The sequence below is a fragment of the Nitrospirillum goiasense genome (genome assembly GCF_034427435.1).
Lineage (GTDB): Bacteria > Pseudomonadota > Alphaproteobacteria > Azospirillales > Azospirillaceae > Nitrospirillum.
The window spans coordinates 277,501-392,843 of the sequence record NZ_JAXQNP010000004.1 but is presented as its reverse complement, the minus strand read 5'-3'; the positions used below and the strand labels follow the sequence as shown (position 1 = coordinate 392,843).

Here is a 115,343-nt window from a genome sequence, read left to right as displayed (position 1 = left end):
CACCAGGCCGGAACTGCTGTAGCCGGTCAGGCTGGCGCTGGTGCCATAAGTCTTGGTGGCACCGCTGGCCGTGATCGTCAGCGCCGCCTGGTTCACCGTCAGCGTCCCGTCGGCATAGGTCACCGAGTAGTTGCTGAGCCCCGTGCCCGTCACCCCGCTGGCGACGACGCTGTAGCTGCCCACCGACGCCGCCGTGCCGCTGCCCGTGCTGGCCAGGGTCACGCCGCTGATGCTGTCGCCATTCACCAGGCCGCTGCTGCTGTACCCCGTCAGGCTGGCGCTGGTCCCATAGGTCTTGGTCGCCCCGCTGGCCGTGATCGTCAGCGGTGCGGGGGTGATGGAATAGTTGCCCGTGTAGGCAAGCTGATAAACGCCGGAACCAGTGTAAGTAGCGCCACCGGTGGTGATGAGACCGTAGGAGCCCACCGTCGTGCCGGTGACGAGCGACGTCCAGGACATGCCAGAACTGGACAAGCCACTGACTATGCTTCTGCCCTGCTGGTCATAGACACTGACCACGGAGCCGGTTCCCGTGGTGCCGCCATAGACACTGCTGCCCGAGCCCGTGACGATGAGGTAGGGCAGAGCCCGCAGGACGGGATAGGGGGCGCCGTCCAGCCAATCCGTCGTGCTGAACACGGACTGCGCCAGGGGGCCGTCGGCCCGCCAGGCGGTGGTGGCCAGGCCAGTGGCACCGGTGACGGCGCCGTCACCGATACCCACGGTCATGCCCGATGTGGTCGTGTCCCAATAGCTGGTGCTGACCGTGGCCTGATTGGAGCCGATGAACGCGCCCACGGACACCGAGGCGCTGTCGGCCGTCACGCTGCCGGTGGAATAACTGCCGGCGACGATGCCCTGGTTGGTTCCCACCAGACCGCCGATGTCGGAGCCGCTGCTGACCAACACCGCGGCCATGGAATAGCTGTTGGTGATGGTCCCGCTGTTCTGGCCGACCAGCCCGCCGATATTCACCGCCGCGGTGCCCACCGTGATCGCGCCGTTGGCGAAGGTGGCGGATATCAGGCCGACGTTGATGCCGACCAGGCCGCCGACCTGCTGGGCCGCATCGGCAGCCTGGATGGTGATGGCGGCGCCGCTGCCCGCCATCGTGCCCCCGTGGTAGCCGACGAAGCCGCCGACATAGGTGCCACCCGCCGTGACGATGATGGTGCCGTTGGCATAGACGCTGGTGATGGTCCCAACGCTTTGGCCGGCCACGATGCCGATGTCACTGTTGGCCGCGACGGTGACATGGGCGTTCAACAGGCTGAGACCGCGCATGGTCCCGCTGTTGTTGCTGATCAGGCCGAGGTTGTTGGCCACCGTGTTGTTGATGGTCAAGCCGCTGATGCTGCGCCCCAGCCCGTCCAGCACGCCCGTGAACAAGGTGGGGCTGTTGTTGACGCCGGCGGTGTTGAAGCCAAGGGGCACGAAACCGGTCGTCGCCCACAAGCCACCGGCCTGCGTCAGCTCGCTCATGGTGACGTTGGCGCCCAGGACATAGCTGGTCGACATGGCCAGGCTGATCAACTGCAGCTCATGGGCGTTGCTGACGACCGTGCTGTATTCCATGCGCAGCATCGGCCGCGTGTAGCCGCTGACCATGTACCAGGTGCCGGTCAGGTCGAGGTTGGAATAGCTGGCCGAGGCATAGCTGGACGCGCCACTGACCGTGGCGGCGGAGAAGGTGCCCGTGCCGCCACCATATCCGACGGTCTGGCCGCTGCTGCCGCTATCCCAATAGGCGCCGGCCACCCGGCCGTCGTTGCCGCCCAGCAGCGCGCCGACGGTTCCGGCCCCAGCACCCGCCGTCACCAGGCCGCTGGCGTAAACGGTGGAGATGACGCCGCTGTTGTAGCCGGCGAGCCCACCGACGCTGCCGGCATTGGCACCGGCGGTGACGTCCGCCGTGGCATAGGCCACGCTGATGGTGCCGGTGTTGCCGCCGACCAGGCCGCCCACATACTGGGCGCCGCTGCCGGCCGTCACGCTGCCGGTGGCATAGGCGCTGAGGATGGTGCCGGCGTTGCTGCCGGCCAGAAGCGCCACGGTGCCGCCGCCGCCGACCACCGTGCCGTTGTAGACGCCCACGCTGCGCACCACGCCGGTGGAGCCGATGGCGCTGAACAGGGCCATGTTGCTGGCCGAGGCGTTGGTCATGACCAGGTTGTTGACGGCATGTCCCTGGCCATTCAGCATGCCCGTGAAGGTGTCGGGGCTGGCGTTGTTGCCGCTGGTGCTGAAACCGATGGGCAGGAAGCCGGTGGCCGTCGCCCACAGGCCGGAGGCGCTGGCCGCCTCGCTGACATCGATGTCCCGACCCAGGGTGTAGGACGCCGTCAGGTTCAGGTTCACCAGCTGCAGCTGGTGGGCGTTGACGATGGTGGTGCTGTACTCCGCCCGCAGGAAGGGGCGGGTGTAGCCGTCGACCATGTACCAGACGCTGGCGAAATCGAAGGCCGCATAGGTGGCGCTGAGATAGGCGGAGGAACCGCTGATGCCGGTGACAGCGGCGCTGCCGCTGTTGGAACCATAGCCCGCGGTCAGGCCGGTGGTGGCCGTATCCCAGTAGCCGGCCAGCGTGCCATCGTTCTGGCCGACCAGGCCACCAACCGCGGTTGTGCCCGAACTGACGGTGACGCCGCCCGTGGCATAGACCCCGGTGACGGTGCCGGTGTTGGCACCCGCCAGGCCGCCAACGGCCGTGCCGGAGCTGCCCACCAGGACACCGCCAATGGCATAGGCGGCGGTAACCAAGCCGGCATTGGCGCCGACGAGGCCGCCGACATCCAGCGCGCCCGCCCCGGCCACGACCGTCGCGGCGCCATAGCTGGCGCTGACCACACCGGTCGCGGCGACGCTGCCCGCCAGGCCGCCGACATACTGCGCGGCACTGCCGACGGTGACGGCCCCCCCGCCATAGCTGGCGGTGACCAATCCCGCCTCATAGCCTACCAGGCCGCCGATGGATTGGGCGCCGCTGCCCACCTGGATGAGGCCCACGGCGTCGCTGGCGCTGATGGTGCCGGCGTCGTAGCCGACGGCGCCGCCGACCGACTGGGCCCCATCGCCGAGGGTCACCACGTTCAGGGCATGGCTGTTGGCGATGGTGGCCGTATTGTAGCCGGCGATGCCGCCCACGCTTTGCGCGGCCACGGCGGAGATGCTGCCCGAGGAATAACTGGCGGTGATGAGCCCGGCGTTCACGCCGGCGATGCCGCCCAGCCGCTGCGCGCCGGAGGCGGCGAGCACGGTGCCGCCGGCCTGCACGCCGCTGATGGTGCCGCTGTTGCTGCCGGCCACCAGGCCGACGCCGCTGACGGCGCCGACGCTGACCCGGGCGCTGGTCAAGGTCAGATTGGCCACCGTGCCGCCGGTCCCGATGCTGCTGAACAGCCCGATGCTGCCGCTGCTGGCGTTGACGATGGTCAGGCCGTTGATGCTGTACCCCTGGCCGTTCAGGGTGCCGGTGAAGGCGGTGGGGTTGGCGTTGTTGCTGGCGGAGGTGATGCCGATGGGGGCGAAGCCGGTGGCGGTGTTCCACAGGCCGGCCGTGACCGCCAGCTCCGTCATCGTGATGTTGGCGCCCAGGGTGTAACTGGCCGTCGGGTTGGCCCCGATCAGTTCCAGTTGGTGGGCGTTGATGATGGTGGCCCGGCTTTCCGCCCGCAGGAAGGGACGGGTGTAGCCGTCGACCATGTACCAGGTCGAGGCGAAGTCGAAGGCGCTGTAGGTGGCAGTGGAATAGGCGGCGGCGCCGCTGAAACCGGTGGCGGAGAAGGTACCGGCGGCGCTGGTCCCATAGCCATTGGCCTGGTTGGTGCCGGCGGTGTCCCAATAGCTGGCGATCACCGTGCCGCTGGTCATCTTGCCGACCAGACCGCCCACGCTGATGCCAGCGGGGGCGGACACCGTGCCGCTGGCCCAGGCTTGGGTGACGGTGGAGATGACCGAGCCGCTGATCACATTCTCACCGACCAGACCGCCGATGCCGCTGGCCGCGACGGTCGCGCGCACGCCGCCGGTGGCATAGGCGCCACTGATCAGGCCACCGTTGTTGCGGCCCACCAGCCCGCCGATGTCGGTGGCCGACGATCCCGTCAGGACCGTTCCGCTGGCGTAGCTGCCCAGCACCGATGACGCGGTAACGTTAAACGCGTCCGCCGACCCGACCAGCCCCCCGACGTAGGAGGCCAGCCGGCCCACGGAAACGTTGCCGGTGGCATAGCTGGCGGTGACGACGCCGTTTTGCATCAGGCCGACCAGGCCGCCGACATACAACGCGGAAGTAATGCTGGCCGTCGCCGTGCCCACGGACACGTTGCCGGTGGCGTAGCTGGCGGCGACCAGGGCGGAGGCGGCACCGGCGGTGGGCTGGGCGAGCAGCCCGACCAGGCCGCCGATATACTGGTTGCCAGTGCCGGTGGCGCTGATCGTGCCGGTGGCGTAACTGCCGCTGATGGTGCCGGAGTTGGAGCCGACCAGCCCGCCGATCCTTTGCGTGGCACTGCCCAGCAGCAGGTTGCCCTGGGCGTAGCTGTTGAGGACGGTGCCGGCGGTGAGAAGGCCGACCAGGCCGCCGACATACTGCACGCCGCTGTTGCCGGTGCTGATGCCGCCGGTGGCGTAGGAATTCAGTACGGTCAACGCCGTGGAATCGCCGACCAACCCGCCAATGCGCTGGTTGGTGGCGTTGAGACTGATGCCGCCGGTGGTGTAACTGGCGCTGATATAGGCGGCCGTGTTGGCGATGCCCGCCAGGCCGCCGACCGCCGTCACCGCCGTGCCGTTCAGGATGCTGACGCCGGTGTAGCTGTTCAGGACGCTGCCGCCCGCCATATAGCCGATCAGCCCGCCCACGTTCGACACCTTGGTGGCCGCGATGGACCCGGTGGCGTAGCTGTTGGAAATGGTGCCGGAGCTTCTCCCGGCCAGGATGCCCCAGCCGCTGATCGTCGTGGTGGTGACGCCGGTGCTCATGACGGCGCCCACCAGCCCCAGGTTGGAAACCGAGCCGGCGGGCCCGATGCTGGAGATCAAGCCGACGAAGTTGTAGCCGCTGGGCCGCAGGTTCAGGTTGCTGATGGTGTAGCCCCGGCCATCCAGGGAGCCGGTGAACACCGTGGGGGACGCGTTGAAGCTGACTGTCGTCAAGCCGATGGGCGTGAAGCCGGTGGTGGACCACAGGCCACCCTGCGTCGCCGCGCCACTCATGTCGATGTTGGCGCCCAGGACGTAGTTGGCCGTCGGGTCCAGGCTGATCATCTGCAGCTGGTGGCCATTGACGATGGTGGTGGTGTGTTCGCTGCGCAGGAAAGGCCGGGTGCGGCCGTCGATCGCATACCAGTCGTTGGAGAAGTCGAAGCCGGCGTAGGTGCCGATGGTCAGCGTGTTGGCGCCGATGGCCGTGGCGGTCGCCGTGCCGGTATCACTGCCGAAGGCCACGGACAGGCCGCTGGTGGCCGTGTCCCAGAAGGACGCCAGCACCGTGCCGGTGTTGGAACCGACGAAGCCGCCGATGTTGGTGGTGGCGGCACCCGCGGTGATGGACCCGGTGGCATAGGCGGCGCTGATCGTGCCGGCATTGTAGCCGGCCAAGCCGCCGATGCTGTCCGACGCCGTGCCGACCGAGATGGGGGCGGTGGCGTACACGGCGCTGACCGTGTTGGCCGTGTCGCCATAGCCCACCAGGCCGCCGACATACTGCACGCCGTTGCCGGCGGAGATGGTTTCGTTGGCATAGCTTTGGGTGATCAGGGCGTCGCCATAGCCCACCAGGCCACCGACCTGGCTGCCGCCATTGCCGACGGTCAGGCTGCTGTCGGCATAGCTGGCGGTCACGATGCCGCCGCCCACCCAGCCCGCCAAACCGCCGACCGCCGTCGCCGCGGACCCGGCCGTGACCGCGCCGGTGACGTAGCTGGCGTCGATGAGGCCCGCCGTCTGGCGCCCGACCAGCCCGCCCACCCTGGACACGCCGCTGCCGACGGAGACGGCCACGGCGGATGAGGAGGCGGTGATGGTGCCGCTGTTGGTGCCGATGAGGCCGCCCACCGCGCTGCCGCCGTCACCGGCGGTCACGGTGCCGGTGGCGGCGACATTGCGCACCGTGCCCTGGTTCTGGCCGGCCAGCAGGCCCAAGTCGGTGCCCGTGCCGCCGAACAGCTTGCCGCCGGACAGGGTCAGGTTCTGCACCAGGCCGCCACCGCCGATGGCGCTAAGCAGGCCCAGGTTGCCCGCAGCGCCGCCGGCGGCGTTGACGGTCAGCCCGGTGATGGTGTGGCCCAGGCCCTCCAGCGTGCCGGTGAAGGCGGTGGGCGAGGCATTGTTACCGGCCGCGCTGTAGCCGATGGGCGTCCAGGTGCCGGTCAGCGCCAGGTCGCTGCTCAGCGCGTAATTGCCGCTGCCGGTGATGGCGGCCAGGGCCGCCGCCGAGGTCACCAGGGTGTAAGCTGTGCTGTTGATCGTCAGAGCGGTCGTCAGCGACACCGGGGCGGTCACCCGGAACAGGCCGCCGCTGCCGCCATCGTTGGTTTTGACCACCAGGCTGGTGCCGGACAGCGCGGCGTTGATGGACACGCCGTGATAGGCGTCCAGGGTCAGGCTGTTGGCGGAGGACCAGGTAATGCCGGCATTGACGACGATGTCGCCCAGGCCAGCCGCGTTGGTGGCGCCGCCGGCGGTGACGCCGGTATAGCCGACGCTGGTGTTCGTGGTCTGCAGCGTGACGCTGCCGCTGGCCAGCGCCGTCTGGATCGCGGTGGCGTAGGTTGAATTCACCGTCAGATCGACGGGGTCCAGCAGCCAGGTGCCGCCCTTGCCCTTGGGCGCCCCGACATCCACCGTCACCCCGTCGAAGGCCAGCTTGTGGCCGGAAGTTTCGATGGCGCCGCCGTCGCCCCACAAACTGCCGCCCCGGGCCAGCAGCACGCCGTGCGCCGCCGTGTCCTGGCTGTTGACGGTGACCGATCCGCCCTTGCCGCCCTCCGTCGCCGAGGCGTCGATGCGGCTGGCGGCGTCCATGGTGACGGACGCCGTGTCCGCTGTGCCCACCGCGACCGTGCCGCCGCCGGTGGCACCCTTGGCGCTCAGCGTGGCGCCTTGCAGGGTGATGGGGCCGCTGGCGTCCAGCACCACCTTGCCGCCCTCGCGGCTCAGGGAGTCCGCCTCGATGACCCCGGTGGCCTTGATGACCCCGCCGGCCAGGACGTTCAGGGCCTGGGCGGTCAAATAGACGGCGCCGCCGGGCGCGCGGATGATGCCGCCCGCCTCGATCTGCGCCTCGACGGTGGCGGGGTCCACCTTCATGGGGGCGCCACCGTCCGGCGTCAGGGTGACGGTCTCACCCGCCGCCAGCACCACCGACCCCAACTGCGCCTGGATCAGGCCCATATTGCGGATTTGGGACGCCAGCAGGACCACCGAGCCATGGCGGGCGGTGATGGTGCCACCGTTGACCACCGCACCGATGGCCGATCCACGGTTGAAAACCAGACGGCCCTTCTGGAAGTCCTCGTCCGCGATGTCCAGGGTGGACGCGACCAGGCCGCCCACGTCCACCGTGGCGCCACCGCCGAACACCACGCCGCCGGGATTGACCAGGATGACCGTGCCGGGCGCCTTGATGGCGCCCTCGATCAAAGAGGGGTCGCCGCCGCGCACCCGGTTCAGCGTCATGGCCGAACTGTTGGGCTGCTGGAAATTGACGGTGGCCCCGGCGCCGACGTTGAACTGCTGCCAGCTGATGATGGCCTTGTCGGTCGTCTGCGTGACCGTCATGACCGGGCCGCTGGTGCCAATGCTGGCGGCGCCCGACTGGACCTGTCCCCCCGTGGGCAGGGCGCCCTGCGTCACCGCCCCCTGGGCAGGCGTGGCGGCCACGGCCGGCAAGGTGAGCGCCTGCATCACCGACAAGACGGCGGTGCAGCCCAACAGGCGGGCCCGGAGGAAGGAGCGATGGGGGAAAGGTGCGCGGCTGGCCATGATACCCCCTAGACCGACAGGACCATCTGCATCCAAGCCCGCAATTCACGCCGCCGGCCGTCCAAATCCAAACCGTCAGCGTTCCGGCCCGCATCGGAGCCGATGCGCCGGGCGACGGTGGCCTTTATCTGCACGTTGCTGGCCGGCATCCACTGCACGCTGGCACCGACCCCCTGGAGCACATAATGGTTGTGGGGGGAGCCCACCCCCTCCCAGCCGCCCCAGGTGGTCTTGTGCTGTTCCACCCAGCCGCCATCCCAAAAGGCGGAAACGCGGACGCTGTCGGACACCATCTGCCCGATCTCGATGTTCAGCATGGCACCCTGGTCGCCGCCGCCCTGGTTCAGGGGGTAGGCCCGCACGCCGCTGGGCCCGCCGAGGGAAAACTGTTCCGAACTGTTCAGGTTCTTCGACGCGATCTGCCCCGCCAGGGTCACCAGCGCGTCGGCACCGTGCCACAACACCTGGGCGCGGCTGATCGAGGCGGTGGCCTTGACGTAGTGCCCCGCCGTGCGGGCGGTGGCCTGGTCGATGGCCTCGTTGGCCGCGTTATGCGACAGGTCCACGTTGCCCGCCTTGACCTGGGCATCCAGGGTGAAGGCGCCGCCCCCCTGCCAGTCGTCCCGCATCAGGCGATGCGCCGCCAGGATCAAGGAGCCCACCCGGTTGGACGCGGTCACCACGTCCACCAGCTTGTCGCTGGTCCATTTATGCTCCAGGCCAAAGGCCAGGTTCACGGGTGCCGCGGAACTGCGCAGCGCCAGCCAGCGCAGCGTCAGGGCCGCCGTCTGCGCGTCGCCCGAGGGCGTGCTGGCATTGATGTCGGCGGGCACATCGTATTGCAGGACGCCGCCGCTGGCCTCCAGCCACAGGCCCTCATGCCAGACGGGGGCGCCCACCATCACCTGGCCGTATTTGGACGACTGGGTGGCCTGGCCGGTGAAGGCGACCTGGTCACCGATCCCCACGGCATCCGTCAGGGTGGCGACGATCAGACCGCGCGCGCCGCCGATTTCCCGGGGGGCGTTGTTGTCGACCACGGCCGTGCCGGTCACCAGCGCCGGTTCACGCATCTTGAGGTGGACGTCGGTGGTCCCCTCTTCCGCACCGGCGTCGAGCACGCCGACCGCCTGCATGCCCGGAATCAATCCCAGGTTGGAAACGCCGGTGGCCACGGCACTGGGGCGCAGCGGATCGCCCGGCGCGTTCTGGGCGTAGATGAAGTCCTGGGCCTGGTTGGCGTCCAGGCGAACGTTGCTGGAGGGGTCGATCATCACCCGCCCCATGCGGGCTTCCAGGACCTGGATGGTGACCACGCCACCTTCCAAATCCTGGCGCGGCAGGACGGCCCGGGCCAACAGGTCATGCTGGGCGTAATAGCGGCTGATGCGGGCCGCCGCCTCGCGCAAATCGCCCAGGGTGCAGTCGCGCCCCACGTAGGATGTGAGCTGCGCCCGGAGTTCCGACTCCGGTATCAGGGTCGCGATGAAGCGGAAGCCAGTGACGTGCACCGTCTCCCCCGCCTTCATGAACTCGCCTTCCGGCGCCGGCGGCGCCAAGTCAGGCAAGGTCGGGGCCTGGGGGGCCTGACGGGGGATGGTCCGCTCCACATCGCGCAGAATCTGGCCCGTATCCTGGGCTTCCGCCCGCTTGGCCATCACCGGCGGGACCACGGCCAAAGCGGCGATGAAGGCCTTTAACGTCCGCAAGTTGACACCAAGCTATAATGATGACGGTCAGTCAAAAGCATAGTCAGGAGGTTCTTAACCAAAGGTTTAAGGGCATATGATGTGGAACCACTGTTATATTCTTACCACTATATGGCGCAGGCGGGTGACGCAAGCGGGTGAGGACGACCTATCCACATGGTTAGGTCAGTCTCCATGGCTAGAACGATTCGATATGGAAAATCATGGGCGCCGATTGGATAATCCTGGTGAAACCGGAATATTCTTCAGAACCATATATAATGGATGAATACGCGCGATTTACCGATTCCCCGTCCGTAGGTCACCTAATCCGGCTCGGAATCGATCGATGATAGTTGGTTCGGTCGCCCAATCGTCCGATCGCTGGTCGCGCATAATATAGCATTTGCGATACATCAAATCGGCCGCCAGTTTGCGCCAACGCAATCTTTGCGCGCTCGTTCTCTGCTCCCTTGAAGGTCATCCCCTCACGGCAGGAGAAGCGCCCATGGGTTCCTTCAGTATCTGGCATTGGCTGATCGTGGTCGCGATCGCCCTGTTGCTCTTTGGCAGCCGCCTGCCCCGGCTGCTGGGCGACCTGGGCGTCGGTATCCGGAACTTCAAATCCGGCTTGGCTGATCCCGACACGCCACCGGCCCGGCCCCTGCCCCGCGACTGAGCGCCATCACGGCCCACCGCGCCCCCAAGCCCCTTCCATAAGAGCCTTGCAAGCCTGGACATCCCATGACCGACTACACGCTGATCATCGCCACCGATGGCACGATTTCCCTGGCATCCCCCACCGCTGGCACCGTTGCCCCACCACCCGGCGCCACGGTGATGACCATCACCGACTGTCCATCCACCTGGGGCGCGGAGGATGTGCTGGCCTTGGCGCGGGACTGCCGCCTGCCCGACCACAGGTCCAGCCTGCCGTTCGACAGACTGCTGGCCCGGCACCGCGGCTCATGCTGCGGCGGCCATTGCGGCTGACGGCCCCCTTCGCGCATCGCCTCCCCTTCGCGCATCGTCCCCCCTTCGCGCATCGCCCAAGGAACAAGCGTCATGCCCCTGCTGTCCCAGGAACCAGCCGCGCCCGTCGCCTCCATGGAAGAGTTGTTGGCCATCGCGCTGGCCATGGAGGAGGAAGCGGTGCGCCGCTACACGATGTTGGCGGAGCGCCCGGGGAACACGCCCGACCTGGCCGCCCTGTTCCGCGACTTGGCGGTGGAGGAAAGCCGCCATGTCGTGGCGGTGGGCGGCTGCGCCGGCGCCATCCTGGGACACATGCCGTCGTCCGCCCCGGTGCGGTGGCATCTGCCGCCGGACATCGCGCGGTCCTGGGAAGAGGTGGAGGCCAGCACGACCCTCAGCCCCTACAAGGCGCTGTCCATCGCCGTGCTGAACGAGGAACGCGCCTTCGCCTTCTACAGCTATGTCGCCGCCCATGCCGCGGCACCGGCCGTGGCGCGGCAGGCGGAGACGCTGGCGCAGGAGGAACTGGCCCACGCCGCGCACCTGCGCCGGGCCCGCCGGCAGGCCTATCACCAGGAACGCGGCACCCTGGGCCCCTTGCCCAGTGCCGACGACGCGGCGGGCCTGCGCCTTCTGGCCATCACGGTGGAGGATGAGGTGAACGCCGCCATCGACGCGGACGACGCCCGCGCGTCGGCCCTGGCGGAGCGGGCCGTCGACATCTATTCCCTGGCCCTGGACCGCATGGCCGACACCGAGGGCGTGACACTGGCGCAGGCGTTGTTGAAAGCCGCCATCGACCGCCTGGTTCGCCTGCACGGCCATTCGGCGCCGCACGCGAAATAACATTCATATTTTTTGCCTCTTTTTGACCCAGCGCAAAGCTGGGGCCTCACTACCCAGGTAAGCCTGTCCCGCAATCGGAACCGACACCGGTTCCAGAACCAGCCAAAGCCGCATTCGACAATGCCGTCACCCGCCTTACCCCATCGGCCTCGGCCGATCGCGCCCCCGCTTGCCCGCGTGGCGCCTGGCAAGACGCCCGCCACACCCCGGCGAATGGCGATTCTGGCGCGCTTGCTGGCCCTGGCGCTGGCCTGCGTCCTTCTGGCGTGGCAGGGGCCCGCCCGGGCCGCGCCGGCCGCCAACCACGTGGCGGACTACTTGGGCCAGGCGGCCCCCGGCACCCTGGTACCCGGCGCCGACCATTACGGGCCGGCCCAAGGCTCACCCGCGGTCGTGCCGGCGCTGGCTGGCGACAAGGTCATCGGCTACGTCTACCTGAATAGCGATGTGGTCAACGCCGCCGGCTATTCCGGCCGCCCCATCTCCATCCTCATCGGCATCGACACCAACGCCCGCATCACCGGCGCCAAGCTGGTGGACCATCACGAACCCATCGTGCTGGTCGGCATTCCCGTGGCCAAGATCGACCATTTCATCCAGGGCTATGTCGGCCGCAGCGTGCAGGAGATGATGGCGGACACGGGCGGCAAGCCGCCGGTCGACATCGTGTCCGGCGCCACCGTGACCGTCATGGTGATCGGCGACACCATCGTCCGCTCCGCCATCAAGGTGGCGCACACGCTGGGCCTGGGCGGCCTGAGCCGCGACGCGGCGACCACCGACGCGGCGCGCCCGGTGGTCAACATGGGCCTGGCCGGGACCGCCGACTGGACCACGCTGCTGGGCGATGGGTCCATCCGTCACCTGCTGCTGCCGGTGGGGCAGGTCAACACGGCCTTTCGCGAGGCGGGCGGACCCGCCGCCGCCGCCCGGCCGGAAACCGGCCCCGACGACGACACCTTCATCGACCTCTACGCCACCGTGGCCACCCTGCCGGTGGTGGGCCGCAGCCTGCTGGGCGACGACGGGTACCAGCGCCTGGCCTCCGGCCTGAAGCCGGGGCAGCAGGCCATCATCGTCGCCGGGGTGGGCCGCTATTCCTTCAAGGGCTCCGGCTATGTGCGCGGCGGCATCTTCGACCGGATCGAACTGATCCAGGGCGAGAACACCATCCGCTTCCACGACCGCAACCATACCCGCCTGGGCTCCCTGGGGGGCGATGCCCCCGACTTCCCCGACATCGCCCTGTTCACCATCCCCGATGGCAGCACCTTCGACGCGGCCCAGCCCTGGCGCCTGCGCCTGCTGGTGCAGCGCCAGGTGGCCACCCTGGACAAGGCCTTCATCACCTTCGACCTGGATTATGCCCCGCCACAGAAATACCTGAGCCTGCCGTCGCCCAAGGCCACGGCCGCCCCTTCGACGGCCGCGGCCGCCCCGGCGGACACCCCCGCCGGCGGCCAATTGTGGCGCCGCATGTGGGCCGGGGACCGGCTGGGGCTGGCGTTGCTGGCCGTGCTGCTGGCCGCCGTCACGGGCATCTTCTTCTTCCAGCATGAACTGGTCCGCCGGCCGGTCCTGTACGACCGGGTGCGTCTGGGCGTGCTGGCGACCACGCTGCTGTGGCTGGGCTGGTGGAAGCATGCGCAGCTGTCCGTGGTCAACGTCCTGACCTTCTTCAACGCCCTGCGCACCGACTTCAGCTGGGATTACTTCCTGATGGAGCCGCTGCTGTTCGTGCTGTGGTTCGCGGTGGCCGCGTCCCTGCTGTTCTGGGGCCGGGGCGCCTTCTGCGGCTGGCTGTGCCCCTTCGGCGCGCTGCAGGAACTGACCAACCGCCTGGCCAAGCGCTTCAAGGTCCGCCAAATCAAGGTGCCGTTCAGCGTCCATCAGCGCCTGTGGCCCATCAAGTACGTCATCTTCCTGATCCTGTTCGGCCTGTCGCTGAACGAGCTGGCCATGGCGGAAAAGGCGGCGGAGGTGGAGCCGTTCAAGACGGCCATCGTGCTGATCTTCTGGCGGTCCTGGCCCTTCGTGGTCTTCGCCGTGGCCCTGCTGCTGGCCAACCTGTTCATCGAGCGCTTCTTCTGCCGCTACCTGTGTCCGCTGGGGGCGGCGCTGGCCATCCCCGCCCGGCTGCGCATGTTCGACTGGCTGCGCCGCTACCGCGAATGCGGCAACCCCTGCCAGCGCTGCAGCAACGAATGCCCGGTACAGGCCATCCATCCCGAGGGGCACATCAATCCCAACGAATGCATCCAGTGCCTGCACTGCCAGCTGCTGTACCACCACGACCAGAAATGCCCGGTGATGATCCAGCGCCGCCTGAAGCGCGAGCGCCAGGCCGGCATGGCCACCCCCGGCCCCCTTCCCCCCGCCCCGCCCAAAGCCGCGCCGCAAGCGACACTCAAGAGCGGCACGCCGGCGGAGTGACCTTTCCACCCCCCGATTTCCAGACCACCCAACAGAGAAGACGCGAGATGTCGAACGAAGACCCGAACACAGTCCCGGCCGTCGCCAACAGCAACGTCGAAGCATCGCCGGGCCTCAGCCGCCGTGGGCTGATCGGTGGATCGGCCAAGGCGGCGCTGGCCGCCGCCGCGGTGGGTGCCGTGGGCACCGGCGGCGCCCTGGTGGGCGTCGGCACCAGCCAGGCCGCCCCGGCGGCGGCCAAGAACAAGGTCGAGGTGAAGCCCGGCGACCTGGATGAGTATTACGTCTTCGCGTCCGGCGGCCAGTCGGGTGAAATCCGGATCCTGGGCATGCCCTCGATGCGCGAGCTGATGCGCATCCCGGTGTTCAACCGCTGCTCCGCCACCGGCTGGGGCCTGACCAACGAGTCCAAGAAGATCCTGACCGAAGGCCTGACGCCCGAGACCAAGAAGTTCCTGGCCAACCGGGGCGGCCTGTACCAGAACGGCGACGCGCACCACCCGCACATGTCGTTCACCAACGGCACCTACGACGGCCGCTACATCTTCATCAACGACAAGGCCAACACCCGCGTCGCCCGCATCCGTTGCGACATCATGAAGTGCGACAAGATCATCGAGATCCCGAACGCGCACGACATCCACGGCCTGCGCCCGCAGAAGTACCCGCGCACCGGCTATGTCTTTGCCAACAGCGAACACCGCGCCCCGCTGGTGAACGACGGCAGCGTGCTGGATGAGCCGAAGAAGTACGGCTGCGTCTTCACCGCCATCGACGGCGACGCCATGAAGGTGGCCTGGCAGGTCATGGTCGACGGCAACCTGGACAATTGCGACGCCGACTACCAGGGCAAGTACGCCTTCTCCACCTGCTACAACTCCGAGGAAGGCACGACGCTGGCCGACATGACCGCCAGCACGGAGGACTGGGCTGTCGTCTTCGACATCAAGCGCATCGAAGAGGCGGTGAAGAAGGGCGACTGCAAGGTCATCAACGGCGTGCCGGTGGTCGACGGCCGCCACGGCTCCCGCTACACCCGCTACATCCCCGTACCCAACAACCCCCACGGCTGCAACGTGGCGCCGGACGGCATCCACGTCGTCTTCAACGGCAAGCTGTCGCCCACCGTCACCGTCATCGACGTGCGCAAGCTGGACGATCTGTTCGCCGACAAGATCAAGCCGCGCGACGTGGTGGTGGCGGAGCCGCAGGTGGGCCTGGGGCCCCTGCATACCGCCTTCGACGGCCGGGGCAACGCCTACACCACCGTCTTCCTGGACAGCCAGCTGGTGAAGTGGGACCTGGAAAAGGCCAAGCGCGCCTTCAAGGGCGAGAAGGTCGACCCCATCATCCAGAAGCTGGATGTGCAGTACCAGCCGGGCCACAACCACTCCTCCATGGGCGAGACCAAGGAGGCGGACGGCAAGTGGCTGATGTCGCTGAACAAATTCTCCAAGGACCGTTTCCTGAACGTCGGCCCGCTGAAACCCGAGAACGACCAGTTGATCGACATCTCCGGTGACAAGATGGCGGTGGTCCATGACGGCCCCAGCTTCGCCGAACCGCACGACGCCATGATCGTCCACCGGTCCAAGGTGAACCCCATCAGCGTCTACAAGCGCGACGACCCGATGTGGGAAGAGGCGCGGCAGTGGGCCAAGAAGGACGGGGTGGAACTGGAGTCCGCCGCCAACGTCGTCCGCGACGGCAAGAAGGTCCGCGTCTACATGTATTCCGTGGCGCCGGCCTACAGCCTGGACAAGTTCGAAGTGAACCAGGGGGACGAGGTCACCGTCTTCATCACCAACATGGACGATGTCGACGACCTGACCCATGGCTTCACCCTGTCCGGCCACGGCATCGCCATGGAGATCGGGCCGCAGGCGACGGCGTCCGTCACCTTCACCGCCGACCGGCCGGGCGTGCACTGGTATTACTGCCAGTGGTTCTGCCATGCCCTGCACATGGAAATGGTGGGCCGCATGCTGGTCCACCCGGCCAAGGCCTGACGCCATGCGCAGGACCGCCACCGCCTTGCTGTCCCTGTCCCTGACCTGTCTGGGGGCTTGCCCCTGGGCCCCACCCGCGCGCGCCGCCGTGCGGGAGGTGCCCGCCGGCGGGGACGGGCTGGCCCGCGCGGTGGCGGCCGCCGCCCCGGGGGATGTCCTGCGCCTGGCGCCGGGCCTCCATCAGGGTGGTGTCACCATCGACAAGCCCCTGACCGTGGAGGGGCCGCCGGGCCACGCCGCCGTCATCGACGCCGGCGGCGCCGGCAGCGCCCTGACCGTGACGGCGCCCAATGTCACGGTCACGGGGCTGACGCTGAAAGGCTCCGGCGCCGAGCAGCACGCCATGGATTCAGGGCTGCTGCTGATGCCAACGGCCGCCGGCGCGCGGGTGGTGGGCAACCGTGTGACGGGCAACCTTTACGGCGTTTACGTCCAGGGCCCGCGCGACGCCACGGTCGAGGACAATGACATCGCCGGCCGCACCGACCTGCCCATGAGCCAGCGCGGCAACGGCGTCACGGTATGGAACGCCCCGGGCGCCCGCATCATCGCCAACCGCATCACCGGCGGGCGCGACGGCATCTTCGCCAACGCCAGCCGGCAGGACCTGTTCCAGGGCAACCGCATGGAGGGCGTCCGCTTCGCCATCCACTACATGTACACCAACGACAGCCGCGTTCTGGGCAACGTGTCGGTGGGCAACGACATCGGTTTCGCCCTCATGTTCTCCGACCGCCTGGAGGTGCGCGACAACCAGTCGGCGGGCGACCGCGACTATGGCCTGCTGCTGAACTACGCCAACGCCTCCACCATCACGGGCAACCGGGTGGAGGGCCGATTCCGCCGGACGCGGCCGGGCCAGGCCATGGGGGATGACGGTGGTGACGGCGCCATGATGCCCCGCGTCGCCGGGACGGAAGGCGGCTTCCGCACCGGCACGGCCAAGTGCGTCTTCGTCTACAACGCCAACAAGAACCGCATCGCCGGCAACCGGTTCGAGGGGTGTGACATCGGCATCCACTTCACCGCCGGGGCGGAGCGCAACACCCTGACCGGCAACGCCTTCATCGGCAACCGGACCCAGGTCATGTATGTCGGCACCCGCTCGCTGGACTGGTCCGACCATGGGCGCGGAAATTACTGGAGCGACAACCCCGCCTTCGACCTGAACGGCGACGGCATCGCGGACGAAGCCTACCGCCCCAACGACCTGGTGGACCGCGTGGTCTGGCGCTTCCCGGCCGCCAAGCTGCTGCTGAACAGCCCGGCCATCCAGGTGATCCGCTGGGCCCAGGCCCAGTTCCCCGCCCTGCACCCGGGCGGGGTCATCGACAGCGCGCCCCTGATGAAGCCACCCCCGATGACGTCACCGCCAATGACGTCACCGCCGATGACCGGCGACGCGCCGGTGGACGCCAACGCCCCCCTAGCCACGGCGAGTTCGCAGCCATGAGCACCCCCGTCACCCCCCCCGTCACCCCCTCCGTGACCATCAACCAGGTCAGCAAGATTTACGGCGCCCGCGCCGCCTTGACCGAGGTCAGCCTGCATCTGGACCCGGGCCAGTGCGTGGCCCTGGTGGGCCATAACGGTGCCGGCAAGAGCACGCTGATCAAGCTGATGCTGGGCTTGATCCGGCCCAGCCGGGGCGGCGTCCGCCTGCTGGGGGAGGATCCGGCCGGGGCGCATGCCGCCCGCTTGCGCCGGGCCGTGGGCTATCTGCCGGAGAACCTGGCCTTCCATCCCTCCCTCACCGGGCGGGAGACGCTGGACTTCTACGCCCGCCTGAAGGGCGTGGGCCGCGCCGGCAACGCCGGGCTGCTGGCCCGCGTGGGGCTGGAGGCGGAGGCGGCGCGGCGGCGCGTCGGCACCTATTCCAAAGGCATGCGCCAACGTTTGGGCCTGGCCCAGGCGCTGCTGGGGCAGCCCAAGGTGCTGTTCCTGGATGAGCCGACCACCGGCCTGGACCCGGCCCTGCGCCAGGTGTTCTACGAGATCGTCCAGGAACTGCGTCGGGCGGGCGTGACCGTCCTGTTGTCCTCGCACGCGCTGACGGAGCTGGAGGGTCAGACCGACCGCATCATCGTCATGAACCGGGGGGTGAAGATCGCCGACGGCACCCTGGCCGGCCTACGCCACCTGGCCGATCTGCCGGTGCGCATCCGGGCCAGCGGGGCGCCGGTGGGGGCCGTGGCGGACGCGTTGGGTGGGCTGGGCCAAGTCTCAGCCGATGGCCAAGCGGTGGAATGCCTGTGCGCCGGCGGCGACAAGGTGGCGGTGCTGCGCCGCTTGACCAGCCTGCCGCTGGCCGACCTCTCGGTGGTGGAGCCCAGCCTGGACGAGCTTTACGCCCATTTCCTGCGACAGGAGCAGGCCGCATGAACATCCCCCTTATTCTCGCCGGCAAGGAAATCCGCGACGGCTTACGCAACCGCTGGGTCGTGGCCGCCACCCTGCTGATGGCCACCCTGGCGCTCAGCCTCACCTTCCTGGGCAGCGTGCCCACCGGCACCGTCGGGGCGGGCGCCCTGGACGTGGTGGTGGTCAGCCTGTCCAGCCTGACCATCTTCCTGGTGCCGCTGATCGCCCTGCTGCTGTCCTTCGACGCCATCGTGGGCGAGGTCGACCGCGGCACCATGAGCCTGCTGCTGTCCTACCCCGTCTCCCGCGGGCAGGTGGTGGTGGGCAAGTTCCTGGGGCATCTGGCCCTGCTGGCCTTCGCCACCCTGGTGGGCTATGGCGCGGCGGGCGTGGCGCTTGCCCTGACCGGCGCCGACACCGGGCCGGAGGGGTGGCGCGCCTTCGCCGGGTTGCTGGGGTCCAGCATCCTGCTGGGCGCGGTGTTCATCGCCCTGGGCTATCTGGTCAGCGCCCTGGTGCGCGACCGGGGGGCGGCCGGCGGCATCGCCATCGGCCTGTGGCTGGTGTTCGTGCTGGTGTTCGACATGGCCCTGCTGGGCGTCCTGGTGGCGGACCAGGGCAAAACCGTCACCGTGGGCCTGCTGAACTGGCTCATGCTGGCCAACCCGGCCGACGCCTTCCGCCTGTTCAACCTGACCGGCACCGCCCAGGTCAGCCAATTCGCCGGCATGGCCGGCATCGCGGGCCAGATCCACCTGGGCCCCGTCACCCTTCTCGCCGTTCTGGCCGGCTGGACCGCCCTGCCCCTGGCGGCGGCGGCCCTTATCTTTTCCCGGAGGCAAATCTGATGCGCGCCCCTTACCTGTTCGCCGTGCTGGCCATCCTGGCCGTCGGCGGCTGCAAACCCAAGGCGGAGGTCGCGGCCATCCCGGCACCGCACACCCTGACCGACACCGACCTCGCCCATTTCTGCAACATGGCGGTGACGGAGCACGGCGGCCCCAAGGGGCAGGTGCTGCTGAAGGGCGACCCCATGCCGGTGTGGTTCGCCTCCGTCCGCGACACGGTGGCCTATACCCTGCTGCCGGAGGAGCCCAAGGACATCGCCGCCATCTATGTCACGGACATGGACAAGCTGAACGACCAGCACCACCCGCCGGCGGGCAGTTGGATCGACGCCCGCGCCGCCTTCTACGTGGTGGGCAGTGGGGAGCATGGGGCCATGGGCGGCGTCGAACTGTTCCCCTTCGGCACCGAGGCCGGCGCGCGGGCCTTCGCCCAGGCGCACGACGGCACCGTGGTGCGGTATGCCGATATCCGCAAGGACCAGGTGTTCGAAGAGGACGATCGGGGCCCGGCCGGGCAGGAAACGGCCGGGCGCACGGCCGGCGGCGCGTCATGAACACCCCCACGCGCCGCCGCGCCCTGACCCTGCTGGCCGCAGCCGCCGGCCTGCCCCTGCTGGACCTGCCTCTGTTGGGCTTGCGCCCGGCCGCCGCCGTCGAGGTGCCCACGCTGCGCCACTGGTCGGGCGTGGCGCTGGGGGCGGACGCCCATCTGGTCGTCAACCACCCGGACCCGGCCGAGGCCGACGCCCTGATCCAGGCCAGCCTGGCGGAGGTGGCGCGGCTGGAAGCCATCTTCAGCCTGTACCGCCCGGACAGCGCCCTGAGCCGCCTGAACCGTGACGGCGTGCTGGCCGACCCGCCAGCGGAACTGGTGGCCCTGCTGGCCGAGGCCCTGTCCATCGCCCGCCGGACGGACGGCGCCTTCGACCCCACGGTGCAGCCGCTGTGGACCCTGTACGCGGGCCATTTCAGCGGGCCCGGAGCCGATCCCGCCGGCCCACCGGACGCCGCCGTGCGCCAGGCGCTGGCCCGCGTCGGGTATCACAAGGTGACGGTGGAGCCTGACCGGGTGGCGCTCCATCATCCCGGCATGGCCCTGACCTTGAACGGCATCGCCCAGGGCTATGTCACCGATCAGGTGGTGGCCCTGCTGAAGGCGCGGGGCGTGGCCCATACGCTGGTGGACATGGGGGAGATACGGGCGGTGGGCACGCACCCCAGTGGACGCCCCTGGACGGCCGGCATCAAGGCACCGGGGAACGATGACCGCACGCTGATGACCCTACCGCTGCGGGACCGGGCGCTGTCCACCTCCGGCGCCTACGGTACGCCGTTTGAGCCGACGGGCCGCTTCAACCACCTGTTCGCCCCCGCCACCGGGCGGTGCAGCGATCCCCGGTTCAGCGTCAGTGTCAGCGCGCCCACGGCCACCGTGGCCGACGCGCTGTCCACCGCGCTCAGCGTCACGTCAGCGGGGGCCCGCGTCCTGGCCCGGTTCCCCGAGTGCCGGGCCTGGCGCGCGGGCGCCGATGGGTCGGTCACCGCGCTCCCCCCTCCGCGCAGTGCCTGAGCGCCACCCGTCATGGGAGCCCCCTCATGGGAGCCATGGGCGAGAAAGCCCTCGCCGGGCTCCCGGCGGCGCGATATCAAGGCGCCATGGACGATACGACTGAATTCGACATCTATGTGGTGACCACCCCCGGCCTGGAATCCGCGCTGTGCGCGGAGATGCAGGCGGCCGGTTTCACCGGTTTGCAGGCGGGCAAGGGCGGCGTCAGCACCCGGGGCGGGTGGCGGGAGGTGTGGCGCGCCAACCTGGAGCTGCGGGGCGCCACGCGCGTGCTGGTGCGCATTGGCGCCTTCCGCGCCCTGCACCTGGCGCAACTAGACAAGCGCGCCCGCCGCTTCCCCTGGGCGGACTTCCTGCGCGCCGACGTGCCGGTGCGGGTGGAGGCGAGTTGCACCAAGTCGCGCATCTATCACGCCGGGGCCGCGGCGGAACGCATCACCCGCGCCATCGCCGAGGAATTGGGCGCCACCATCGCGGACGATGCCGACATCGTCATCAAGGCCCGCATCGATGACGACCTCTGCACCCTGAGCATCGACACCTCCGGCGAGGCCTTGCACAAGCGCGGTTATAAGGAGGCGGTCAACAAGGCGCCGATGCGGGAAACCATGGCGGCCCTGTTCCTGCGCCAATGCGGCTATGACGGCCAGGAACCCGTGGTGGACCCCATGTGCGGGTCCGGCACCTTCGTGATCGAGGCGGCGGAGATCGCCGCCGGGCTGAAGCCGGGGCGCGGCCGCGCCTTCGCGTTCGAGAAGCTGGCCAGCTTCGACGCGGCCGCCTGGTCCGCGCTCAAGGCGACACCGCCGGCGGAGGCGGTGCCGGCGACCGCCATCCGCTTCCACGGCAGCGACCGCGATGCCGGCGCCGTGAAAATGAGCCAGGAAAACGCGACACGGGCCGGGGTGGCAGACCGCGTCCAGTTCCGCCACCATGCCATCAGCGACCTGATGGCGCCGGACGGGCCACCGGGCCTGGTGATCGTCAATCCCCCCTACGGCGGGCGCATCGGCGACACCAAGCAGCTCTATGCCCTGTATGGCGCCCTGGGCAAGGTGCTGCGGGAGCGGTTCGCGGGCTGGCGCGCCGGCATCATCACCAATGAGCCGGCACTGGCCAAGGTGACCGACCTGCCCTTCCTGCCGACCGCCGCCCCCGTGCTGCACGGCGGCATCAAGGTGACGCTGTACCGGACGGCCCCCCTGTCGCCGGCCTCTTTGCCGGCGGCATGACAAGATGCGCCGGCGGAAGGGCAATTCCGCAGGACTCGACAAAACTACATAAATGGAATCATGGCCCCGGGGATATACTGGGATCGAAGCAAAAACGCGACCGAACCGATCCCTGTTTTCCGGAGCATTTATCATGAGCATTTCTTCCATCGGCGGTTACGCCAGTTCCGTTTCCTCGCTGTACCGTCCCGCCGCCCCCGCCGCGGCGAGCGACAGCGCGGCCACCCAGTCGACCCAGACCGCCCCGCAGCAGCCGGCCACGCTGGACCGCGATGGCGACGGCGATGTCGACACGGGCTCGGTCGACAACGACCGGGGCAAGCTGCTCAACATCAAGGCCTGACCTGGTTCAGGCGAGGGCTGGCGCCGCCCGCGCCCCAAGCGCGGCGGCCCGCCATCGACTTCGGCCCGCCGTGTGCCGATAACCCTGGTCGCCGATAAGTGGGCATGGATCGCATACTGATTGTTGACGACGATGTCGCGCTGGCGGAGATGCTGCGCGAATATCTTGAGCAAGACGGCTTCGCCGTCGACCTGGCCCATGACGGTGCCGCCTGTTTCGACCATGCGCCCGAGGGCCAGGATCTCATCGTGCTGGACGTCATGCTGCCCCGCCTGTCCGGCTTCGATGTGCTGAAGCGCCTGCGCCAGCGGTCCGACGTGCCCGTGATCATGCTGACGGCCCGGGATGACGATGTGGACCGCATCGTCGGCTTTGAAATCGGCGCGGACGATTATGTGCCGAAGCCGGTGAACCCGCGGGAGCTGGTGGGCCGCATCCGCGCCGTGCTGCGCCGCGTGAACGGCGGCACCGCCAAGGTGGCCGCCGACCTGCAGGTGGGGGATGTGCGCCTGAACCCGACCGCCCGCACCGCCTGGCGCGGAGAAATCCGCCTGGACCTGACCTCCGCTGAATTCAGCCTGCTGGAGCATATGCTGCGCAACGCGGGTCGCATCATTCCCCGCGATGAGCTTTCCACGGCCGCCTTCGGCCGGCACCAGGCGGCCGGCGCCGACCGCAACGTCGACACGCTGGTCAGCAAGGTCCGGCGCAAGCTGGACGCCGTCACCGACGATGCGGACCAGCCCATCAAGACGATCCGCAACGTCGGCTATCTCTACGCCCTGCCGCTGTCGTGACCGGGCGTGGACCGATACGCCATGCCTGACCACCCCTCACCGCCCCGCTCCGCCGCCGCCCTGGTCGCGGCGGTTCTGGTCGCGGCGGTTCTGGCCGTTGTCGGGATGACGGGCGCGGCCCAGGCGCAAGACACGCAACCGGCGGACAGCTACGTGCTGGGCCAAGGGTTCAACGTCGGCCCCGTCAATCTGGCCGGATATTCCAGCCTGGTGCTGGCCGTCCCCGACCAGGGCCGCAAGACCTTCAGCCTGGAGGACCTCAGCCTTTACGCCAGCGCCCATGTCGGCACCCTGTTCAACCCCTTCATGGAGGCGGAACTGACGGGGCTGAACCTCGTGCCCTGGGGCAAGGACGGCGGCGACGGCGATGGTGGCAAGGGCTATCTGGTGCTGGAGCGGCTGTATAACGACATCCAGCTGCCGGACGGCTTCACCGTGCGGTTCGGCAAGATGCTGGCGCCGGTGGGGGACTGGAACCAGATCCACGCCGCCCCCCTGGTGATGTCCACCATCCGCCCCGCCGCCACCTACCGGGGCTCCAGCCAATACGCCACCGGCCTGTCGGTGCTGTACAGCGACCCACAGGCGCGATGGCCGGATGTGCAGGTCTACTGGCAGCCGATGGACGAGTTCTCGGCCCGGCCCGACAGCATCGTCGACGACCATTACCGCCTGGTCGAGGGGCTGCATGTCAGCTTTCCCTTGGCCTTGCTGGACAAGGTGGGATTCTCGATCCAGCGCACCATCGACCGACAGGGGGTGGAACAACATCTGTTCGGCACCGACTTCCGGTATAAAGTGGACCAATGGAGCCTGCAGGGCGAATGGGTGGTTTCCACCCTGTCCCAGCCCGCCGGGCTGCACACGACCCGGAGTTTGGAGTGGAGCGGCTACGTGGCACCCTCCTACGCCCTCAGCGATCAATGGTCCGTCTACGGCTGGTACGAGGTCTATGACGGGCGCGGCGCCATGCCCACCGCGAATCCGGTTTACAGCGGGCAAGGGGCGGTGACGGGAAACGACCGGGTGGCCCAGGACGTTCTGGCGGGCTTCGCCTTCCGCCCGCAGCCCGCCATGGTCTTCCGCCTGGAATATCTTCTGAACGTGGGGGGCAAGCCGATCAACCCGACCGGCCTGTTCGCCTCCTGGTCCGTGCTGTTCTGATGCGGCGGCGGCGTTCCCTGCTGGCGGTCCTGATGGGGCTGTTGCTGTCGGACGTGGCGCGGGCGGAGGATATCCTGGTGGTGGCCAACCCCTCGGTCGCCCTGGGCCGATCGCTGAGCCCCGCCGATGTCGCCGCCATCTACCTGCTGCGCCTGACCCTGTGGCCCGATGGCAGCGCCATCATCCCCGTGAACCGCGAGATCGCCAGCGATGTCCGCGCCCGCTTTACCGCCGGCGTGCTGCACCAGGACAACGCCAGTCTGATCGTTTATTGGAACGAGATGCACTTCAAGGGCAAGCTGCCGCCCGTGGTGCAGGAATCGGAGCAGGCGCTGCTGGCCTTCATCCGCCGGGTTCCCGGCTCCGTCGGCTATGTCAGCGGCGGGGGCGTGCCGGACGGCGTGGTGGTGCTGGCCCGCCTGCCCGTCGCGGCCACCGCCGGGGGCGGTCCATGAGGGCACGCCCATGAAGGCCATCATCGGCAGTTCCATCGGCCGCAAGATCGTCAGCGCCCTTCTGGCCATCTACCTGCTGACCTATGGCCTGACGGCGGCGGTGGTCTATACCGGCGTGCGGCGGTCGCTGCTGGACACGGCGGCGGACAACCTGGCCCAGGTGGCCGACCTGAAATACCAGCGCCTGTGCAACCGCATGGACGAACTGGCGACCGACCTGACGGCCTGGGCGCAGTTGGAGGTCATGAACGACCTGGTGTCCGGCGACGTCGACCGCCGCATCGGCACGACGCTGGAGGCGTTGCAGCGCCTCTACGGGCTGAGCGGGGGCATCTATGCCTTCGACGCGGCGGGGGCGCTGATCGCCGACGCCGATGGCGTGGAGGGCACTCCCCCGCCGGGCACGCGGTTGCCGGCGGGCTGGAGCGTGACGGCGCGCGGCGCCACCTTCCTGGACAAGCACAGGAACCCGCTGGGGGCCGGCAACATCGTCGCCCTGGCCATTCCGGTCTTCGGCACCTTCGCCCCCGACTATCGCGTGGGAACGCTGGTCATCGCCCTGCCGTGGAACGCCATCGAAACCCTGCTGAACGGGGTGGAGTCACGCACCACCCTGGTGCGCCTGGCGCCCCGTCCCGCCGTGCTCTCCACCGCCGCCGAGCCCACCGGCGACGCCGGGAACCGCATCGTCGGCCGGTCCCTGCCCCGGGACGGACTGCTGCGGTCCTGGCAGGTGGTCGTATCCCAACCGGCATCGACGGTGACGCGTTCACTGCGCCAGGTGGCGCTGGAACTGGCCCTGCTGGGCCTGCTGCTGGCCGCCCCCATCGTCGCCTTCGTCCGCTGGACCGGCCGCCGGCTGACGGCACCCATCATGGACCTGACCCAGGCGGTGCGCGCCATCGCCGAGACCGACCGCCTGGACATCCAGGTGCCCGTGACCAGCCGGGACGAGCTGGGCTTCCTCGCCCGCTCCTTCAACCAGATGACCGCCGGCCTGCGCAACGCGCGGGAGGAGCGCGACCGCAGCATGCGCGACCTGGAACACCTGAACCTGACGCTGGAAGGCAAGGTGGCGGACCGGACGGCGGAGCTGGAGGCGGCGATCACCGCCCAGCGCCGGCTGATCAGCGACATTTCCCATGAGATCAAATCGCCCCTGGCGCGGCTGAGCATGGCCCTGGGCCTGGCCCGCCGCCAGGTCGAGCCCCAGGCCCCCCGCCATTTCGACCGGATGGAGCAGGAGATCACGGCCATCGCCGCCCTGGCCTCGGAACTTCTGACCCTGGCGCGGCTGGAGGGCGCGGCCGGCGCCCTGCAACGGGCGCCGGTGGACCTGCCGGGCCTGTTGCGCACCATCATCGCCGACGCCGCCTATGAACGGCCGGACCGGCAGGGGGACATGACGCTGACCGTGGCGCCGGGCCTGCCCCAGGACGGGGTCTTCCCCGGCAACGCCGACCTGTTGCGCCGCGCCATCGAAAACGTCATCCGCAACGCCCTATTCTACACCACGGCGGGCGTGCCGGTGGCGGTGACCCTGGACGCCATGCCGGCCGGCCTGCGCCTGGCGGTCGCGGACAAGGGGCCCGGCGTGCCGGCGGACGCCATCGCGCAATTGTTCGATCCCTTCTACCGCGCGGACCCGGCGCGGGCCCGCGACACCGGCGGCACGGGCATCGGCCTCACCATCTGCAAGCGGGTGGTTGAGGTGCACGGCGGCACGGTCACGGCGGCCCACAACGTCCCCCATGGCCTGGTGGTGGAAATGACGCTGCCGATCCTGCCGGAAACGCCGCAGGACCGGCACGCGGCAACGCCGCAGGACTGAAGGAAACTGGGGGGCAAGTCCACACAACTCCATGAGGGCCCGCCCTAGGATGGTTCCCGCGTCACCGCCCTGGCGGCGGTTGAGGCGCGGTTCCCCCAGCGAAGGCGCGTGCTCCATGACAGCGGCAACCCTGCCCGCCCCCTATCATGAGTCCCAATACGGCCGCCATCACGACCAGTGGCCGTCCCCAACGGCGGCGACCGCCTTTCCCGAGGTGGTGAGCCTGCCCACCGGCCATTCCCTGCGGCCGGCGGTGGAACAGTTGGTGCGGGACATCTACGCCCGGACCTATGGCGCCCGCATCACCCGTTTCCCCCGCCTGATGATGGCCGCCCTGGACAGCGCCGGGGAGCCGGCCTGCGCCGCCGGTGTGCGCACCACCGCCGACGGCTTTTTCTCCGAAGCCTACCTGGACCAACCGGTGGAGCGCGTGCTGGGCCACCACACCGGGCGCCATGTGCACCGGGCACGGGTGTTCGAGATCACCACCCTGGTCAGCCGGCGCCCCAGCCTGTCGGCGGGCTTCTTCCACAGCATGGCGCTGCGTGGTGCTGTGGAGGGCTATGACTGGTGCTTCTTCACCGCCACGGCCCGCCTGCGGCTGCTGTTGCAGCGGTTGCACCCGCCCCTGCTGCTCCTGGCCCAGGCCGACCCCGCGCGCCAGGCCGATGCCGCCGCCTGGGGCCGGTACTACGACAGCGCGCCCACCGTGTGCGCCGCCGACGATTGGCCCATCCTGGCCCCGGAGTGGCGCGATGCTTGATCTTCTGCGCGCCTTGCGGCGGCACGCCGCCGTCACGCCCCACCGGCCGGCGATCACGGACGGGATCACCACGCTGGATTACGCCGGCCTGGCCGCCCGGGTGACTGGCGCGGCGCAGGCCCTGAGGACGCTGGAGGGCCAGGGCGGCCCCTGTGTGATCGGCATCCTGGGCGGCAACGGCGTGGACTGGGTGGTGGCCCAGTTGGCGATCTGGCAGGCGGGCCACACCGCCGTGCCCCTGCCCCCGTTCTTCTCGTCCGCGCAATGGCGGCACATCGCCGCCGACGCCGGCATGACCCACATCGTCCATACGCCGGACGCTGACGCCGCATCCGCCGCAGCGCTGGGCCTGCCGCTGCACCCCGTCCCCAGGACAACAGCGTCCGCCGCCGCCCTGGACCACGCCGCCAGCGCACGCCAGATCATCTACACCTCCGGCAGCACCGGCACGCCCAAGGGCGTCCTGCTGGAAGCAAGGCAACTGGGGTGGAGCACCACGGCCCTGGCCCAGGCCATCGGCGCCCGCACGGACGACCATTACGTCAGCCTGTTGCCGCTGGCCCTGTTGCTGGAGACGCTTTGCGCCGTGACCATCCCGCTCTCCGCCGGGGCGCGGGTCACCCTGGTGCCCGATCTGGCCGCCCGCATCGGCGGCCCGCTGGCGCCGGGACTGGCGGCCACCATCGCCGATCTGGCGCCCACCTGCCTGATGCTGGTGCCGCAACTGCTGGCGGCCTGGGTCATGGACCTGGAGCGTCGGGGCGACGCCGTGCCCGCGCAATTGCGGTACGTGGCGGTTGGCGGCGCCGCCGTGCCACCGGCGCTGGCGCAGCGGGCCTGGGCGCTGGGCATACCCGTGCATGAAGGCTATGGCCTGTCGGAATGCTGCTCCGTCGTGGCCTTGAACCGTCCGGGGGAGCGCCGCGCGGGCACCGTGGGCCGGCCGTTACCGGGCCTGCGGGTGACCATCGACCAGGGCGAGATCGTGGTGGCCGGCCCCCCGGTGATGTCGGGATATGTGGGCCAGCCCCGCCTGCCGTCCGGGACAGCGGAAGCGTCCGAATGGCGGACCGGCGACCTGGGCGGTTTCGATGACGACGGCAACCTGATCATCCACGGGCGCCGCGATGCGCTGATCGTGACGCCCTGGGGCCGCAACATCAGCCCGGAATGGGTGGAGGCGCACTTCCTGGGCGATCCCCGCCTGTCCCACTGCCTGCTGAGCGACGCCGGGCCACAGGGCGGACCAGAGTGCGGACCAGAGGGGCTGGCGCTGCTGCTGGTTCCCGCCCCGGCGGCGGAGGCCTGGTTCAGGGCCGCCAGTGAGACGGCGATCGCCAGCCTGGTGACGAGCGCCGCCGCCGGCCTGCCCGGCTATGCCCGGCCGCGCCGGCACCATGTGGCCTTCGCCCGCGACATGGCGGCGCTGGGCCTGTTCACCGCCAACGGCCGGCTGCGTCGCCGCGAAACGGCGGCGGCCTACCGCCCCCATCTTCACCCGCCCACCGCCGCCCCGGCGCCCACCATCGACGTCCCATCCCCCCTGCTGACGGAGGCCCCGTGACCGACGCCCCCCAAACCGCGCATCCCCAGACCGCCTACCAGCAACTGCTGGCCGAGACCGCCCAGGCGCGCGGCGCCTTTCTGTCCATTCCCGTCCTGAGCATGGCGATGGACGGGGCCGTGCCCCTGCCCCTGTACCGCGATTTCCTGGGCCAGGCCTATCACCATGTCCGCCACACCTGCCGCCTGCTGGCGCTGGCGGCCGCCCGCACCGATGACGACACCTACCGGGATGCCCTGTTCGCGTACATCAACGAGGAACAGGGGCATGAACGCTGGATCCTGGACGACATCGCCGCCCTGGGTGGCGATGCCGGACGGGTGGCCGCCTCGCCACCCGGCCACGCCTGCCGCGCCCTGCTGGCCTTCGCCTATGACGCGATCGACCGCGTCAGCCCCTATGCCCTGCTGGGCATGGTCCATGTGCTGGAGGGCATGTCCACGCTGCTGGCCTCCCGGGCGGCGGATGCCCTGCGGCGGGCCTACCAGTCCGACGCCGAGGGGACGGGGTTCCGCTACCTCACCTCCCACGGCGCCCTGGATGAGGAGCATGTCGTCTTTTTCCAGCGGCTGGTGGACAGCCTGCACGCGCCCGACGCGCTGCCGGTCATCATCGACGCGGCCAACATGGTCTATCGCCTGTACGGCGACATCTTCCGGGACCTGAGCCGGGGGCTGAATAACGATCAGGGGAGCGTCAGCCATGCCGCGTGACGCCGGGCATCGCGGCCAAACCGCGCTGATCACCGGCGCCGGCGGCGGCATCGGGCGGGCCCTGGCGGTCGCGGCGTCGGAACGGGGGCTGGGGGTGGTCCTGGTCGGCCGCCGGCGCCCGCACCTGGAGGCCACCCGGGCGCTGCTGCGGCCGGGCAGCCCCTGCCTGGTCGTGCCGGCCGACGTGACCGTGGCCCAGGATCGCCTGGCCCTGAAACAGGCCATCGAGGCGCAGGTGGGCCGGCTGGACTTCCTGGTGAACAACGCCGGCACGCTGTGGGCGGGGCCCCTGTCCACCATGGACGACCAGGCCCTGTCGTCCCTGGTGGCGACCAACCTGACGGCGCCCATGGCGCTGATCCGGGACCTGCTGCCGCTGCTGTCCGCCGCCGGTGGGCGGGTGGTGAACATCGGATCCCTGCTGGGGGACATCCCCTATCCCCTGTTCGCCGCCTATTGCGCCACCAAGCATGGCCTGCGCGGCCTGTCCGACGCCCTGCGCCGGGAGTTGCGGGGACAGGGCGTCGGCGTCACCTATGCCGCCCCCGGGGCGCCAACACCCCGGGAACGGAAGCGCTGAAACCGCTGCTGGCATTGCTGGACATGCCCGCCGATCCGCCGGCGGATATCGCCCGCTGGGTGTGGGACGCGGCCCTCGCCGGGGCCGACACCGCCTATCCACGAGGTGCTGAGCGGCTTTTCGTCCTGCTGCAGCGTCTTTTCCCGAAACTGGTCGACGCCGCCGTCCGCCATCAACTGCGGCGCCTTCGGCTGGACGCGCCATCGGTTGGCCAAGCCTTCGACCGCCAACCTGTCGACCAGCACCCCCAATTTTGAGGTTCCGCCCCATGACACGGTCCGTTCCCGCCCCGCCGCGCCGGCTCGCCCTTCTCCTGGCCCTGTCGCTGACTGGCACCCCGGCCGCCTGGGCGGCCAGCCCCCTTTGGCCGACACCCTGCCCGTCGCCCAAAGCGGCGCCGCCGACGCCACCGCCCCAGCCATGATGACGGCGCTGGCCGCCGTCGAGCGCGACTGGTCCCACATCACGTTCGAGATGACGGACCGCGACGCCCGCACCCAGGCCATGACCGCCCTGGTGGCGCGGACGGCCCAACTGACCGCCGACTATCCCGGACATGCCGAGCCGCTGATCTGGCAGGCCCTGGCCATCAGCAGCCAGGCCGGCCTGCAGGGCGGGCTGGGGGCGCTGCCCCTGGCCCGGCAGGCGCGTACCCTGCTGGAAACGGCGGGCCGCCTGGATTACCGCGCCGTCAGCGGGGCCGTGCCCACCAGCCTGGGCTCCCTCTATTACAAGGTTCCGGGATTCCCCTTGGGCTTCGGTGACGATGACAAGGCGCGGCGGTATCTGGAGGAAGGGCTGGCCATCAATCCCGACGGCCTGGACGCCAACTATTTCTACGGCGACTTCCTGGTCGAACAGGGGGAGTACCGCAAGGCGGCGGAGGTGCTGACCCACGCCCTGGCGGCTCCGCCAACGCCGGAGCGTCCGGTGTGGGATACCGGCCGCCGGGCGGAAATCCGCGCCCTGCTGGCCCGGGTGCAGCAGAAGCTGGCGGCCGGGTGATGGACGCGCCCGCACCGCCCGGCGCGATCCATCGGTTCCACCCCTGGTGGCACGGCCTGGGCCGCCAACTACGCCACCCCACCGGCCTGTGGGGGCACCTGTTGGGCCGGCTGATGAACCGCGTGAACGCGGCACCCAACCGGGCGGCCATCAGCGCCCTGGCACCCCGGCCGGGCGACACCCTCCTGGAATTGGGCTTCGGCCCCGGTCACGGGTTGGCCCTGGCGGTGTCCGCCGTCGGCACCGCCGGCATGGTGCATGGCGTCGACCAATCGGCCGTCATGCTGCGGCAGGCTGGCCGACTCAACCGCCAGGCACTGGCGGCTGGACGCCTTCACCTGCATCTGGGCCGCTTCGACGCCCTGCCACTGGCCGCCGCGTCGGTCGATGGCATCCTGGCGGTGAACGTGGCCTATTTCTGGCGGGAGCCCGCGCGGGTCCTGGGCGAAGTGCGGCGCGTGCTGCGCCCCGGCGGACGCCTGGTCGTCTATGTCACCGACGCGGCCACCATGCGGCGCTGGCCCTTCGCGCTGACCGGCACCCACCGCCTGTTCACGGCCATCGACCTGATGGACATGCTGGTGGAGGGCGGCTTTCCCGCCAACGGGGTCAGCGTCGCCCCCCTTTCCCTGGGCCATGGCATGACCGGCCTGATCGCCATCGCCGCCACCCTTGGCCCCTTTTCCCCAGCCGTCATGGAGCCCCATCGGTGACCTTGAACAAGCATGCCATCGCCACCTTCCTCGGCACCCTTTCCCTTGGAACGCTTTTCGGCTACGCGGCGGCGGCCGCCGGCGACCTGACCGTCACCGTCGACGGTATCCAGCCCGGCCCCGGCGCCGTGCGCGTCGTGCTTTATGACAAGGCTGACGGCTTCCGTCATGAGGACAAGGCGGCGGCGGTGCAGAGCATCCCCGCCACCCAAGCCAGCGTGACCGCCGCGTTCCTGGACCTGCCGCCTGGCCAATACGCGGTGATCGCCTATCATGACGCCAACGGGAACGGGAAATTGGACCTGACGCTGGGCATGTTTCCCAGCGAAGGATGGGGCCTGTCGCTGGATCCCACCGTGCTGGGTCCGCCCCGCTTCGGCGCCAGCGCCTTCGATGTTGGCGCCGAGCCGGTCTTTCAAACCGTCAAGCTGCACTACTGATCCCACGGCAATGAAGCCCCTTCCCACACAAGGAAGGGGCTTCATCAAGGCGGCGGGCTTCAGGCCCGCTTGCGGCCGGTGACCATGGCTTTCACCAGGTTTTCCCGGTGCAGCAGGCTGGACAGGATCACACCGCCGACGTGCAGGATCACCAGGATGAGGGTCACCGTCGCCGCGGCGCCGTGGACCTCCTCCATCGCGTCCTCTCCCAGAATGCCACCGCCCGTATCCAGGACGATACCGGTGGCCACGGTCAGGAGCAGGCTGGCCAGGAGCGCCACGATCATGGCGCCCCCCGCCGGGTTATGGCCCACATACCGGGCCGCCCGCCCCTTCACCAGGGCGCCCATGTAGGACAGGAAGCCCCCGGGACTGGGCACGAAGTCGGCGAACCGGGCATGCGGGGTGCCGATAAGGCCCCACAGGGATCGCAACCCGACCGCCACCAGGATCACGAAACCCGCGGCCTCATGCAGCGGCATGATCTCTTCGGCCGACAACCAGGCGATGGCGAAGGAGGCGGCGATGGTCCAATGAAGAAGGCGGATGGCCGGATCCCATACCCTTATCGTGCCGGTGGGTGCTGGGGCGTCGGGAGAAACGGCGCCCATAGGGGCGCCGTTGGAGGGGATGGACGTGGGCATCAGTCCTCATCCTTTTCCGTCTTCAGGATATCGCCGGTGCGGGCATCGACGGCCAGTTCGACGCGCTTGCCCTGGGGGTCGCGGGCCTCGACCTTGTAGTTCTTGTTACGGTGCCGCTTGATTTCGCTGATATCGGAATAGCCCTGGGCGGCCAGGCGCTCCATCACCTGCGGGATGGTCAGGGCGTTCGCGTCCGTCACCTGCCCCGGCTGAGCCTGGCCGGCGGGCGCGGTCTCGACGGCCAGCGCGTAGGTGCCGATGCCGAGGGAACCCGCCAGCAGGACCGCGGCGGCGATTTTGCCATACATCATGGTGTTCTCCGTATTGGGATTGGATGGTGGCATCATCTTGGCGGGCTGCCATTGAACGCAGCCTGAACGGCGTGTTCAGCCTGCGTTCAGGAAAGGGACGGTCAACTGTGCCGATGAGATGGATCGCCGCCCTTTTTCTGCCCATGCTGGCCACGCTGGCCGTGCCCGCCGCACTGGCGGACACGGACCAGGATCAGGACCGCGCGCGCGCCGCCGTGGAACAGGGGCGCGCGCTACCCCTGCGCACCATCCTGGACCGCGCGGCGGAGCGCTTCCCCGGACAGCTTCTGGAGGCGGAATTGGAGGAGGAGCACGGCCGACTGGTCTATGAGATCAAGCTGCTGATGGACGGCGGGCGTGTTGTGAAGCTGCATTACGACGCCCGCACCGGCGATCTGCTCGCAGTCAAGGAACGCGGGGCGGAGAAGGATCGCAGGCCATGAGGATACTGCTTGCCGAGGATGACGCGGCCCTGCGCCGCCAACTGGCCGAGGCGCTGGCGGATGCCGGTTACGCCATCGACCTGGCCCCTGACGGCGATGAGGCCGCCTTCCTGGGGGAGAGCGAACCTTATGACGTCGTGGTGCTGGATCTGGGATTGCCGGTGCGCGACGGCCTGTCCGTCCTGCGCGCCTGGCGGGCGGCGGGCATCACGGTGCCGGTGCTGATCCTCACCGCGCGGGGCACCTGGCAGGAGAAGGTGGAGGGCATTGACGCCGGCGCCGACGACTACCTGGCCAAGCCGTTCCGGATGGAGGAGTTGCTGGCCCGCGTGCGCGCCCTGATCCGCCGGGCCGGCGGACTGGCGGCGGCGGAGCTGCGCTGCGGCCCCGTGGCGCTGGACACCCGCACCGGCCGGGTAACGGTGGATGGCCGCCCCATCGCGCTGACGGCGCATGAGTTCAAGGTGCTGTCCTACCTGATGCATCACCCGGGCAAGGTCGTTTCCCGCACCGAGCTGACGGAGCATGTCTACGCGCAGGATTTCGACCGCGACAGCAACACCATCGAGGTGTTCGTCGGCCGGCTGCGCCGCAAGCTGGGCAGCGACCTCATCCGGACGGAACGGGGCCTGGGGTACCGCCTGGAGGCGGCCCAGTGACACGCTCATCGCTGACGCCCTCTTCCCTGGCCTCCTCCTCCCTGACCCGCCGCCTTTTCCTGCTGGCGATCCTCTGGATCGCCCCGGCGCTCATCATCACCGGCATCATCCTGACCGACCTGTTCCGCACCCATGCCGAGGCGGAGCTGAGCCGGCGCATGGCCCAGCACCTGGATGAGCTGGCGGCGGTGCTGGAGGTGACACCGGACGGCGCCGTGGTCCTGGCCCGGGACCTGAGCGATCCCCGGTTCCGCCGCCCGCTGTCGGGGCTGTATTGGCGGGTGGACGGCCCGGGGGACCGGACCTTACGCTCGCGGTCGCTCTGGGACCAGGCGCTGGACCTGCCGGCCGATACCCCCAAGGATGGCGAGGTTCATCGCCACACGCTGACAGGGCCGAACCACGCCCCGCTGGTGGCGTGGGAGCGCAGCCTGCACCTGCCGGGCGCGGTGGCGCCGGTGCGCGCCGCCGTGATCGCCGACGCCAGCGACGTCCAGGCCGCGACGGCGGGCTTTTCCCGGGCCTTGGGCCTGTCTCTCGCGGTCCTGGCCGCCGGTCTGCTGGCGGCGGTGGCCGTGCAGGTGCGACTGGGCCTGGGCCCCCTGCGCCGGATGCGGGGAGCCTTGGCCGACCTGCGCGCTGGGCGCTCCAACCGCCTGGAAGGCGCCTTCCCTGGCGAGGTCCAGCCCGTGGTGGACGACCTCAACCTCCTGATGGAGGAGAACCGCGCCATGGTGGAGCGGGCACGGGCGCAGGCGGCCGACTTGGCGCATGCGCTGAAAACCCCGCTGGCCGTCATCGCCAACGCCGCAGCCGCGCCGGGCGGCATGGACCCGGCGGTGGTGGCGGCCGAGGCGGACCGCATGCGCCACCAGATCGAACGCCATCTGGCCCGGGCAAGGGCCGCGCCGACCCTGCTTCATTCCCAGGGCGGAACGGTTGTCCTACCGGTGCTGCGACAGATCGCCCGCACCGTGGCGCGCCTGCATACCGAGCGCGGGGTCGATATCCAGGTCGATGGCGATGCGCGGGCACGGGTGCGCGCCGACCCGGTGGACCTGCAGGAAATGGCCGGCAACCTGATCGACAACGCCGCCCAATGGTGTACGGCATTGGTCCGGGTGACGGCCGTCGTGGCCGATGGCGGGGTCGTCATCACCGTCCAGGATGATGGCCCCGGCATTCCGGCCGACAGGCGGTCGGACGTCCTGGCCCGGGGGGGCGGCTGGACGAGGCCGTGCCGGGGTCCGGCCTGGGCCTGACGATAACCGAGGAGCTGGCCCGCCTTCACGGCGGCAGTCTCAGCCTGGATACCTCCCCGACCGGCGGGCTCAGCGTCTCGCTCCACCTGCCGCCGGCGTCGGCCCGCTAATTCCACCGACGAATGATTTCGTTTGGCCGCGACGCGGTCGCTTGCCGTTAATGGGCTTTATCGTTAAAGTTAACGTTAACTATGACCGCGACGGCCCTTGCAGGCTGCCGCGTGAAACAACGAACGCGCACGCGCTGGGGAAACATGGCCGCCCGGATGAAGGACATCGCGCTGGATTTGGGGCTGTCGGTGGTCACCGTTTCCAAGGCCCTGCGCAACCACCCCGACATCGGCGAGGCCACGCGCCGCCGGGTTTTGCAGCGGGTGGCGGAACTGGGCTACCAGCCCAACCTGACGGCCCGGTCGCTGGTCACGGGGCAGACATGGACCATCGGCCTGATCGTCCCCGACCTGCTCCACCCCTTCTTCGCGGGCATCGCCAAGGCCATCTCCAGCGACATCCGGCCCCATGGATATGGTCTGCTGATCTCCTCCTCCGATGAGGATGGGGAGGTGGAGCGGCAGCAGATCCGGCATCTGATGGCGCGCCAGGTGGATGTGATCGTGCTGGCCTCCACCCAGGCGACGGCGGACGGCCTGCGCGACATGGCGGGGCGGACGCCCCACATCTTGCTGGACCGGCGGTTCGCGGACACCGACGCGCACTTTGTCGGCAACGATAACCAGGCGGTGGGCGCGCTGGCCACCCGGCACCTGATCGCGCAAGGATGCCGCCGCATCGCGCATTTGCGCGGGCCCGCGGTCAGCACGGCGGCCGGGCGCTTGGCCGGCTATCATCAGGCGCTGGCCGAGCATGGACTGCCCCCCGCACCGGACCATGTGGTCGACCTGGGCCCATCGGGCGACCATCGGGGGGAGGAGGCCGGCTACGCCGCCGCGCGGCGCTTGCTGGCGATGTCCCCCCGGCCCGATGGCCTGTTCTGCTACAACGACCCCTCCGCCCTGGGCGCCATGCGCGCGGTGCTGGAGATGGGGCTGAGCGTCCCCGGCGACATCGCCATCATCGGCTGCGGCAACCTTTCCTATGCCGACTTCCTGCGCATCCCCCTGTCATCCATCGACCAGGGCGCCGAGGCCATAGGCCGGCGCGTGGCCGACTTGGCCGTCAGCCTGGCCAGCGGTCGGAATCCACCGGGCCGGAACCTGACAGGACCCCACCACGTCGACTTCATTCCGCCGCGCCTGGTGGCGCGCGCCTCAACCCTTCGCTTCAAAGAGGAATAGCAGCCCATGGTCAGCCTGACGCGCCGCGATCTCGTCCGTTACGGCGGGGCGGTTTCCGCCCTCTCGCTATCCGCCGGTTCGTGGCCCGCCGGGGCGGCCCCCACGCCGGGGAATGCGGCCGCCGGGCCGTTCCAGCCGACCTGGGAATCCCTGGCCGCCGGGTACAAGGCGCCCACCTGGTTCCGGGACGCCAAGTTCGGGATCTGGGCCCATTGGGGACCGCAGTGCGCCCCGGAATATGGCGACTGGTACGCCCGCCGGATGTACATCCAGGGGGAGTCGGTCTATCAGCACCATGTCGAGACCTATGGCCATCCCACGCAATTCGGTTTCATGGAATTGATCAACCGCTGGAAGGCGGAGCGGTGGGACCCCGAGGAATTGACCAAGCTCTACAAGGCGGCGGGCGCCAAGTACCTGGTGTCCATGGCCTGCCATCACGACAACTTCGATAATTTCGACTCCCGCCACCACGCCTGGAACGCCACGCGGGTGGGCCCGGGCAAGGACATCGTGGGGGGCTGGGCCGCCGCCGCGCGCAAGCACGGCCTGCGCTTCGGTGTCAGCAACCACGCGAGCCATGCCTGGCACTGGTATCAGACGGCCTATGGCTATGACGCCACCGGCACGCTGGCGGGGCAGCGCTACGACGCCTTCCGCCTGACCAAGGCCGATGGTGCCGGAAAGTGGTGGCAGGGGCTGGATCCCCAGGACCTGTACACCGGGCGCAACATGGTGATCCCCGACGGCATCACCGACCTGGCGGCCATGAACGCCTGGCATGAGGCGCACGACCGCATTTGGAACGAGTCCGTGCCGCCCAACAACCGCGCCTTCGCCGAAACCTGGCTGAAGCGGTGCCAGGACCTGATGGACCGCTATCAGCCGGACCTGGTCTATTTCGACGACACCGGCCTGCCCCTGGGCGAGTACGGCCTGCGCGCCACCGCCCATTACTACAATCAGAGCGTGGCCCGGAAGGGCGCCGTCGATGTGGTCGTGAACTGCAAGGAACTGACCGACCTGCAGCGCCGCGCCGTGGTGGCGGACATCGAGCGGGGGTTCGCCGACCACATCGTCGCCGAGCCCTGGCAGACCGACACCTGCCTGGGCGATTGGCACTACAGCCGCCCCCTCTATGAACGCAAGGGCTACCTCAACGCCCTGCAGGTGGTGCAGCGGCTGGTGGACGTGGTCAGCAAGAACGGCTGCCTGCTGCTGAACGTCCCGGTGCGCAGCGACGGCACCATCGATGAGCTGGAGCGCGGCATCCTGCAAGAGCTGGTCGGCTGGATGGCGGCGAACAGCGAAGGCATTTTCGACTCCCGCCCCTGGAACACCTATGGCGAGGGGCCGACGGAGGTGGCGGCCGGCCAGTTCAACGAGGCGAAGCTGCGTCCCTTCACGGCGGAAGACATCCGCTTCACCGTGAAGGGCGACACCCTTTACGCCTACGCCCAGGAATGGCCGGCCGGGAAAAGCCTGACCATCCGGACCTTGACGCCGGCCACCCGCCCCGTCCAGCGGGTCGACCTGCTGGGCGGCGGCCCCCTGGAGTTCAAGCAGGCCGATGACGGCGTCACCGTCACCCTGCCGGACCGGCGGCCGACCTTCACCCCCGCGTTCCGCATCCGATAAGCGCCGACCGGGCGCAAGGGCGTCACAACAGATCGTGTGAGACGGATATGACATCGCGTTTTCTAGGGCGCCCGGTGCTGCGCGCCCTACTGGCCACCGTGCTGTGCACCGTGTCCATGGGCATGGCCGACGCGCGGGAGGCCAAAACCCCGGCGGGGACTCCGGCCGGCTGGCCGGGACCCGGCCAATTGTTCGTCGGCACTTGCTATCAGCCGATCGACCGCACCCCGGCGCAGATCGACCAGGACATCGCCATCATGAAGCGCGCGGGCTTCACCGTGGTGCGCATGGGCGACCTGTCGTGGGATTCGTTCGAGCCCGCGCAGGGGAAATTCACCTTCGACTGGTTCGATGCCGTCCTGGACAAGATGCAGGCGGCGGGCATCCGGGTGATCCTGGACATTCCAGGCACGCCCGCCCCCATCTGGCTGCACCGCGCCCACCCCGGCGTCGACATCGTCAACCAGGCGGGGGCGCGGTTGCCGCCGGCGGAACGCTACATGGACAACATCAGCGATCCGGATTATGGGCGCGAGGCCGGCCTTCTGGCGGAGGCGCTGAGCAAACGCTACGCCCACCATCCAGCCATCATCGCCATCGGATACGACAATGAGATCGGCAACGGCTTCATGTCCTATTCCGAAGCCGACCGCCAGCGCTTCATCACCTGGCTGCGCGCCAAGTACGGCACCATCGACGCCCTGAACAAGGCTTGGGCGACACAGCGCTGGTCACGCCGCCTCAATGATTTCGACGATGTCGACCTGCCCCTGGCCGATGGTCCCGGCCCGGCGGAACGATACCTCGACCTGCACCGCTATTGGTCCGACGTCACGGTCGACCGGCTGCGCGAGTTGGACACCATCCGCCGGCGCGCCATGCCGGATCTACCCAGCATCTCCAACCTCTGGGACTATGCCCCCCGGCGCGGTTTCGATTATCTCTCCACCTACAAATCCTATGTCTCCTATGGCGCGGAGGGGTTCTATCCGGCCGACCCCGTCAGCGGGGCGTTCAACGCCCTGATGACCAAGGGCGACCTGCCCACCCCGATCTGGTTCAATGAGTTCACCGCCGGCGGCGGCGGCGATTACGGCACGCCCGGCCGCAGCCGGATGTACGCCTATCTCGGGCTGCTGCTGGGGGCGCAGGGCATTCTGGCCTGGACGTTCAACAGCCACCTGGGCGGGGAGGAGCAGGCCCTGTTCGGCCTGGTCGACCATGACGGCACGCCTTCGTGGAAGGTGGACGAATTCGGCCGCATCGCCACGGAATTCAAGGAACTCGCCCGCTACGGCTTCCCCCGCCACACGCATCCCGAGGTGGCCATCGCCTATTCCTTCGAATCCGCCATCGCTTCCCATCCCAACGGGCCGTCCAGCACCACGCGGCAGTATTTCCAGGGGAGCTATGGCGACATGGTGCAGGGGGCGTTCGAGCCGCTGTTCCGCGCCAACATCGACACCGCCATCATCAACATCGGGCACGACACGCTGGCCCCCTACAAGCTGGTGGTCATCCCCGCCGATTACCTGATGGACGCCGCCAGCGCCAAGGCCATCCGGGAGTATGTCCAGAACGGCGGCACGGCACTGATGACCGGCTATTCGGCCAAGGTGGACGAACACGCGCAATGGTTCGACACGCCCTTGCCCGGCCGGCTGTCCGACGTGTTCGGGCTGAAGACCAGCGCCTTCTATGGGTCGGAAGCGCCGTTGGCGTACAGCCTGGGCGCGTCATCGACAACGACCACCACCCATTATTACGAGGTGCTGGCGCCGACGACGGCGACAGTGCTGGCGACCTTCGACAACACGCCGGACCATACTCCCGCGGTCACCATCAACAAGTTCGGCAAGGGCACGGCCCTGTACCTGGCGACGGAGCCGGCCCCCTCCGCCATCGCGCCGATCTTGCGCCGCGCCTATGATCTGGCGGGTGTGCAGCCGGGGCCGCAGACGCCGGAGGGCGTCTACGCCCGCGTGGTGGACGGGCGGACCTTGTACGTCAACACCACCCGGGAAACGCAGCGCATCCCCATCCAGGGGACCACAACCGGCCTGCTCAGCCATCGGCGCCATGAAGGCACGCTGGTCCTCGGGCCCCAGGAGGCCGAACTCTTGCCCTGAACGGCGTGGGAACCCGGGGGTCGCCTCATCGCCCGCCGGGGTCGGAGGGCGCTTGGCCGCCATGTTCGCCGATATATTGTTCCAGCGCCGTGGCGGCGTTCAGCATATGGGCGCGCATGCGGCGGGCGGCGGTCTCCCCGTCCCCTTCCGCGATGGCGACCATGACGCTGTCATGCTCCTCGCGGGAATGCGCCAAACGGTCCCCTTGGCGCAGCTGGGTGCGGCGGAACGCGTTCAGGCGCGTGCGCACCGCCATGGCCTGTTCGGCCATGAAGCTGTTGTGGGTCGCGCGGTAGAGCGTTTCATGGAAATCCCGGTTGAAGGCGTCATAGGCGTCGACGTCGCCGCGCTCCACCATCTCACGCGATTCCCGGTGCAGTCGCATGAGGCGGCTGCGTTCCAGCGGCGTCATGCGGTGCGTGGCCAGGCGTACGCACATGGCCTCGATCTCCGCCATGGCCTCGAACATGTCCATGATGCGCTCGGGCGTCAGCCGGGTGACGACCACACCCCGCCGGGGCCGCACCTCGACAAGGCCGCTGACGGCAAGCTGGCGCAGCGCCTCACGCACCGGCGTGCGGGAGGCGCCGAACCGATCTGCCAGGTCCTGTTCGTCCAGCTGCATGCCGGCCGGCAGATCCCCACGGGCGATCTCATCGGTCAGCGCGTCGCGGATCCGGTCGGAGAGCAGCGTCCGCTCCTCGGGGATGTCTTCCGCCAGATCCACGATAGCGCTCATGATGATCAGCCCCCCACTATCGCCCGTACGATAAGATAAAGAATGGACGGGGCGACAAGGCAACCCAGACCGGTGTGAAAGGTGGCCGTCAGGGCGCCATAGGGCACGAGACGGCGGTCGGTGGCGGCCAGTCCGCCGGAAACGCCGCTGACCGTGCCCATGAGGCCGCCAAAGACCATCGCGCTGCGGGGATTGTCCAGGCCGATCAGCTTGGCGACCACGGGCGTCCCGATCATGACCAGCACCGCCTTGAAAACCCCGGTGGCGATGGACAGGGCCATGACGGCCGAACTGGCCCCCAGGGCGGCCCCGGTCACCGGGCCGACGATATAGGTGACGGCGCCGGCACCGATGGTGGTGATGGAAACGGCGTCCGTGTAGCCGAAGGCCACCGCCGCCAGCGAACCGACGATGAAGGGCAGGATCGTTCCCAGGGCCAAGGCCAGCGCGCCGATGGCCCCGGCCTTGCGCGCCTGGACGACATCCACCTCGAACGCGGTGGCCACGATGGCGAAGTCACGCAGCATGGCCCCGCCCAGCAGGCCGACGCCAGCGAAGATCGGGATATCCACCACCCCCTTGGTCCCACCGGTCCACAAACCGGCGGCGAAGGCGGCGGCCAGCCCGATGACGATGGCGATGGCCGAGCCATGAACCCGGCCGAACAGCAGATGCTTCGAAATCGCGTTCGACAGCCACATCACCAAACCGACGATGGCGAACGCGGTCAACAAGGCGTTGGCGGACAGGGCGTGTGTCAGCATTTCCATGGCGGCCCCCCCTCAAACGGCGCGCTTGCCGGGGGACGTCGCGTCCCCCTGGGCCTGGGCTTGGGCCTTGGCCTCGATCTCATCCATCGTCTCGCCCTTCTTGCCCAGGCGGCTGATGATGGCGACGGTGGCGAAGCACAGCAGCACGGCGGCGATGCCGGCGATCAACACCAGCGGTCCGCTGCGGGCGGCGACCAGGACGTTCTGTTGGGCGGCCATGGCCACCACGATGGGGATGTAAAGGGCGCCCCAGAACTCCACGCCGAATTTCACACCGGGGGTCAGCAGGCCGCGACGGGCCATCCAGAGCCGGGCCGCGATCAGCAGCAACATGGCGATGCCCACACCGCCGACATTGGCCTTCACGCCCAGCAGCGACCCCAGCAGATCGCCCAGGAAGGTTCCCAGCAAGGTGCAAATGGCCAGCAAGGCCACACCGGAAATGGTCATGGGCACCCTCCCCGCCCCGCCGTCCCACCAAAACGCGAAGTCGCCATCATATCCCTCCCTTGCATGCAGACTCTCCCGGTCCGCAGCATTCAAAATACACTGTATTGATTTTTCCGCAATTGTGGATACGCTGAACGCGAAAAATCCCACTTGCGCATACGAAGGTCGATCATGCGGGACTGGAACACCAAGGGCCGGGACAGGCAGGCGCGGCTGGACGCGGGCCGGCACTTCGCCACCGGCAAGATCGTCACCGCGCAGGACCTTGTCGCCTTTCTGGAGGCGGTCCTGCGCCCCGGCGACCGGGTCTGCCTGGAAGGTGACAACCAGAAGCAGGCCGACCTGCTGGCCAAGGCGCTGGCCAAGGCGGACCCCGCCAAAATCCATGACCTGCACATGGTGCAGTCAGGCGTCGTCCTGCCGGAACACCTGGACATCTTCGAAACCGGCATCGCCCGGCGGCTGGACTTCTCCTACTCGGGCCCGCAATCGGCGCGCATCGCCCGCATGATGTTCGGCGGCCAGATCGAGCTGGGGGCGGTGCATACCTATCTGGAACTGTTCGCCCGCTATTTCATCGACCTGACGCCGCAGGTGGCGCTGATCGCCGCCGTCAGCGCCGACAAGGACGGCAACCTCTATACCGGCCCCAACACGGAGGACACGCCCACCGTCGTGGAGGCGACCAGCTTCGGCAAGGGCCTGGTCATCGCCCAGGTGGGCGAGATCGTCGACAAGGTGCCGCGGGTGGACATCCCCGCCGACCAAGTGCATTTCGTCGTGAACGCCCAGCGCCCATTTTATGTGGAGCCGCTGTTCACCCGCGACCCGGCCGCCATCACCGAAACCCAGATCCTGACGGCGATGCTGGCCATCAAGGGCTTGTACGCCCCCTATGGCGTGCGCCGCCTGAACCACGGCATCGGCTTCAACACCGCCGCCATCGAACTGCTGTTGCCGACCTTCGGCGAACGGCTGGGCCTCAAGGGCAAAGTCTGCACCCATTGGGCGCTGAACCCCCACCCCACCCTGATCCCCGCGATCGAAAGCGGATGGGTCGAGCAAATCCACTGCTTCGGTTCCGAAGTGGGCATGGAAGACTACATGCGGGCCCGGCCGGACATCTTCTTCACCGGCCCCGACGGCTCGCTGCGTTCCAACCGCGCCTTCTGCCAGACCGCCGGCCTGTACGCCTGCGACATGTTCATCGGCTCCACCCTGCAAATCGACTTGGCCGGCAACAGCTCCACAGTCACCGGCGGCCGCGTCGCCGGCTTCGGCGGGGCGCCTAACATGGGGTCGGACGCGCGGGGCCGCCGCCATCCCAGCGCCCCCTGGCTGCGCGCCGGTGAGGAGGCGGACCCCGACGGCACGCCCGTCCTGCGGCGCGGCCGCAAGTTGGTCGTGCAGATCGGGGAAACCTTCGGCGACGGCAACACGCCCATGTTCGTGGAGCGCCTGGGCGCCCTGGACCTGGCCGACAAGCTGCACCTGGATCTGGCGCCGGTCATGGTCTACGGCGACGACGTCACCCACATCGTGACCGAGGAAGGCATCGCCAACCTGCTGCTGTGCCGTGACAAGGACGAGCGGGAGCAGGCCATCCGGGGCGTCGCCGGCTATACCGAGGTGGGGCGCGCCCGCGACCGCACGATGGTGGAACGGCTGCGCGAGCGCAAAGTCATCCAGCGGCCCGAAGATCTGGGCATCGATCCCCTGGATGCCGACCGCGGCCTGCTGGTCGCCCACTCCATCAAGGACCTGATGATCGCCTCGGGCGGGCTGTACCGGCCGCCCAGCCGTTTCCGCAATTGGTAAGGCCGCGCCCCCATGGAAAACCTGCGCTATGAATTGAGCACGACCAAGCCCGCCGGCGGAACGCGCGCCACGGCCCTGGTCGGCGTCGTCGCCTCCGGCAACCTCGAAGTGCTGCTGGAACGGGGGGAGGCGGCCGACCGCTGCGTCATCGACATCGCCACCCCGGCCCATGGCTTCGCCGACCTCTGGCAGGCGGTGACGGCTGACTTCGCCGCCCGATCCGCCGCTGGCGGCCTGCGCATCACCATCAACGACGGGGGCGCCCGGCCGGACACGGTGGCGCTGCGGCTGGCCCAGGGTGTGCGCCTGATGGAGAAACCGGAATGACGAGCCCCTCCCCCGCCAATCCCCACCGCAGTTGGTACGAGGAGTCCGCCCGGGGCCGCCTGTCCCACCTGCTGGACGCCGGCAGCTTCAGCGAATTCCTCGGGCCCCAGCGCCGGGAACTGAGCCCGCATCTGGCCCTGTTCAACCTGCCCCGCCAATTCGATGACGGCATCGTCGTCGGCGCCGGCGCGCTGGCGGGCAGGCCCGTCCTGGTGGCGGCCCAGGAGGGGCGCTTCATGGGCGGTGCTATTGGCGAGGTGCATGGCGCCAAGCTGACCGGCCTGTTGCATGCCGCCCGCCAGATGAAGCGGGACGTGGTCATCCTGTTCGACACCGGCGGGGTGCGCCTGCAGGAGGCCAACGCCGGTGAGCTGGCCATTTCCGAGATCATCCGCGCCACCGTGCAGGCGCGGGCGGCGGGTGTGCGCGTGATCGGGCTGCTGGGCGGACGCGCCGGGTGCTACGGCGGCGGCAGCCTGATCGCCGGCTGCTGCTCCGCGCTGGTCATTTCCGAACAGGGGCGACTGTCCGTCTCGGGACCCGAGGTCATCGAGACCAACAAGGGCGTGGAGGAGTTCGACTCCAAGGACCGGGCGCTGGTCTGGCGCACGATGGGGGGCAAGCACCGCTACCTCATCGGCGGTGTCGACCTGTTCGTGGCCGACGATGTCGCCGCCTTCCGTGCCGGCGCCCTGGCGGCGCTGGACCGTCCCGCCACGCTGGACCAGGCCGTGCTGGCGGCGGAACAGGCGCGGCTGGAGCGCCGCCTGGCCCGCTTTGGCGACGCCGCCGACGGGACGGAGGTGTGGGCGCGGCTGGGCATCAACCAACCCACCGATGTGCCCGACATGGACCTGGACGCCTTTCTGACCATCGCCAACCGCCAACGGGAGGGTGCCGATGCAGCCCGCTGAAATCCTCACCTCGCTGTTCCCCGCCGGCCACCAGGTGACCGAGGAGGCCGGCCTTCTGGCCGGTAGCGGCCAGGTTGACGGGCAGACGACGGTGGATGTCGTCGGCATCACCGGCAAAACCTATCCCGGCGTGGACGAGGCCCTGACCCTAGCCGGCCGCATCCTGGCCATCGCCGCGCGGCCTGACCCGGCGCCGCTGCTGTTCCTGGTTGATTCCGGCAGCCAGAGGATGAGCCGCCGCGATGAATTGATGGGGCTCAGCGAGACGCTGGCCCATCTCGCGAAGGCGTTGTGGCAGGCGGAGCGGGCAGGCCACCGGACCATCGGCCTGCTGTACGGCGGCAGTGCCGCCGGCGCTTTCATCGCCACCGCCCTGGCCTGTGGGGAACTGGTGGCCCTGCCCGGCGCCTGGCCCGAGGTCATGGACCTGCCCTCCATGGCGCGGGTGACCAAGCTGTCGGTCGACGTGCTGAAGGAAAAGGCGGCCACCACGCCGGTCTTTGCGCCCGGCCTGGACAACTTGTTCGCCACCGGCGCCATCGCGGAAATCTGGGATCCGGCCCAGCCGCTGAGCGAGCAGTTGAAGGCCGTGCTCGCCCGACCCGCGGCGGGGGATGACCGGGCGCGGTGGGGATTGGACCGGGGCGGCCGGCAGAAGGCCGCCACCATCGCGCAGGAAGTGGAACGACTGGCGCTGGCCCATGGCTGACCCCGCCACCGCCCGACGCCACGACCTGGCCTACCTCACCCCCGCCGCCTGGCGCGGTCATGTGGCGGGGCTTGAGGACGCGGTGCTGGACTGGGCGGACTTTGGCCGGCCGGCCATCTTCCGGCGGCGGCTGTGCGGCGACCCGGCCGGGGCCATCCCCCTGGGCCTGCCGCTGCCGCCGGGCATGGGCCGAAAGCGCCTGGCCCTGTCCTGCCCGCCGGACGCGATCCGCTGGGTGGCGCCACCGCCCCTTCTGCGCGACGCCCGCGCGGCGGCACCGGATACTTGGCAGGCGGTCATCGACGCCTTGCTGTCCCGGGAAGCGGCCTGGCGCTGCTTCGGCAGCCTGGCGTGGCAGCATTTGACCGGGCTGCCCTATCTGACAGCCACGTCAGACCTGGATCTTGTGATCTCCTGCCCGACACAGGCGGATGCCGCCCGGCTGACGACCGCGCTGGCCGAGATCGCGGCCGAGGCGCCGATGCGCCTGGATGCCGAGCTGCTGTCCCCCACCGGCGCCGGCGTGCAGTGGCGCGAGTGGCTGTCGGACGCGCCGGACCTGCTGGTCAAGACGGCGGACGCGACAGCGCTGCTCCCACGGGAAAGCGTGTTTCCATGACCTCCCTTCCCCAGACACGGACGCCATACATTCGGGGAACGGATCCCCGCTGGATCGGGCGGCAGGCGGCCCAAGCCTTGATCCTGGAGGTGGAAACCTGGCCCAAGCCCGGCCTGGTCAGCCACATCGACACCGGCGCGCACCGCGACATGGACGCCGACCTGCTGCGCCTCAGCGCCTGGACGCTGGAGCCCTACTTCACCGCCTTGGCGGAGGCCGGCGCCGCCGATGCCGGCATGGACCGGCTGCGCCAAATCGGGATGGAGGCGGAACGGGCGATGCGCAAGGCCACGGGCGGGGTGAACACCCACCGCGGCGCCATCTTCGGGCTGGGCTTGTTGTCGGCGGCGGCGGGCCTGGCCATGTCCCGCCCCTGGCAGGGGTCCCTGGGTGCCATGATCGCCCAGCGCTGGGGCGCCGAGATCACCGCCACGCCGCAGGAAACCGACAGCCATGGCGGCGTGGTGGCGCGCCGGTATCGCGTGGGCGGCGCCCGGGAAGAGGCCGCCGCCGGTATGCCCGCCGTTTATGACGTCGCCCGCCCCGCCTTGGCCGAAGGGCGCCGCTTGGCGCCGGACAATGAGGAAGCGGCCCGCGTGCACGCCTGCATGGCGCTGATCGGGGCCGTGGACGACAGCAACCTGCTGTATCGGGGCGGGACCGAGGGCTTGGCGTTCGCCCGTGACGCCGCGCGCGGCTTCCTGCGCGACGGCGGCGTGGGGCACCCACGCTGGCGCTGGCAGGCCAAGGCGGTGCATCAGGATTTCGTCGCCCGCAACCTCAGCCCGGGGGGATGCGCCGACCTGCTGGCCATGGCGCTGTTCACGGAAATGGTGGAAGCATGACCCTGGCGCTGCTCTGCTCCGGCCAGGGCCGGCAGGATCGCGCCACCTTCGATGCGCTGGCGGAGGTGCCGGCCGCCCAGGCGGTCTTCACGGCCGCCGCCGCTGTCCTGGGCGCGCATCCCGTTGAGTTCTGCCGAACGGCGCCCGACGACGCCCTGCATGCCAACCGGCAGGGGCAGATCCTGTGCGTGACCCGCGCCCTGGCCACCGCCACGGCACTGTTCCCCGAGGGCGCGCCGGCAGACACCCTGGTGGCGGGCTACAGCGTCGGCGAAATGGCGGCCTGGGGCGTCGCCGAAGTATGGAGCGCCGCCGACACCCTGGCCCTGGTCGACCAGCGGGCGCGCGCCATGGACGCCGCCGGCGGGCCGGATGATCAACTGGCCTATGTGCGCGGCCTGCCCCGCGCCATTGTCGAAGACCTCGCCCGGCGCTTCGATTGCGCCATCGCCATCGTGAACCCCGACCAATTGTTCGTCGTCGGCGGATCACGGCCGGCGACGGAGGCGTTCTGCGCCGCGGCCTTGGACCAAGGGGCGGCGCGGGCCGCCCCCATGGCGGTGCGCGTGGCCTCCCACACCCCTCGCCTGGCCGGGGCGGTGGCGCCGTTCGCCGCCGCTTTGACCGCGATGCCGGCGGCGCGCCCCGCCCTCGGCCTTATGACAGCCAGCGGCGCCCGGCGGGTCGTCAACCCCAGCCAAGCCCTGGCAGGTCTGGCCGCCCAGGTGGCGGAAACCATCGCCTGGGCGGATGTGCTGGATGCCCTGGGCGAACGGGGCGTGACCACGGTGCTGGAACTGGGACCCGGCCGCGCCCTGGCCGACATGGCCGGGGCCGTCCTGCCCAACGCCGATGTGCGGGCGGTGGATGACTTCCGCACCATCAGCGGCGTACAGGCTTGGCTGGCCACCCGCTAGGGGCGGCCAGCGCATTCGTGCTCAGAACGGACCCACTCAGAACTGATAGGCGGCGGTCAGCGTGATGAAGCGACCGGTTTCCACGTAGGAACCGTTGCCGCCGCCATCCTGCGTGCCCAGGTACTGCGTGGTCTTACCCAGGGTTTTGTAGAACTGGACATTGTCCGTCAGGTTCTTGGCGGCCAAGGTCACCATCACGCCGGCGAAGGGATAGCTGACGCTGAAGTCCAGGCTCTTCACCGGCTGAAGGTAGGTGTCGAGGTTGTTGCTGGTCAGGCCCACCAGCTGCAGTCCCGTGTACTGGAAGGACAGGTCGGCCTTCAGGCCGTCCTTCTCATAGAACAGGTCGACGTTGTACATCAGCTCCGGCGCGCGCGGCAGCCAGGTGTCGCGGCCGAAGTGGTCGGGCCGCCGGCTGTCGGCGGAGCTGTGCTGCACCGTGACCGAGCCGCCGAGGCCGAAGCCGCCCCAAACGCCCGGCAGCTCCGTCAGCTTGCGGCGGGCATCCAAGGTCAGGCCCATCAGGTCGGCGTTGCCGCCGTTCTCATACTCGCTGACGACGATGCCGCCATTGTTGGCGGTGGCGACATTGGCGCTGGGCGCGGCGCCAGAGGAACTGGCGGCGTAAATGAAGTCGCGGATGGATTTATAATAGGCGTTGACCTCCACCACCATTTGGTCGGGCCCGTAATATTCGGCCGACAGGTCGTAGTTGGTCGCCTCCGACGGCTTCAGGTTGGGGTTGCCCTGGCTGATCCCGTTGATCTGGCCGGTGACGTCGTTGCGGGAAATGGTCACCGGGCTGGCGATCAGGCCGAACGCCGGGCGGGAGAAGGACTGGCGCACCGCAGCCCGGTAAACGAAGGCGTCGTCCGGTCGGTAGGTCAGGATCAGGCTGGGCAGGACCTCGCCATAATGGTTGGAACTGGTTTTCCAGGCGCCGCCGTCACCGTCCACCTGCCACTGCCGGCTGGCGAAATCGGTGTCCTCATAGCGCATTCCGACTGTCGCGCGCAGGTCGCGGTACTGGAAATTCGCTTCGACATAGGCGGCGTAGATATCCTCCGTCCCATACACCGTGTTGCGGATGTAGTCGTTGTAGGTGTAGGCGCCCGGATTGCCGGTCACCTTGCCGGTGCTGGGGTCCAGGCCATACTGGCTGGTGTATTTGTACGGCAGGGCGCCGTTCTCATAGGTGGAGCGATCCAGGACGCGGAACTGGCCAGCGTAGGTGCCATCCAGGAAGGACGACAGGTTGCGCCCCGCCAGCGCCTGCACCGTCGGGCCCGCCGGGTTGTAGTAGGGACGCACGGCGCCGCTGGAGTCCAGGATGACGAAGTTGTCGCCATTGTTGCCGAAGAACTGGTGCTGATACTGGTAGCGGTCGGACCGGCTGAGACTGAGCCCACCCCGGATATTGTCCAGAATGCCCTGCTGGACGCTGTAGTTCAGGTTCAGCTTGCCGCTGTACATGGTGTTTTCCTGGGCGCTGTCCGATCCCTGGAATTTCCACAGCCGGTCCGAGGTCTGGCTCAGGGCGTAGGCCTTGTCCGCCGGCGTGCCGTAGGTGACCTTGGTGGCGGCCGGATCGCTGAGGTCGAAGGAGGTGGTCCCGGTCGTGTCGACGGCGCCATAGGCGCTGCCTTCGACATAGTTAGGCCGTTCGATGCGGCTGTAGCCGTAGGAGAAATCATAGTCGGCCGTCAGCCGGTCCCAGACGTTCCGCCCACCGATCTTGGTGGTCAACAGTTCCTCATTCTGGTCGCGCAGTTGGAAATACGTGCCGGGCAGGATGCCCTGTTCGCTGAAGGTCGTGCCGTTACAGTAATAGCAGGTCTGGCCGCCGTTGATGCTGTGCTGGGTGTCGGTCCCCTTGACCTGGTATTTGGAATAAGAGCCCAGAATGTAGTAGCGCTGGTCCTGGTCCTGCTTATCCAGGGTGAAATTGCCGCCGTAGCGGGTGATTTGGTCCTCATAATAGTCGTAGCGCACGCCCGCCGCCGACAGGCCGTGGACCTTGGTGAAATCGGTCTGCGTCGCCTCTGACGCCAGGGTCGGCCCGTAGCCGGTGGCCTCCACGGTTTCGCCCGCCGTGCTCTTGCGGGTGAAATAGCCGGTGGCGTACAGGCCGATGTTGTTGGCGAAGCGTTGGGCCGTTTCGATCTGGCCGCCACCGCCCAGGGCATCGGCCCCGGTCTGGTGGGCCAGGTCGGCATAGTCGCCTTGCATCGTCACCTTGGTCATGGGACCGGCGAAGTCGAAGGCCGACGGGGTGCGGATGTCGATGGTGCCGCCGATGCTGTCCCCGTCCATGTCAACGGTGGGGGTCTTGTTGACCGTCACCGCCTGGATGCCATAGGGCGCGACCATTTTCAGCGACAGGGCACGGCTGTTGGGATCGGCCGCCGGCACCCGCACGCCGTTCAGCGTGTAGGCGTTGTAGGAGGAGTCGATGCCCCGGATGGAGACGTATTCCTGCTCCCCCGTCGCCGCCTGGCCCAGCCCCATGTCGCTGAACGCCGACAGGCCGGGCAGATGGGTGATGATGTCGACGATATTGCCGCCCGGGTGCTGCGCGATCTCCTCGGCCGACATGACGCTGGTGACGGCGGTGCTTTCCCGCTTTTCGTCCAGCGCCCGCTGGGTGCCGCTCACGCGCTCGCCCGTGACCAGCACATCGCTCATCGGCTGATCCGCCGGGGCGGCCCCGTCCGCCGCCTGCGCCATCGGCGCCACCAGCGCCAGCAGCACCGCACCGCTTACCGTCCAATGAAGCGCCTGGCGGCGCCCCGCGCCCACCCCACCAAAGCCGATCATCCCCTCGCTCCTTCATCATCGGCGCTGGCTGCGTTCGATGTGCGCCAGCTGTTGTTCGAAGGGGCTTGTCCGTTGTCTCCGTTTCAGTTTCGATGCGGGCCTGTGAACATTGCATAATGTATAACTTCCGATAGTTCGGCCGCCGCCCCTTATGCCCTTCGCTCATTTCCCTGCGGTTGAAGCCGGGGTAACGGCCGGAAATCTATGGCGGCAGATGTCAAGCAAGCGCCCTGCGCGCCCTCGACGGCCGCGGTGGCGGCCAGACGAATTGAGCATCGCCCGGATGAGCCGCCCGCCCCGGGCGATGCCCAGGACGGCGACGGGTTATCAAGAGGGGGTGCAGGCCGGCAACCACAGGCGGAACACCGCACCGCCGCCGGGCCTGTTATCGGCGGAAATGCCGCCGCCCATGGCCTGGGCGAACCCCCGGCATATGGCCAGCCCCAGGCCGGTGCCGGTCCGCTTGGCGTCACCAGCCCGCAGGCGGCTGAATTTGTCGAAAATCGCCTCCAGGGCATCCGGTGGGATGCCCGGCCCCTCATCCCCGATGCTGATTTCCACCAGCCCGCCTTGGGCCATCGCCGAAACGGCCAGGGCGGTGCCCGGCGGCGTGTGCTTCAGGGCATTGTCGAGGAGGTTGAACAGGATCTGTTCCATCAGCAGGTAGTCGGCCATGACCATGGGCAGGTCCGGGGCCACGGCGATGGCAAGCGGCCGCCCTGCCAGCGCGGCGCCCACCCGTTCCAGGGCGGCGTCCATCACATCCGACACATCCACCGCCTCACGCTTGCACCGCAGCCCGCCGGCCTCCAGCCGCGTCATGTCCAACAGGTTGCCAATGAAGCGGTCGAGGCGGTCCGCCTCTTCCTGAGCGCCGGCCAGCAGCTCCTGCCGTTCCGCAGGGCTGTTGGCCGCCTCCGGATCCAGCAACACGGAATGGACCCCCATGATGGTGGACAGGGGCGTGCGCAGATCGTGGGAAATGGAGGTGAGCAGCGCGTTGCGCAAACGCTCCGTCTCCGCCTGGGCTTGCACCTGCCGCACCTGCGCTGTCAGGCGCACCCGCTCCGCCGCGTGGGCGGCCTGATCGCCCAGGGAGCGCAACAGGTCGAACTCAGCGGGCAGAAAGGGCGATTTGGCCGGCCGGAAGACGGCCAACACCCCCAGCAGCACCCCCGACGCCCACAGCGGAACCAGGCACGCCCCCAGCTTGCACAGTGGCCGTGGCCGCAGGCCGGCCGCCTGCTCAGCCTGCCACTGCACCATCAGGTCCCGCAATTCAGCGTCCGACACCGCGCCGGACACCGGTTCGCCCCCGGTGATGATGTCGTCGGACCCCGACCACAGCAAGGCGGCATGACCGGCCAGCAGGCCGGCCACCTGCCGGGCGATGGTGCGGCTCAACGCCTCCGCCGTGTCGACGCTGGTGATCTCGCGGTAAAAGGCGAACAGCGCGGCCGTGGTGTCCGCCTGCGACTTGATGGTGGCCGTCTTGTTTCTGATCTGGGACACCAGATCGCTGACCACCACGGCCACGACGCAGAACAGCACCATGGCCACCAGGTCTTCCGGGCTGCCGACCTCAAAATGATAAACCGGCGGGATGAACAGGAAATCCCAGGCGGTGATGCTGAGGATGCTGGTCGCCAGGGACGGCCCCCAGCCATAGCGCAAGGCGCTGAAAACCACGGCGCTCAAGTAGATGGTGGCGAGGCTGGCGGGTGCCACCAACCGGTGCGCCAGGGACGCGACACCGGTGGCCACCAGCACCATGGCGAAACTGATGATGTAGGGCCCAAGCAAGCTCGGCAACCGCGCCAGCAATCTCCGAGGGGCTGCCGCAAATATCCGGGGGGCACCGGATGCCGCCACTGTTTCCACTTTTACTTGGGTATCGTCCATGTCATTCCCACATACGGGCCTTCCGTCTTCAACCGGCCCCAGACAATTTGCCGCGCCCAAAACAATCGCCCATCATTGCAATGGTGCGCGCGCTCCGCCATCACCATGAACGCGATCGCGCCCCCCCACTTGTCAACGAGTTCCTGAGCCACCCCCGGCGCTTTAGGCCCCGGCGAAGCCCCTGCCCCCCCCCCGGCCCCAGGAAAATTCGGCCCCAGGAAAATCCCAGCCTGACGATGTCCCTGAACCCCAGCATCCTCGCCATTGACGATGAGCCCCAGATCCAGCGCCTGCTGCGGCTGGGCCTCAGTGGCCACAACTTCAAGGTCACGGAGGCGCGCCTGGGCAGGGCAGCACTGGACAGGTTGGAAAAGGGCGGCTTCGACGCCGTCATCCTCGACCTCGGCTTGCCCGACATGAGCGGCTTCGAAGTCCTGGCGGAAATCCGCCGCACGTCGCCGGTGCCGGTGCTGGTGCTGTCCGTCCGCGACCATGAGGACGACAAGATCAAGGCCCTGGACCTGGGCGCCGACGACTATGTGACCAAGCCGTTCAGTGTCGGGGAACTGGCCGCGCGCCTGCGCGTCGCGCTGAAACACAGCTATCAGATGAAGGGAACCGAGGCCCGCCTGCGGGTGGGACCGCTGGAGATCGACCTGGTGGCGCACCGCGTCTATCGCGACGGGGTGGAGGTCCGCCTGTCACCGACGGAATTCAAAATTCTGCGGGTGCTGACGGAACATCGGGGCAAGATCCTGACCCACGACTTCATCCTGCGCAAAATCCGTGACGAGGCGGAGGCGCCCGTGGATCCGCAGTATCTGCGCGTCTATGTGCGGCAGTTGCGCCTGAAGCTGGGGGATGAGCCGGGCCGGGGCCGGCTCATCCGCACCGAGATGGGCATTGGCTATCGATTGACGGCCGACGTCTGACGGGCGCCATCTGACGGGCGATCACGCGTCCCCTGGCCCAGGTCCCCGCCTGGACAAGGGGGCGCGTCATCGGGTGACGTGTCACCGTTCAGAGCCCACCGGCACCAGACCCAACCGGGCCAGACGGTCCCGCATCACCGCGATCCGGCGCAAGGCTTCGCCGGTGGCGCCCCCGTCGCATGCGCGCGACGCCAATGCCAGCTGGTTCTTGAGAAAGGCGTAATCGATTTCCGAAACCTGGTGGTCCGCCTTCCCCACGACATAGATTTGGGCCGGCTTGGCGGGCGCCTGGAGCCCGGCCTCGTCCCACTGCCGGGTGACGGCGGCCAGGGGGGCGGCGCATGCCGCCTCTGGCTGGCCGGCCGACACCGAACTTCCCCAGGCGCATAGGCTCGCTATGGCGAAGCCGGCAAGGGGCAGCAACTTGTGCATGTCAGTCTCCGTTTTGTCGTCGGCGCGCGGCACTGGGCTCGTCCGCGCCGGGTGTCATGGTCAACGACCGCGAGGATGTGGTGGGGGCCGATGAGTGGCAGCGTCTTGCGCGCCGCCCTCTCGATCGCCCCACCCGTCGCTTTTTCTAGAAGTGCAGGATTACGTCCATGGCGCCCATGACCGTATATTTGCGGTCGGGGGCGATGCCGGCATTGGCGTTGCCATTGAAGGCGTTCACGCCCAGCGACCGGTCCCAGTCGATCTCGGGCCGGATCTCCACCTGGGGCGACCACCAATGCTGCCAACCCAGGCCCAGGTTGAAGTATTTCGCCTTCGTGCCCGTCCGCTGCCCCTGCTGGTCATCGAAGAATTCCGGCCGGAAGGAAATGTTGTCCCGGGGGGTGATCTGATAGTTCAGGTAGGCCACCGTGCCGATGGCGGTAGCGCGGCAGGTCAGCGCGTTGGGGTTGGAGCAATTGGCCAGCCCCGGCGCGTTATAGGGCATGTATTGCGGCGAGAAGGGCGTACCGCCGGCGGCATAGGCGGCCATGGCCGTGGGATTGTTCAGATTGGGCACGCCGTTCTGGTGCAGGTCATAGATTTCCCAGGACAGGTGCCACTTATCATCGAATTTATGGTAGTAGGTCACACCATACCACTGAAGGTTGTTGTATCCCCAGACGCCATTGTTGATGCCATTGGCGCAGGCATAGACATCGTCGTTGCCGCTGTCGGTGGTATAGCGGATACAGCCCGTCAGCGACGGCTTGGCCCCCGGATCCTTCAGGAAGGTGTTGCCGGGGTAGAGCGGGTTGGGGTCCGGATTCTTGACCTTCTCCCCCCAATGCCAGAATGGCGCCTCGGTGCCGATGCTGACACCTAGTTGCAGGAACAAGTTCTTCGTCGCGGCCAATGTGGCCTGCACGCCCTCGTTCGTGTAATTGTCGAAGGTATACGTCATCGAATGCGTATACATGTAATTGTTCGGCGCCAGCTGGGCCTCGATATCCGGCAGTGAGATATAACGCCCCGCGCGCAGCATCAGTCCCTGCGCCACTTGCGGGATGTACAGCTCCCCATACAGCATGGGGAAGTCGTAGCCGTTGACGTTGTTTTTCTTCAGAAGCTGATAGCTGGCGATGCCGTATGACGTCGTGTAGCGGTAATTCTCGCCATAGATGGCCGACAGCCGCATGCCCCAATCGATATGATCGGTCTGCACCGTGTCCGGGAAGCGGTCGAGATACAGGACGACCTGGTCCAACTGCACGGTGTTCGGCGTGTAGGCATAGGCGATGGGTGCGTTGCCACCGGGACGGACGGTGTTGCTGCTGACGTTGAAGCCGGCATTGACCCAGCCATAGAGCTGGAAATTGTGATCCTGCAGCCATTCGCCGGGCGCGGTGTTGCCCAAGGCGACCATAAGGGGGGAGTCAACCGAGTTCGGCCGGGTGACGCCCAGCGCGGTCGCGCCACCGTAAGGCCATTCGGTGAAGGGCATGGGCGGGGTCGACTGCGGCGTGGCCGGCCAGTCATCACGGCGGCTGGCCGGCGCATTGGGATCGGAGGGGGCGGCCGCCTGCCCCCATTCCAGCGCGTAGTAATTGCCCAGCCGCTCGAAGAAGCCGGTGCCCAAATATGCGTCCAGGCATGAATAGGTCGTGTAGGGATCGCACGAGGCCCCTGCCGATGCGGCACCGCCGGGCGTGGACGGGTCCGTGGCTTCACCCGCCAGGGCCGCTGACGACATCAGCAGCAGCGACGCAGGCACGGCCGTGGCAAGAAGCAGAGTCCGCGCTGACGCGCCCCGGGCGCGGCGGACAGGACCACCTTTGAACATTTCACACCAATCCATAGCTGAGTTACCCCCTTCGTCAATTGCCGCCTGCCCAGTCAGGGGCGAGCCTGACCGTTAGATATTTGACGCCCCTTTGCCGAACACTGGTTCACAGCACTCGCCACCAAGGCGAACAGACAGCAACTGCCGCGCAAATGCGACGGCGAGGGAAGATAACCGCAACGGGCGATAAAATTTCTATGGCATAGCCCCACTATATTTATAAGAACATGTTAGTGATTTTGCCTATTTTTAATTATTTCTCATTTATTAAAGAGCACGCAATTCCATCCCTGTTTTTTATTTTAAAAGAGCATTTAAACGCCCTATCCTTATAGGGCTTTTATAAATCAAGCCTAATCGCCAGAGCGATCCCATTGTTTATAAAAGATATTTCAGTAGATCTGCCTTTTATGGCCGGCAGCGGGGGCGCCCCATAATCATAAGCATTCGGCGAATGAAATGACGTGGTCCGGTGGCGCCCCAGGGCTAATCCTTCACCAGCGCGCGCGGCGGGTCTTGGACCGCATCGCGCCATCGCGGATGCGCTTGGCTCTAGTGATACTCCTCCCCGCCGCTGACGTTCATGGCCTCGCCCGTGATATAGGCGGCCTGGGCGGAGCAGAGGAAGGCGCAGGCGTTGGCCGTATCCGCCACCGCACCAGGGCGGCCCAGCGGGACGCGATCGCGCAGGCGCTGCCAATAAGTCTCCATGTCGACGCCGCGCCGGCGGGATAGCGTCTCACGCTGCCAGTCGCCCAGGTCGGTGGGGACGTGGTTGGGACAGATGGCGTTGACAGTGATGCCATGGCGGCCGAATTCGATGGCGGCCGAGCGCGTGAGACCGACCAGCCCATGCTTCGACGCGCTGTAGGCGGACATCAGGCCTATGCCGGACTTCGCCGCCTGCGAGGCGATGGAGACGATACGACCGCCCTGGCCGCGCTCGATCATCGCCGCTCCTGCATACTTCATGGCCAGGAAGGCGCCCCGGAGATTCACCCCCATCACCGCGTCCCAGTCCGCGACCGGCATCTCCGTGACCGCGCCGACCAGGAAGCCGATGCCGGCGTTATTGACCAGGACGTCCAACTGGCCGAAGGCCCCGACCGCCTGGTCCACCATGCCGCGCACCTCATCCTCGACACGAAGATCGGCGGCGACGCTAACGCATTCCACGCCCAGGCTGGTGACCGCGGCCCGCACCGCCGCCATCTCGTCGCCCATGGGCACACCCGTAGGCACGCCCGTGGGAGCGTCTGGCCGAGCGGTCGCGTCGGCCGCGACGTCGTGCAGGACGATGCGGCAGCCCTCCTCGGCAAGTCGTAACGCGATTGCCGCGCCCAAACCGCGCAGGCGTCCAGCACCGGTGACCAACGCCACCTTTCCGTTCAGGTCCGGGTAGCTGGGCATGTCAGGGCTCGATCCTGTCGCAGGCGACGAACAAGGGATTGTCGGCGAAGGCACGGAATTCCGCCGCCACCTTGCGCATGGTATCGGTCGCCACGTCGCCCCGGAAGCCGTCGGCGTCATCGACGCGGATAACCTCTATGTACTGATAGGGTGGCGCCTGATCGGAGCCGCGCACCTGGTTCAGCCGGAACAGGTCGAAGCCGCCGATGGATGGCAAGGCGCGCACGGTGGGCAGATCCGTTGCCTTGGCCCAGGTCTCATAGGCTGCGGGATCGGCGTCAGCCCTCAGGTTGAACAAGGCGATCAGGTAAGACATTGGATGGAGACCTCTTTCTAGACGACAGGGTTTCAGATGCGCATTCCGATGCTGTGGCCTTCCGACGTGGCGTTCAGAAGAAGGCGCGGCGCATAGGCGTCACCCACGAGATGCACGGCCAAGCCGGCGGCTTGCAGTGGCTCCAGCAGGGCTATGTTGGGGACGCGGGGCGTGGCGAAGGTGTGCAGCGCCACGTCGCCGATCCGGTGGAGCCCGCCGGTGAGCACATGGCGCAAGATGATCTCCCCCTCCTCGAAGGGGGAGGACGGGTCGGGGGCGTGGAAGGGCAGGATCTCGACGCCCCGCCCCAGCAAGCGACGGTATATGCCCTGGCGGTTAACCAGCGCCTCGGCGCCGGCGATGCGCTCCCGCGGGGTGGCCAACACCACCTTATCGAAGCGAGCCGCCAGGAATTCCGTCGCGGCATAGGTAAAGGCGGTGCCATCCTGGTCGAACACCACAGCCGTCCCCGCCTGCCGCGCGTTCACCCGGGCCAGCAGGGCGACGGCCTCGCGGATGTCGGGGAAATAGCCTTCGCCCCGATACTCCAGCGGCAAATAGCCGGGCCAGGCGGGGCTGGCGCCCGTCGCCAGAACCACGGCGTCCGGCTGCAACGCCAAGATGTCATCCAGGCTGGCGGTCTCCCCCAGCCGGAACCGGGCACCGTGCCGGTCCGCCGCCAGGCGCTGGTAGTCGTAGACGCTGCTGATGCCTTCCCCTCCCGGCAGGAAGGCCTGCAGCCGCGCCTTGCCGCCGACCTCCCCGCCCTGGCCGAACACCGTGACCTCGTGCCCCCGCGCGGCAGCCGTCCAGGCAGCCTCGAGCCCGGCCGGCCCTGCCCCCACCACCACCACGCGGCGCGACGGCCCGGCAAGGCGAGGCGGCGTCCAGTCGGCCTCATCCTCGGCACCGACACGGGGGTTGTTGTCGCATTGCAGCGCGCCGTGCGTGGCGATCAAGTGCCAGCAGGTATTGCAGGAAACGCAGTAGCGGATCTGCGCCTCGCGCCCCGTCCTCGCCTTGTTGGGCCACGCGGGATCGGTGACCAGCGGCCGGGCCAACATCACCAGGTCGGCCAGACCGTCGCGCACCAGGCGTTCGCCCTCATTGGGATCGGTGATCAGGCCCAGAGCGCCGATGGGCGTCCCCGGCGCGCTGCGCCCCAGCGCGGCGATCTTGGCGGCATAGGGCATGCGCGGGCCGTGGTTGTCCGGCAAGTGCCAGTCCAGGGTGTCGGCGTGGGAACCCCAGCAATAGGTGATGTAGCTGGCGGCACCGGTGGCGTGCACCAGGGCGGTTACCGCCGCCGACTCTTGCATGCCGATGCCGCCAGGCAGGCCATCCTCGCCCGGCAGCTTGACCCCGACCAGGAAATCCGGACCGCAGTGCCGCCGCAGTTCCCGCAGCAAATCCGTCAACAGGCGGGCGCGTCCGGCCAGGTCGCCGCCGTAACGGTCCTTCCGCTGGTTGGACAGGGGGAGAGGAACTGATGGAAGAGGTGGCCATGGCCGGCTGAAACCTCCACCCCGGCGAAGCCGGCAGCCTTCAGCAGGCCGGCGGAGCGGACGAATTCCTCAATCACGCCCTCGACCTCGCCGGTCGTCAGGGCGTGCGCCACCGTCCAGGAGAGATCGTCAGGCAGGGCGGAAGCGCTGATCAGCCGGCCAACGCGCCCGTCTTCATGCCGCCCGCGGCCCGGATCCTGGATCTGGCCGATCAGGCCGCATCCCTCGGCCTCCACCGCCGCGGCCCAGCGCGCCAGGCCATCGGCGTTCACCCCCGACAGCACCTCCACCCGCACGCCGTTGAGCTGCCGCGACAGCACGGCAAGCGGCTCGGTTACCGTCAAGGCGGCACCACCGCGCGCGCGGTTGACGTGATAGGCGATCAGCTTGTCCGTGACCCGCCCCCGCTCCTGGAAGCGGGTGGTCGTCGAGGCATGGACGATGCGGTTGCGCAATGTCCGGTGCCCGACACGCACAGGCGAAAAAGGTGGGGGTAGGCCGTGTCGACGGCCTGCCCCCCTGATACTGTGGAGCACTCATCCGCCGTTCAGCTCGACTTGCGCGCGCCAAAGACGAACCAGCCGCCGCGCCCATGAGGCGGCGCCTCGATTTCGCCATTCAGGAAGGCGGGATACCGATCCATGTCGAAACTGGTGACGTCAGGAATGGTCAGTTCGAATGCGCTGTCACGGGGGAAGCCCGCCGCCACCACCAGTTCAGTCGGGTCCTGCGACCGGTAATCGCGGTAAAATGGTTCGTTGTTGTGTTCCGTGTCCCAGTCGTAGGCGAAATTCATGAAAGCGTCGCAGGCCTTGTGCGGCGGCAACTCCATAAAGACCAGGAGGCCGCCGGGAGCCAAGAGGCGAAAGGCTTCTTTCAGGATCTGGTGCGTCACAGGGACCGGCACCTCATGAAGGAAGAAGCTGGACACCACCAGGTCGAAATGGCCGTCCGGGAAATCGGTGTGGGCGGCGTCCTGCTGGCTGAAGTGGATGGCCACGTCCTCGAATTCGGCCTTGGCGTGGCCATAGCGCAAACCGGGGGCCGCCACGTCGATGCCGTGGGCCTCCAGGCCGGGAAATGCCTTGGGATAGGCGATCAGGTTGGCGCCCGACTGCGTCGCCATGTCCAACATGCGACGAGGCGCGAACGTGGGATACCTGGCCTGCAGCCAATAAGCGATGGACTGGCCGACGCCAGCGAAGTTGCGCGCCTTGGTAAGGCGGGTTTTGCCGGCGATCGGGGACAGGCCCCGCCCCAACAGGACGCCCTGGGCCACGTCGTCGTCCACGAATTCGGAATGGTAGCTGCCAGCCGCCAGATGCACGTCGTAGTCCGTCATATAGCTGGGAACGACGAGATCGGGATTCAGGCGCAGCGACCCGCCAGCGGCATTGGATAGCGCCGCCGACCGGGCGACCTCAATCATGGCGGGCAAGGCACGCTCCACCGCGGGCTGACGGGCCAGCGGCCCCATCTCCTGCGCGTTGTAACGGATGGAGCTGTAGAATTGGTAGAATGGATCGCCCTTCATAGCGTCGGCGATCTCCACCCCCGTTTCCGGAGCGCGTCCGTGCTGACGCTCATACACCGGCTTGACGTTGCGTTCATACGCGATGCGGCAGTCGAACCGCAGCCGCAGCATGGCGTGGGTGTGGATGGCCGCCACCGCGCGTTGCCGCGCGAATTCATCGTGGGTCGGCACCAAGAGGCTATCAATATCCGGAACCGTGTTCGTCGCCATCGCCTTCATCCTGATCCGCTAGTCCTAGACTGTGTGCCGCGCCCGTCGAGCGGCATTCAGGCGTCGCCTCACCGCACCTCTGGTTCGGCCCCCGACGGCTCGTGAAGACGCAGCACCCGCTCAACAAAGGCCGCGCGGTCGGCCGCGCGCTCCGCCTCAACCTCGGGCGGCGGGATCAGAGTCCGCAACTCGGCCCGGCTGATGCCGCCCTTATCCTCCAGTGCCCGCTCCAACGTGTCCTGGCGATCGCGCAAGACCATGACCTCGGTCATCAGCTCCATGAAAAAGGTCATCATCTGATCCATGGTCGGATCGTCGAAGAAATGGGATCGCTGGCCCTTGATCACGCGGGGAAGAATACGCTCTCCCGCCGCCGGCAACGGGGCCGCGGCACTGACGCCGCCAGAAGCCCTCACATCGGTCATGCCCTGCCTCCGCGTTGTTTTCTGTGGCTATCGGACGGGAATGCGCGTCGGGAAAGCCACTGCCCCTTGTCCGGGTAGGCAAACGGTAACGGCTGGCCACCGCCGCCGTCCCACATCCAATTGTCCTTCTCAACAACACCGATATGTGGCCCGCCCCGACGTCCACCAGCCGGACACGGTGAAGGTTTGTGATGGTTGCGCCCCTGCGTTTGGGGGAAATCGCCCTCAGCGGCCAATATGTCTGGACAAATGGCGGCGCCAATCATGCGCCTGGAAGCCGTTGGACAGGGCCGCGCACCAAAAAGGTCAATCGGGGGCACAGCACGTCATGGAATTCTTAGGCATGTACCTGGATACGCATCTGGTCCTGAAATGGTTGCACATCATCGCGATGGCCTACTGGCTGGGCGGTGAGTGGGGCGTATTCAACGCGTCGCGCCCCATTGTCGATTCCAGCCTGTCGCTGGACGAACGGCGGCGCCACATGGAAACAGCCTATCGCATCGACATCATCCCGCGCACCGGCATCATCCTGCTGCTGCCGCTGGGCCTGCACATGGGCCACAATCTGGGCGTCCAGCCGCTGGGCGGGCCGTGGCTGGTGGGCATGTGGATCTTCGTCGCCTTTTGGGTCGCGCTGGCCCTGTCGGCCTTCTTCAAGCGCGGAACGGACATCGGCATACGCCTGACCAAGATCGACGAGTCCATTCGCTACGTCGTCATCCCGGCGCTGTTCATCACCGGGGTGTACAGCCTGGCCACCGGCGGGCCGCTCACGGCCTATTGGTACGCCGCCAAGGTGACCCTGTTCTCCGGCCTGCTGATCATTGGGCTGATCCTGCGCTACGTCATGCGCGACTGGGTCATGGCGTTCCGCCAGTTGGTATCCGGCGGCCCGAACCCGGCCATAGAAGCGCGCCTGACCGCCATCATGTCCTTCTCCCGCAAGCTGGCCTACGTATATTGGGTGGGCATCATCAGCATGGCGTTTCTGGGCACGGTCAAGCCCTTCTGACCTGGGGCGGTCGTCATGGAACTGCGTGACCTGGAGTACTTCCTGGCGGTGGTCGATACGGGTAGTTTCACCGTCGCCGCACGCCGCCGGGGCCTCAGCCAGCAAGCCCTGTCCAAAAGCTTGGCACGGCTGGAGGACGAGTTGGGCGTGGTGTTGCTGGAACGCACGCCCAAGGGCGTCATGGTGACCCGGATGGGGGACTCCCTGCTTCAGCACGCCCGCACCATGCTATCCGAGGTCGCGGTATTCCGCCGCGACCTCGACGTGGCGTTAGGCCGAAGCGCCAACCGCTTCGCGTTGGGCATGAGCCCGGTGGCCTCGGCCGGGATCGGCGCCAGGGCCGTCATCCGCCTGCAGCGCCGCTATCCCCAACTGCGCATGCGGATAGAGGGCGGGGTGAAGGCCGACTTCACCCGCCTGCTGCTGTCGGGCGACCTGGAACTGGCGGTCACCACCGGCACGGAAGACGTGGATCCCCAGATCATGGTCACCGCCATAGGGCTGGAGCGGTGGCTGGTGGTGGCGCGGCGCGGCAACCCCATCCTGACCAAAGCGCGGTCAATCGGCGACCTCGCCGGCGCCGACTGGCTGTTCGGCAAGTTGCCGGATGATCTGGACCTGTCGGTCGATCAGGAATTCGCGGCCGCGGGTCTGGAACCCATCCAGGCGCAGATCAGCACCGTCTCCATCCCCTTCGCGCTGTCCATGCTGGCGGCGACGGACCTGTTGGCCCTGCTGCCGCAGTCGCTGGTGACCGACCATCCCGGCCTGATGGGGCGCGACCTGGCCCAGGGACGTTGGACCACGCCGCTGATCGCCATGCGCCGCCGCCGCGCCGCCATCTCCCCCGCCACAGCCGATCTCATGGATATCCTGAAGGACGAGGCGCAGCGCCTAGCCAGCGACGCCTTTCCCTGACTTGGAAGCGACGCCCCGGCGCTCGCTTCCAAGTCAGACGCGGATGGACGCCGCCCGCGTCATGAGCCATGAACGGGAACCGGCTGGGCCGGCCTGATGGCCGGCAGGCTCACCGGATATGGCCCCAGAAGCAACAGCAGGGCGGCACCGCCCAAGAACATGACGGCCGCCGCCGCCAGGATGGGAACGTAGCTGCCCGTCGCGGAGAAGACGTAGCCATAAATGGGGGCCGATATGGCGGCGCCGCAGCCGAACGCGGCGTACAGCATGCCGTAGATGCGGCCATAGAAGGCCATGCCGAAATAGCGTCCCGCCAGGTAGGAGATCATGTCCGCCTCGGCCCCCGCCGCCCCGCCCAGCAGGATGGCCGCCAGGACAATCAGGCCGGTCGACGTCGTGTCACTGATGAAGATAACGCACCCTAGGGCCGGCATCGCCAGCAATGGAAAGGCGGCCACCGGCGCCCAGATGCGGTCCACCAGCATGCCGGCTCCGACCCGGCCGACAATGATGGCCAACCCGACGCAGCCCGCGATCAGCGCGCCGGTCTCGCGGCTCAACCCTTTCAGGCGCGCCATGTTCTGCAGGTTGGTGTGAAAGCCGCCATAGGCGATGGATATCACCAGAAAGGCCAGCATCATGATCCAGAACCGGCGGTCGCGCATGGCCTCGACCAGGGTGACACCCGTCCTGTCAATCGACGCGCCGCCGCCCGCCAGGGCCGGCACCTGGCCTGCCGCCGGTTCGCGCATGAAGGACCAGACCACCGGCAATGCCACCACCACCGGCAGCAGGGCAAGGGCGGCATAGGCCCAGCGCCACCCCCAGTGCTGAATAAGGAAGACGGCCGTCGTTGGCAGGAAGAAAGCGGCGAGCCCCGTGCCGGTCAGCATGATCCCCAGCGCCATGCCACGACGGCGCACGAACCAGAGATTGACCGCCCGCGACCAAGTAATGGGTGTCGACCCGATGCCGACGACACCGATCAGCAGATAGCCGGCATAGAACATCGCCAACGACCCCGTCAGGCCCAAGGCGGCGAAGACGACGGCGAAAGCCACCAGGGACAGGAGGCCCACGACCCGGGCGCCATAGCGGTCCGCCAGCGCGCCCACGACAGGCGCGCATAGGCATCCCGAGAGGCCGAAGCACATGACAGCCGTCATGATGGCGCCGGCGTTCCAGCCGAATTCCTGCCCCAGCGGCTGCAGGAACGACCCGATGGTATTGTAGGGTAACGGGGATGCACCGCACATGGTGCCCAACAGCGCCGCGAGAAGCACGCGCCAACCCCGGGTGAATTCGCCCCGACCCGCTTTATCCATCATACCCCCAATTCCTACGTCCGACGGGCTGCGACCTGATCCGGCCGTCACCGCCGCCAAAACCGAGAGTGGCACCAAGCGGGGACAAGGCGCTGGTCGCAGCACCAGCCGGACCACTGTGCGGACAAGCGCGCCGGAACCTGTCCGTCGCGCGGGGGGATGGCCGCACGATGGCACCAACAGACATTCGACGGGAAAACTGGGGGCCCAGCCATCATGGCGATGAATCGCACCGATACCGCCCTGTCCGATGGGATGCGGACGGACATCCAGTCGCTGGCGCGCGACTTGGCCGCCATTGTCGGCGGCGACCACGTCCATGACGACAGCGCCACCCGCACCTTTCATTCCCAAGACATCTATACCCGCGCCGCCGAAACGGCGGCCCTGGTCGTGGCACCGGCCGATACGGCCCAGCTGGCGGCCGTGGTCGCGGCCTGCGCCGCCGCCGGCCACCCCTGCACCCCCCGCGGCGGTGGGATGAGCTACACCAAGGGGTATCTGCCGACCTCGGCCGCAACGGTGATGCTGGACCTGGGCCGTATGGATAAGGTCTTGGACGTCCGCGCCGACGACATGGTCGTCACCGTGCAGGCCGGCTGCACCTGGAAGACGTTGAATGACACGTTGGCGCCACTGGGCCTGCGTACGCCCTACTGGGGGCCCCTGTCCGGGCTGCTGTCAACCGTCGGTGGGGGCCTGTCCCAGGGCAACGCCTTCTTCGGCGCCGGGCACCACGGCACCAGCAGCGAGAGCATGGTAGCGCTGACCCTGGTGATGGCCGATGGCCGCATCCTGCGCACGGGCGCACGGGGCGCCGACGGCGACAGCCCCTATTACCGATTCTATGGGCCGGATCTCGCCGGCATCTTCACAGGCGACTGCGGCACGCTGGCCATCAAGGCCGAGATCACCCTGCGCCTCATCCCCCTGCCACAGCACGAGGCCTATGCCTCCTTCTCGTTCAAGACCGATAGCGACATGTTCGCGGCCATGGCCGCCATCACCCGCGCTGGCATCGCCTGCGAGATCTGCGGCTTCGACCCCCGGCTGACCCGTATCCGTCTGAAGCGGGCGTCGCTGGCCGCCGATCTGGGCGCCCTGAAGAACGTGGTGGGCAAGCAGTCGACCCTGCTGGGGGGGCTGAAAGAGGCGGCGAAGATCGCGCTGGCCGGCCGGGGCTTCATCGATGACGGCGACTACGCCTTGCACATCGTGTGCGAAGGCCGGTCGGCCGCCGGCGTGGCCGACGACCTGGCCGCAGCCCGCGCCATCGCCGCCCGCCACCAGGGACACGAGGTGGAAAACACCATCCCTAAGGTCTTTCGGGCGCAGCCCTTCGTCGCCCTCAACGCCGTGCTGGGGCCGGGCGGCGAACGCTGGGCACCGATCCACGCCCTGACACCCCTTTCCCGTGCCCACGAGATCTTCACCGCCATGGAGGCGGAGTTGACCTCGATGCGGGCGGAGCTGAACGATCATAAGGTGGAGCACGCCTACCTCTTCACCGCCATGTCCACCAACGCCATCATCATCGAGCCCGTCTTTTACTGGCCCGATGCCCTGCTGGAGGTGCATGAGGCGGTGGTGGAGTCCAACCACCTGGCCAAGCTGACGCGCAACCCACCCAATCCAGCCGCGGCGGCCATGGTGGAAAAGGCGCGGCAGCGCCTGCTGGCCCTCTTCCTGCGCAATGGTCTGGCGCACTTCCAGATCGGCCGCACCTACCCCTACCTGCCCTCACGCGATGCCGCCAGCATCGACCTCCTGCGTGCCTTGAAGGCCGCCTTGGACCCGGCACACACCCTGAACCCCGGCGCCCTGGGGTTATAGGGCGGGCAGCCATAGGGCGGGCTCCCCGCCCGCCACACCTATGCCGACGGGCACTGTTGGGCGCTGGGATGCGGCCGCTCCAGCACATGTCCGCCGCGTTTGACATATAATTCCAATAAAAATCTAAAAACCAAATAATATGCCTATTGCTGGCCTCTGAAATTCTTGTCCTCAACCGGCTGAAGCGCCTTGGCCAAAAACAACCTCGCCACCAAACCGCAGCCGACGGGATACATGGACCATTCCCCACCCGACACAGGCCTGACCCCGGACCAGTTGGACCACACGGCGCCCACGCCGCTGTACCATCAGGTTTTCCTCCTCCTGCGGCAGAAGATCCGTAATGGGGAGTTCCCGGCCAACTCGGTCATGCCGGGGGAGCAGGAGCTGGCCAAGCTGTTCAACGTGTCCCGCGTCACCGTGAAGCGCTCGCTGAATGAATTGGCGGCGCACGATCTGGTCAGCCGCCATCGCGGCCGGGGCACGGTGGTGACGGCATCGGCCACCCTGCCCCAGGTCCACGGCAGCTTCGACAACCTGATCGAAAGCCTGAAGACCATGGGCCTCGAAACCGAGGTCGAGGTGCTGGACGTCACCGAACTGGGGTCGCCGCCGGCCGTCGCCGCCCTGCTGGACGTGGAGGCGGGGACGCCGGTGCAGCGGGTGGTGCGCCTGCGCAAGCTGGCGGGCGAGCCCTTCTCCTACATCGTGCAGTTCATGCCGCTGGACATCGCGGCCGGCATCAGCCGCACGGACATGGAAACGGTCCCCACCCTGGTCTCGCTGGAGCGTATCGGCTTCGCCCCGAACGAGGCGGAACAGTGGATCACCGCCGTGGCCGCCGAGCCGCCCGTGGCCACCGCCCTGCATATGGCGCCCGGCGCTCCGATTTTGCGCATGGAGCAGGTGGTCAGGGACAAGAGAGGGCGGGGTGTGCAGATCATCCACGCCAACTACCGGCCCGACTGCTTCAAGTACCACATGCGCTCGGGCCGCAAGGCCATCGGCGGCTGGAAATCCGAAGGATGATCAAAACGCCGCCCGGCTTCGATTGAACCCAATCATGTCCCAGCGCGTAACAGGCGCCCCGCGATTTTGGTCTCCGGCGTGTTGGCCGGCACGCTCATGCTGCGACTGTGCGTACAAAAAACGCCGTCAGGGGCTCAATCTCCACGGACGGTATCTTCACCTGGCGCTGTCGGCAACAACCGACACACCGTCAGCCAAATCGTCAACCGCGAGGCTAGCCCCGCGATCGACCTTGATCGGTGTCGGCGGATTATTTAAGCGTTTTCAGTTCGTTATGTCGTACTTTCGCATACTGCCGAACGCTGGTGCGTAAGCAAAAACACGAGGTAGGCCGCCTTATAAATCACGTCCCCGGTCTGGCATGACCATCGCGTCGCCACATCGACAGGCAGAGTTCCCCCTACAACGTCCTATCGACTATCTCGTCATGTGTCGCGACCAGCACCGTTGCGATCGGTGACAGGTCCCCTTCCACCCTCATCGCCCCCGTCCTGACCGCCTCCGCCCGCACGACATCAAATCGGGGATCGCCGTTGCGCAGCAGGTTCAGCGCCCTGGCCGCACTGGCAGTCACTTCGATGGTGGCGTCCCCGTACTCGTGCCGGACGACGCCGACCCGAAAAGTGGCGATGCCGTCGCGGATGTCGATGCGTATGCCCTGAGTGAGGCCGCTGGGAAGCGGCTCTCCGTCGACATAACGTTCGATGAGCGTCCAGTCTGGGAGTTTTCCCGCGCCGCCACGGTTCATCGCATCGCAGAGCACCGTTCCGACCATCCCGAACCAGTCGGCTGTGCCTTGGACGTGGCTGGGGTGCTTGGTCATGTCAGCCCCGTCAGTCGACGGTCAGGGCGATCTTGCCCTGCAGGTTGCCCTTGGCAGCATGTTCGTGCGCCTGGCGCGCTTTGGCGAGGGGAAAGCTGCTGTCGATGACGATGCGGATGGTGCCGTCATCCAGCAGCGGCGCGATTTCGGCGAGCTGCGCCGGGACTGTCAGGAATTTCGTGCTCGGTGGGGTCGGTTTCACAATCAGGCGCTCATCGCCTTTGAGAACCGCTCACCGAACATGACGGCCATCTGGGCCTTGGCCGCTGTCCATTCGCGCGGTGGCATTTTCTAATCTTTCTCCGCCCGGTTCAAGACCAGGAACAGCAGCTTCAGGGCCGCCTCGTCATTAGGGAAGTGCCCCCTGGCGCGGACCGCCCGGCGCAGCTTGGAATTCAGCGCCTCGATGGCGTTGGTGGTGTAAAGGATCCGCCGGACCTCGCGCGGGAAGGCGAAGAAGGGAATGACCTCCTGCCACGCTCGGCGCCAGGCCTTGCCGATTGCGGCGTGTTTTTCGCCCCAGGGGCCGACCTCGAAGGCGGTCAACGCGGCCTCGGCCGCCTTGTCGTCCACGGCGTCGTAAATTGTCTTCAGGGCACCGGCGATGGCCTTGCGATCTTTCCAGGAGGCGAACTCCATGCTGTGGCGCAGCAGGTGGACGATGCAGGTCTGCACGATGGTCTCGGGATAGGCGGCAGCGATCGCTTCGGGGAAGCCTTTCAGGCCATCGACCACGGCCAGCAGAATGTCTTCAACGCCCCGGTTCTTCAGTTCGTTCAGGACCCGCAGCCAGAACTTGGCGCCTTCGTTCTGCTCGATCCAGAGGCCCAGCACTTCCTTGGTGCCGTCGGCCCGCACGCCGATGGCAACGTGGATGGCCTTGTTACGCACCAGGCTCTCATCCCGGATCTTCACCCGGATGGCATCCAGGAACACCAGCGGGTAGATCGCCTCCAGCGGTCGGTTCTGCCAGGCCGTCACTTCCTCGATCACCGCGTCCGTGACTGTCGAGATCAGGTCGGCCGATACCTCGATGCCGTAGAGTTCCCGCAGGTGCCCCGCGATCTCACGCGTCGACATGCCCCGTGCGTACATCGAGATGATCTTCTCGTCGAAGCCCGGAAAGCGCCGCTGGTACTTGCCAATCAGTTGCGGATCGAACGTCGCCGTCCGGTCCCGGGGTATGGCCAGCTCAACCGGGCCACCATCCGTCAGCACCGTCTTGCGGCCATAGCCGTTGCGCCGGTTGCCGCCATCATCATCCGCAAGATGGTGATCCAGTTCCGCCTTCAAGGCGCGTTCCGTCAGAGCCTTCTTCAACTGCTCAAGCAGGCCGTTCTGTTCAAACGCCGTCTTGGCATCCGCCCCGGCCAGCAACTGGTCCAGGATCGCGTCGGGGATAACTGGCTCTTTGCGTCGGGCCATAGAGGGTCTCCTTCTTCCTCATTATGACCCCACCGAGCACGAAATTCCTGACAGTCCCGCCCCCGGTTCTTCACCCGAGCATGGCGCTGGTCTATCGGGAGCGGGTTGCCGCCCTGCATGACGCCCTGCAACAGCAAGAGACACGCCCCCGGGCTGCCGAGCTGATCCGGTCGCTGATCAGCCGCATCGTCCTGACTCCGGCGGACGATGGCCTTCGGGTCGATCTGCACAGCGATCTCGCCGGCATCCTCGCCGTCGCCGCGAACGGCACCGCCAAGCCCGGAACAGCGAACAGCCCGCGCTCTTGCGAGGCGGGCTGTTCGGATGACTTGCTGTTGCAGGCGGCGGCGTGAAGAACTGGTAAACAGTTGATTCCTTTCCGCTGCTCGTTTCATAGGAGGTCGCCATCACTGTCGAGGTCCTTAATCGCATATTCGACCTCGGACGCCCAAACCCCGTCGGCGCCGCCTAATCTTTAACGGGGATAGGATGACCTCTTGCCCGTCTCGCCTCGCTGCAACACGCCGCCCCACGTCACATCCTCATAATCCCCGTGCGTAACGTCAGTTCCGCAGAGGCGCCATCGAATACATGCTCCCAGTCGCCTTCCGCACGGGGGCGGAACAGGCGCATGGAGGGGTACCAGGGACAGTCCGTGCGATCCAGCAACCACAGCCAATGGGCCACGTGGCCCAGAAGCACCCAGACCTCCTTACCCATGGCGCCCGTTAGATGGGCGACGGAGCTGTCGGTCATGATCACCAGATCGAGGTGATGGATGGCGGCGGCCGTATCCGCGAAGTCACCCAGGTGAGGCGCCAGATCGATGATGGGGCCGCCTCGCGGCAGGTCGTGCAGCGATTTCTCCGGCGGGCCCTTCTGTAGGCTGTAAAGCTGCACGCCCGGCTGGGCGAACGCCTGGAAGAAGCCCAGCAGCGGCCGCGCCCGCTCCCCATTGCGTTTGAAGGTGGTGCTGCCGGACCAGACGATGCCGACCCGCAGACGGCCATCGGGTGGGCCAAAAATGGACGCGAACTTGGTGATGCGATCCGCTGGCGCTTTTAGATAGGGCTTGGCCGGAATGCTGCCGAAATCCATGGTGAACAAGCCGGGCAGGCTGCACAAGTGGGCATGGTAATCGGCCTCCGGCAGCGGCGCCCCCCAGGGAATGAATTGATCGGCCACCCCCAAGTCCGCCAGCAAGGGAATGATCTCCTTCTGGCACTCCACAATGAGTTCGCCCCCCAGCGCCTTGACCCGCGACAGGTAACGCGCCACCCACAGGGTATCGCCGAATCCCTGCTCCGCCAGTAACAACAGGCGCTTGCCACCGTAAGGGCTGCCGTCCCACTTGGTGCTCTTGAGATTTTCGCGAATGGGCACTTGGCCACTGATCAGACGGACCTCGTAATCCGCCCAAGCCGGACGATAATTGCCGAAGTAAAGATAACTGCGCCCGCGGTCCCAGCGCGCCTTATGAAAATCGGGATTGAGGTCCAACGCACGGCTGAAAGCGAGCACCGCGGCGCCGTGGTCGCCTGCCTCGGCCAACGATGTCCCCAGATTGTGATGCAGCAGCACATCATTGGGCGCCAATTCGATGGCACGCTGGTGGGCGTCGACGGCGCTCTTCAGATATTTCAACTTGGTCAGGGCATTGCCCAGGTTGGTCCAGATGCCAGAGCCGCGCGGGTTCGCCGCCAGGGCATCGCGGTAGCACCACAGAGCATCCAGGTGCCGCCCCATCTGCGCGAACATGACACCGCGGGCGTTTAAAAGATCGCCATGGTGGCCGTGATGCGCGATGGCCGCCGCCAGGATCACCTCGGCCTCCGCATACTTGCCAGCGTCATGCAAGGCCGTTGCTTGGCTCAGCGCCTCCGGAATGGTCAGCACCGCCGTTTCCACCGTATCCGCCACTCTTTCTCTCTTTGTTCCTTAGACTGACCAACTTTTTGACTGCCAAGCCCGGCGGCGGGAATGCCGCCAGCCGGACTATCAAGCAATCGTGTCACACTATAGCGTGATCGGGATCAATGTGCCGCCGCCAGTTGCTGCTGTTGCTGCGTATCGTTGGCTGGACTTGAGATCGTCATCGACGTTCCCGATCCGCTGTCGCCGCTGAAACTGGCCATCGCCTGGATCAACTTCTGGGTCGCGTCGTTCACGCTGTAGGCGAGGGCCACCGCCGCCATGGCGCCGGTGGAGCCGTCCGCTCGGGTGAAGCCGCCGTCGCCAAGGATGGTGTTGCCATTATCGTCACGATTGGCCGTCGTCTCCTGCAAGCTCAGCGATGCGATCCCCAACTGGTCTAGCGTAACCAAGTCCGAGCTGTTGAACACCCCCTGCCCCGTTGGGTCCACCCAAACCTTCAGGCTGGACCAAGCGGCATCATGGGCATCCAGCATCCCGTCGTGATTGCTGTCCAGCTGGGCCAGCTGGCTGTAGCCGGCCACGAAGTCCTTATCCTGCGTCACCGTGCCCTTGTTGGCGGGATCATAGACCAGCACGCCTTCACCTGCGGTGACCCACCCCGTCTTCTGGGTGGTGCCGACATTCGCCATGTCAAAATTGACCGTTGAACCGTCCAGGCCGACGGTCGTTACCGCTCGCCCCTGCAAGTTCAGGACAATGGGGTCGTGATCATAGACCCAACTGATGGCTGGACCATTGGCGCCATTACCATATCCGGGCCCTGTCCAGAACTGAACCTGTGCACTCGTACTACCGTTTGCCGTGTTATTATTACCGTGGACGTTGACGTTAACGCCATCAGCCTCATTGATCGTATTCCCACTTCCGTAGACCGAGAATGAGGCGTCTTTCGCTGTATTAATCGTGCCATTGGAAATGGTTACCTTGCCGCCGGAAATCACACCCATCGCCGCACCTGAGCCATAAACGGCAACGACGGAGTTGACGGCATTAATATAGTTGTTGCCATTCAAGTTATTGACGGCAACGTTCGTTCCATAAACGCCAGCATAAGAATTGCTGTTGCTTACCATATTAATGGTGGCGTTGTTTGAAAACACATTGCCGCTAAAGCCGCTCGCCAAGTTGATATTGCCGCCATCGCCATAGAGGGAGACGCCAGTACCCGTTAAGTAGATCGTGTTTCCAGTACCGGTCACCGTCACCGTATCATTGGCGTTGACATAAATGGTGTTGTTGTTGCCGTTAACCGTGCCACCTGTGTAAGCGTTGAAGGTGATGGTTGAACCCGTGGCGTTCATGGTGTTCCCGGTACCGCTGGCCAGGGTTAAATTAACGCCACTGGCCAAGGCCATGGTGTCGTTGTTGCCGTAGAAGGTAACACCAGCATTGGCGAGGATATTGAAATCCGCCCCATTGGCGGACACGGCATTGCCCGTCCCGCTCAACCAAGATGACCCACCGGTGCCGTTAATGTTCAGGTTATTGTTGTTGCCATATACGGCAATAAAATCGTTGGTGCCGGCAACAACGTGGTTACTATCGCCGGTGACGTCCAAATGGGCATCATCGGTCTCAGTCACCGACGCACCCGACATATAGAACCAATTTCCGGTCCCCCACTTGCCGTTACCGCCGGCCTGTATCGTAAGACCGCCGCCGCCGTGGACGGTATTGCCGCTACCCACCACGCTGAAATTGTTATTGGCACCGGTCGTTATCGAGTTATTGGAGCCGTTGAGGGTGGTGCGGTTGTTATTCCCCACATTGTCTTGTGTGGCCAGTTGGCTATTCGACATCGTGATCGTGTTGCCCTGGGCGCCCGAGATCAGCCCGATATAGCTGCTATTGCCCATGGTTATGTTGTTGTTGGAGCCCACAACATTGAAATTGTTGCTGGCGCCGGTCGTCACGGTGTCGCTGGAACCATACAGCGTATTACCGGCGCTATTGCCGACATTGTCCTGGGTCGCCAAACGGCCATTGGACATGGTGATGGATGTGCCCTGATCGCCAGAAATCAGGCCCAGGTAGCCACCATTGCCCATGGAGATGTTGTTGTTGGAGCCGACAACAGTGAAATTGTTGTTCGCGCCAGCGGTGACGGTATTATTGGACCCGTTCAGAGTGTTACCCGCACCGTTCCCCACATTGTCCTGGGTCACCAAGCGCCCGCTGGACATGGTGATGTATATATTCTGATCCCCAGCGATGAGCCCAACATAACTGCCGTTGCCCATTCTGATACCGTCATTGGATCCGACGATATTGAAACTGTTGTTGGCGCCAGCCTGCAGGGTGTTGCCATTCCCGTAGAGTGTCAGGCCGGCGCCGTTGCCCACGTTGTCCTGTGTATCCACCCAGGCACCGGAGCCGTAGATGGCGTCCCCCTGGCTGCCCGAAAGCAGCCTCATGTACCCTTTTGAATTGATCGTATTGTAATTACCGGAAACAACGAACGCGCTGTTTGCCCCCTCATTCAGCGTATTGTTGGAACCGTTCAGGGTGATGCCCGAGGAATTTCCCGTATTGTCTTGGGCGGTGACGGTACCGCTGGACATATTGATCGTCATCCCCTGAACACCACCGTTCAGATTCAGGGTGTCCGATCCCGCATTAACAGTACCGCCGGAGCCCGTGACGGTTTCGGTCAAATTGCCGGCGGTGACATTGGCGGTGCCACCGGATTGGAAGTTCAGATTATGGCCCCCGCCATTCACCCAGACGACGGAATTGCCATTCATGCTGACGGTATCGTTGCTGCCGTTCACCGTCACCTGGCCGCCATTCCAGGCCCCAATGGTGTCCCCGGTGGCGTTCGCCGTGTTGCCGGTGCCGAAGAAGCCGATGTTGTCCCCGCTGTTCGCCCGCAAGTTCACCGTATTGCCATTGCCAAACAGGCTGGTCGACCAGATACCGCCGGCTGTATTGATCGTATCATTGTTGGCATTGATACTGTTGCCGCCGCCCGTCAGAGTGATGGTCAGACCGTTGGCAATATTGAATGTCCCACTGGACATGGTGACAGTAGCATTACCGTTCACGTTCATCGTGTTGCCACTGCCGCTGGCAACCGTAATGTCGGCGCCGGCCGCAATCGTCAGGTTATTGTTATTGCCGTAGAAAGTGGCGCCGGTATTGGCAAGGATGTTGAAGCCGGCGCCAGAGGCGGAGATGGCGTTGCCGGTGCCACTCAGCCAGGACTGGCCACCGGAGCCGTTGATGGTTACGCTATTGTTGTTGCCGTAGACGGCGATGAAGTCATTGGTGCCGGCGACCACGTGGTTGCCATCGCCAAGAACATCCAGATGGGCATTATCCAACTCGGTTACCGTGGCGCTGGACATGTGCAGCCAGCTTCCCGTGCCCCACTGCCCGTTGCCGCCAAACCGTACCGTCTCGCCATTCACACCATAGACAGTATCAGTGTCACCGCTAAGGTTGAGAGCGTCGCCCCCGGCATTCAGCCAGATGGTGTTGCCGCCGCCGTTCACCGTCTCCGTCTTGCCGCCGCTGCCATTGATCGTGATGCCGGAACCGCCCGCGTTGACCGTGTCCCCGGTGCCCGTGATCGTGACGTTGGAATTGGCGTTCATGTTGACGGTGTCGCTTGTGCCATTCACCGTCACTTGGGCGCCGTTGATGACGCTGATGACGTCATTCGAGGCGTTGATGTTGCTGCCGGTTCCGCTGGCGACCGTGATGGTGTCACCGGAGTTGTTCCGCAAATTCACTGTATTGTAGTTACCATTCAGTGTTGCGTTCGTTATGCCGCTGGAATTGATGGTGTCATTGCTGGCATTAATGACATCACCACTTCCTGACATAGCCAACGTATAGCCGCTAGCCGTCACATTGACTGTGCCGCTGCTGATCGAGAAGTTGGTGCCAGTGCCATAGATGGTCAACACATCGCCCGTGCCAATGATGGTCGCGGAGGCGCTGGCCAGCATGCTGATATTGTTGCTATTGGCCGTTACAGTATTCGCGGCGCCGGACAACTGAACATAAGAACCACTTCCCGTGATCGTTATGGCATTACTGTTGCCATAGATCCCGTTGCTATCAGTGCTTCCCACCGTCACCGCATTCCCATCGCCATGCACATCAACATGGGATCCGCTGGAGATGGTGATCGTGCTGCCGGCCAGCCAAAGCACGTCCTGAGTGCCATTTTGCCCGTTGCCGCCCACCGTCACTACCTGGCTGCCGCCGCTGGTCACTGTATCGTTACCGCCGGTCAACACCAGGGTGTCGCCAGATGTGGCCAATGACACAGTATTCCCATCGCCATTAACCAACTCAGTGTGGCTGGCCGCACCGGTGAAAATCACGGTTGAGCCCGAGGCGTAAACCGCGTCTTTATTGCCGCCGAGGGTGACGACGGACCCGGCCGCCACGATGCTCACGGTGTCGCTGTCGCCATTGATGGTGGCCGTGTTGCTGGTGCTCACGGCGGCGGTGATGAAGACGGTTTCACTGCTGACGGTGGCGATGTTGCCCGTGCCGCTCATCCACACGTGACCGCTGCCGCCCGTTACCGTCAGGGTGTTGCTATTGCCATAGGTGGCAATGTCATCGTTGCTGCCAGCCGTCACCTGGTTGCTGTCACCGAAGATATCGGTATGCGCATTGTCAGCCTCGGCGATGGCGGCGCCTGACATTCGAACGGTGTTCAGGGTTCCGCCCAGGCCGTTGCCACCGATCCGCAGTACCTCCCCCGTACCGCCCGTGACGGTTTCGCCGGAGCCGGTCACCGTGACATTGGCATTGTTCGCGAGGTTCACCGTGCCGCTGTTCTGGTTGATGACGTGCCCGGTGCCGCTGACGTTCAGCACATCGCCCGAGGGCGTCACGGTGACGGTGGCATAGCTGCCGCCGATGGTTTCCGTCAGCCCGGCAGCCCCTGTCACCATAAGCGTGACCACGCTGTTGCTGGTGCCCGAGGCAGTGATGGTGTTGTTACCACCCGTCACCGTCAGCATAGCCCCCGCGCCCGCGGCGACCGTATTACCCGTGCCGTTGAGCGTGGCGGTGCTGGACGCCGCCAGGTTGATAGTGCTGTTGCTGGCGGTGACGGTATTGGCCGTGCCGCTCAGGTTCAGCGTGTCGCCCGTGCCATTGGCCGTTGTCAGGATGATGGTGGCGTGATTTCCCGTCACCGTCTCCATCAGGCCAGCAGCCCCAACCGTCAGGGTGGCGCCTGTGCCCGAGGCGGTATCGTAGTTCGTCGTGATGGTGTCGTTGCCGCCGATGACCGTGCCGCTGGAACCCGCCGCCAAGATCACCGCGTTGTTGCCGCCGTTGACCGTGACGCTGCCGCCGGTCACCGAGGCGGTGCCGTTGCTCATCACCAGGCTCTGGTTGCTGCCGCTGATCGAGATGGTGTCGCCGGTCGCCGTCGACAGGACGGTCACCACGCCATTCTGCCCGCTGACCGTTTCCACCAATTGCGAGGCGTTGATCGCCAGGGTGGCATAGGTCAGTGCCACTGTGTCATTGGACCCGGTCAGCGTGGCCGAAGGGTTGCTGCCGGACAGGGAACTGCCGTTCAGCGTCAAGCTGTTGCCACTCCCCGTCGCCACCACGGCGGCGGCGTTGCTCAAGGTCAGCCGATTGGCGTTGCCGTTCACCGTGGCCGAGGCGGCGTTCGTCAGGGTCACGGTATCACCGCCACCGTTCACGGTGACGTTCGTGCCGGAGATGGCCAGGGTGTCGCTGGCGGCCGTGACGCCGATGGTGGCGCCGGTGATCGTGGTAACACCCGCGTTGGCCGCCAGCGAGACGGTCTGGCCAGTGCCGCTGATGGTGCCGCCGGCCCCCGACTGAACGGCCACGGTGTTGCCGGAACCCTGGATGATGTTACCGCTGCCGGCTGAAAGGGTGATGGTATCCTGCATGCCGGACACCGTATTCCCGCTGCCGCTGACGAGGACGGTCTGCCCCGTCGCCGTCAGGCTGGCGGTGGCGTTGCTGGCGCTGAGGCTGACCAGCAAACCCGAGGTGCCGCCGACCATCAGCGTACCGCCATTGCCGGCCACCGTATCACCGGTGGCCGTGATGGTGGCGGTGGCGCCACCGGCCAGGGTGACAGCGTTGCTCATGCCGTTGACGGTGACGCTGTCGCCGCTGGACAGACTAACGGCGTTACCGTTGGTCGTACCGCCACCATTGTTGATAACCGCCGTGGCGTTAGCCTGCACCAGGATCGTTTCGCCATTACCATTGACCACCTGCCCGGTACCATTGAGCCAGACGGTGTTGCCGGTGGGCGTGACGTTGATGATTCCGTTGCTTCCGCCCACAGTGGCCGACTGCCCCGCCGGGCCAGCAATCGTCAAGGTGGCGCTGGTCAGTATCGCCGTATCGCCCGTGCCGGTGATCGTCATCGACGAGCCGGCGGCAGCCGTCAAGTAATCGGTATTTCCGTTGATGGTCGCGTTGGCATTGGCAAAGGCGACGACACTGTTGTTGCTGGCCGTGACGACACTACCCGAACCCTTCAGGTAGACGTTGCCGCCGGTTCCCGTCACCGTGACGAGGTTATTGTTGCCGTAGGCGGCGATGTCGTCCCCCACCCCGGCCGTGATTTGGTTGCCGTCACCGAAGACATCGACATGGGAATGATCAATCTCGGTGATTTTGGCGCCTGACAGATTGACCGTGTCCACGGTCCAGGCCACTTGGTTGCCACCAACGGTCAGCGTATCACCCGCCGCACCGTTGACGGTCATGCCGGCGCCGATCAGGGTCGCGGAGGCATTGGCGGCAAGGTTGAGCACGCCACTGCTCTGAGTGACGGTGTTTCCCGTGCCACTCAGAGTCAGGGTATCGGCGGTGGTCGTCACCGTGATGACATCATTGCTGCCGGTGACCGTCCCTACCAAGCTGGAAGTACCGGCAAAGCTGATGGCGGCGCCGCTGCCCAGCACCACGTCATTGCTGCCGGTCAGCGTAACGCTTGCCCCGCCGGCAATGGACACCGTGTCGCCGCTGCCATTGAGGGTGGCATTGGCACCGGCATTGACCGTGACGGTTTCGGAATTGACTGTGACCATGCTGCCCGTTCCACTGATCCAAACGTTCCCACCGGCGCCAGTGACCGACAGAGTGTTGTTGTTGCCGTTGATCCAGACGTTGTCGCTGTTGCCGGCCGTCACCCGGTTGTTGCTGCCGTAGACATCGCCCCGCGCGTTATCGAGCAGTTGGACCGCGGCGCCGGACAGGAACAGCGTGTTGTCCGTGCCGTACATGCCGTTGCCGCCGAGCCGCAGGGTATCGCCCGTGCCGCCGGTGATCGTGTTGCCGCCGCCCAAAACCGTCGCGCCGGCGTTGTTCGCCAGCGCCACGGAGCCGCTGTTCAGGGACAAGGTGTGGCCGCTGCCACTGAGGCTGACGACATCTCCAGCCGTGGCGTTGATGATGCCGTTGCTGCCGCCCACGGTGGCGGTGTGGCCTGCCGTGCCGGCGATGGTGACGCGCGAACCGGCGACGGTGATCAAATCCTTGTCACCCGTCACCGTGAAGACGCTGGCGGCGCCTCCCGTCAACGTGTTGGCATCACCCGCCGCGATCAGGGTGTTGATGCCGGTGAGGGTATCCGCAAGAGTGGCGCTGGCGGCAGCGGCCGAGCCCAGCGTGCCCGCCAGGTTGATGGCCATGCCGGCGGCGGTATAATTAGCGATTACTTGGCCACCGTTCGCTTCAAGCGTATTCCCCTGACCATTTGATATCAAGGTCGTGAGGTCGGCGCCGGCAATAAGAGTTTCAGCCCTGCCCGCCGCCGTCAATGTATAGGTGTACCCAGTCTCATCTACAGGGGCGCTGGCAACGGAACCTGTGCCGGAAATCACAGCCGCCTTGAGGCCGACCAGGATATCGGAAACTCCGGATCCCGAAATCTCCGCGTAGCCACCACTGATAAGGCTGCCTAGGGCGACGATCATATGATCGGCGGCATAACTGGCCACTGCGGTGCCAGCGTCACTGGCAAGAAGCATACTGCCATTACCATTGCCGATCATGACGGCGCTACCAGCGTCCTCGATCAGGGTGGATGCCGCGCTACCGGCGATCAGCGTGTCGTTGACACCGGTACTGGTAAGCGTGGCGGCGACACTGCCGCCGATCAGCGTGTCGTTCGCGCCGGAAACCCAGATGGCCTCGATGCCCGACAAAGTGCCGACCTGGGAGGTGCCATTGACTGTCGAGGTGTTGGTCTGCAGGTTGATGGTCATATTGCCGGATTGATAACCGGCGACAATGCCAACTCCGCCATTGCTGACCAGCGTGTTGGAGCCGCCGTTGGCGATCAGCGTCGTGGCGCCGATGCCGATGCTGGACATCAACGTGTCGTTGTAGCCGGTAGCCATCAATGTGTTCAGGCCTAGATTGGCCAGCACCGTGGCATTATTTCCGGTAACCAGGACATTGTTGATGCCGTAAAGGACATCGCCGCCGGCATTGCCATTCAACGTGGCTTGTTCCGGCGTCGCCAAAAGGTCGACCGAGACGTTATCGGCGCTGTAGACGGCAATTGCCGTTGCGCCACTGGCGCCGGCGCTAAGCGTGTTGCCCAACCCGTTGGATACCAGGGACGTGACGGCCCCGTTACCACCACCGGCGATCAGGGTGTTGTGAATGCCGGTGGCGATCAGGGTAGTGACCCCGGCCCCACCCGTCAGGGTGCCGTTGTTGCCTGAGGTGGATACGGCCGTGATCCCCACAAGCATGTCGCTGACGCTGGCGCCATTCACCTTGGCCGTGCCAGTGGCTAGGTTGACCGCTAGGTTGTTGGCGGCATAGGAAACGAGTGCCTGACCGGCGCCGGCCGCCTGCATCGTGTTGCCATTGCCGGTAGCCACGAAAGTGGCATTCCCGCCAGTGACCATCAGTGTCTCGCCAGCCGCACCCGCGACCACCGTATCGTTGGCCCCCGAAACGGCGACGGCTGTGATACCGACCAGGGTATCCGCAACGCTGCCACCATTCACCCCCGCCGTACCGTTGGCCAGATTTACGGTCAAATTGGCCCGAGCGTAGCTAGCAGTCACGGCGCCACCCGCCGCCTGGAGCGTGCTGCCCGCGGCGTTGCCGATCAGCGAGACGCTGCCAGCCGTACTTTTCAATAGGGCGCGGCCGCTGCCCGCGATCAAGGTGTTGCCGGTCCCACTGGACAGCAGCGTGCCGGCGTTGGCCGTGGCGGTCACGCTGTTCCCGGTCACGGTGGCGACGGCACCGTTCGAGACCGTGACCCCGTCACCATTCCCGTTCAGGATGGCACTGCCGCCGGTGACGAAAATACTGTCGCCGCTGCCGGTCAAGGTCTGGTTGGCGCCACTGATATAGAGGGTGTCGTTGCTGAAGTTTACCGTGGTGGCGCCGCCGCTGCCGGCGATGGTGTTGGTGAGGCCTGCGCTGCCGCCGACAATCAGGCTGGCCCCGGCGACCAGGGTGACGAGGTTACCGCCCCCCGTCAGCGTGGCGCTGGCGCCGCTGGCGATGGACAACTGGTCATTGCCGCCATTCAGCTTCAGGCTGCCGCCGCTGGCCAGGGTGATGACGTTGTTGTAGCCCGTCAGCGTCTGGGCGCCGCTGATGAACAGAACGTCGCCGCTGACGCTGATGGTGTTGCCACTACCGGCGATGGTCTGGGTCAGGCCCGCCGCGCCGCCGATATTGAGAGCCGCCGAGGTGCCGGTGATGATATTGCCGCCACCGTTGACCTGGGCGGTGGTGCCCGTCTGCAAGGTCAGGGCATTGGCACCGCCGTTGATCGTGGCGTTGCCACCCGTCAGCGTTATGGTGTCGTTGCTGGCCGCCAGGGTCTGGTTAGTACCGCTGACACTGAGGGTGTCGTTACCGAAACCAACGTTCGTCAGGCCACCACTGCCGGCGATGGTTTCAACGAAGCCGGCCACGCCGCCCACCGTCACGGAAGCGTTGGTCAGCGTCAGGACGTTGCCGCTACCGCTCAACAATGCGCTCGCGCCAGCGGCCAGGGTCACCTGGTGATTGCCACCGTTCAGCTTGATGTCGGTGCCGGCCCCCACATTTATGGTGTCGTAGAAACCGGTCAGGGTCTGAGCGGACCCGTTCAGGTTGATAACGTCGTTGCCCTGATTCACCGTGATGGTGTTGCCGCTGCCACCGATGGTCGCCGTAAGGCCCGAGGCACCCGCCACCGTCAGTGCGACGCCCGACGCGGTCACCACGTCGTTCGACCCGCCCAGCGTGGCGCTGGCGCCGCTGGCCACGGTCACGGCGTGGCCCGTGCCGTTCAGCAGCGCGCTGCCCGACGCCACGGTGATGAGGTCGCTGGTGCCGCTGAAGGTCTGGTTGGCGCCGGTCAGAGTGATAACGGAGCCGACGTTGGCAACGGAGACGGTGTTGCCGCTGCCGCCCACGCTCAGGGTCTGCGGGCCCGCGCCGATATAGACCAAACCGGCATTGCTGGCCGTCACAGCGTTATTGCCGCTGGTCATGGCCAGGGTGGCCCCGGCGCTGACGGTCACGGTGTTGCCGCTGCCGTCCAGGGTGGCATTGCCGCTGGTGATGGCGACCACGCCACCGCCCATGGTCAGCGTCTGGTTGGCGCCGCTGGCGCTGATCGTGTCACCGGTGGTGCTGGCGGTCAGATGGCCACCGCTGCCGGTCAGGACTTCGCTCAGGTTCGCGGTCTGGATCAGGACCGCGCCGCCACCGCTGGCGGTGACGGTATCGCCCGAGCCATTCAGCAGGGCCGAGGCCCCCGCCGCCAAGGTGACCACATGGCCGGTGCCGTTCAGCGTGGCGCCGGCGTTGGCGCCCAGGCTGATGATGTCACCGCTGCCGCTGAGGGTCAGCCCGCCGGACGCGGCAACGGACAGGACGTGCCCACTGGCGCTGACCGACTGGCCGGGACCGCTGAGTGCCAGAGTGTCGCGCGCGGACGCCGTGCCGGCGGTGGCGACGCTGATGAGGCCGCCGCTCCCGCCGATGCTCTCCGCCAGGCCCAAGGCACCGGCCACCACCACCGTGGCGCCGGGGCTGGTGACCGTGACCGTATCGCCCCCGCCCGTCAGGGTGGCCGTGGCGCCCGCGGCCAGGGTCAGCTGGTCGCCGCTGCCGGTGGCGATCACCGTCGTGCCGGCGAAGCCGGTGATGAGGTTGCCGTTGCCGTTGACCGTCGCCACCTCGGCGCTGCCGCTGGCCAAGGTGACCGAGGTGGCAGCGCCATTGACGGTGGCGGTGCCGCCGGTCAGTTGCAGCACGCCCGCGCCCATGGTCACGGTTTGCGCCGCACCGCTGACCGTCAGCGTGTCCGCGGCGGAGGTGACGGCGATGACGTCATGGTCACCGGTGATGGAGGCCGCCAGGGTGCCCGCACCGGCCACCGTCACGCTGGCGCCGCCGATGGCCGTGACCATGTCGCCCGTGCCGATCAGCGTGGCCGAGGTGCCCGCCGCCATGACGACCGCATCGCCGGAACCGCCGATGACGGCCTGGGTGGACCCGCCGCCCGTCAGGCTGACGGTGCCGCTGGTCATGATCAAGGACTGGCTGGCGCCGCTGAGGCTGATGGTGTCGCCGGCCGCCTGCACGCTGATGGTACTGGTGCCGCCGCCTATGGTCTCGGCCACGCCACCCGCCCCGGCGATGGTGACGGTGGAACCGGTGGTCGTCACCTTCTCGTTGGCGCCGGTCAGCGTCAAGCTACCGCCACCGGTCACGGTGACCGTGTTGCCGGCACCCACGACGGATGCCTGGACCGCCCCCGCCACCGCCAGGGTGTCGCCCACGGCGTTGATGACATGGCCCGTGCCCGCGGTGACCGTCACGTTGTCCGTGCTGCTGGACCGCAGGTTGAGGGTGGAGGCGGTGCCGGCCAGGGTCGCGGCCAGCAGGCCGGTCGAAATCAGCGTGCCGGTGCCGGTGATGGTGTCATTGCTGCCGCCCAGGGTCATGCCCACGCCCGAGGCCGCCAGGCTGACGGTGGCGCTGGAGACGGTGGCGGTGGCGTTGATGCCGTTCATCACCACGGTATCGGCCGTGCCGGTGATGACCGCCTGGGAATTGGCCTGCAGAGTGATGCGGCTGGCGTGGGCCGTGACCGCCTCCCCCGTGCCGTTCAGGATGATGACCGTGCCATCGCCCAGGTTGATGGTGTCGTTGTTGCCGTTGAGGGTGACGGCGGTGGTGTTGCCGACATTCACCTGGGTGGCGATGGTACCGCCCGACATGTTGACCACGTCGTTCTGGCTGCCGGTGTAGAGGCCGACATAGCCGCTGACCTGGGTGATGGTGTCGTTGCTGCCGGTGACATTGACGGCGTTGTTGGCGCCGCCCGTCACCGTGTCGTTGTTGCCGGTCAGGGCATAAGCCGAGGTGTTGCCCACGTTGGCCTGGGCGACCACGGTGCTGCCCCCCAGCGCCAACACGTCGCCCTGGTCACCGGATAGCAGGGTAACCGTCTCACCACTGCCATTGATGGTGTCACTGTTCCCGGAGAGCATCAGCGTATTGCCGGTGCCCAGGTTGACGACATCGCTGGACCCAATCAGCGTCGTGGCGGTGGTGGTTCCCACGGCGACCTGGGTCGCCAGCATGCCGCCGGACAAGGTGACGATATTGCCCTGGCTACCGGCGATAAGGCCGACATAGCCGGCCACGTTCAGGGTATTGCCGCTGCCGCTGACGTTCAGGCTGTCACCCGCGCCGCCGGTCAGCGTGTTGTTGTTGCCGATCAGGGAGTAGAAGGCGCTGTTCCCCACGTTGGCCTGGGCCACCACCGTGCCGCCCGTCAGGTAAAGCGCATCCGCCTGGCTGCCCGACAGCAGCGTGACCGCTTCGCCCGCGCCGCTGCCGTTGATGGTGTCGCTGTTGCCGGACAGCACCAAGCCGTTGCCGGTGCCCAGGTTGACCGTGTCGTTGGACCCGAACAGCGTCGTGGCCGTGGTGGTGCCCACGGTGGCGCCGGTCACCAGGGTACCGCCGGACAGGGTGACGACGTCGCCCTGGTCGCCCGACAGCAGGGTCAGCGTGCCGCTGGGCATGATGACGGTGTCGCCGCTGCCCGCCAGGGTCAGGACGTCGGTGGCGGAGGTGACGGTCAGGGTATCAGCGCTGCCGGTGATGGTTTCCGTCTGGCTGGCGGCCCCCGCCAGGGTCAAGGCCAAACCGGTGGTGGTGAGGCTGACGCTGTTGCCGCTGCCGATCAGGGTGTCGCCGGACCCGCTGAGGGTCACGGCCCCGCCCGCCATGGACAGGGTGTCGCCGCCGCCCGCCAGGGTCAGGGTGGCCCCGGCGGGCAGCACCGTGATGGCGTCGCCGCTGGCGGTGACGCGCTGTACCTGGTTCGCGGCCCCGGCCACGGTGAAGGCCAGGCCGGCACCCACCAGGCTGGTGGTGTCGTTGGTCCCCACCAGCGTGTCGCCCGAGCCGGTGACCACCGCCGTGCCGTTGTTCATGGTCAGGGAGGCGCCGGTGCTGCCCAGGCTGATGGTGTCGCCGTCCGCCGTGACGGAGATGGCGCCGCCCGTGCCGCCGATGGTTTCCACCAGGCCGGTGGCCCCGGCCACGGTCAGGGTGGCGGAGGTCATCGTCAGGGCGTCGCCGCTGCCGGTGATCGTGGCGTTCACATATTTGCTGCCCAATGTCACCGTATGGCCGGTGCCGTTGATCGTGGTGGTGGTTACATCCCCACCCCGGAAACTAAGGAGGTCACCGTCGCCGTTTACGACGATGGTACCCGTGCCCTCCATCAACGTCCCGCCGGACATGTTGAAGATTCGCGTGGCGCTGGGTGATGACATCCCTCTATTGTCCAGGTAAGCGCCTGTTGACAAAACTGTGAACGTACCGGAACCACCATTCGCGGCAATTGCCGCTCTCTGGCCCGGCCCGCCTGCGAGAGTATAATTGGCCTGAACTGTCCAAATGCTATCGTTGTTACCGGTCAGCGTGATATTGGCGCCGGGCACGCCTGTGATGTCTCCATTGTTACCAGTGTAGATAAGGGTGCTGATGCCGACCAACGTGTCCGATACACTGCTACCCGTAACACCCGCCGTGCCATTACGAAGATCAATCGTCATCCCGTCGGCGTTGTATTCCGCCACGGCGGTGCCGCCGGCTGCCATCAGGGTATTGCCCAGGCCGTTGCCCACCAGGGTGGCGTTGCCGCCCACGCTTTCCAGGGTGGCGCCGCTGCCCACGGCGATCAGGGTATTGTTGGCGCCGTTGGACAGGATGGGGTCGCCAGCCGTGCCGGCGGTCACCACGTCGTTGCTGGCGTTCAGGTAGATCGTGTCGGCCACCGACTGCGCCGCCACGGTGCTGCCGCTGCCGGTGATGGTTTCCACCGCACCGGGGGCGGTGGCCACGGTCACGGCGGCGTTGACGGCGTTGAGCGTGTTGTTGCCGCCGATCAGGGTGATGCTGCTGCCCGCCCCGGCCAACAGCGTGTCGCCGCTGGCGGTGACGGCCAGGGTGGCGCCGGCGGTGGCCAGGCTGACGGTGGCGCCGCTGCCGGCCAGGGTGTCGCTCTGCCCCGACGCCACGGCCAGGGTGGCGGTGATGCCCGTGGCGGTAACGGTGGTGCCGCCGCCGTTCAGCGTCAGCGCGGTGCCGTTGGCCAGGCTGACGGCGTCGTTGGAACCGGTCAGCGCCACGCTGCCGCCGGCGACCGTCAGGCTGCCGTTGCTCTCCGCCACCCGCACGCCGTTGCCGTTGACGGTCAGAGTGCCGCCCGTGCCCGGCAGGGTGATGGCGTCGCCGTCGCCCAGGATGGTGGCGGTGGCGCCGGGTTGCAGGGTGACCGTGGCGTTGCTGGCCGCCAGCGTCGCCCCGGCCTGGTACAGGGAGATGACGTTGGTGCCGTCATCGTTCGTCGTCGTCTGGCGCAGGACGTTGCCCGCGCTGTCCATCTCCTGGGTGGTGGAGGCCCAGGAATACTGGTTGCTCACATCGAAGACGGTGCTGAAGCTGGACCCATCCGCCCGCTTGCCGGTGCGGCTCACCTCATGGTTGTTCGCATCGAAGTTCTGCTGAACCACGGTATAGGCGGGGTTGTCATAGATCAGGACCTTGTGGGTGCCGTCCTGGTTGAACAGGTAATCCGCCCGAACGGCATTGGCCGCGTTGTAGAACACCATCTCCGTCGTAAAGCCGGTGGCGTCGGTGAAGCTGACATAGCCCGTGCCGTCGGCCACGGTGCCATAGGCGGCGGTGACGGCCGACGCCCCGCTGCCCACCTTGATGGTGGATAGCTTGGAATAATCATTGGCGAACCACCCCTGCACCGCGATGCGGGTGGCGCCATCGGCGCTGGTGATCACCAGATCGTTGCCGGTGTGGGCGAAGGCGAACTGGTTGGCGGCGGTGCCGTCCTCGATGTCCAGTTCACTGGTCGGCGTGTTGGTGCCGGACACGCCGTTGACGACGGTCAGGCTGCCCCAGGCGTTCATCTGATAGACGTCGCCGCCGCCATTGCCGATCAGCGTGTCGGTGCCGCCACCGGCCAACAGGGTATCGGCATTGGCGCTGCCGTCCAGCACGTCGTCGCCCACGCCGCCGGACAGGGTGGTCTGGTTGGGCAGTAGGTAGGTGTCCCCCGCCACGCCCATGCCGGCCATGTCGCCGTCATTGAAGGTGCCTGGCTCCCCCGGGATGGTCGTGGGCCGGCTGGCGGCGATGCCGGCGGCGATATTGCCGTAATAGGCCGCCAGCGAGGCCGCGACCCGCGTCGTGCCCACGTCAATCTCGCTCAGCCGCGCGAAGCTGTCGGCATACCAGCCCGACACCGTGACCTGGTCCCCGGCCGTGCCGTCCTTGATCACCAGGTCCACGCCCTGGCGCATATAGGTGATGCTGCCGGCATTGAGCATCGCCAGCGTGCCGCGCTGCTCGTTATCGATGGAAATGCCGTTGTCGACGGTGACGAAGCCGTCGCCGGTGCCATAGCTGTAGGTGTCATCCCCACCGCCACCGATCAGCACCTTCTGATTGGTGGTCGCGCGCAGGTTGTCCTTCCAGGTGCCACCTTGGATGCTGGTGCCGAGGCCCATTTCGGCGGCGATGGCGAGTTCTGTGACCCAACCGGCGGCGAAATCGGAATTGGGGTTTGCCGCGATGAGCGCATTAATCATATTCTGGTTATTGATATACGTCTCATAATCCTGCGCGACCTGCATATCGCCAGCGAGTGTCTGGACACTGGGATTCGAAGCGGAGCGCAATGTCTCATCAATAGCGCGCTCAATATAAACATCACCATTGCTGAACTGCATTGTGGCGAGCTGGTGCATGACAGCATAGTCTGTCAACGATGTGGTGCTCGCGTAGGCAACACTATCCGCACCCGTATTGGGGTTATAGGAGTCCTTACCCTGGTAAACACCAACAGAGAATTCGTGGCCGGAATTAACCAAAGTTCCGCCCACGGTCTGAACGACTTCATTCAGTTCCGCCGCAACGCTGGTGCCGTAAGCGACAGCGGTCTTATCATACTGGCCCCCTTGGGGGGACTTTAGACCGTCCGGGGTGAACTTCCCATTTTCATACTTCACAGTCTCTAGGCTGTAAGGCTCTGGGCCCGCGAACAAACTTCCCAATAATTCACCAGCGATAAAGCCAATGAAAGCGCCGGCAAACGGAATAAATACGTTCCCAAATGCCTGGATACCAATACCCAAAGCATCTGCTATGGCATTACTAACCACCTCAACCGCTGTACCTTCCAATAAGCCGGTGGTCGCGGCAATCGTGCCGAGCGTCGCTCCAAGCTGGGCGCCAATGGCTGCTTCCTTGGAGTCTGGAGACAATATCAGCCCCGCCAGCTCACTCCCCAAGAAGGAACCAATGGCCCCAGAGAATCCTCCAGATATCTCATGTCCCTGAGCGTCATAAATCGGATTCCATTGCAGTCCCGCGCTGAAATCGGAGACATTTCCTTTCAAAATATTGCCGGCGATAGTGCTAATGACAAAAGAGCTGCTGGTGTTCACCAGCTTTCCACCAAACGAATTTGGATCAATACCCAGAGCATTGACCAGGTCTCCGCTCAAGAATCCGCCTAAAGCACCTGCACCAGCGCCTTCCAAATTGCTGAATAGCTGCCCATCAAATCCTTTAAAAGAATTCCCCAATTCCTCAGCGATGTTAAATGAATTGCCTGCCGCCGTCGCAGCCCTAATGGCACTTGCCAGATCTCCTGTCAACGTTCCAAGGGCAGCACTAGCTCCAATTTGGGCAAACGGGTTGTCACCAGCAAGAGTATTACCAAGAGAAGAACCAAAAGCTTGACCAAGAGCAGAAAAAGCCGCAATATTAGATAAATTATCCCCCTTTCCTTGCTGATCCAGCTTGGTCATAAATTCACTGACAACACCTAGAGGAACCGCATCAATATTTTCCACGCGCCCGTATTGGTTGCCAAATGACATTCCCGATAAGGACCCGTCCGCCGAGAAATCGGACTTTGTAAAAGAAATTCCGTCCGGCTGATAATTGGTGACGGACGTATATGTACCGCCATCCGACATGTCATTTACTTCAATTGCCGTATCCTTTCGGGATATAGCTTTGCTTGCATCCATACCAGGGAATGCGTCTTTTGGTATGTAAACAGTATTTCCTGGGCCAATAGCAAAAGGGTTCCCATCCGCTAAAGGGGATACACTTCGAAACAAATAAATTGTATTCTCATCCTGAATCATATTGGTCTGCGGATCGGCATGATAGGCGACCTGTCTATAAGCGTAACCAGGCTCATAATACGAGCGCCCCATCTGATACATAACCGAGTTTTCGAAATATGTAACAGCATCCATAGTTCCAGGTATATGACCAGAACCATCCGGAGAGTCTGGAACAAGACCAAATAATAAATGCGCTATTTCGTGAGCTATAGTGCTTTGTATAGTTAATTGTGTATCAATATCTTCAACACTACTTCCATGATATGGAATCTTCAACAACTGATCACCGCTAGACGACACAAAGTTCATCGTCGTGCCAGCCGGAAGATTCATAAGAGTTTGAATATCGAGTTGTATATTATAGTCGCCAAACATTGACGGCATTTTTGTTTTGCCCAGAGTAAAACTACTACCGTCAAAATTTGGATTCAGATTAACGTCCCCAATATATATATCGGATGAGCTATTATTAACAATTCTCGTTATGGCCTCCCTAAAAAGCTGAGATCCACTCGCCAATCCATTCAGCGCCTGAATTATGCCGTCAGTATACACCTGATTAGCGCCCGGGTTGACCTTTATCTTTCCGGCGAAAATTGGATCTAGATCAGCCATTCTACCATTTCCCTCTTTGTAGCTTTTATATTTATTATTACATAACCCTACTTAACAATTGTAACTGCACAGCCATAAATCTCCATCATCATCATCTTAATAGAAGAACCAAATGACATTGCATTATATTTTCCATTTTCTTTCGAAAATTCAAATATCTTCCTGGAAATATCCCCAACTTTTTGGTCTTTTTTAATACAAATACCCTTCGACCCCCCAATACTAAGCGCAGGCGCGTTGAATTCTATGTCATATATCGCCACAACCGCACCATTTAAATCATTGAAACATGATTCATTACTACACGCCCTAAGCCAATCACCAAAACTATATGACGGAATACTTCTAACATCAGAAAAATATTCTTGCGGAATTGCGGAAGAGCTATAAAATGAAATAAAAGATAGCGTTACAATCGATAATACGCGCATATTTCACCTATATATTCCAGAGACAAAGAAGAACTTTTACCTTAAATGCACCACCTTCCGCTCTCCCGTCTTGGGATCGGTCTGCTGCAGCTTGAAGGTCTTGCCCTTCAACGCCGTCTGGCGCAGATCGTCCAGCATACGGGGGGCGAGCAGGTTCTCGGCGGTGGCCGTCGGCGCCACCAGGTCGATGATCCAGCAGCGGTCACCGGACTTCCAATCGGCCACCTGAGGGCGTTCGCCGGCGGTCAGGCGGGCTTCGGCCTCTTCCGAGAGGTAGCCCCAGGTGACGACGCCCACGGGCTTGGCGCCGTCGCGGTAGATGCGTACCTGTTCCGCCAGCAGGGGCGGCATGACCAGCCATTCCAGGTCCGCCAGCTTCAGGTGGCGGTGCAGCGGCGACTGGGTCAGCAGCCACACGATCTCCCCGAACAGGTGGCTGACCGTGTGCGGCACGGGCGGCGGAGGCGTGTCCGTTGCGGCGGTCGCGGCTCCCCCCGGGGCGGTATCGGTCGGCATCATCACATCCATGGTTGGGTTCCTTTGCGCCCGCACTCTATCAACACTTTGGCCACCGCCGCATCCCGGGGCACGCCCCGCCCCTGGGCATACAGGGCGCCCAGTTCCAGCAGGGCCACCGGGTCGCCGCCGGACAGCACGGTGCGGTTCAGCGGCACGGTGTAGCTGGGCTGCTTGCCCACCGCCGGCGCCACGATGAACTGCGTCGTCGTCGTCTCCACCACCGCGGCGGCCCGCGTCCAGGCCAGGGCCTTGGCCGGGTCGGCGGGCACGCCCCGGCCGGCGCGGTAGCGTTCGCCCAGCACGCGGGCCACGACGCGGCCGCCTGGGCCGTCCCCCGGGCCGACGCCGTTGTCCTTGGCCAGCCCCTCCAGCGCCGCCACGTCCAGCCGGTCATAGGCCGTCGATGGCGTCACAGGGCCGGTGGGCGCCGGGCAGGACAGCGCCAGCAGCGGATCAGCCGGTACCCCACCGCAGGCCGACAGGGCGCCGGCCAGCAACAGGACCGCCAGTCCCGAGACTGGCAGTGCCCGGACTGGCCGTGCCGGGGCCGGCGGGGTGGGCGCGCGTGCGGGGATGGGGCGGTCGGGCATGCTCACCGCTCCCTCAAGCCATCGTGCACATACTCGCCCAAGGGGGAGAGCAGATAATCGATCACGCGGCGGCGGCCGGTCTTGATCTCCGCCGTCACCGCCATGCCGGTGGCCAGGTGCTCCTCCCGCCCGTCCACCATCAGGCTGGTGCGGTCCAGGGCGATATGCGCCACATAGACGGGCGTGGTGCTGGCCCGCTGCCGGTCGGCGGCGCTGGTCGCGTCCTCGCCGGGGGCGCGGGCGCTGTTGCTGGCCGTGGGGGTGTCACGGTCCGGCGTCACCGCGTCGCGGCTGACGTCCAGCACATGGCCGTGCACCAGGCCATAGCGGGTGAAGGTGAAGGTCTCCACCTTCATCTCGACCTCTTGGCCCCGGTGCACGAAGCCGATGTCGCGGTTGTCCACGCTGGCCTCCACCACCAGGGGCACGTCGTCGGGCACGATGACCAGCAGGCCTTGCGCCGGCGTCACCACCCCGCCCACCGTGTGCACCGCCAGCTGCTGCACCGTGCCGGACAGCGGCGCCGTCAGCGTCTGCTGCGCCAGGTGCTGGTCCGCCTTGATCAGGTCCTGCGCATATTCCGCCGCCTTCTGCGTCGCCGTCGCCAAATCGTCCAGCACCTGGTGGGCGAAGTCGCTGACCGCCTGGGCGCGCTGCCCCTCCAACGCGTGGCGGGCGGCCGCCACCTCCGCCGCCTTCTGCGTCTGGGCGGACAGTTCGTGCTGCTGTTCCACCAGGCGCTGCTGCACATCCAGGTAGGTCAGCTTGCTGCCGTATTCCTTTTCCACCAGTTGGCGCCGGATGTCCGCCTGCTGCGCCAGCAGGGCGGTGGAGGCCGTCAGCTTGGCGGTGGTGACGGTCACCTCATCCGCCTCCGCCGCCTTCTGCGCGATCTGCTGGTCCAGCGCCGCCAGCTTGGCCACCTGGGCCTGGGCCTGGGCGCGCAGCGCGGCGCGCGTGCGCTCCACCAGGATGGGGGCGATGGCGGGCTCCCCCGCCGGCACGGCGAAGGCCTTTTCCGCATGCGCCAGGGCGGCGGCCGAGCCGTCCAGGCCGGTGCGCAGCGCCGTCAGCCGCGCCACGTCCAGCCGCGCCTGGATCAGCTCCGCCGTCGCCCGGTCGCGGTCCGCCGCCGTAGTGGTGGCGTTCAGCAGGATCAGCGGCTGGCCGGCCGCCACGTGGTCGCCATCCTGCACCTGGATGGCCGTGACGATGCCGCTGTCCATGGGCTGCACCACCTTCACCCGGCCCGAGGGCACGATGCGCCCGGGAGCGGTGGCGATGATGTCGATATGGCCGACACAGGCCCACAGCACCGCCAGGGTGAAGAAACCGATGAGGGTGGCGCCGATGGCCCGCCCCAGGGGCGAGGCCGGCGTGTCCATGATCTCCAGCGCCGCGGGCAGGAACTCCCGCTCCTCCCGGCGGCGTTTGGGCAGAACCGGGGGCTTCACCAGCGGTTTCAGGCTGGGATCGGCACCCATTGGTTTCGCACTCAGGGGCTCAGCCGACATTGATGCCTCCCGCCCGCACCACCGCCGTGGCGCCCTGCTGCAGGTGGTACAGCGTGGCGTAGCGGCCGCCGGCGCGCACCAGCTCCTCATGGCTGCCGTCCTCCACCACCCGGCCGCCTTCCAGCGTCAGGATGCGGTCGCAATGGCGCACGGCCGACAGGCGGTGGGCGACGATGAAGACGGTGCGGTTGCGGCTGATGGCGCCCAGGTTCTGCTGCACCACCCGCTCGCTTTCATAATCCAGGGCGCTGGTCGCCTCGTCGAAGATCAGGATGCGCGGGTCGGTCACCAGGGCGCGGGCGATGGCGATGCGCTGGCGCTGACCGCCCGACAGGCTGGCCCCCCGCTCCCCCACCACGGTGTCATAGCCCTGGGGCAGCGCCAGGATGAACTCATGCGCCCCGGCGAGATTGGCCGCGTGCATCACCCGCTCCAGCGGCATGGCCGGATCGGCCAGGGCGATGTTCTCCCGCACCGTGCCGTTCAGCAGCACGTTCTCCTGCAGCACCACGCCGATCTGCCGGCGCAGCCAGGCGGCGTCCACCTGGGCGATGTCCACCCCGTCCACCAGCACGCGGCCCGCCTCGGGCACGTACAGGCGCTGCAGCAGCTTGGTCAGCGTGCTCTTGCCCGAGCCGGAGGGGCCGACGATGCCGATGCTCTGCCCCGCCGCCACCGTCACCGACACATCCTCCAGCACCGGCGCCGCGTCGGGCCGGTAGCGGAAGCGCACATGCTCCAGCGCCACCGCGCCCTTCAGGTGGGGCAGCGCCGTCTGCCCCGGCCGCGCCTGCGGCTCCGTCGGCGTGTTCAGGATGTCGCCCAGCCTGTCCACAGACAGCTTGGCCTGGTGGAAGTCCTGGCCCAGCTGCGCCAAGCGCAGCACCGGCTGGCTGACCCGCCCCGCCAGCATGTTGAAGGCGATCAACTCCCCCACCGTCATCTTGCCGGCGATCACCGCCCCGGCGCCGAAGTAGAGGATGCCGGCCGACACCAGCTTGGACACCAGCTGGATGGCCTGGCTGGCGACGTTGCCCAGGCTGGCCACCCGGAAGGAGGCCTGGACGTAGCCGGCCAGCTGCTCCTCCCACTTGCGTTGCAGCTGCGGCTCCACCGCCATGGCCTTCACGGTCTCGATGCCGCCCACCGCCTCCACCAGGAAGGCCTGGTTCTCGGCACCCCGGCGGAACTTCTCGTCCAGCCGGCGGCGGAAGACGGGGCCGGCGCCCATGCTGATGGCGGCGTACAGCGGCAGGGACAGCAGCACCACCGCCGTCAGCCAGCCGGAATAGGCCAGCATGACCGCGATGAAGACCACGGTGAACACCAGATCCACCACCAGGGTCAGGGCCGAGCCCGTGATGAAATTGCGAATGGTCTCCAGCTCGCGCACCCGGGCCACGCTGTCACCCACCCGCCGGCTGGCGAAATAGGCCAGCGGCAGGCCCAGCAGGTGGCGGAACAGGCGGGCGCCCAGTTCCACGTCGATGCGGTTGGTGGTGTGGCTGAAGACATGGGTGCGCAGGCCCGACAGCACCGTCTCGAAGATCGAGACCGCCACCAGGCCGAAGACCAGCACGTCCAGGGTGCTGAGGCCCCGGTGCACCAGCACCTTGTCCACCACCACCTGGAAGAACAGCGGCGTCACCAGCGCGAACAACTGCAGGAACAGGCTGGCGACCAGCACCTCGCCCAGGATCCAGCGATACTTGACCATGGCCGCCAGGAACCAGCCGATGTCGAAGCGGCGGCCGAGGTCGCTCAGGGACAGGCGCTTGGTGGTCAGGATCAGCCGGCCGCTCCACCGCGCCTCGAACTCCGCCTTGCCCCAGACGGCGGGGTTGCCGGTGGCGGGATCCAGCAGCAGGGCGCGGTCGTCGGCGATGCGCGCCAGCACGGCGTAGCCGCCGTCCGCCAACACGGCGATGGCCGGAAGGGACAGGGCGGGCAGCCGCTCCCACCCGCTGCTCACCTCGCGCGCGTTCAACCCCTGGCGCCGCGCCAGGCGCACCAGCTCCGCCGGGGTCAGGGCTGCGGCCGTGCCCGTGGCGTGGCGCAACTGCCCCACGTCCGCCGCCAGGCCGTGAAAGCCCAGCACGGCCCGCAGGCACTCCAGCCCGCTGTTGACCTGAGACGCGGGGGAGGCGTCTTCCGCCGAATCAGTAGGGTTTGTGGATTGCACGAGACCGAGACTTCCCTGCCAGGTTGTGTCCGATCTGTTACCTAAATAGGTGTACGCAAAGGGGCAAACAATAAAGTTTGCAGCGGCGCTAATTTAATTGCGGTTCACGGACCGTTAATACCGGCGCCGACGCGGCACTCAGACACGCGACACCATGCCGCATCAATGCTAATATATTGGCGTTGACGACATCACTAACAACCCGAAAGACATATGGGTCGATAGTAGGCGATAGAGAGCCCCCAAACCAACGCCTGCCGCGACCCGATGCGAATCGGCGACGCGAGCCACTTTCAAGCTGTCAAAAACAGTCAATTCCGGCCACCACAACATTACCGCCGCCGGTGGACTGGGTATCGCCATTGCGGACCAGTTCGCCGGATACCCCCAGCAGGGTCGAGAGCACCATGCCGCGCAGCAGGCGGCTGGTGTGGTAATCAACCTCCTCCTCCAGACCCGCGTGGCCCTCCGTGTCGGTGGCCGGCAAGCGGTCCAGCACCAGGGATTTGCCGTTGGGCAGCAGCAGGCGCGTCCACACCACCAGGATGCGCGACTGGCCATAGGTCACGGCGCTGTCGTAGCTGCCCAGCAGCGCCGTCGCCGTGAGCGGCACCGTAAGCGTCAGCGCAGGGTCGCCTTCTCATGGCGTTATTGATGGGCATGCTGGCTGCTCAGCTTGAGCGGTGGGGGCATGGACGCGGTATCGGTGATTAGCAAGGAGGCGCTTCGAAGTGCTCATACGAGCGCTGCGGAGTTGCAGGGCGAGGTTCTGAGCGGGCCGGAGCGGCGGCGGCGTTGGAGCATTGAGGAGAAGCTGCGGGTTCTGGCGCAGAGTGTGGCGCCGGGGTCGTCGCCAAGCCTGACGTGCCGGATGCACGGTATCAGCACTGGCCAACTATCGACTTGGCGCAAGCAATTCCGGTCAGGCGAGTTGACGGGGTTCGTGCCGGTCTCGGTCATTGACGGCGGGGCTTTGCCCGAACCGGCCCTCGTGCCCGAGGTGCCGGAGGGCGCGCCCATGGCCGTAGGCGTGATCGAGGTCGAACTGCCGACCGGTGTGAGGTTGCGGATCACCGGTGATGTCAGCGAGGGCGCCTTGCGCCGGGTTTTGGCGGCGCTGTCGTGATCGGCATTCCCGGCAATGTTCGCCTTTATCTGGCGTGCGGCGCCACGGACATGCGCCGTGGGTTCGACAGCCTGGCCGCCCAGGTGCAGACGATGCTGAAGCTTGATCCCCATGACGGCGCACTTTACGCCTTCCGGGGCCGTCGCGGTGACCTGATCAAGATTTTATGGTGGGACGGCCAGGGCCTCTGCCTGTTCGCCAAGCGGCTGGAGCGCGGCCGGTTTGTCTGGCCGCAGGCCAAGGAGGGCTCTGTCGCGCTCACCGCCGCCCAGGTTTCCATGCTGCTGGAGGGGATCGATTGGCGGACGCCGGTGCGGACCTGGCGGCCGGAGGCGGCGTGCTGAAGCCCGCGCGGCCCCCACGCGGCAAAGTGACTCGGATGCTGTCCACCACCCTGCCGATGGTGGCGGTTTCGGGTATAATCCGGTCCCATGATCGATGCCGCCGGAGAGATCGCCGAGCTTCGTGCCCGGCTTGCCGAACGCGAGGCTGAACTGGCCGCGGCGCGGGCGGAACTGACCGGCGCGCGCATCCTGATCGAACAGTACAAGGCCCAACTCGCCAAGTTGCGCCGGATGCAGTTCGGCCGCTCGTCGGAGAAGCTGGACCGGCAGATCGCGCAACTGGAACTAATGCTGGAAGACCTGGAGGAAGGCGAAGCGGCCCGGACGGCGCCGTCGCTGGATGCGGGGAGCGCGGCCCCGGAACGGCGCCCACGGGACCAGCGCCATCCGGTGCGTCGGCCTTTGCCAGAGCATCTGGTGCGCGAGGAGGTCATCCACTCGCCCGGTGATGTCTGCCCCGGTTGTGGCGGCACGCATTTCTCCAAGCTGGGCGAGGACGTGACCGAGGTGCTGGAGAAGGTCCCGGCCCGGCTCAAGGTGATCCGCCACATCCGGCCGAAGCTCTCCTGCCGGGCGTGCGAGGCGATCATCCAGGCAGCGGCACCGGACCTGCCGGTGGAGAAGGGGCGCCCCGGGCCCGGCCTGTTGGCCAATGTCGTGGTGTCGAAGTATCTGGACGGGCTGCCGCTCTACCGGCAATCGGCGATCCTGGCGCGCGAGGGCGTCGCGATCGAGCGCGCGACCTTGGCTGATTGGGTCGGCCATGCCGCCTGGTGGGTGGCGCCCCTGGCCGGTCTGATCGGCGCCCATGTGATGGCGGCGCCGATCATCCACACCGACGACACGCCGATCAAGGTGCTGGCCCCCGGCAACGGCCAGACCAGGCTTGGTCGCCTTTGGACCTATCTGGTCGATGAACGGCCCTGGTGCGGCGAGCGTGCGCCAGCGGCGTTCTATCGCTTCAGCCCGGACCGCAAGGGCGAGCGGCCCCGCGACCATCTCGCCGGGTTCAGCGGGGTGATCCAGGCCGACGCCTACACCGGCTATAAGGCCCTGACGCGACCGTCCAGCATCGCACCACCAACCATCGTCCACGCGGCGTGCTGGGCGCATGCGCGGCGGCACCTCTACGACCAGTACGAGAAGACCAAGTCACCGATCGCCGAGGAGGCCTTGCGCCGGATCGGGCGCCTCTATGAGGTCGAGGCCGCGATCACCGGCCTGTCGGCCGACCAGCGCCGGAACGCCCGACGGCAATTGGCCGTTCCCATCCTGGACGACCTCAAGCCATGGCTCGAGGCGCAGCGGCAGCGCCTGTCGGCGAAGAACACACTCGGCAAGGCCATCGGGTATGCACTGACCCGCTGGGACGGGACTGTCAGGAATTTCGTGCTCGGTGGGGTCGGTTTCACAATCAGGCGCTCATCGCCTTTGAGAACCGCTCACCGAACATGACGGCCATCTGGGCCTTGGCCGCTGTCCATTCGCGCGGTGGCATTTTCCAATCTTTCTCCGCCCGGTTCAAGACCAGGAACAGCAGCTTCAGGGCCGCCTCGTCATTAGGGAAGTGCCCCCTGGCGCGGACCGCCCGGCGCAGCTTGGAATTCAGCGCCTCGATGGCGTTGGTGGTGTAAAGGATCCGCCGGACCTCGCGCGGGAAGGCGAAGAAGGGAATGACCTCCTGCCACGCTCGGCGCCAGGCCTTGCCGATTGCGGCGTGTTTTTCGCCCCAGGGGCCGACCTCGAAGGCGGTCAACGCGGCCTCGGCCGCCTTGTCGTCCACGGCGTCGTAAATTGTCTTCAGGGCACCGGCGATGGCCTTGCGATCTTTCCAGGAGGCGAACTCCATGCTGTGGCGCAGCAGGTGGACGATGCAGGTCTGCACGATGGTCTCGGGATAGGCGGCAGCGATCGCTTCGGGGAAGCCTTTCAGGCCATCGACCACGGCCAGCAGAATGTCTTCAACGCCCCGGTTCTTCAGTTCGTTCAGGACCCGCAGCCAGAACTTGGCGCCTTCGTTCTGCTCGATCCAGAGGCCCAGCACTTCCTTGGTGCCGTCGGCCCGCACGCCGATGGCAACGTGGATGGCCTTGTTACGCACCAGGCTCTCATCCCGGATCTTCACCCGGATGGCATCCAGGAACACCAGCGGGTAGATCGCCTCCAGCGGTCGGTTCTGCCAGGCCGTCACTTCCTCGATCACCGCGTCCGTGACTGTCGAGATCAGGTCGGCCGATACCTCGATGCCGTAGAGTTCCCGCAGGTGCCCCGCGATCTCACGCGTCGACATGCCCCGTGCGTACATCGAGATGATCTTCTCGTCGAAGCCCGGAAAGCGCCGCTGGTACTTGCCAATCAGTTGCGGATCGAACGTCGCCGTCCGGTCCCGGGGTATGGCCAGCTCAACCGGGCCACCATCCGTCAGCACCGTCTTGCGGCCATAGCCGTTGCGCCGGTTGCCGCCATCATCATCCGCAAGATGGTGATCCAGTTCCGCCTTCAAGGCGCGTTCCGTCAGAGCCTTCTTCAACTGCTCAAGCAGGCCGTTCTGTTCAAACGCCGTCTTGGCATCCGCCCCGGCCAGCAACTGGTCCAGGATCGCGTCGGGGATAACTGGCTCTTTGCGTCGGGCCATAGAGGGTCTCCTTCTTCCTCATTATGACCCCACCGAGCACGAAATTCCTGACAGTCCCGCTGGGACCAGCTCACCCTCTATGCCGCCGACGGCCGCATCGCCATCGACAACAACCCCGCCGAACGCTCCCTGCGCGGCATCGCCCTCACCCGGAAGAACTTCCTGTTCCTGGGCTCCGAGGCGGGCGGCGACAGGGCCGCACTCCTCTACTCCGTCCTGGAGACGGCGAAGCTGAATGGGCTTGATCCCGAAGCCTATCTGGCCGACGTCCTGGACCGCATGGCCAAGGGCCACCCCATCAACCGGCTGGCCGAGCTTCTCCCCTGGAACTGGACGCGCCAGGCTGACAAACTCGCGGCATGACCGCCGACACCCTCGCCATCCTGCGCATCGAACTGCTTCATACCGAGCCCCTGGTCTGGCGGCGTGTCGCCGTGCGCGGCACCACCAGCCTCGCGGCGCTCCACAAGATCATCCAGGCCGCCATGGGCTGGCTCGACTACCATCTCTGGGAGTTCGAGGTGGAAGGGACAACCTACGGCCTGCCCGACCCCGATGGCATGGACTGGGGCCGCACCATCAAGCGCGCCAGCACGGTCAAGCTGCAGAAGCTGCTCGACGCCGGCGTCGAGACCATCGGCTACGTCTACGATATGGGCGACAACTGGGAACACCGGATCATCATCGAGCGCGTCGAGGCCGCCCAGCCGGACCAGCCATACCCTCAGTTCCTCGGCGGAGAGCGGCGCTGCCCGCCCGAGGATTGCGGCGGTTTGCCCGGCTACTACGAGTTCCTCGAAGACATCGCCGGGCCCGACAAGGGCAGAGGCAGCAAAAAGAAGAAGGAGGCCCTCGACTGGTACGGCGGCCCCTACGACCCGGACAACATCAGCGAAGAGCAGATCCACCTCGCATTCAAACGGATCGCCAGTGCTTCAAGAATGAAGAAAGCCGTCAACCGCTGAATCGATCGTCCACCCGCTGACGCTTACGCGGCACCGCAAAACCCGGAATAGCGAACAGCCCGCGCTCTTGCGAGGCGGGCTGTTCCGACTTGGTCGAGCAAGTCAAGATGGTTGCGGGGGCGCGCAACCAACGACACTTGCGCTTGGTTGAACGTCAGGTTCCTCGGCTGGCAGCCTGATTGAAATGCTTGGTATCGGCGACAATGGAGGGAGCGCCGCCCGCTTCGCCGCCCCGCATGTAGGCGAAATCATCAGCTGTCCATCTGGTTCGAAATCGCGAAGCGGATCAGGCCGGCCAGGTTCTTGACCCGCAGCTTGTCGCGCATGAGCGACGAGGCATTGGCCACGGTCTTGTAGCTGATGCCCAGCTTGGCGGCGATCTGGTCATAGGTGTTGCCGCGGGCGAGCAGCGCCAGCACCTGCTTCTCCCGCTCCGACAGGTCTTTGGCCGGCATGCTGTCGGCACGGCTGCGCAGCAGGGCCACCTGCATGGCCAGCTTGTGGTTCAGGTGCGGTTCCCCCGCCAACGCGCGTTCGCAGGCGGCCATCAGTTCCGACGGTGGCGCGTCCTTCAGCACATAGCCCAGGGCCCCGCACTCCAGCGCCCGCGCCACGACGGTGGGATCGTTGTGCATGCTGAACACGACGACGCGCGCGTTGACGTTGGAGGTGCGGATGCGGCGGATCAGGGACAGGCCGCCCAAGTCGTCGCCGCTGAACGTCAGGTCGGCGATGACCATGTCCGGCTTGCGCCGCAGGAAGGAGCGATAGCCCGCCACCACCGACCCGGCGTCCAAGACCGTCTGCACCCCCATGTCCTGCAGGACCCGGCGGCAGCCCTGGTACACGATGGGATGGTCGTCAACGACAAGGGCTGTGGTCATCAGGCCGTCTCCTGGGAAGTGGACCGGGCAAGGTCTTCAATGGTGTCCAGCGGCAGGCGGATGGTCAGGGAAGTCCCATCGGTCGAGGTGCGCAGATCGAACCAGCCGGACAGCGCCTCGACCCGTTCCCGCATGCCGGACAGGCCCATACCCGGCCGGCTGCGCCGGTTGAACCCCTTGCCGTCATCTTCGATCCGCATTTCCAGGTATGAGGTGCCGGCGGCCGTCACCTCCCCGAAGGTCAAACACACCTGCTGGGCGCGGGCATGGCGGATGGCGTTCAACAGGCCCTCCCGGGCGCAGCGATAGAAGGTGAGGTCGACGATGACACCGTAGCTGTCGTGCAGAATGCCAAAGCTGTGGTCGATGACGGGGCCATTTCCCGCGCCACCGCCCTCGTTGAAGTCCAGCAGAACCTTATGAACACAATCCTTGAGCGGCACCTGGCCCAGGGCCATGGGCCGCAGGCCATCCAACACTTGGCGGTTCACCCGCTTGATGTTCTGCACCAGGGAGACGACATCCTGCGCCCGCTCATGCAAGCGTGCATCCGTCTCCCGTCCCTGTGTCATGGTGACGATGGAGGCGGCGCTGGCCTCCAGCGCGAACAGGCAGGGGCCGACGTCGTCATGCAATTCCATGGCGGTGCGCCGCCGTTCGTCGTCATGTGCGGTCAACAGCTTGCGGTTGAGGTCGCGGTTGGCCTGGTTGGCCGCCAGCAGCGCCGCCGCCGCCTTGTTGAAATGGTCGGTGATCTGCCCCAGTTCCCGCGAGGATGGCCGTGGCAGACGCACCATATAGTTCTTGCCCTCCAGTTCCCGCAGCCCCGCCCCCAGGCGGGTGAGCGGCGCCAACACGCGCCCGAAGGCTAGGTAGAGGACGGCCAGGATGGCCAGATTGACGCCAAGTACCAAGCCCATGACCGAACGGGCGTAGGTCCAGGCCTCATCAATCTCATCGCTGGGTTCGGACTCCACCGTCACCGCGCCGATGTGCCTTTGCCGCACGACGATGGGGAAGACCTTGGACTCGATGGGAGGGGCGATCAGTCGGTTGAACCAGCGCGGCGCCTCGGCATAGGTGTCGGCGCTGGCATGCCCGCCAGCGGCGGCGCCTTGGGCGGGGACCGGTTGCCGGCTGCCCTCGATCACCCGGCCGCCATTGTCCGTCACCGTGATCTTGACGTGCCGCAGGGAGCGCAACGGCAGGGGCACGTTCTCCAGCCGGGGCGCACCGGTATCATCGGCCAGCAGCCGGGTGGCATCGGCCACCAGCAGGTCGGCCAGTTGGATGGAGGATGCGATCTCCAGCCGGGTGGAGGTCCGCGCCTTCAGGATGATGACGCCGCCCAACAGCACCGCCGCCACGCAGTCGACCGCCAGCACGATGGCGATTAGACGGACGCGCAGGGAATAGCGCGACACGTCGAACACACCCACGCGATGCGGTCGTGCCGGCGTATCCGCCACCGGTTCAACCATGGGCACCGAACTATGCGGCAATGACGTATCCATCCCTGCCCGTCATCGGTTATTTTGGGCCTTATAGGACGCGACCAGCCGCGCCAGCGCAGCCGACCGTTCCATGCCTGATTTCCGCAAGTTTAGGTAATGCTGGCACGACGCACCATAGATTTGCTTGTGCGCCGTGGCGTCGGCCACATCAATCATGGCCACCAGGATATCCACGGCCAGTTCAGGCTGCCCCATTTCCATTAGCGCGTCGCTGGTTTGGGCGGTGCGGTTGGCGATCATGCGCGGTTCCTCGATGAAGCGCTCCGCCGCCTGGCGCAGGGCCCGGCGCAGGCGATCCACCTCCGGATCGGTGGCCAATACCGGGCGCCCCACCTCCCGGCGGCGCAGCCACAGGGCGGGTTCCATCGTCTCATTGACGTCCAGCCAGGCGGGCAGCTTCTCATTTCCCTGCCTCGCCACCACCTTGCCTGTCGGCGCCGGTTCCGCCCCGTCATCGCAAGCCATGAGTGCCAGGCCGCAGAGCACAAGGACCACCCGGGTTGCCGTCTTGGAGGTCCCCACCCTCACGGCGCAGTACCCTTGACGCCGCCCGATGGCGGGGGCAGCAGCGCTAGGAAGCGAGGGCCGTCACCAACCTTGATGCGGCCAAGTTCCCGCTGCCCGGCGATGTCGACGACCGACACGTCAGCCGAAAACCAGTTGGCGACATAGGCCCGGCCGCCGCTGTCCGCCACGACACCTTCCGGGTAGAGACCCACCGGAACCTGGGCCTCCTGCGTCAGGTGCGCGGCGTCCATGACGACCAGGCTGTTGCCATGCTGACTGGTGACCAGGACATGAGCGCCATCCGGTGTCACCGCCACGCCATAGGGCATGCGGCCAGCCGGCACGCGCGTCGTCCGCGTCAGCGTGGCGGTGTCCACCACCGCCATGTCGTCGCTGCGGACGTTGACGACATAGAGGGCGCGCCTATCCGGCGACAGGGCCAGGGCGTAGGGGCCATCCCCCGTGGGCACGGTGGCCAGGACGCGCATGTCGTCCGCCGCCAGCACCGTGACATCGCCGCTTTCACGGCCGGCGACGTAGAGACGGCCGCCGCCCAGCGCCACGCCCGCCGGGCTGCCGCCCACCGCCGCCGTGGCCACCACCTGGCCGCTTGCGGCGTCGAGCTTGATCACGCGATCCTTGGACCAGTCGGAAACGTAAATGAAGCGGCTGTCCACAGCGATTCCGAAGGGCTGGCCCGGCACCGGCATGGTCCGCCGTACCAAACCGGTCGCCCGGTCCAGCACGGCGACGTGGCCGCCATCGGGGAAAGCCACGTAAATCGCCATCCCATCCGGCGACAGGGCGATCCCCGCCGGCGCCTTCCCGACCGGGTGGGCGGTGACGACATCACCCCCAGCCTCCAGCAGGCTGAGGGTGCCCGCATCCTGACTGACCACCACGATCCGCTCCCCCGCCCGGAGCGGGCCCGCCACCAGCGACAGGACCGCGGCGAACAGCGATAGACGCTGGCGGATCATCTCAGCTTTTCCCTTCGGCCTTGGCCTTGATGCCCTGCAGCCCAGCCTTGAACAGCTGGCTCAGCGCGGTCTTCGCCGCCTCATCGTTCAATTCGTCCGGGGGTTCGTTGCCCGTGTCGCCGCGATAGACACGGGCGTACCACTGCACTTGGGTGGTGCCCTGCGCGCCCGGCGTCACTACCAGGGTCGCGGAGTAGGAACTGGCGGGCAGCGCCTTCAGGTTCGGGTCCAGCATGCGATAGGTGTAGGTCATGCGGGCGGCGTCGTATTCGTCCACCTCTTCCTCGATCTTCTCGCCGTTCTTCAGGGTCATGACCCGCTTCTTGTTGCTGCCTTCGCTGGCCTTGATCTCCGCATCCCATTTGGCGATGCCGGCGAAGTCGCCGGCTACGGCCCAAACGGCGGCGGGGGATGCCTTGATCTCCACCGTCTCATCCACCTTCTGTGGCGTCGGGCCATGGGCCCCCGCGCTGCGGGCCAGCAGAACCCCGGCAACCAGAACCAGGGGGAAAAGAAGCGTGTGTTTCATGACCACCTTCCAACTGCTTTGATGAAACCGGGAACCGTGGGCCGCCAACCCCGCACCGGGATCAGACCGTAAGCCGCCAGCAAGGCCGCCAGCGCGCCCGCGCCCGGCACCCAACGGACATCGGCGAGGGCCGGGCTGGGGCGCGGCGTGGCAGTGGCCAACAGGGCACGAGCCAGGTGCCGGCCATCCTCCAGGTGCGTGTAGGTCAGGCCGGTGCCCCCGGCCAGGCCCCGCAAATAGGGTTCACGCACCGATGACAGATGCTCCGTGCCCGTGGGGATGCCGGACCCAAAGGGCGCGTTGCGGGCCTGATAGCCGGGGCGGCTTTCGGCATCGGGGGGCGGCGCGCCGAAATGGTTCTCATGCTGCACATCGTTCACGCCCCAGAAGCCGACCTCGTTGCCCCGGTCGTCGAACTTGGGAATGGGCGCCAGGCTGTAGCCGCCGGCGCCGACGATCACGCCGCGCACCGCCCCTGGCTTCCCATCGAAAACCGGCCCCCCGGACAAGGGCAAGGGCGGCGTCTCCTGACCGTCGGTGATGAACATCAGGTCGCTGTCCAGGCCCTGGGCCATGGCGATGGCGCCATACAGGCCCTCGGCGATATGGCTGTCCCCCTCCCACCCCTCCCGCCAATCAAGGGCGTCGACGGCCCCTTCCACGGCGCCATAGTCGCGGCAGACGTCCACAGGCTCGAACAGTAGAAAGGGCACACGCTCGCTGAACAAAGCCAAACCCACGCGGCTGGGGCATGGCAGGCGGCCCAGCAGGTCGCGCACCGCCTCCTTGGCGACGGCCAAGCGGCTAACGGGCGCGCCGTCCCGCCCGTAATCACGGGTGTTCATGCTGCCGGTGATGTCCACCACCACCAACACCCGCACACCGTCGCGCGTGATGGGTAAGCGGGGCAGTGCGACGGCGGCGATGGCCAGAACAAGGGCGGCGGCCAGGGCCAAGGTGCGCGGGTCACGGACGTTGCGGCGGATCAACCGGGCAAAGGGTGCCGTCATGGCCCACCCCGCGGCGTGCCGGGGATGTCCGTCCACAGGCGCTTGCGGTCCACCTGGCCGGTATCGCCCACCGTGCGCTCGAAGGCCGGGAAGTCGCGTATCAGGCGGGATGCCACATCCAGGTTGAACTTGGCGTCCCAATCATCAGGCGCCAAGGTCAGGGCGCGGCGATACTCCTGGCGCGCCAATACGACGAAGGGGCCGGCGGCGTCGACCTTGCCCTGGCTGATAAGGTCCAGCCCCCGGCGCAGCCAGGCGTTGGCCAGGTTGTAATGGGCGTCGTCGTGCAGCCGCGGATCGGCCCGGCCGTCCAGCACTTCCACCAGCGGCTGGGCCTCGGTCAAGCGATCCTGGCGGATCAGGAACTCCATGCGCGCCAGAACCACCGGTGGCGGCGCGTCCGCCGCCACGGCCACGTCGCGGTTTGCCTTCAGCGCGGCGATGGCACGGTTGCCCGCTGACAGGTGTAGCGCCCAGGCGGCGGCCGAGAGCGCCGCCACGGCCAGAGCGATGGGCAGGCCGGTAAGGACTAGGGAGAACGCGTGTCTCATGTCGCCCTCCCCCGCGCTGGCGGTGCGACGAAGACGGAACGGGACGGCGCCAGGCGCGCCTCCACCAACTTGGCGGCCAGCAACAGCAGTAAGGGCAGGCCTGCCGAGGCGTAGGCCCAGCCGGTCAGATCGCGGCGAGGCAGCCGTTCCGTATAGGTGATGGGGTAGCGTTCCAGGGCATCGACCTGGCGGATCGCCTCCTCCACCTGCTGGGGGCTTTCCGCCTGGAAGGCGCGGTAGGGAATGCCCAGGGTCTGGAAATAGCGATGCAGGAAACGCTCCGGCATGGCCTGGGGCGTGTTTTCATCCGGACCGGGGTCATCGAACAGGCCCTTGGATCCGGCGGTGCGCAGGAACAGGAAATAGAGATCGGCGCGATAGCGCGCGAAAAGGGCCCGCAACTGGTCCTGCGCATGCGGGTCGATGACGGCACCGCCGTCGGAAACCAACAGGATGACATGGTGCTCGTCCGGGCGGTCCGCGGCGAACATGGACAGCGCCATACCAAGGCCGCGCGCGATGTTGGTGAAGTCCAGCCCGCGCCGGTCGCTGGCGTTCACCGCGGCCAGCACCGCGTCCTGGTGGTCGGTCAGGGGCAGCACCAGCATGGGGGCGGTGGAAAAGGCGGCGACGCCGAACAGGTCATGCGGGCGCCGGCCGATGAAGTCGCGCAGCAGGCGCTTGGTGGCCGACGCCTTGGACTCCTCCGTCCCCGCCGGCGTGCGGCCGGCGAAGGTGTCGTTCATGCTGCCACTGCGGTCCAGCAGCAACACCACCTGGGCGCCGGTGCCGGTACGGCTGATCAGCCGGCCTTCAAGATAGGGGCTGGACAAGGCAGTGACGATCAGGGCGACGGCCAGCGTGCCGGCGATGCGCAGCCCACCCCGCAGCCCGGCGGACAACCGGTCGGTGGGAACAAGTATGAGGGCGCCGATGGCGACACGCTGGTGAGGACTTCTCAGCCAGGGCACCAGCGCCAGCGGCAGCAGGGCCAGCACCCAAGGATGATCGGCGCCCAGGGTCATGGCCGCCCCCGCTCGGCGGCGGCCAGGGACCGGCCCAGCCCCTGCACGTCCTTGAACGGCAGCTGGTGTCGCGCCCGCGCCGGCGCGCTGCCGAAAAACGCCTGGCGGGATGCCTGGAAAAAGGCATCCAAACCCACCCGCAACGGCGCGAAAAGGGGGTGGCGGTCGAGGAAGGCGGGTAGGTCATCGGCCAGAACGCGGCGCCCGTCGGCGCCATCCAGCGCGCGATGCAGGATCAGCAGCGCCTCAAGATATCCCGCCTCCGTTTCCCCCTAGCCCCCAGGCGGCGCAAATGGCGGGCGGCGACCGCGAAATCCCGGGCGGGCCGGCGGCGGAACGGGCCCCAGGCGCGATGATAGGCCAGGGGTAACAGCGCCAGGATGGCCGCCACCATCAACCCACCGGCCACCATCCGCCAGCGTCCCACAGCCAGGGCAGGCGCAACCCGGTCGGCCTGTAAATAGGCCTTGGGATCTTCCTGTACGGGTGGCGCCACCTCGCGCAGGGGGGAGACGCCGATGGTCCAGGACGGTACGTCCACGACCCGCGACACCCCATCCCCCAGGAGGCGCACGGGGAAACCAGGAATTTCCAGCCGCCGCGCATCCAGCGCCACATAGAAATTCTGGTAGACCAGATGCAGGACGGCGGCTTGGCCCCGCCGCGTCAGGGTGATGCCGCGCAGGTCCAGCCAGTAGGTCACCGGACCCGGCGCCGGCAGGGAGGCGGGATCGAGCCTGGCACCGCCGGGCAGGGGGACAAGGACATCGGCGCGGACCAGATCGCCGGTGAAAAAGCCGATGTCCCGCTCCGCCCGCACCGTCACGGCCTGGCCATCGCCCGCCGCCGGCTGAGCCTGCGCCGCGTCCACCCGCAGGGCCAGCAAGACCATCCCGGCGACAAGGATGCGGGGGCCCATGGTTCACGCCTCCAGCAAGGCGCGGGAGAATTCATCCGGGTCCAGCCGGTCGGTCACCGTCAGCGGCGCGCGGCCATGGCGGGCGGCCAGTTGGCGGAGGGCGGCCTGGCGGTCGGCCTCCTGGGCCAGCCACCGCCGTTTCAGCGAGGGGCGCATGAAAACAAGCCGCCGGCCACCGCTTTCCAGGTCGGCCAGGTCCAGCAGCCCCCAGTCAGGCAGTTCCACCCCTTCCGTGGAATCGCGGATGACGACGGGCACGACGTCATGCATGGCCAAGCCCTCGTACACCCGATGCAGCAACTCCAGCGGCAGCAGGAAATCGGAGATGAGGAAGACCATCTTGCGGGCGCCGGCCAGATAGGGCCCCGCCTCAAGCAGGCCCCCCGCCCCCATTTCCGGCCCCGGCCCCATCCCCGTCCCTGGCCCGCCCCACCGCGACGGCGCCAGCAGCACCGCCACATCGGCGGCAACGCCCCGCCGGGCGGTGGCGGGCAGGAAGCAATCCCGCCGCAGGACGGCGTCGCAGCCGATCAGGCCGAAGCGATCGCCGATGCGCGTGGCCGACCGAGCCAGCGCCACGCACAGCTCCCGCGCCACAGCCGCCTTCATGGCATGCCCCTGGTAGCGCAGGGAGGCTGAGAGATCGACCAAGGCATAGACATCGATGGAGGCCCGCTGGCGAAAGCGGCGGACCATGATGGTGTCGAAGGGGTCCAGCGCCGTGGCCCGCACGTCGATGCGGCGGGCGTCGGGATGGGCGGCGAAGGGCACCAGATCGCGGAAAGTCCCTAGCCCCCCCACCTGCCGGCTGGGATGGGCGCCGGCGCGCCGTCCGGTGATGGGCCCGCGGGGCCGGTAGTGGATATCCAGGTCGTCGGACCTCATGGCGCGGACACCGTCGCCAGGACGGCGGCGCACAGGTCGCGGACGATGCTTTCCCGCCGCAGTTCATAGACCGGATCCAGGAAGAGGCGATGCGCCATGGTTTCAACGAAGACGTCGCGCACGTCCTCCGGCACCAGCATGTCGCGCCCCTCCAGCCAGGCGCGTACCCGCGCGGCGCGCACCAGGAAGGCCACGCCCCGCGGGCTGGCGCCCCCTTGGACCAGGCGGTCCATATCGATGCCCGCAAGCGCGACGCCGGCGACGGCGGGATGGACGATGGCGTCCCACAGGCGGGCGACATAGTCCTGCACGGCCGCGCTGGTATGGATGGCCTGCTGCACCCAGGCGGCGGCGGCCTCCAGCCCGCGGTGGTCAAGGATGGGCCCGCCAATGCCGTCCAAGAGCCGGTCCACGTCATGGAAACGGGGATCGAAAATCAGCTGGCGCCGCGCCTCCAGATCCGTGGGCGCTTCCACCGGGATTTCCATGAGGAAGCGGTCACGCGCCGCCGCCGGCAGTTCAAAGGTCTCCTCCTTCTCCACCCGATTGCGGTCGGCATAGACCTGAAGGAAGGGGAACTGGAACGTCCGGTTGAAGGCCGTGACCGAGCGCTCCGCCATCAGGCGCAGCAACAGGGCATGGACCTGAGGCCGGGCGCGGTTGATCTCATTGAAGAAGAAGATGGAAAGGTCGTCGGCCTTGGCCAGCAGCGCCGAGGGCTCCACCCGTGGGCGGCCGTCCTCATGGATGAAGGTGTGATAGAGCAGGTCGCCGGGCATCATGTCCACCGTGCCCTCCATCCGCTCATAGGCGCCGCCCAGGGCGCGGCCGAAGGCCCGCAACAGCGTGGTCTTGCCCACGCCGACATCGCCCACCAACAGGACGTGCCCGCGCGCGAAAATGGAGATCGTGACCAACCGGATGGCGCGCGCCTGGCCCACCACCACTTGGCCCACGGCGGCCTCCAGGGCGTTCGCCGCCAGCCGCAGATCGTTCAACGTCACAGCGTTGGATGCCATGTCTTTCATGAGCGCCGTTTTCAGTGAAGGGCATCAAGCCCGCGACTGCACCGACAATTCCCGGCGGAAAGGTCGGCCCGGATGGACCAAAGCCACCCGGGCCGCCGCGACGAAAAGCGGAAGTCCCAGGGTAAAAAATCGGTACTCAGATGAAACAGCGGCACGTTCAATCGTTCGGGATCTTGTCCACGTCGTATATGAACTTGCCGGTCTTCTTGAAGTACGCGACACGCTTGGCGTTCCGCGCCTCCATCTCCCGTTCGGACTGGTCCTGCTTGGCCAATTCCTTGGGGTCATGCTTGGGGTCATACTTGGAGCCCGCGATCACCGCGGGGAAGCCGGGCTTCGGCTCCCAGCAGTTGCCAGGCTCCTTGCAATGGGTGCCGTCGTAGGCGAAGGCCGGGGCGGCGAGGCCCAGACCCGCAGCCAAGGCCAGCACCGCGACAGTATTTTTCATGGTTTCCTCCGTTGCTGTGGGCAACACGTCAGCGGACGTGCGTCTTGTCCGCTGCACACATCCCCGGCGCGTCTTCCGGGAATTTCTCCCGACCTTGAAAGGTCGGAAATTTTTCTTCTGGGCATCGGTCAGCCAGGGGGCGTGCTTCACGTCATCCTTGTAAAGGTGACGCACCCAGGCCATGACCTTCAGTATTTCATCCAGGGTCAAATCATAGTGAGGTCCCATCTGGGCGCGCGCGCCGCCGAAAATGGTCTCGAATAATCCCTGGTCCGTCTCATTCTTCGGGTAAGTCCAGTAATCGTCGTTGAGACCTGGACCGATCTTGCCCTCGCCCACATGGCCATGGCAGCCGGAGCAGGCCTCAAGATAAATGACCTCCCCCTTCTTCAGGCAGCTCTTGTCCTCCAGGTAGGGGTCGACGCCGCTTTGAAAGAACTTCCTCACACCCGGCGTATCGCGCCCCTCCTCCTGCGCCATCGACAGATCCAGGGGCTCGCCCGTGTCGGTGTTGCGCAGATCCAGGCTGGTGGGCGGCAGGCCGGCGGCGGCGCGCGCGCTGGTCCACCAGGCGCCGCCGGCCGCCACGCCGGCACAGGTGAACAAGGTCAGGCTGACGAACAACTTCTTCATGACGCATCCCGATTTCGATGAACCCCATTGAGGCCGGCGCTCAGTTAGCGACCTGGACCAGCGGTATCCCCTCCTCCGCCAGAATGGCCGCGATCTGCGGGCGGGCCTTGGCCAGCGCGGTGTTCAGGGCGGCCAGTAACTCGGTATCGCCCTGGCGGACGCCCATGGACTGGTCGTAGGTTTGCGGCAGCTTCTGTCCATCGCCACGGCTGGCATCGTCCCTGACCGGCGTCATCCGCAGCGTGGGATCGGCCTTGACGTAGCGGGCGATGGAGGGCGCGAAGGCCACGGCCAGATCAGCCCCGCCGCTCCGCACCTCCCCCGCCATGCGCTCCGGCGCGATTTGGACGTATTCGTTCCGGGGGGAGCGGAAGCCCACCAGGGAATAGAGGTAGGACATGTTGTCGTTATAGCGGTCCACCTGCTTCAGCATCGCCTCGCTGGGGGACCCGAACTCCACCACGATGTGCCCGACCTTGCGGATGGCCGGATCATTCCAGGAATGAACGTCCAGGTGCGTGTCCTGGCGGGTGACGAAAACGTAGCCGGTGCGATAGTAGGGGGCGGTGGTCAGCACGCGCGGGTCGCTGGCATCCAGACCGACGACAACGTCGCACTTCTTCTTGTCCAGCCAATCGCGCACCAGGTAGATCGCCGGCTTGTCGGCATAGACGAAGACCGGCTGGCGACCCATCGCCTCGGCGACGGTGGCGGCGATTTTGTTCTCGAAGCCGGACCCGTCGGCGGCGGAGTACGGCAGTTCCTTGGCGCTGGCGCAGATGCGCAAGGTGGGCTGGGGAGTTCCCGGCGCGACGGCGGGACCGGCGCCGGCCGCAGCGGCGGCGGGGACCAGCAAGACGCTAACGGTCAGCAGACCACACGCGGCCAGGGTACGGACTGTCATGGATGGGGACACGGATTTGGACATGGCGATCACCAACGACGATGACGGGGGGTGCGAAGGGGCTTCCCCGGCCCGACCGGCACCGTCCCGGGGGGCGGGACGGTGTCAGCGGACCGGGGGAGCGGGGCTGGGAAGCGCCTACTTCCCGCCCTGGTATTCGCCGACGTTGACGTCGTCGTAGGGGCCCTTGCCGTTCAGCGAAAAGACCATGACGCCGCCGCCCATCTGGGTGTAGTTGGCCAGCTTTTTGAAGGCGCCCACGGCACCCAGGCCCGCCGTCGGGTCCTGCAGGTCGAACACCAGGCCCACGCCGGGCCAGCCACCGACGCCGTAATAGATGGCGACGTACTGCGTGCCGTTATGGGTGTAGGTGATGGGATAGCCAATGGCGCCGGACGGCAGCTTGAACTTCCACAGCAACTCGCCCGTGTCGCTGTTGCGCGCCTTGATGAAGCCGTCCAGCGTTCCGTAGAAGACCAGGTTGCCGGCGGTGGCCATCGTGCCGCCCCAGACGGCGAACCGCTCCATCTTCTCCCATTTGAATTGGCCGGAGATGGCGTTGTAGGCCTTGATCTGGCCCAACCCCTCGAAGTTCTGCCGGTCGCCCTTGGGGCCGGGATACATGTTCAGCGTGGCGCCGACGAAGAACTGGCCGGCGCGGTAGGGCAGCATGAACGGTTCCCAGTCCATGCAGATGTGGTTGATGCCCATGAAGAACAGCTGCTTGTTGGGATCGTAGCTGTCATGGCCCTGGTTGTGATAGCCCATGGCCGATGGGCAGATGTCCTTGCCCAGATGGTCCATGCGGGTGCCGTATTCCGGGTCGCGCACGGGCACGCCGGATTTCAGGTCCACCGTCTTGAAGACATTGACGGTGTCGTCGATCTTGTTGGCGGAAACCAGATCGCCGGTGGTGCGGTCCAGGGTGTAGACGATGCCGTTGCGATCCGGATGCGTCAGCAGGCTGCGCATCTTGCCGTCCTTGTCCTTCTGTTCGGACAGCATCATCACGTTGACACCGGCATAGTCCCATTCGTCATGCGGCGTCTTCTGATAGCCGAACTTGGCCTGGCCGGTATCCACATCGCGGGCGAATATGGTCATCGTCCACTTGTTGTCGCCGGGCCGCATGGTCTCGTTCCACGGGGCCGGGTTGCCGGTGCCGAAGTATATCAGGTTGGTCTTGGGGTCGAAGGCGTACCATCCCCAGTTGGTGCCGCCGCCTATCTTCCAGGCGTCGCCCTCCCAGGTGGATTGGCCCAGCCCTTTCTGGCCGTAGTGGGGATTCTTGATGTTGAAGTCGGATGCCAGCAGCAGGTCCTTGTCCGGCCCGGTGGCATAGGCACGCCAAACCTGTTCACCGGTGTGGACGTCGTAGGCGGTAATATAGCCGCGCACGCCCAGTTCCGCGCCGGAGGAGCCGACGATGACCTTATCCTTCACCACATAGGGCGCGATGGTCAGGGTGGAGCCGACCTTGATGTCGGAATTCTCCATCTTCCACACCAGCTCGCCCGTCTTGGCGTTCAGCGCCTCGATATGGCCGTCCAGCAAGGTTTTCAGGATCAAGGGCGGCGTCTTGCTGTCACCGGGCCAGTAGGCCAAGCCGCGATTGACGATGTCGCAGCAGGCGACGGAGCGGGCCGCCGGATTCTGCTTGGGCTTGTCCTGCCACAGGATCTTGCCCGGATCGTCCAGACCCAGGGCGAAAGTCACGTTGGGAAAGGAGGTGTGGACGTACATCACCCCGTCGACGACCAGGGGGGCGCCCTCATGGCCGTTCAGCAGACCGGTGGAAAACGTCCAGGACGCCTTCAGATTCTTGACATTATCAACGTTGATCTGGTTCAGCTTGCTGTAGTTATCTGAGTGATAGTCCTTGCCCGGCATCACCCAGTTGCCGTCGTCGTTGGACATCTTGTCCAAGGTGTCGTTGGCCTTGGCCACACCCACGCACGCGAGCATCATTACTGAGAAGATGGCGACCATCGACGTGGTTGCGCGAAGCTTCTTCATGTTTCGTGACCTCCCTGCTGTTCAGCGAGCCAGCCTTGTTATCGCGGCTGGTAACAGCGCCAATAAGAACCGCATGGGATTTTCCGGTCTATAGTACTTTGTGCGGTGTTTTTATTTTATAATCTACTATTTTTACTTTAAAAATATGCCGCTCATGGCATTTAACTATGAAGTCATCCAGCAAGAATTCCATAAGGATGTTACGCAAAAACGGCGGGAAGATCTGGCAAAGTTCTTAACAACATTGCCCAGGCATTGCAGCGCCCCAACATCCCGACATGGCATCCGCCTTCGGAGAACCACGTCTCGCCTTGGTGATGCCCCCGTCCTGCGATGCCTTGGAATTTCCCATGGTGGCGATGAGAGGCCATCAGAACGCCGCACTGACCGTGAACCGCGCCGAACGCGGCTCCACCGGATGGAAGTGGATATCGTTCACCGGCCCGGCCTCCCCCGGCAACTGTGAGGGATAGTAGTAGT

The 115,343-nt window shown here is 66.6% G+C and carries 91 protein-coding genes and 3 pseudogenes (1 of these 94 running past the window's edge); 50 read left to right on the top strand and 44 right to left on the bottom strand.

Annotated elements, in window-relative coordinates; translation table 11 throughout:
• Positions 1-7,986, bottom strand: partial view of an MBG domain-containing protein gene (locus tag ULB03_RS23630; protein ID WP_322485534.1) — the start only. The gene continues 9,402 nt to the left of window position 1, outside the view; the window shows 7,986 of its 17,388 coding nt (coding positions 1-7,986); its start codon is at positions 7,984-7,986; its stop codon lies beyond the left edge, outside the window.
• A gap of 8 nt (positions 7,987-7,994) precedes the next feature.
• Positions 7,995-9,695 (bottom strand): ShlB/FhaC/HecB family hemolysin secretion/activation protein, encoded by a 1,701-nt coding sequence (locus tag ULB03_RS23625; RefSeq protein ID WP_322485533.1) that lies wholly within the window; start codon positions 9,693-9,695, stop codon positions 7,995-7,997.
• Between the two features lie 487 nt (positions 9,696-10,182).
• On the opposite strand from ULB03_RS23625, the gene tatA reads away from it, so the two are divergent.
• The 24 genes from tatA to ULB03_RS23505 all read left to right on the top strand — a co-directional run bounded on the left by tatA (position 10,183) and on the right by ULB03_RS23505 (position 32,316).
• On the top strand, positions 10,183-10,353 hold the full coding sequence (tatA, locus tag ULB03_RS23620) for a twin-arginine translocase TatA/TatE family subunit (RefSeq protein WP_322485532.1): 171 nt from the start codon (positions 10,183-10,185) through the stop codon (positions 10,351-10,353).
• 65 nt (positions 10,354-10,418) lie between these two features.
• Complete coding sequence (locus tag ULB03_RS23615) at positions 10,419-10,667, top strand: hypothetical protein (protein ID WP_322485531.1); 249 nt, start codon at positions 10,419-10,421, stop codon at positions 10,665-10,667.
• A gap of 72 nt (positions 10,668-10,739) precedes the next feature.
• Complete coding sequence (locus ULB03_RS23610) at positions 10,740-11,495, top strand: ferritin-like domain-containing protein (RefSeq protein WP_322485530.1); 756 nt, start codon at positions 10,740-10,742, stop codon at positions 11,493-11,495.
• Between the two features lie 213 nt (positions 11,496-11,708).
• Positions 11,709-13,928 carry a 4Fe-4S binding protein gene (locus ULB03_RS23605; RefSeq protein WP_322485529.1) on the top strand — a complete coding sequence of 740 codons (2,220 nt, stop codon included), beginning with the start codon at positions 11,709-11,711 and terminating at the stop codon, positions 13,926-13,928.
• Between the two features lie 47 nt (positions 13,929-13,975).
• Positions 13,976-15,937, top strand: coding sequence for a TAT-dependent nitrous-oxide reductase (nosZ, locus tag ULB03_RS23600; RefSeq protein ID WP_322485528.1), 1,962 nt, complete (start codon positions 13,976-13,978; stop codon positions 15,935-15,937).
• Between the two features lie 4 nt (positions 15,938-15,941).
• Positions 15,942-17,390 carry a nitrous oxide reductase family maturation protein NosD gene (locus ULB03_RS23595; protein ID WP_322485527.1) on the top strand — a complete coding sequence of 483 codons (1,449 nt, stop codon included), beginning with the start codon at positions 15,942-15,944 and terminating at the stop codon, positions 17,388-17,390.
• Complete coding sequence (locus ULB03_RS23590) at positions 17,387-18,319, top strand: ABC transporter ATP-binding protein (RefSeq protein WP_322485526.1); 933 nt, start codon at positions 17,387-17,389, stop codon at positions 18,317-18,319. Before ULB03_RS23595 ends, ULB03_RS23590 begins: the two co-directional genes overlap by 4 nt.
• Entirely contained in the window at positions 18,316-19,146 is an 831-nt protein-coding gene (locus ULB03_RS23585) for an ABC transporter permease (RefSeq protein WP_322485525.1), read from the top strand. The genes ULB03_RS23590 and ULB03_RS23585 overlap by 4 nt, the downstream gene beginning before the upstream one ends.
• On the top strand, positions 19,146-19,700 hold the full coding sequence (locus tag ULB03_RS23580; protein WP_322485524.1) for a nitrous oxide reductase accessory protein NosL: 555 nt from the start codon (positions 19,146-19,148) through the stop codon (positions 19,698-19,700). The genes ULB03_RS23585 and ULB03_RS23580 overlap by 1 nt, the downstream gene beginning before the upstream one ends.
• Complete coding sequence (locus ULB03_RS23575; protein ID WP_322485523.1) at positions 19,697-20,716, top strand: FAD:protein FMN transferase; 1,020 nt, start codon at positions 19,697-19,699, stop codon at positions 20,714-20,716. The genes ULB03_RS23580 and ULB03_RS23575 overlap by 4 nt, the downstream gene beginning before the upstream one ends.
• Before the next feature lie 86 nt (positions 20,717-20,802).
• Positions 20,803-21,948, top strand: a complete 1,146-nt coding sequence (locus ULB03_RS23570) for a THUMP domain-containing class I SAM-dependent RNA methyltransferase (protein ID WP_322485522.1) — start codon at positions 20,803-20,805, stop codon at positions 21,946-21,948.
• 133 nt (positions 21,949-22,081) lie between these two features.
• Positions 22,082-22,291, top strand: a complete 210-nt coding sequence (locus ULB03_RS23565) for a hypothetical protein (protein ID WP_322485521.1) — start codon at positions 22,082-22,084, stop codon at positions 22,289-22,291.
• A 104-nt stretch (positions 22,292-22,395) separates the two neighbouring features.
• A complete protein-coding gene (locus ULB03_RS23560; protein ID WP_322485520.1) occupies positions 22,396-23,088 on the top strand; it encodes a response regulator transcription factor in 693 nt (230 codons plus the stop codon).
• 21 nt (positions 23,089-23,109) lie between these two features.
• Complete coding sequence (locus ULB03_RS23555) at positions 23,110-24,252, top strand: hypothetical protein (RefSeq protein ID WP_322485519.1); 1,143 nt, start codon at positions 23,110-23,112, stop codon at positions 24,250-24,252.
• Positions 24,252-24,707, top strand: a complete 456-nt coding sequence (locus ULB03_RS23550) for a hypothetical protein (RefSeq protein WP_322485518.1) — start codon at positions 24,252-24,254, stop codon at positions 24,705-24,707. The genes ULB03_RS23555 and ULB03_RS23550 overlap by 1 nt, the downstream gene beginning before the upstream one ends.
• Positions 24,708-24,717: 10 nt before the next feature.
• Entirely contained in the window at positions 24,718-26,538 is a 1,821-nt protein-coding gene (locus ULB03_RS23545) for a sensor histidine kinase (protein ID WP_322485517.1), read from the top strand.
• Between the two features lie 115 nt (positions 26,539-26,653).
• Positions 26,654-27,301, top strand: a complete 648-nt coding sequence (locus ULB03_RS23540; RefSeq protein WP_322485516.1) for a thermostable hemolysin — start codon at positions 26,654-26,656, stop codon at positions 27,299-27,301.
• Entirely contained in the window at positions 27,294-28,865 is a 1,572-nt protein-coding gene (locus ULB03_RS23535) for an AMP-binding protein (protein WP_322485515.1), read from the top strand. The genes ULB03_RS23540 and ULB03_RS23535 overlap by 8 nt, the downstream gene beginning before the upstream one ends.
• Positions 28,862-29,578, top strand: coding sequence for a TenA family transcriptional regulator (locus ULB03_RS23530; protein ID WP_322485514.1), 717 nt, complete (start codon positions 28,862-28,864; stop codon positions 29,576-29,578). The genes ULB03_RS23535 and ULB03_RS23530 overlap by 4 nt, the downstream gene beginning before the upstream one ends.
• On the top strand, positions 29,568-30,158 hold the full coding sequence (locus ULB03_RS23525; protein WP_322485513.1) for an SDR family NAD(P)-dependent oxidoreductase: 591 nt from the start codon (positions 29,568-29,570) through the stop codon (positions 30,156-30,158). The genes ULB03_RS23530 and ULB03_RS23525 overlap by 11 nt, the downstream gene beginning before the upstream one ends.
• 23 nt (positions 30,159-30,181) lie before the next feature.
• On the top strand, positions 30,182-30,415 hold the full coding sequence (locus ULB03_RS23520) for an SDR family oxidoreductase (RefSeq protein ID WP_322485512.1): 234 nt from the start codon (positions 30,182-30,184) through the stop codon (positions 30,413-30,415).
• Positions 30,416-30,521: 106 nt separating this feature from the next.
• Positions 30,522-31,163, top strand: coding sequence for a tetratricopeptide repeat protein (locus ULB03_RS23515; RefSeq protein ID WP_322485511.1), 642 nt, complete (start codon positions 30,522-30,524; stop codon positions 31,161-31,163).
• The gene (locus tag ULB03_RS23510) at positions 31,163-31,876 is read left to right on the top strand and encodes a class I SAM-dependent methyltransferase (RefSeq protein ID WP_322485510.1); all 714 of its coding nucleotides are present in this window, start codon (positions 31,163-31,165) and stop codon (positions 31,874-31,876) included. Before ULB03_RS23515 ends, ULB03_RS23510 begins: the two co-directional genes overlap by 1 nt.
• On the top strand, positions 31,873-32,316 hold the full coding sequence (locus ULB03_RS23505) for a DUF2141 domain-containing protein (protein WP_322485509.1): 444 nt from the start codon (positions 31,873-31,875) through the stop codon (positions 32,314-32,316). Before ULB03_RS23510 ends, ULB03_RS23505 begins: the two co-directional genes overlap by 4 nt.
• Positions 32,317-32,375: 59 nt before the next feature.
• On the opposite strand, the gene ULB03_RS23500 is transcribed toward ULB03_RS23505, so the two are convergent.
• Positions 32,376-32,960, bottom strand: coding sequence for a cytochrome b/b6 domain-containing protein (locus tag ULB03_RS23500; protein WP_322485508.1), 585 nt, complete (start codon positions 32,958-32,960; stop codon positions 32,376-32,378).
• Complete coding sequence (locus ULB03_RS23495; RefSeq protein ID WP_322485507.1) at positions 32,960-33,271, bottom strand: PepSY domain-containing protein; 312 nt, start codon at positions 33,269-33,271, stop codon at positions 32,960-32,962. Before ULB03_RS23495 ends, ULB03_RS23500 begins: the two co-directional genes overlap by 1 nt.
• A gap of 113 nt (positions 33,272-33,384) precedes the next feature.
• Between ULB03_RS23495 and ULB03_RS23490 the strand changes: the two genes are divergently transcribed.
• From ULB03_RS23490 to ULB03_RS23460, 7 genes are all read left to right on the top strand, one after another.
• Positions 33,385-33,714 (top strand): PepSY domain-containing protein, encoded by a 330-nt coding sequence (locus ULB03_RS23490; RefSeq protein WP_322486231.1) that lies wholly within the window; start codon positions 33,385-33,387, stop codon positions 33,712-33,714.
• Positions 33,711-34,373 (top strand): response regulator transcription factor, encoded by a 663-nt coding sequence (locus ULB03_RS23485; protein WP_322485506.1) that lies wholly within the window; start codon positions 33,711-33,713, stop codon positions 34,371-34,373. The genes ULB03_RS23490 and ULB03_RS23485 overlap by 4 nt, the downstream gene beginning before the upstream one ends.
• A complete protein-coding gene (locus ULB03_RS23480) occupies positions 34,370-35,635 on the top strand; it encodes a HAMP domain-containing sensor histidine kinase (protein ID WP_322485505.1) in 1,266 nt (421 codons plus the stop codon). The genes ULB03_RS23485 and ULB03_RS23480 overlap by 4 nt, the downstream gene beginning before the upstream one ends.
• Positions 35,611-35,745: an ATP-binding protein gene (locus ULB03_RS23475; RefSeq protein ID WP_322485504.1), complete on the top strand. Its 135-nt coding sequence runs from the start codon at positions 35,611-35,613 to the stop codon at positions 35,743-35,745. Before ULB03_RS23480 ends, ULB03_RS23475 begins: the two co-directional genes overlap by 25 nt.
• A 144-nt stretch (positions 35,746-35,889) precedes the next feature.
• Complete coding sequence (locus tag ULB03_RS23470) at positions 35,890-36,930, top strand: LacI family DNA-binding transcriptional regulator (protein ID WP_322485503.1); 1,041 nt, start codon at positions 35,890-35,892, stop codon at positions 36,928-36,930.
• A gap of 6 nt (positions 36,931-36,936) precedes the next feature.
• The gene (locus ULB03_RS23465) at positions 36,937-38,568 is read left to right on the top strand and encodes an alpha-L-fucosidase (RefSeq protein WP_322485502.1); all 1,632 of its coding nucleotides are present in this window, start codon (positions 36,937-36,939) and stop codon (positions 38,566-38,568) included.
• Between the two features lie 47 nt (positions 38,569-38,615).
• Positions 38,616-40,697 carry a beta-galactosidase gene (locus tag ULB03_RS23460; RefSeq protein ID WP_322485501.1) on the top strand — a complete coding sequence of 694 codons (2,082 nt, stop codon included), beginning with the start codon at positions 38,616-38,618 and terminating at the stop codon, positions 40,695-40,697.
• A gap of 25 nt (positions 40,698-40,722) precedes the next feature.
• Here ULB03_RS23460 and ULB03_RS23455 read toward each other — a convergent pair whose 3' ends face one another.
• From ULB03_RS23455 to madL, 3 genes are read right to left on the bottom strand one after another with little or no spacing between them, the layout of a single operon-like run.
• The gene (locus ULB03_RS23455; protein ID WP_322485500.1) at positions 40,723-41,436 is read right to left on the bottom strand and encodes a GntR family transcriptional regulator; all 714 of its coding nucleotides are present in this window, start codon (positions 41,434-41,436) and stop codon (positions 40,723-40,725) included.
• Positions 41,437-41,441: 5 nt separating this feature from the next.
• A complete protein-coding gene (gene madM, locus ULB03_RS23450; RefSeq protein ID WP_322485499.1) occupies positions 41,442-42,206 on the bottom strand; it encodes a malonate transporter subunit MadM in 765 nt (254 codons plus the stop codon).
• A 12-nt stretch (positions 42,207-42,218) separates the two neighbouring features.
• Complete coding sequence (madL, locus tag ULB03_RS23445; RefSeq protein WP_322485498.1) at positions 42,219-42,656, bottom strand: malonate transporter subunit MadL; 438 nt, start codon at positions 42,654-42,656, stop codon at positions 42,219-42,221.
• Between the two features lie 171 nt (positions 42,657-42,827).
• On the opposite strand from madL, the gene mdcA reads away from it, so the two are divergent.
• Genes mdcA through ULB03_RS23410 form a run of 7 tightly spaced genes read left to right on the top strand, consistent with a single transcriptional unit; the run spans position 42,828 to position 48,805 of the window.
• A complete protein-coding gene (gene mdcA, locus ULB03_RS23440) occupies positions 42,828-44,474 on the top strand; it encodes a malonate decarboxylase subunit alpha (RefSeq protein WP_322485497.1) in 1,647 nt (548 codons plus the stop codon).
• 12 nt (positions 44,475-44,486) lie between these two features.
• Positions 44,487-44,801: a malonate decarboxylase acyl carrier protein gene (mdcC, locus tag ULB03_RS23435; RefSeq protein ID WP_322485496.1), complete on the top strand. Its 315-nt coding sequence runs from the start codon at positions 44,487-44,489 to the stop codon at positions 44,799-44,801.
• Positions 44,798-45,715 (top strand): biotin-independent malonate decarboxylase subunit beta, encoded by a 918-nt coding sequence (locus tag ULB03_RS23430; protein WP_322485495.1) that lies wholly within the window; start codon positions 44,798-44,800, stop codon positions 45,713-45,715. Before mdcC ends, ULB03_RS23430 begins: the two co-directional genes overlap by 4 nt.
• Positions 45,702-46,424 (top strand): biotin-independent malonate decarboxylase subunit gamma, encoded by a 723-nt coding sequence (locus ULB03_RS23425; protein ID WP_322485494.1) that lies wholly within the window; start codon positions 45,702-45,704, stop codon positions 46,422-46,424. Before ULB03_RS23430 ends, ULB03_RS23425 begins: the two co-directional genes overlap by 14 nt.
• Positions 46,417-47,043 (top strand): malonate decarboxylase holo-[acyl-carrier-protein] synthase, encoded by a 627-nt coding sequence (gene mdcG, locus ULB03_RS23420; protein ID WP_322485493.1) that lies wholly within the window; start codon positions 46,417-46,419, stop codon positions 47,041-47,043. The genes ULB03_RS23425 and mdcG overlap by 8 nt, the downstream gene beginning before the upstream one ends.
• Positions 47,040-47,888, top strand: a complete 849-nt coding sequence (mdcB, locus tag ULB03_RS23415) for a triphosphoribosyl-dephospho-CoA synthase MdcB (RefSeq protein WP_322485492.1) — start codon at positions 47,040-47,042, stop codon at positions 47,886-47,888. Before mdcG ends, mdcB begins: the two co-directional genes overlap by 4 nt.
• Positions 47,885-48,805 (top strand): ACP S-malonyltransferase, encoded by a 921-nt coding sequence (locus ULB03_RS23410; RefSeq protein ID WP_322485491.1) that lies wholly within the window; start codon positions 47,885-47,887, stop codon positions 48,803-48,805. Before mdcB ends, ULB03_RS23410 begins: the two co-directional genes overlap by 4 nt.
• A 36-nt stretch (positions 48,806-48,841) precedes the next feature.
• Here ULB03_RS23410 and ULB03_RS23405 read toward each other — a convergent pair whose 3' ends face one another.
• Positions 48,842-51,622, bottom strand: a complete 2,781-nt coding sequence (locus tag ULB03_RS23405; RefSeq protein WP_322485490.1) for a TonB-dependent receptor — start codon at positions 51,620-51,622, stop codon at positions 48,842-48,844.
• Positions 51,623-51,949: 327 nt separating this feature from the next.
• On the bottom strand, positions 51,950-53,434 hold the full coding sequence (locus ULB03_RS23400; protein WP_322485489.1) for an ATP-binding protein: 1,485 nt from the start codon (positions 53,432-53,434) through the stop codon (positions 51,950-51,952).
• 326 nt (positions 53,435-53,760) lie between these two features.
• On the opposite strand from ULB03_RS23400, the gene ULB03_RS23395 reads away from it, so the two are divergent.
• Positions 53,761-54,456, top strand: a complete 696-nt coding sequence (locus ULB03_RS23395; protein ID WP_322485488.1) for a response regulator transcription factor — start codon at positions 53,761-53,763, stop codon at positions 54,454-54,456.
• Positions 54,457-54,537: 81 nt separating this feature from the next.
• On the opposite strand, the gene ULB03_RS23390 is transcribed toward ULB03_RS23395, so the two are convergent.
• The 8 genes and pseudogenes from ULB03_RS23390 to ULB03_RS23355 form a co-directional block, all read right to left on the bottom strand.
• Complete coding sequence (locus tag ULB03_RS23390) at positions 54,538-54,888, bottom strand: hypothetical protein (RefSeq protein WP_322485487.1); 351 nt, start codon at positions 54,886-54,888, stop codon at positions 54,538-54,540.
• A 145-nt stretch (positions 54,889-55,033) separates the two neighbouring features.
• Positions 55,034-56,659 carry an outer membrane beta-barrel protein gene (locus ULB03_RS23385; RefSeq protein ID WP_322485486.1) on the bottom strand — a complete coding sequence of 542 codons (1,626 nt, stop codon included), beginning with the start codon at positions 56,657-56,659 and terminating at the stop codon, positions 55,034-55,036.
• A 621-nt stretch (positions 56,660-57,280) separates the two neighbouring features.
• Positions 57,281-58,138: an SDR family NAD(P)-dependent oxidoreductase gene (locus ULB03_RS23380; protein ID WP_322485485.1), complete on the bottom strand. Its 858-nt coding sequence runs from the start codon at positions 58,136-58,138 to the stop codon at positions 57,281-57,283.
• A gap of 1 nt (position 58,139) precedes the next feature.
• Positions 58,140-58,454 (bottom strand): hypothetical protein, encoded by a 315-nt coding sequence (locus ULB03_RS23375; protein ID WP_322485484.1) that lies wholly within the window; start codon positions 58,452-58,454, stop codon positions 58,140-58,142.
• Positions 58,455-58,486: 32 nt separating this feature from the next.
• On the bottom strand, positions 58,487-59,518 hold the full coding sequence (locus ULB03_RS23370) for an FAD-dependent oxidoreductase (protein ID WP_322486230.1): 1,032 nt from the start codon (positions 59,516-59,518) through the stop codon (positions 58,487-58,489).
• Positions 59,513-60,435: pseudogene (locus tag ULB03_RS23365) on the bottom strand (oxidoreductase); the annotation flags it as partial. The pseudogene ULB03_RS23365 and the gene ULB03_RS23370, both read right to left, overlap by 6 nt.
• 71 nt (positions 60,436-60,506) lie before the next feature.
• Complete coding sequence (locus tag ULB03_RS23360) at positions 60,507-61,703, bottom strand: class I SAM-dependent methyltransferase (RefSeq protein ID WP_322485483.1); 1,197 nt, start codon at positions 61,701-61,703, stop codon at positions 60,507-60,509.
• A 68-nt stretch (positions 61,704-61,771) separates the two neighbouring features.
• Positions 61,772-62,128, bottom strand: coding sequence for a hypothetical protein (locus tag ULB03_RS23355; protein ID WP_322485482.1), 357 nt, complete (start codon positions 62,126-62,128; stop codon positions 61,772-61,774).
• 343 nt (positions 62,129-62,471) lie between these two features.
• On the opposite strand from ULB03_RS23355, the gene ULB03_RS23350 reads away from it, so the two are divergent.
• Together ULB03_RS23350 and ULB03_RS23345 are read left to right on the top strand one after the other, a co-directional pair.
• Positions 62,472-63,143, top strand: coding sequence for a hypothetical protein (locus ULB03_RS23350; protein ID WP_322485481.1), 672 nt, complete (start codon positions 62,472-62,474; stop codon positions 63,141-63,143).
• Between the two features lie 15 nt (positions 63,144-63,158).
• On the top strand, positions 63,159-64,061 hold the full coding sequence (locus tag ULB03_RS23345; protein WP_322485480.1) for a LysR family transcriptional regulator: 903 nt from the start codon (positions 63,159-63,161) through the stop codon (positions 64,059-64,061).
• A 59-nt stretch (positions 64,062-64,120) separates the two neighbouring features.
• Here ULB03_RS23345 and ULB03_RS23340 read toward each other — a convergent pair whose 3' ends face one another.
• A complete protein-coding gene (locus tag ULB03_RS23340; protein WP_322485479.1) occupies positions 64,121-65,389 on the bottom strand; it encodes an MFS transporter in 1,269 nt (422 codons plus the stop codon).
• A gap of 213 nt (positions 65,390-65,602) precedes the next feature.
• On the opposite strand from ULB03_RS23340, the gene ULB03_RS23335 reads away from it, so the two are divergent.
• The gene (locus ULB03_RS23335; RefSeq protein WP_322485478.1) at positions 65,603-67,219 is read left to right on the top strand and encodes an FAD-binding oxidoreductase; all 1,617 of its coding nucleotides are present in this window, start codon (positions 65,603-65,605) and stop codon (positions 67,217-67,219) included.
• Between the two features lie 234 nt (positions 67,220-67,453).
• On the top strand, positions 67,454-68,248 hold the full coding sequence (locus tag ULB03_RS23330; protein ID WP_322485477.1) for a GntR family transcriptional regulator: 795 nt from the start codon (positions 67,454-67,456) through the stop codon (positions 68,246-68,248).
• Between the two features lie 400 nt (positions 68,249-68,648).
• On the opposite strand, the gene ULB03_RS23325 is transcribed toward ULB03_RS23330, so the two are convergent.
• The 3 genes and pseudogenes from ULB03_RS23325 to ULB03_RS23315 all read right to left on the bottom strand — a co-directional run bounded on the left by ULB03_RS23325 (position 68,649) and on the right by ULB03_RS23315 (position 70,496).
• Positions 68,649-69,071, bottom strand: a complete 423-nt coding sequence (locus ULB03_RS23325) for a hypothetical protein (protein WP_322485476.1) — start codon at positions 69,069-69,071, stop codon at positions 68,649-68,651.
• Positions 69,072-69,081: 10 nt separating this feature from the next.
• Complete coding sequence (locus ULB03_RS23320; protein WP_322485475.1) at positions 69,082-69,273, bottom strand: zinc-binding dehydrogenase; 192 nt, start codon at positions 69,271-69,273, stop codon at positions 69,082-69,084.
• 2 nt (positions 69,274-69,275) lie between these two features.
• A pseudogene (locus tag ULB03_RS23315) lies at positions 69,276-70,496 on the bottom strand (IS256 family transposase).
• Positions 70,497-70,576: 80 nt separating this feature from the next.
• Between ULB03_RS23315 and ULB03_RS23310 the strand changes: the two are divergent.
• Entirely contained in the window at positions 70,577-70,849 is a 273-nt protein-coding gene (locus ULB03_RS23310; RefSeq protein ID WP_322485474.1) for a hypothetical protein, read from the top strand.
• A gap of 181 nt (positions 70,850-71,030) precedes the next feature.
• On the opposite strand, the gene ULB03_RS23305 is transcribed toward ULB03_RS23310, so the two are convergent.
• Together ULB03_RS23305 and ULB03_RS23300 are read right to left on the bottom strand one after the other, a co-directional pair.
• Positions 71,031-72,416: a tetratricopeptide repeat protein gene (locus tag ULB03_RS23305; RefSeq protein ID WP_322485473.1), complete on the bottom strand. Its 1,386-nt coding sequence runs from the start codon at positions 72,414-72,416 to the stop codon at positions 71,031-71,033.
• A gap of 113 nt (positions 72,417-72,529) precedes the next feature.
• Entirely contained in the window at positions 72,530-88,477 is a 15,948-nt protein-coding gene (locus tag ULB03_RS23300; RefSeq protein ID WP_322485472.1) for a hypothetical protein, read from the bottom strand.
• On the opposite strand from ULB03_RS23300, the gene ULB03_RS23295 reads away from it, so the two are divergent.
• Positions 88,454-88,942 (top strand): hypothetical protein, encoded by a 489-nt coding sequence (locus ULB03_RS23295; RefSeq protein WP_322485471.1) that lies wholly within the window; start codon positions 88,454-88,456, stop codon positions 88,940-88,942. The genes ULB03_RS23300 and ULB03_RS23295 overlap by 24 nt on opposite strands.
• A gap of 1,829 nt (positions 88,943-90,771) precedes the next feature.
• On the opposite strand, the gene ULB03_RS23290 is transcribed toward ULB03_RS23295, so the two are convergent.
• The 6 genes from ULB03_RS23290 to ULB03_RS23265 form a co-directional block, all read right to left on the bottom strand.
• Positions 90,772-91,155 carry a hypothetical protein gene (locus ULB03_RS23290; protein ID WP_322485470.1) on the bottom strand — a complete coding sequence of 128 codons (384 nt, stop codon included), beginning with the start codon at positions 91,153-91,155 and terminating at the stop codon, positions 90,772-90,774.
• A gap of 36 nt (positions 91,156-91,191) precedes the next feature.
• Positions 91,192-91,683, bottom strand: coding sequence for a toxin-activating lysine-acyltransferase (locus tag ULB03_RS23285; protein WP_322485469.1), 492 nt, complete (start codon positions 91,681-91,683; stop codon positions 91,192-91,194).
• The gene (locus ULB03_RS23280; protein WP_322485468.1) at positions 91,674-92,264 is read right to left on the bottom strand and encodes an SEL1-like repeat protein; all 591 of its coding nucleotides are present in this window, start codon (positions 92,262-92,264) and stop codon (positions 91,674-91,676) included. The genes ULB03_RS23285 and ULB03_RS23280 overlap by 10 nt, the downstream gene beginning before the upstream one ends.
• 2 nt (positions 92,265-92,266) lie before the next feature.
• Entirely contained in the window at positions 92,267-93,778 is a 1,512-nt protein-coding gene (locus ULB03_RS23275; RefSeq protein WP_322485467.1) for an HlyD family type I secretion periplasmic adaptor subunit, read from the bottom strand.
• Entirely contained in the window at positions 93,768-95,960 is a 2,193-nt protein-coding gene (locus tag ULB03_RS23270; protein ID WP_322485466.1) for a type I secretion system permease/ATPase, read from the bottom strand. Before ULB03_RS23270 ends, ULB03_RS23275 begins: the two co-directional genes overlap by 11 nt.
• 301 nt (positions 95,961-96,261) lie before the next feature.
• Positions 96,262-96,573 carry a TrbI/VirB10 family protein gene (locus ULB03_RS23265; protein ID WP_322485465.1) on the bottom strand — a complete coding sequence of 104 codons (312 nt, stop codon included), beginning with the start codon at positions 96,571-96,573 and terminating at the stop codon, positions 96,262-96,264.
• A 78-nt stretch (positions 96,574-96,651) separates the two neighbouring features.
• On the opposite strand from ULB03_RS23265, the gene tnpA reads away from it, so the two are divergent.
• The 3 genes from tnpA (at position 96,652) to tnpC (ending at position 98,885) form a co-directional block, all read left to right on the top strand.
• Positions 96,652-97,086: an IS66-like element accessory protein TnpA gene (gene tnpA / locus ULB03_RS23260; protein WP_322481361.1), complete on the top strand. Its 435-nt coding sequence runs from the start codon at positions 96,652-96,654 to the stop codon at positions 97,084-97,086.
• Positions 97,083-97,430: an IS66 family insertion sequence element accessory protein TnpB gene (tnpB, locus tag ULB03_RS23255; protein WP_322481360.1), complete on the top strand. Its 348-nt coding sequence runs from the start codon at positions 97,083-97,085 to the stop codon at positions 97,428-97,430. The genes tnpA and tnpB overlap by 4 nt, the downstream gene beginning before the upstream one ends.
• An 87-nt stretch (positions 97,431-97,517) precedes the next feature.
• Positions 97,518-98,885, top strand: a complete 1,368-nt coding sequence (gene tnpC / locus ULB03_RS23250; protein ID WP_322485464.1) for an IS66 family transposase — start codon at positions 97,518-97,520, stop codon at positions 98,883-98,885.
• On the opposite strand, the gene ULB03_RS23245 is transcribed toward tnpC, so the two are convergent.
• Positions 98,845-100,065, bottom strand: a complete 1,221-nt coding sequence (locus ULB03_RS23245; RefSeq protein WP_322485463.1) for an IS256 family transposase — start codon at positions 100,063-100,065, stop codon at positions 98,845-98,847. The genes tnpC and ULB03_RS23245 overlap by 41 nt on opposite strands.
• Before the next feature lie 54 nt (positions 100,066-100,119).
• Between ULB03_RS23245 and ULB03_RS23240 the strand changes: the two are divergent.
• Both ULB03_RS23240 and ULB03_RS23235 read left to right on the top strand, forming a co-directional pair.
• A pseudogene (locus ULB03_RS23240) lies at positions 100,120-100,428 on the top strand (transposase domain-containing protein); the annotation flags it as partial.
• The gene (locus ULB03_RS23235) at positions 100,425-101,030 is read left to right on the top strand and encodes a plasmid pRiA4b ORF-3 family protein (protein WP_322485462.1); all 606 of its coding nucleotides are present in this window, start codon (positions 100,425-100,427) and stop codon (positions 101,028-101,030) included. The pseudogene ULB03_RS23240 and the gene ULB03_RS23235, both read left to right, overlap by 4 nt.
• A gap of 251 nt (positions 101,031-101,281) precedes the next feature.
• Here ULB03_RS23235 and ULB03_RS23230 read toward each other — a convergent pair whose 3' ends face one another.
• From ULB03_RS23230 to ULB03_RS23165, 14 genes are all read right to left on the bottom strand, one after another.
• Positions 101,282-101,914, bottom strand: coding sequence for a response regulator transcription factor (locus ULB03_RS23230; protein WP_145748602.1), 633 nt, complete (start codon positions 101,912-101,914; stop codon positions 101,282-101,284).
• Complete coding sequence (locus ULB03_RS23225) at positions 101,914-103,416, bottom strand: ATP-binding protein (RefSeq protein ID WP_322485461.1); 1,503 nt, start codon at positions 103,414-103,416, stop codon at positions 101,914-101,916. The genes ULB03_RS23230 and ULB03_RS23225 overlap by 1 nt, the downstream gene beginning before the upstream one ends.
• A gap of 21 nt (positions 103,417-103,437) precedes the next feature.
• The gene (locus ULB03_RS23220; protein WP_322485460.1) at positions 103,438-103,956 is read right to left on the bottom strand and encodes a hypothetical protein; all 519 of its coding nucleotides are present in this window, start codon (positions 103,954-103,956) and stop codon (positions 103,438-103,440) included.
• Positions 103,953-104,915 carry a YncE family protein gene (locus ULB03_RS23215; RefSeq protein WP_322485459.1) on the bottom strand — a complete coding sequence of 321 codons (963 nt, stop codon included), beginning with the start codon at positions 104,913-104,915 and terminating at the stop codon, positions 103,953-103,955. Before ULB03_RS23215 ends, ULB03_RS23220 begins: the two co-directional genes overlap by 4 nt.
• Before the next feature lies 1 nt (position 104,916).
• On the bottom strand, positions 104,917-105,444 hold the full coding sequence (locus ULB03_RS23210) for an SRPBCC family protein (protein ID WP_322485458.1): 528 nt from the start codon (positions 105,442-105,444) through the stop codon (positions 104,917-104,919).
• Positions 105,441-106,454 (bottom strand): vWA domain-containing protein, encoded by a 1,014-nt coding sequence (locus ULB03_RS23205; protein ID WP_322485457.1) that lies wholly within the window; start codon positions 106,452-106,454, stop codon positions 105,441-105,443. Before ULB03_RS23205 ends, ULB03_RS23210 begins: the two co-directional genes overlap by 4 nt.
• Positions 106,451-107,005: a tetratricopeptide repeat protein gene (locus ULB03_RS23200; protein WP_322485456.1), complete on the bottom strand. Its 555-nt coding sequence runs from the start codon at positions 107,003-107,005 to the stop codon at positions 106,451-106,453. Before ULB03_RS23200 ends, ULB03_RS23205 begins: the two co-directional genes overlap by 4 nt.
• Positions 107,002-108,030, bottom strand: a complete 1,029-nt coding sequence (locus tag ULB03_RS23195) for a vWA domain-containing protein (RefSeq protein WP_322485455.1) — start codon at positions 108,028-108,030, stop codon at positions 107,002-107,004. Before ULB03_RS23195 ends, ULB03_RS23200 begins: the two co-directional genes overlap by 4 nt.
• Before the next feature lie 235 nt (positions 108,031-108,265).
• Positions 108,266-108,949 (bottom strand): hypothetical protein, encoded by a 684-nt coding sequence (locus ULB03_RS23190; protein WP_322485454.1) that lies wholly within the window; start codon positions 108,947-108,949, stop codon positions 108,266-108,268.
• Between the two features lie 3 nt (positions 108,950-108,952).
• Positions 108,953-109,834, bottom strand: a complete 882-nt coding sequence (locus ULB03_RS23185; protein ID WP_322485453.1) for a DUF58 domain-containing protein — start codon at positions 109,832-109,834, stop codon at positions 108,953-108,955.
• Complete coding sequence (locus ULB03_RS23180) at positions 109,831-110,853, bottom strand: AAA family ATPase (RefSeq protein ID WP_322485452.1); 1,023 nt, start codon at positions 110,851-110,853, stop codon at positions 109,831-109,833. The genes ULB03_RS23185 and ULB03_RS23180 overlap by 4 nt, the downstream gene beginning before the upstream one ends.
• A gap of 166 nt (positions 110,854-111,019) precedes the next feature.
• Entirely contained in the window at positions 111,020-111,943 is a 924-nt protein-coding gene (moxG, locus tag ULB03_RS23175) for a cytochrome c(L), periplasmic (RefSeq protein WP_322485451.1), read from the bottom strand.
• Positions 111,944-111,983: 40 nt separating this feature from the next.
• Positions 111,984-112,847: a methanol oxidation system protein MoxJ gene (gene moxJ, locus ULB03_RS23170; protein ID WP_322485450.1), complete on the bottom strand. Its 864-nt coding sequence runs from the start codon at positions 112,845-112,847 to the stop codon at positions 111,984-111,986.
• A 138-nt stretch (positions 112,848-112,985) separates the two neighbouring features.
• Positions 112,986-114,863, bottom strand: coding sequence for a methanol/ethanol family PQQ-dependent dehydrogenase (locus tag ULB03_RS23165; RefSeq protein ID WP_322485449.1), 1,878 nt, complete (start codon positions 114,861-114,863; stop codon positions 112,986-112,988).
• Between the last annotated feature and the right edge of the window lie 480 nt (positions 114,864-115,343).

What these genes read in the sequence shown, in the direction of transcription:
- tnpA (WP_322481361.1), top strand. Translation starts at nt 96,652, where the DNA reads ATGGACGCGGTATCGGTGATTAGCAAGGAGGCGCTTCGAAGTGCTCAT.
- ULB03_RS23360 (WP_322485483.1), bottom strand. Translation starts at nt 61,703, where the DNA reads ATGGCGACGAACACGGTTCCGGATATTGATAGCCTCTTGGTGCCGACC.
- ULB03_RS23280 (WP_322485468.1), bottom strand. Translation starts at nt 92,264, where the DNA reads ATGCCCGACCGCCCCATCCCCGCACGCGCGCCCACCCCGCCGGCCCCG.
- ULB03_RS23455 (WP_322485500.1), bottom strand. Translation starts at nt 41,436, where the DNA reads ATGAGCGCTATCGTGGATCTGGCGGAAGACATCCCCGAGGAGCGGACG.
- ULB03_RS23310 (WP_322485474.1), top strand. Translation starts at nt 70,577, where the DNA reads ATGGCGCTGGTCTATCGGGAGCGGGTTGCCGCCCTGCATGACGCCCTG.
- ULB03_RS23370 (WP_322486230.1), bottom strand. Translation starts at nt 59,518, where the DNA reads ATGTTGGCCCGGCCGCTGGTCACCGATCCCGCGTGGCCCAACAAGGCG.
- ULB03_RS23510 (WP_322485510.1), top strand. Translation starts at nt 31,163, where the DNA reads ATGGACGCGCCCGCACCGCCCGGCGCGATCCATCGGTTCCACCCCTGG.
- moxG (WP_322485451.1), bottom strand. Translation starts at nt 111,943, where the DNA reads ATGAAGAAGTTGTTCGTCAGCCTGACCTTGTTCACCTGTGCCGGCGTG.
- ULB03_RS23545 (WP_322485517.1), top strand. Translation starts at nt 24,718, where the DNA reads ATGAAGGCCATCATCGGCAGTTCCATCGGCCGCAAGATCGTCAGCGCC.
- moxJ (WP_322485450.1), bottom strand. Translation starts at nt 112,847, where the DNA reads ATGACAGTCCGTACCCTGGCCGCGTGTGGTCTGCTGACCGTTAGCGTC.
- ULB03_RS23525 (WP_322485513.1), top strand. Translation starts at nt 29,568, where the DNA reads ATGCCGCGTGACGCCGGGCATCGCGGCCAAACCGCGCTGATCACCGGC.
- ULB03_RS23345 (WP_322485480.1), top strand. Translation starts at nt 63,159, where the DNA reads ATGGAACTGCGTGACCTGGAGTACTTCCTGGCGGTGGTCGATACGGGT.
- ULB03_RS23535 (WP_322485515.1), top strand. Translation starts at nt 27,294, where the DNA reads ATGCTTGATCTTCTGCGCGCCTTGCGGCGGCACGCCGCCGTCACGCCC.
- ULB03_RS23190 (WP_322485454.1), bottom strand. Translation starts at nt 108,949, where the DNA reads ATGGGCCCCCGCATCCTTGTCGCCGGGATGGTCTTGCTGGCCCTGCGG.
- ULB03_RS23215 (WP_322485459.1), bottom strand. Translation starts at nt 104,915, where the DNA reads ATGATCCGCCAGCGTCTATCGCTGTTCGCCGCGGTCCTGTCGCTGGTG.
- ULB03_RS23275 (WP_322485467.1), bottom strand. Translation starts at nt 93,778, where the DNA reads ATGTCGGCTGAGCCCCTGAGTGCGAAACCAATGGGTGCCGATCCCAGC.
- ULB03_RS23300 (WP_322485472.1), bottom strand. Translation starts at nt 88,477, where the DNA reads ATGGGCCTCGGCACCAGCATCCAAGGTGGCACCTGGAAGGACAACCTG.
- ULB03_RS23430 (WP_322485495.1), top strand. Translation starts at nt 44,798, where the DNA reads ATGACGAGCCCCTCCCCCGCCAATCCCCACCGCAGTTGGTACGAGGAG.
- ULB03_RS23330 (WP_322485477.1), top strand. Translation starts at nt 67,454, where the DNA reads ATGGACCATTCCCCACCCGACACAGGCCTGACCCCGGACCAGTTGGAC.
- ULB03_RS23195 (WP_322485455.1), bottom strand. Translation starts at nt 108,030, where the DNA reads ATGACCCTGGGCGCCGATCATCCTTGGGTGCTGGCCCTGCTGCCGCTG.
- ULB03_RS23285 (WP_322485469.1), bottom strand. Translation starts at nt 91,683, where the DNA reads ATGGATGTGATGATGCCGACCGATACCGCCCCGGGGGGAGCCGCGACC.
- ULB03_RS23405 (WP_322485490.1), bottom strand. Translation starts at nt 51,622, where the DNA reads ATGATCGGCTTTGGTGGGGTGGGCGCGGGGCGCCGCCAGGCGCTTCAT.
- ULB03_RS23560 (WP_322485520.1), top strand. Translation starts at nt 22,396, where the DNA reads ATGGATCGCATACTGATTGTTGACGACGATGTCGCGCTGGCGGAGATG.
- ULB03_RS23590 (WP_322485526.1), top strand. Translation starts at nt 17,387, where the DNA reads ATGAGCACCCCCGTCACCCCCCCCGTCACCCCCTCCGTGACCATCAAC.
- nosZ (WP_322485528.1), top strand. Translation starts at nt 13,976, where the DNA reads ATGTCGAACGAAGACCCGAACACAGTCCCGGCCGTCGCCAACAGCAAC.
- ULB03_RS23335 (WP_322485478.1), top strand. Translation starts at nt 65,603, where the DNA reads ATGGCGATGAATCGCACCGATACCGCCCTGTCCGATGGGATGCGGACG.
- ULB03_RS23550 (WP_322485518.1), top strand. Translation starts at nt 24,252, where the DNA reads ATGCGGCGGCGGCGTTCCCTGCTGGCGGTCCTGATGGGGCTGTTGCTG.
- ULB03_RS23425 (WP_322485494.1), top strand. Translation starts at nt 45,702, where the DNA reads ATGCAGCCCGCTGAAATCCTCACCTCGCTGTTCCCCGCCGGCCACCAG.
- ULB03_RS23565 (WP_322485521.1), top strand. Translation starts at nt 22,082, where the DNA reads ATGAGCATTTCTTCCATCGGCGGTTACGCCAGTTCCGTTTCCTCGCTG.
- ULB03_RS23605 (WP_322485529.1), top strand. Translation starts at nt 11,709, where the DNA reads ATGGCGATTCTGGCGCGCTTGCTGGCCCTGGCGCTGGCCTGCGTCCTT.
- ULB03_RS23410 (WP_322485491.1), top strand. Translation starts at nt 47,885, where the DNA reads ATGACCCTGGCGCTGCTCTGCTCCGGCCAGGGCCGGCAGGATCGCGCC.
- ULB03_RS23165 (WP_322485449.1), bottom strand. Translation starts at nt 114,863, where the DNA reads ATGAAGAAGCTTCGCGCAACCACGTCGATGGTCGCCATCTTCTCAGTA.
- ULB03_RS23520 (WP_322485512.1), top strand. Translation starts at nt 30,182, where the DNA reads ATGCCCGCCGATCCGCCGGCGGATATCGCCCGCTGGGTGTGGGACGCG.
- ULB03_RS23350 (WP_322485481.1), top strand. Translation starts at nt 62,472, where the DNA reads ATGTACCTGGATACGCATCTGGTCCTGAAATGGTTGCACATCATCGCG.
- ULB03_RS23595 (WP_322485527.1), top strand. Translation starts at nt 15,942, where the DNA reads ATGCGCAGGACCGCCACCGCCTTGCTGTCCCTGTCCCTGACCTGTCTG.
- ULB03_RS23210 (WP_322485458.1), bottom strand. Translation starts at nt 105,444, where the DNA reads ATGAAACACACGCTTCTTTTCCCCCTGGTTCTGGTTGCCGGGGTTCTG.
- mdcA (WP_322485497.1), top strand. Translation starts at nt 42,828, where the DNA reads ATGCGGGACTGGAACACCAAGGGCCGGGACAGGCAGGCGCGGCTGGAC.
- ULB03_RS23390 (WP_322485487.1), bottom strand. Translation starts at nt 54,888, where the DNA reads ATGCACAAGTTGCTGCCCCTTGCCGGCTTCGCCATAGCGAGCCTATGC.
- ULB03_RS23180 (WP_322485452.1), bottom strand. Translation starts at nt 110,853, where the DNA reads ATGGCATCCAACGCTGTGACGTTGAACGATCTGCGGCTGGCGGCGAAC.
- mdcG (WP_322485493.1), top strand. Translation starts at nt 46,417, where the DNA reads ATGGCTGACCCCGCCACCGCCCGACGCCACGACCTGGCCTACCTCACC.
- ULB03_RS23470 (WP_322485503.1), top strand. Translation starts at nt 35,890, where the DNA reads ATGGCCGCCCGGATGAAGGACATCGCGCTGGATTTGGGGCTGTCGGTG.
- ULB03_RS23495 (WP_322485507.1), bottom strand. Translation starts at nt 33,271, where the DNA reads ATGATGTATGGCAAAATCGCCGCCGCGGTCCTGCTGGCGGGTTCCCTC.
- ULB03_RS23395 (WP_322485488.1), top strand. Translation starts at nt 53,761, where the DNA reads ATGTCCCTGAACCCCAGCATCCTCGCCATTGACGATGAGCCCCAGATC.
- mdcC (WP_322485496.1), top strand. Translation starts at nt 44,487, where the DNA reads ATGGAAAACCTGCGCTATGAATTGAGCACGACCAAGCCCGCCGGCGGA.
- ULB03_RS23585 (WP_322485525.1), top strand. Translation starts at nt 18,316, where the DNA reads ATGAACATCCCCCTTATTCTCGCCGGCAAGGAAATCCGCGACGGCTTA.
- ULB03_RS23465 (WP_322485502.1), top strand. Translation starts at nt 36,937, where the DNA reads ATGGTCAGCCTGACGCGCCGCGATCTCGTCCGTTACGGCGGGGCGGTT.
- ULB03_RS23555 (WP_322485519.1), top strand. Translation starts at nt 23,110, where the DNA reads ATGCCTGACCACCCCTCACCGCCCCGCTCCGCCGCCGCCCTGGTCGCG.
- ULB03_RS23380 (WP_322485485.1), bottom strand. Translation starts at nt 58,138, where the DNA reads ATGCCCAGCTACCCGGACCTGAACGGAAAGGTGGCGTTGGTCACCGGT.
- tnpC (WP_322485464.1), top strand. Translation starts at nt 97,518, where the DNA reads ATGATCGATGCCGCCGGAGAGATCGCCGAGCTTCGTGCCCGGCTTGCC.
- ULB03_RS23205 (WP_322485457.1), bottom strand. Translation starts at nt 106,454, where the DNA reads ATGACGGCACCCTTTGCCCGGTTGATCCGCCGCAACGTCCGTGACCCG.
- ULB03_RS23185 (WP_322485453.1), bottom strand. Translation starts at nt 109,834, where the DNA reads ATGAGGTCCGACGACCTGGATATCCACTACCGGCCCCGCGGGCCCATC.
- ULB03_RS23610 (WP_322485530.1), top strand. Translation starts at nt 10,740, where the DNA reads ATGCCCCTGCTGTCCCAGGAACCAGCCGCGCCCGTCGCCTCCATGGAA.
- ULB03_RS23235 (WP_322485462.1), top strand. Translation starts at nt 100,425, where the DNA reads ATGACCGCCGACACCCTCGCCATCCTGCGCATCGAACTGCTTCATACC.
- ULB03_RS23460 (WP_322485501.1), top strand. Translation starts at nt 38,616, where the DNA reads ATGACATCGCGTTTTCTAGGGCGCCCGGTGCTGCGCGCCCTACTGGCC.
- ULB03_RS23485 (WP_322485506.1), top strand. Translation starts at nt 33,711, where the DNA reads ATGAGGATACTGCTTGCCGAGGATGACGCGGCCCTGCGCCGCCAACTG.
- ULB03_RS23490 (WP_322486231.1), top strand. Translation starts at nt 33,385, where the DNA reads ATGAGATGGATCGCCGCCCTTTTTCTGCCCATGCTGGCCACGCTGGCC.
- madM (WP_322485499.1), bottom strand. Translation starts at nt 42,206, where the DNA reads ATGGAAATGCTGACACACGCCCTGTCCGCCAACGCCTTGTTGACCGCG.
- ULB03_RS23200 (WP_322485456.1), bottom strand. Translation starts at nt 107,005, where the DNA reads ATGAGACACGCGTTCTCCCTAGTCCTTACCGGCCTGCCCATCGCTCTG.
- ULB03_RS23580 (WP_322485524.1), top strand. Translation starts at nt 19,146, where the DNA reads ATGCGCGCCCCTTACCTGTTCGCCGTGCTGGCCATCCTGGCCGTCGGC.
- ULB03_RS23230 (WP_145748602.1), bottom strand. Translation starts at nt 101,914, where the DNA reads ATGACCACAGCCCTTGTCGTTGACGACCATCCCATCGTGTACCAGGGC.
- ULB03_RS23615 (WP_322485531.1), top strand. Translation starts at nt 10,419, where the DNA reads ATGACCGACTACACGCTGATCATCGCCACCGATGGCACGATTTCCCTG.
- ULB03_RS23325 (WP_322485476.1), bottom strand. Translation starts at nt 69,071, where the DNA reads ATGACCAAGCACCCCAGCCACGTCCAAGGCACAGCCGACTGGTTCGGG.
- ULB03_RS23500 (WP_322485508.1), bottom strand. Translation starts at nt 32,960, where the DNA reads ATGCCCACGTCCATCCCCTCCAACGGCGCCCCTATGGGCGCCGTTTCT.
- ULB03_RS23375 (WP_322485484.1), bottom strand. Translation starts at nt 58,454, where the DNA reads ATGTCTTACCTGATCGCCTTGTTCAACCTGAGGGCTGACGCCGATCCC.
- ULB03_RS23355 (WP_322485482.1), bottom strand. Translation starts at nt 62,128, where the DNA reads ATGACCGATGTGAGGGCTTCTGGCGGCGTCAGTGCCGCGGCCCCGTTG.
- ULB03_RS23340 (WP_322485479.1), bottom strand. Translation starts at nt 65,389, where the DNA reads ATGATGGATAAAGCGGGTCGGGGCGAATTCACCCGGGGTTGGCGCGTG.
- ULB03_RS23575 (WP_322485523.1), top strand. Translation starts at nt 19,697, where the DNA reads ATGAACACCCCCACGCGCCGCCGCGCCCTGACCCTGCTGGCCGCAGCC.
- ULB03_RS23570 (WP_322485522.1), top strand. Translation starts at nt 20,803, where the DNA reads ATGGACGATACGACTGAATTCGACATCTATGTGGTGACCACCCCCGGC.
- ULB03_RS23245 (WP_322485463.1), bottom strand. Translation starts at nt 100,065, where the DNA reads ATGGCCCGACGCAAAGAGCCAGTTATCCCCGACGCGATCCTGGACCAG.
- madL (WP_322485498.1), bottom strand. Translation starts at nt 42,656, where the DNA reads ATGACCATTTCCGGTGTGGCCTTGCTGGCCATTTGCACCTTGCTGGGA.
- mdcB (WP_322485492.1), top strand. Translation starts at nt 47,040, where the DNA reads ATGACCTCCCTTCCCCAGACACGGACGCCATACATTCGGGGAACGGAT.
- ULB03_RS23290 (WP_322485470.1), bottom strand. Translation starts at nt 91,155, where the DNA reads ATGCGCGTATTATCGATTGTAACGCTATCTTTTATTTCATTTTATAGC.
- ULB03_RS23540 (WP_322485516.1), top strand. Translation starts at nt 26,654, where the DNA reads ATGACAGCGGCAACCCTGCCCGCCCCCTATCATGAGTCCCAATACGGC.
- tatA (WP_322485532.1), top strand. Translation starts at nt 10,183, where the DNA reads ATGGGTTCCTTCAGTATCTGGCATTGGCTGATCGTGGTCGCGATCGCC.